Consider the following 114645-nt stretch of genomic DNA (forward strand, 5'->3'; position numbering starts at 1 on the left):
AATTTTCCCTTTTTCATCCGGATACAGCGCGACCGGCAAATGCTCCCACTTGACCAAATCTTTGCTTACTGCGTGCCCCCAATGCATCGGCCCCCAGCGCAAGCCATACGGATGATATTGATAAAACAGATGATATTCCCCCGCGTAATACACCATCCCGTTCGGGTCATTCATCCAGTTTGCTTCCGGCGTGAAATGATACTTGGGCCGATGATCCTCGTTATAGTAGTCCGGGTCGGCCGCAGCTGCGGAAAAGGCTTCCGGAAACATCATAGCCCCTATGATCCCCATCTGAATCATTCTCTTTTTCATCCCTTTTCTCCCCTCTTCTTCACACGGTTTTTAGTGACGGTTAAGGCAGGAAGTCCAAACAGCCTCCCCCTTTTTGCGGCCGAATGGACCTGCCTCTCCAAAAGCTAAGAAAAGAACAACTAAATCATTTTATGCCAAAAAGCCAGCCCAATAGCCGACAATCCCGATGATAAAAATACCGAAAATCATGAGAAGAGGATTCACCCCTTTGCGAAGCATCCAGGCAGCGAGCAATGTCAATCCTAGAGGCAGTACCCCCGGCATGATGCTGTCTAAAATGTTTTGCACGGTCTGTACATCGACTTTGCCTGCATCATCTTTAATTCTCGACACGACGATCGGGATATTGATCGTCGTCCACTTGGAAACGAGCGCTCCCATCACAAACAGCCCGAGTATTGAGGCGCCTTCCGTCAGTTTCTGAATGCGGTTCCCGACCAAGTCCTGCAAAATTTCCATGCCTTTCACATAGCCGTACTTTAACCCGTAGTATTTTGTACTTAACCTGATCGCGTTGATTAAAAAGAAAAACAAAAGCGGGCCGGCGATGTTTCCGCTTAAAGCAAGCGACGCTCCCAAGGCTGCCAGAACGGGACGCAGCGTCCCCCAGAAAATCGGGTCGCCTACACCTGCCAACGGGCCCATTAAGCCGATTTTCATTCCATTAATCGCTTTGGCATCAATCTTTTTATTGTTGGCCATTTCTTCTTCCATCGCAGCGGTCACGCCGAATATCGGCGCTGTCAGCCACGGATGCGTATTAAACCATTCCAAGTGGCGCTGGAGCGCTTCGCTCCGTTTCGCTCCCGGACCGTACAATTTTTTGATCGCCGGAATCATGACGTAGCAGTAGCCGAGCGCCTGTACACGCTCAAAGTTAAATGATCCGAGCAAAAAGTTTGAGCGGATAAACATACTGAAAATCTCTTTCTTCGTTAACCTTTTTTCTGTGCTCATTATTCGTCCCTCCTTCAATAGTTAAGCATCCAGATCATCGTCATCATCATAAGCAGCCACGCTGCTGTCACTGGCGGCAGCCACCGCCCCCTGCGCATGATTTTTTTGCATCACTTGCTGATATAAAAATGCCAGACAAAGCCCGAGGGCACCGAAGCCGACTAAATTGAAATCGGTAAACGCGGCCAGCAAAAAACCGATATAGAAAAACGGCTTCAAATACGGAATGTTCATCATGTTGATGACCATCGCATATCCGACAACAACGATAATCCCCCCGCCTATTTGCAAACCTTTTGTGATGACGTCCGGAATATTTCCCAAAAACGCCTGAACAGCGCTGACACTGATCAGAGCCACAATCAATGTCGGAATCATAACGCGCAGCGCCTGAAACGCCATGGCGGTAATATGCATGATTTCAATTCCTTTAAAATTGCCATCCTTTGCGTATTTGTCGGCACGGTGAATTAAAAATACGGTGATCGTTCTGACGAAAATCGTCAGCGCCTGACCCGCAGCAGCCAAAGCCACCGCGACGGCAATCCCTTCACCGACTCCCTGATCGGCGGTAATCACTAAAATGGTCGAAATCACGGAAGCGATAGCCGTATCGGGGGCCATTGCAAGACCGACGTTCATCCAGCCAAGCGCCATCAGCTCCAGCGTTCCGCCGAGAATGATGCCTGTTTTCAGATCCCCGAGAACCAGGCCGACCAACGTGCAGGCAATCAGCGGACGGTGTGTCTGCCCTTCGTCCAATACACTACCGATACCTGTTATAGCTGCAATGACGAGCAGCAAAATAATTTGAATCGTTGACATGGCTTTAGAACCCTCCTTCTAGGATTTTATTGCGTTTCTTAAAATCTGCATAAAGTCTTCGCTCGAATCTGACGGCAGCTGCCTCAGTTCCAGCTTCACGCCCAATCCGTGCAATTGTTCAAACGCTTTGATGTCCTTTTCAGTCACGCTTACCGATTTCGTGATTTGCCTGCGGTTATTCTCGAAGCGCATCCCGCCGACATTGACTGTTTCGATCGGAACACCTGCTTCGATTAAAGAAACAATGTCGCCCGGATTTTCGAATAACAGCATTGCCGTCGTATCTTCGTACCGCGGACTGTGAAACGCTTTGGCCATTTTGGAGATCGAAACGGCGCTGGCTTTCACATTTGAAGGTGCGACAGAAAGGATCAGCGTTTTTCTCATTTCGTCCTGCGCCACCTCATCAGAGACGACGATAATGCGGTCAGCAGCGTGGATTTTAATCCATCTTGTTAATACTTGGCCGTGAATAAAGCGGTCATCAATTCTTGCTAAAACGATTTTCATTACAATTCATCCTCTCTTCCCTGATTAGACTGACTGAATTTTTCCAATTGTTCGCTGCAGATTTGGAAGCATTCCCGGCTCATCTTTTTCAACTGGTTCAGCAGTTGTTTGAGCGGCATATGCTCCCTCAAGCTCAATGCCTCTAACAAAATCGGCAGGTTCACGCCGGCTGCCATATCGAATCTCCGCTCCTTCGCGATGTAAGGAGTCGCTGCGTTGTATGGCGTCCCGCCGAAAATATCCACTAAAAAAAGCACCTCGTGTTCCTCCGGAATGTCCTTCAGCGTCTGATGATATTTTTCTTGCAGTGTCTGAATGCCTTCCCCTTTCAGAAACGGCACCGCGATCAGGCTGTCTTCTTCTCCGAATATCATCCCTGAAGATTCTTTTAATGCTGTGGGAAAGTTTCCGTGGCCGCTGATAATGACTGTAATCATGTACATTGCTCCTTTCTTTTTTCGTTCGCTTATTTATAATGCAAGGATCGTGCCAACAAAGTTGTATTAAGCGCTTTCACTGCATCTCAAGACGAATGATTTTCAAGTTTGAAACACATTCAAGCATAAAAATAAACCTGTATTAAAATGGGATTCCACTTAATACAGGTTTACCTGAAAAAATCGCTCATGGAAAACAGCTATAAGTCTTCAGAAAAGATGGTCGCGATAAATATTTTTTCATCTTCGCTGATCGCGAGTCCAAGCTTTTCTTCGTAAGGCTTTAATGTTTTCTCTGTGATGTGAAGAACGTTTTGAAGCTGATCATTCATTTCTTCTTCCTCAGGAAAAGCGATCGGATTCTGTTTGATCACCCTTTCAAAAGCAAAAGCGGTATGCATGATGACTTTGATCAGCACCGCGTTGCTGAATGTGATGCGCAGTTCGTCTTGAACCGTCTGAAGCCACTCCAACAGCATGTCTATCATATGATAGGGATTCAAAAAGACAAGATATTTTTTCAGGCTGTCTTCGCACAGCTCCTTCACCACCACATTTTTACCGGATAATCCGCCGCTCGCAGGGACATTGCCGTTTCCAATCACTTGCTGAATCACTTTTTCTCCTTCGCCTTCAATCAATACTTCTAAAGGCACGTGCGGAGCATCGATTTTAGGATTCTTCGTGCCCACCGTGGCAAGGATCTCATACGCTTTTTCAATTTCTTTCATGCGGCTTGCTAATTTGATCGATGACACCGTCAAAATGCTGATTTGTTCATCTGATGTCCTGCTCACGATTGCTGTTAAGATCTCTTCGAGCTTTTTCGCCGTTCCGCCGCCTGTCGTGCAAATGGAGACGATCGCCTTCTTTTTGCCTGAGACCCGCGGTTTATCGGCCCATAAATCGATGAAATCCTTTGTAACCGAATCATAGATGGCGTGCAAATTCAAATTCAAATAATTCACCTTGCGGACAGCGTCAAGCACCATCGATGTCGTAACATTGCTGATCGTTTTTATTTTTACGCCCGTTTGTTGTTCGAGCCTTGTTTCCAGCATCGCAAGCGATCCCATGTCGACAAGCATTAATACGCCTTCTCCTTCATCAACCTGCTTCACTTTCTCCGCCAGACTGCTTACGATTTCCGCAGGTGAAACGGTCAAAGGCATATCAACCGCAGCAATCGGGGTGCTCCCCAGCAGTTCAGTGGCTACTTCAACCATAGAGCTCGCCGTGCTGTTTCCATGAGCCGCCACGACAATGCCCGTCCTTTTGTTTTCTTTCCATGATTTAATCGACTGAATCAGCATCGTCAAGTAGATGACTTCGATTTCCGGAACGGTTACTTTAAAATACGCTTGAATTTTATCTTTGAAAATCAGTGCGACCTCATATTCTTTCACATGGGTTTCCCTGATTTCATCTGTTTCCTGCGGGTTTAAAACATCAATCTGTTTTCCGCGCTTTAAAAATGCGGCGATGTGCATGCTCAGGAAATAGATGAATTTACGGTCGAATTTGCAGTCTAACTCATGTTCAGCGACTTCCTTTAATTCTTTCGTCATCTGAATCACGTCGTCTTCAACGAATTTGAGCAAGCTGTGGTTTTGAAGCATTTTCTGATTAAAAAAGCTTCTGACGTGCAAATGAATATCCGTTAAAATATATTGATTGATTTGTTTTTTTGTTAAGCCTTCTTTATTCAGGATTTTCGCTTTTTCTTCTATGACATGGTATAAGTTAAATGAGTCATCGATTTTCGTTGTATCATCTTCCACAATCGGAGAGATGATCGTTGTAATGTTGACGTATTCAGAAATCATTTTGCTCCGTTCGATATTTTTGCTGCTGGACATCCAGTCCTGTTTGATCTCATCGGGAAGATCCCGGACGGTCAGTTCAACAACCTCGTCTTTGTCAAGGTTATTTAAAAATCCGTGCGCACAGACCAGCTGCACATTTGATTTCAGCTGCCCGACATTTCCGAATTTTGCAGAATGAATCAATGCATTATAGACGTCGATATGAACATTTAAGTTTTTTTTGATCCGCTCTGCTTCTTTCCCCAATAAAAACGTTGTCAGCTCCACTCTTTCTCCAAGGGACCGTTCATCGAGCGACGGAATATGTACGGTCATCGGAATTCTCCGTAAAAATGTCTTCAGCAATGCAGAACTCGGGTTTTCTGTTGTTGCGCAGATAAACAGGACTTTTGCCGTTCGCTTATGCTCTGTTTCACCAAGCCTGTTGTATGTGCCGCTGTCAATGAAATAAAACAGCATTTCCTGCCCCTCCGGCGGGAGACGATGAATTTCATCCATAAACAGAATGCCCCCGTCCGCCTGTTCGACTAATCCTGCTTTGTCTTCGCCGGCACCTGTAAACGACCCTTTTTTATGTCCGAACAATTGCGAGAGCAATAATTGAGGATTGTTATAATAATCGGCACAGTTGAATGTGATGAACGGGGAATCGGGCTTCAATATGTCCGAATAAACGGCGAACTGGTAGATCCGGTTCGCAAACAGCGATTTACCTGAACCCGTCGGACCGAGCAGCAGCATGTGCAAGCCGTGCGGAGGATAAAAGACAGCCGCTTTCGCCTGAGAGATTGCCTTTTTCAAGCTCCCTTTAGCCCCGATCATGAGCTCGAGGGGATCGGCAGACATGTTGCGCGCCGGCTTTTTTTGGCCGTCAGCCAGCCGCTTCAGTTCTTCAACCTCCATCAACTCTGAGTTCCATTTGATGTTCAAGATGTTTTCAACGATTTCCACCGGGACATAGCGCACAGGGAACGTTTTAATCTTGATCACCTTTTTGGCACGAACGAGATTGTTTAATTCAAAGCTGACATTTGAACGCTCCATTTGCAGCTGACCGGCGATTTCTTGAGCCGAATTCCCTTGTATCTTTAAAAGCTGATGGATATTCGTTTCGCGAAAATTATCCAGCAGCTGATGGTAGATTTTATCTATTCTTTTCATATGTATCATCCTTTGTTCTCGATTGATCAGCAAAAAGGCGGCAAACTTCTTGAAGATTCAGAACTTTAAAGCCGAATCACGGGATAAAAAAAAGATCTTTTACAGATTGACAATCAAGACTCTCCTACTTTTATATCGATTTGTTCGTGCTCTCATGACACAGTCTGGTGTTTTTGCTTCATCAGCATCCACAGAAACACCCCACCCAAAGTAGCAGCTTGTCAATAGTGTATCATTATTGAGAAAATATTGGTGAAAACATCCTGTATTTTTCTCTAAATGTAAATGTTTTGTGAAAGCTCTGCTGATCAACGTTCACTTCGATACTATGTTGGCCGAACGACCGGCTGCCTTAACTTTCACAAAAAAGGCCGTTGACGGTTCAACGGCCTCTATCTTTATGATTCATCTCCCTTTGAAAATAAACGATTCCTTTAAAAGTCTGCCTTCGCTCCCTTTTTCCGTCCAAATCAAGTCCACTTCCAATTCGGTCGCATTCTCTGCCAATAGCAAATTCCGGTGCTTGACAGGGCTTCCGTCATTTAAGCTTTTGGCTAAAGAGACCGCATTGTCGTGAGGAATATTCCAAAGCGAAAATTTCGTTGAAGAATTGGGTTCATTCCGATAGAGATAAATTTCCGCCGAAGCTACATCGTGTCCAATGTTTTTGATTTCGACAGCATAAGTATGAAAGCTACCTTTTTCCGGCTTCGCCATTCCGTTTTTTGCTTCGGCTTTACCGATTTGAACTTCCCATTGTTTTGAAGCCTGTTTAACCGGCAATTCTTCAAACGTCAGCGCTTTTGTTTCAATTGTCGGAACAATCATGCTGAACAGGCACAATGCACATATGAATAGCCGCATATTTTTCACTCCTCGATGGTCGATGTCCCCATATGTTTTTCCTTATTCATAAATCCTATGCATACCGACGTTTCACTCCTGCTTCCGGCAGGGTAATAAAAGGACTGGAGGGATCAAGCAATGCCGCAAAACCACAATGATCGATACGAACTCTTTTTCAAAAAAAGATACAAAGTTCTTCATACATTAAACGATTTTCTTATCGGTCTTTTATTCCTTGTCGGGAGCTTCTGTTTTTTCTTCGAGGAACTGAAGCCGGCGGGAATATGGATGTTTGTGATCGGCAGCTTTCAGCTGTTAATCAGGCCGACGATCCGTTTGGTTCATGATTTTCATTACCGGAAGTTTGTTGAGAGCCGGCGTTCCAAATCCCGTGAGTAAATTTAAACAGCAGGGAGAGATGGCAGGAGACCCCGCTAAGAAGTGCATATAAAAAAGGCCGAATCCTATCGGCCTTTCCTCTGTCACATAAGCCACTCCTCACAATCGGCGGCAAGCCGTTCCAACTCGTTCATAAAAGCGCCGGCATGATAGCCGTCACACACTGCATGGTGTACTTGCAGGGAAACCGGCAAAAATGTTTCACCGCCTTCTGAAAAGTATTTCCCGTTTGTAATAATCGGCAGCAAGTGTTCGCTGTTATCTAGGTTTAAATTAAAGTTTGTAAAGCGCACCCATGGAATAGAAGAAACTGAAAACGCATTGGGCGGGATGTCCGGCTTAGCCCACAAGCCCTTTTTGTCTCCAAAGCGCTCGGCATCCTGAAGATATTGACGATAAAACCGCGAGAAATCATCTGAGTATTCTGTCCAGAGGGCGGAAAACGTTTGGTCGTCCTGATGAAAAATCGTATAGCACGGGTGCATTTGTTCCCAATATCCCAGCTGTCCTTTGTCGTTAAAAGTTGTTCTAAACTCGGGACGCGAATGAATGGCCCTTGATACGATATAAATAAAAACCGGGTACAGCTTGATCTTCTTTTTCTTGAGCACGGCAAGCAAATTGGTCACATTGACGTTTGTCGTTATACTGAAAGAACATTTCGCTTCCTTCATGTAATGGTCAAAATAATATTTTCTATACCAAGTGTCGAGATCGATTGTTTGAAAATTCATGTTTTACCTCCTAAAATATAGCTTTTTTATTTTAGGAGGCCTGCTTCTCTGATTTCGGCAATATTCTCACCTCATCCTGTATTGTAAATGAATTGTAGCGCGTTTCGGAGACGCAGGCAACCGTCCCTCTTCTTCTTTGTCTTCTTGCTGTGCCATTCCCCGCCTCTCCACCTCCGGCTGTCATTTAGGTTATACTGACATAGATCGGGGTGAAGATATGAACAGCAAATCACGATTGACGCCTGAAAGGTGGCGGGCGATTACGGAAAACGATTCCGCCTATGACGGAGTTTTTTATTACGCGGTCAAAACGACCGGGATATTTTGCCGCCCTTCCTGCAAATCGAGAGTTCCGCAAATCGAAAATGTGCAAATCTTTTTCAATGCAAAAGATGCTTTATCAGAAGGGTACCGCCCCTGCAAACGCTGCAATCCGGCCGGGATGCTGCTGCCGGATGAAGAGCTGGCACAGCGGGCGGTGCAAATCATCGAGGAATCTTATCGCGATCCGCTGTCTCTGCAAGCTTTGGCTGACAGGTGCCATATCAGCCCTTTTCATCTGCAGCGGACGTTTAAACGAATCAAAGGCGTCTCGCCGGCAGAATACATCCTGCAGAAAAGGATTGAGAAAGCATTCGTTTTGCTTGCCCATTCTGAACGAACGATCGCAGAAATCGCCTCAATGATAGGCATCGGGAATGCGGATTATTTTGCCGCTTTGTTTAAAAAGAAAACAGGGCAATCACCGACGTCATACCGGCAAATGAAACGGAGGTAAACATATGGAAGATCAAATCGTATACTGGCGTACGCTGACTTGCCGCCGCTCGCAGATTCACATTGCGGCGACTGCCCACGGGCTCTGTTTTACAGGGGCATGGAATCAAGGATTCGGGGAGCTGGCCGCTTGGGCTGAAAAAAGGTACGCACAGCCAGTTTTCATTCGGGATGACAAAGGGTTGACAGAATACGCCGAGCAGATTCAGGCGTATTTAGATGGCAAGCGGACTCATTTCAGCTTTCCTGTCGACCTTGCCGGAACGCCTTTTCAGCTAGCCGTGTGGCAGGCGCTCTCCGAAATTCCTTTCGGCAGCACGCGTTCCTATTCCGATATCGCCGGGCATATACAAAAGCGGAACGCTGTCCGGGCCGTAGGTACGGCGATCGGCGCAAATCCGCTGTTAATAGTAGTGCCGTGCCATCGGGTTATCGGCAAAAACGGACAGCTCACGGGATACCGGGGCGGATTGGAGATGAAAAAAGAACTGCTGATACTGGAGGCCGCAGGCGCCGCTGAACATCCTTTAACAACGGCATCCCGATCTCAAGCTTTCTCATCCGAGACAATGTGAAGGTCGATTCCGTCTGTATGCCTCATAATGCTGTTGACAATCGAGCCTTTTCTGATTTCTTCCCATCGCGATCGGGCGGATTGGCCGAGTACGATTTGTGTAATGCCGTGCTGTTTCGCTGTATCAGTGATCGTTTCAGAAATGCGCCTTTTGTTTGAGTGTTTAAAAATGAATTCGGCGCCGAATTGTGCACAGAGCGTCTCCCATTGCCCGATTTTATCCCGTTCTGTCGGGGCCAGCTGCTCCTTTGACGTGCGCGACACGTTTAAAACGAGCAGATCGGCCTTCAGCCGGCTTGCGATTCTCCATCCGCGCCGTATCAGTTTTTCGGCATTTTTTCCGTGCTGGACGCACACCAAAATCTTTTCATTCGTTCCCCTCGGCCGGAGGCTGCCGTTCGTCCGTTCCAGACGATCATCCACATCATCTGCAACTTCACGCAAGGCGAGCTCTCTCAACGCAGCTAAATTATTTTTCGTAAAAAAATGGGTTAAAGCCTGTTGAATCTTATGTTTTTCATATACCTTTCCTTCCTGAAGCCGCTTTTGCAATGTTTCCGGAGTGACGTCAATCAAGATGACTTCATTCGCCAATTCCAATACGCGGTCCGGGATCCGTTCTCTCACTTTCACCCCGGTGACGTGTTGAACGATATCATGGACGCTTTCGATATGCTGGATATTGACGGCGGACAGCACGTTGATGCCTTCCTGTAAAATATCTTCAACGTCCATGTACCGCTTTTCATTTTTCGAACCTGGCACATTGGTGTGAGCCAGTTCATCGACAAGCACAAGGTCTGGCTTCCGGTTAATAATCGCATCGACATCCATTTCTCCCATCGTTATCCCTTTATATGAAATGTTTCGTTTTGGAATGACTTCTAAACCTGTGACGAGTGCTGCCGTGTCTTTTCGATGATGCGTTTCGACAAGGCCGATCACGGCATCGATCCCTTCACGCTTTAAATCGTGCGCTTCCTGGAGCATCCGATACGTTTTTCCGACTCCCGGCGCAGAACCGATATAAATGGTCCAATACCCTCTTTTCAGCTGTTCAATTTCGGCCAGCAGTTCTCCCGGCGTCTTCCTTCGATAATCACGGGTGTTTTTTGTCCGCATTGCAGCATCTCCGTTTTCTCATCAAGTTTGTTTTTCCCGGTGTCGTATGATCAGACACCGGGCAGCATTCTACTTCAGTTTTTCTTTTAAATCGATATTGAGAAGCAGCACGTTGACGCGCGGTTCACTTAAGAAGTCGCTTTTGGTATGCTGATGAACAAGCTGCACAAGCTCTTTCTCCGGCAGTCCTGTCAGACGGCTGATTCTCGGAATTTGCGCCATCGCCCCGTCGGGACTGATATCAGGGTCTAATCCCGAAGCGGAGTTCGTGACTAAATCGACCGGCAGTTTACTGATCGGAACATCAGGGTTTTCCTCCTTCCACTTTTCAATCGATGCTTTCATCCGTTTCAGCAAATCGGGATTTGACGGCGCTTCGTTTGGGGATCCAGATCCTGCGGCATCATACTTGATGCTGGATTCCCTTCCTTGAAAGAGCCGCGGGTCTCTAAACCGCTGGCCAATGAGTTCAGAGCCGATCACATTCCCCTGCCGGTCATACACAAGACTTCCATTTGACTTTCCAGGCATGGCGGCCTGTGAAATCCCTGTCAGCGCGAGCGGATATCCAAGCCCGCAAACCAGCATTAACAGCAGGCTGATTCTGAAGATTACTCCGATTTCTTTCATGACGATTCCTCCTTACAACATAATCTGAAGCAGCATATCGATCAGCTTGATTCCGATGAAAGGGACGATGACGCCGCCGAGGCCATAGATCAATAAATTGCGGGCCAGCAAAGCATTTGAGCTCATCGGCTTATAAGCAATTCCTTTCATGGCTAAAGGCACAAGAAGCGGGATGATCAGCGCGTTAAATATCAGCGCAGATAAGATCGCTGAAATCGGCGAACCAAGCCTCATGATGTTCAGCGCGTTCATCTCGGGAATCGCCAGCATAAACATCGCCGGGATGATGGCAAAATATTTGGCGATATCGTTTGCGATGCTGAACGTAGTCAAAGCGCCGCGCGTCATAAGCAGCTGCTTTCCGATCGAGACGACTTCAATGATTTTTGTCGGATTCGAATCAAGGTCCACCATATTCGCTGCTTCCTTGGCAGCTGTTGTGCCGCTGTTCATGGCAAGCCCGACATCAGCCTGCGCAAGTGCGGGCGCGTCATTGGTTCCGTCGCCCGTCATGGCGACAAGCTTTCCTTCAGATTGTTCGCGCTTGATCACATTAATCTTGTCTTCGGGCTTGCTTTCGGCAATAAAGTCATCAACGCCCGCTTCCCTTGCGATCGTAGCGGCCGTTAATGGATTGTCGCCTGTGCACATCACCGTTTTGATCCCCATTTTGCGAAGCTCGGCAAAGCGCTCTTTCATGCCCGGTTTAACGGTGTCTTTTAAATAGATCAACCCGAAGATTGTTCCGTCTGCCGCTACAGCCAGCGGTGTTCCGCCTTCTTTTGAAATCCGTTCGCTTTCCAGATCGAGATTCGAAGGTATCGTTCCGCCATTGTTGATCACCCACTTTTTCACGGCATCGACAGCGCCTTTGCGAATGTGCCTTCCGTCGGGCAGGTTCACGCCGCTCATTCTCGTTTCCGCCTTGAATTCAATCGGTTCTCCTGCTTCAGCAACGGACGAGTCATAGTGAATCGAGAGTTTATCAGCGAGTTCGATGACTGAGCGTCCTTCCGGTGTTTCGTCATGGATGGAGCCAAGCGCCGCATATTCACCAACGGTTTGAAGCGATTCATCTCCGACAGGGACAAATTCCCCGGCCATCCGGTTTCCAAAAGTGATCGTCCCTGTTTTATCAAGAACAATCGTGTTAATGTCGCCCGCAGCCTCGACAGCTTTCCCCGACATCGCCAGAACGTTGAAGCGGGTCACGCGATCCATTCCCGCAATCCCGATGGCTGACAGGAGCCCGCCGATCGTCGTCGGTATAAGACAGACAAGCAGGGCAATCAAGACGGCGGGATCAATTTGAAAACCGAGATAGGACGTGAAAAACGGGAGTGTCGCAACAACAATCAGAAAAATCAGCGTTAAGCTCGTTAAAACCGTATTCAACGCGATTTCATTCGGCGTTTTTTGCCTTTCAGCCCCTTCGACTAAAGCGATCATCTGATCGAGGAACGTTTCACCCGGATCACTCGTGATCTTGACTTTAATCGAATCGCTGACGACCCGGGTGCCTCCCGTAACAGAGCTGAAATCACCGCCTGCTTCCTTTATGACCGGAGCAGACTCTCCCGTGATGGCCGATTCGTCTACTGATGCGAGACCCGCGATGACTTCACCGTCGCCAGGTATCATTTCTCCCTGGGAGACGATGACGATGTCCCCCTTTCTAAGCTCGGCAGGCGCTACCTTCTCAATGCGGTCATCCATTACTTTATTGGCCGAAACCCCTTTTTTCGTCTGTTTTAAAGAATCGGCCTGCGCCTTTCCTCTTCCTTCAGCCAGCGCTTCGGCGAAATTCGCGAATAACACGGTGATCAGCAAAATGAAAGAAACCGCCGGATTGAACCAGGGAGCCGCCGTACTGCCGAAAAACCGGGGAAACACGGAAAGCAGAACCGTTATGAAAAATCCAACTTCTACGACAAACATAATCGGATTTTTGATCATAGTTCGCGGATCTAATTTTAAAAAGGCATGTTTGACCGCATCTTTGATGATCGTGTCGTTCATCGTTTGCTTTGTTGTGTGAACGGCATCCGGTGTGGCCTGTTGACTGGAATGATGCAAATCGTTCATGAGTAAAGCCCCCTTATCGTAATGTTAAATATTCTGTGGCCGGTCCCAACACAAGCACCGGAAAGAATGTTAAAGCCCCGACGATCAGGATCGAAGCGATAAAAATCCCGCTGAACAGGCTTGAATCGGTGCGAAATGTTCCGATTGTTTCCGGAACGGTTTGCTTTTTCAAAAGTGACCCTGCAACTGCGAGCAGTGTGACAATTGAGAAATAACGGCCGATAAACATCACAATTCCCGTTGTTATATTCCAAAAAGGCGACGCGTCTCCGAGCCCTTCAAATCCTGAACCGTTATTCGCGGCTGAAGACGTATATTCGTATAAAATCTGGCTGATCCCGTGAAATCCGGGATTTGAAATTGCAGCTTGACCCGCTTGCGTCATGACGGCAAGCGCTGACGCCCCTAAGATTAACAAAGGATGAATCAGCAGAGTAACGGCTAAAAGCTTCATTTCTTTTCCTTCAATTTTTTTGCCTAAAAACTCAGGCGTTCTTCCGACCATTAAGCCCGACAGAAAAACCGCAACCATCGCGTATAGAAGCATGTTCATCAATCCGGCGCCTATTCCGCCAAACACCGTGTTCAGCATCATATTAAGCAATGCCAAAAGACCCGTTAGTGGCGTGAGCGTGTCGTGCATCGTATTGACGGCTCCTGTCTCGCTTGCGGTGGTAACCATCGCATAAAAAGCTGAATTCAATGTTCCAAACCGCACTTCCTTACCCTCCATGCTGCCTTCTGTGTGCTCGATTCCGAGCTGATTGATGACGGGATTGCCTTGCGATTCCGCCATGAAAGCTGCCCCGGCTGAAAGCAAAAACAAAAGACCTGCGGATACAAAAAGAATGCGGCCTTGCTTCAGATTCCCAACCATTTTCCCATACGTAAACGGCAGTGAGATGGTAATCAAGAGCATTAATAAAATTTGAATCGCATTGCTCCATCCATTCGGATTTTCAAATGGATGAGAAGAGTTGACGCCAAAATACCCCCCGCCGTTGTTCCCCAGCTCTTTGATGGATAAAAAGGACGCCACCGGCCCCCGAACAATGGACTGCTCACCTCCGCTCACCGTATGGGCTGTCACGGAACCGTCAAGCGTCTGCGGTACGCCTAGGGCGACGAAAACAAGCGACACCACAACTGTGATCGGCAGTAAAATCCGCGTGATCGAACGGACCAAATCGACAAAAAAGTTGCCGAACGGTTTCCCGGCGAGCCCCCGAATCATCGCAACCGCGGCTGCCAGCGCCGTAGCGGGAGCGGCAAACATTAAAAAGGTGATCGCAATCATCTGCGAAAGCATGGACAGACCGCTTTCGCCGCTGTAATGCTGCAAATTTGTATTCGTCATAAAACTGACTGCCGTATTAAAAGCCAGTGTAGGTTCCATTCCCGCGACCTTTTCAGGATTTAAAGGCAGTACACCCTGCAGACGAAAAACGAGATAAACGATGAAAATCATCGCCGTATTCGTGAGTACCAGCGCGGCGGCGTATTTCTTCCACGATTGGTTTTCTCCTTTTACTCCGCCCAGCTCCAGCAGCAAGCGTTCCGCTGGAAGAAAAAACCGGTCGATTTTGGACGGGGCGCCGTCAAATACCTTCGCTATGTAAATCCCCATTGGTTTGGCTGCCAGCAATGCGGCAAGCAGGATAAAACAGATGGATATGAGCGTCGTCATTTCAATACCCCCAATTTGTGTACAATTAAAATTTCTCAGGATTCAATAAAGCATAAGTCAAATAGACAAACATGGCGGCTGCTCCCGCTGCCAATAGCGTCATGGCAATCACTCCTTTCACATTTATGATTGATCAGCGGTTTTCCCCGCCCATCTTAGCAATAGAAACATCATCTCCGCTAAAAATGCGACAATGGCCAGCATCACGATATCCAGCACTCCGCTCACCTCCTTTCATGTTTTTTGCACGAAAAAAAGCCGCAAGAGAACAAACCTCTTACGGCTTTTTTGGGCACAGTTAAGAAACCGTGCTTTATGCACGTTTTTTGGTTCTCTTTAAACGCTTGCGAGGTTAGCTGTCGGATTCAGGTGCAAAGAGTCACCTTACCTTGAAAAGGATTCACCCCAAGTGGCAGCGCCACAAAAAATTGGTTCCCCCGCTTCCAATTGGAATTCAGCGGTTACGTTAATTGGAAATTTTATTCAGTTTTTTGATGAGATTTATATTACGCCCGTTCAATCATCGTGTAAAGTTTCATAAATGATCAAATTTCCTCGTTTATCAATTTTATAACCTTTTTTACACAGTTTATGACTTATTACCTTCTATTTTCTCTTAATATCTCGTTTTCTCTTTCATGTTATGGCCTTTACCTGTGAAAAACGGCGGATAAAAAATGTGTCGAAGCCCCGCTCGGAAATTCGAACGGGGCCGTTTTTTGTTAAAAGTCAAAGTTATCAGGATCAGGACCGACACGGGTGTTTTCATTCAGCCCGTCAATTTGCTTCATTTCCTCGAGGGTCAGTTCAAAATCAAATACGTCCGCGTTTTGGGCAATTCGCTCCGCTTTTGTCGACTTTGGAATGGTGATGACTCCGTTTTGCAAATCCCAGCGTAAAATGACTTGAGCAGGTGTCTTGCCGTGCTTGTCCGCGATATCTTTCAGCAGCGGGTGGCTGAGCAATTGGCCTTGCATCAGCGGCGACCATGCTTGAAGCTGGATGCTGTGCGAACGGCAAAACGCTTGCAGCTCTTTCTGCGTGAGCCGCGGGTGATACTCGACCTGGTCGATCACCGGTTTGACGGCGGCATCTTTCAGCAAGTCTTCCAGATGGTGAACGTGAAAATTGCTGACGCCGATTGCTTTTACGCGCCCTTGTTCATAAAGAGTTTCAAGGGCTTTCCACGCCGCTTTATAGCGCCCTTCAACAGGCCAGTGGATCAGGTATAAATCCAGGTAATCGAGCCCGAGCTTTTCGAGACTCGCTTCGTAGGCTGCAATCGTTTCGTCATAGCCTAAATCGTCATTCCAGACCTTTGACGTAACAAACAAGTCTTCTCTAGAAATTCCGGCTTCTTTCAACCCTTCGCGAATTCCTTGGCCAACCCCTTCTTCATTTCCGTAGATGGCTGCCGTATCGATACTGCGGTAGCCGTGCTTGATTGCCGTTTTTACGGCTTGCACCAGTTCGGGCCCTTCCTCTACTTTAAACACGCCTAGTCCAAACCAGGGCATGTCCGTCCCGTTATTCAATGTGATTCGATCTTGCAGATTTTTTGCCGTCATCTAATTGGCCCCCTCATATTTTTGTATACATCATGCGCAGTTTTTCTTTAAAGCTTGATTTTGTTTTTGGTCATTTCGTTCCAGCGCCCTGCTCCAGCCCGTCAGCGCGACGGCGCCGAGCACCATCAAAGCTCCGGCCCATGGAGTGTGAATCAAACCGATCGACTGTGTGATGGCGCCTCCTGTATAAGATCCGATCGCGATCCCGGCGTTGAATGCAGCGATATTGACAGCTGATGCGACATCTACCGCCCCCGGAACAAACCGTTCAGCCAGAATTACCACATAGGACTGGAGCCCGGGGACATTCATAAATGCTAAAAATCCCATCAGCATGATGACGATAAAGCCCGCTGCCTGATAAGGAGCAGCCGCCGTTAAGATGAGAAGCACAACCGCTTGGGCGATGAACATATAGAATAATGCAGTAAGCGGTTTTTGGTTGGCCGCTTTACCTCCGATGATATTTCCGAGCGCGACGGCAATGCCGTATGCAAGCAAAATGACGGCAACAGCTTCCTGTTTAAAACCTGTCACATGCTGAAGCAGCGGGGATAAATACGTAAAGACAACAAATGTTCCTCCATAACCAAGCGCCGTAATGATGAATAAAAGCAGCAGACGGCCATTGGTTACAAGTTTCAATTGGCTCTTGAAAGACGTTCGGACGCCTTTCGGCAAATCGGCCGGAACAAGAAAGCTGTTGGCGATAAACGCCAGTGCGCCGACAGCGACGATCGCCGCAAAAGCAATCCGCCAGCCGAACAGCTGACCGAGGAACGTGCCGATGGGAACTCCGGTAATCATCGCAACCGTCAGACCGGTAAACATAATTGATATCGCTCCGGCTCTTTTATCCGCCGGGACCAGGCTTGCCGCAATCGTTGAACCGATTGACATAAATACGCCATGAGAAAACGCGGAAATCACGCGGGCGGTTAATAAAACACCGATGCTTCCGGCACATGCCGCAAGCCCGTTTCCGATCATAAAAATAATCATAATCACAAGCAACAGCGCTTTTCTCGGCATACTCGATGTGACAGACGTCAATACGGGTGCGCCGACTGTCACGCCCAAAGCGTATAACGATACAGTCAGCCCCGCGGTCGTCACTGAAATGTTCATGTCATCAGCAATTAAAGGCAGAAGCCCCACGCTGATGAATTCGGTTGTTCCGATGGCAAATGCGCTGGCCGCCAAGGCTAAAAGCGCTAATATACTGCGTTTTTTATCATGAACAGAAGTCATTCTTTTTCCCCCTTTCGTTTTTAATGTATAGCAAATGTCTGCCGGCAAATGATATTATGGTACATATCATCTATAAAAAAAAGTACGCACTTTTAAGTGCGATAGGAACCAAAAAGTTAGATAGGTACTTTTCGGTTCCTATGGTTTGGAGGAGAACATGAAGCCGAAAAAGTACAATATATCTGTCGAAGCTACACTTGAAGTAATTGGAGGTAAATGGAAATGTGTGATTTTGTGCCATTTGACGCACGGCAAAAAACGCACGAGCGAGCTGAAGCGGCTGATGCCGAACATTACGCAGAAAATGCTGACCCAGCAGCTGCGCGAACTGGAGGAGGACGGCGTCATCAATCGGCTCGTGTACCAGCAGGTGCCGCCGAAGGTCGAATACGAACTCAGCGAATACGGAGGGACGCTTAAAGACATATTGGATTCATTGTGCGCCTGGGGTGAAACACATATTACGAAAGTGTATGGAGACAAATTTGCCGTTTTGGAGGACAGCGTGCTGAATGAACAATTAAAGGAAACATAATAAATAGATGGAGGTCAGGATGGGAAAATGGTTTCTTTCCGGGGGCGGAGATGCGCACCAAACTGAACGGCTGGATCGGCATTTTGCCGGGAGCCTCTGCCCGCATAAGCCTTTGTTGTATATTCCGATTGCCATGGACGCCGACAGGTATGATGAAGGCTTCGATTGGATCAGCCGGCTCTTTCACCCGCTCGGCGTTAAAAATATCGTGATGTGGACGGATGTCAAAGGCAAAACCGTGCACGATTTAGACGCATTTTCTGCCGTATATATTGGCGGAGGAAATACGTTTCGTCTGCTCAAACAATTCATTGAATCACACTTTATCGAGGTTTTAAAGCGCTATGCCGAAAGCGGCGGCGTCATTTACGGCGGAAGCGCAGGCGCCGTCATTCTCGGAAAGAACATCATGACTTGCTCTTATATGGACCGCAATGCTTGCGGATTGCGCGATTTTAACGGATTAAAGCTTCTGGGAGACTATGCGGTTTGGTGCCACTACAAGGTTGAACATGATCCGCTGATTAAAAGGTATAGGCATGCTTTTGACACTCCCGTCATCGCTTTGCCGGAAGAAACGGGAATCGCCGCAAGCATTTCAGACATTCGGGTCATCGGAACAAAGCCTGCCCGGATTTTTAATGAAGACGGCGCGGTATTCGTTTCAGATCAAATTGTTTTATAAAGCAAAAAACGCTTCGGCTCATCGGCGAAGCGTTTTTCTTGTTTTTGCGGCTGCAAGCCGTTTGACCAGGCTTTCCGTCAGAAAAAACACGGTGAGACTCAAACCCAGCAAAACAGAAAAATTTGACATCAACGGCTCACGATCAACATATTCAAAAGCATGATGCACAAAAAGTATCACAGCCCAGAAAATGATAGCCGCACGGCAAGCTGTGTCTGCGGCTTTTTTCCTTTTGGGTCTGCATACATGACAGCGCCTCCCAAGGAGACTCTCACGCCCCAATCTGCTGATTTCCTTCGCACTTACTGTGTTTTGATTTCCTCTTCCGTTTCATAAAACCGAGCCAGCTCCACAATCATCGCTCCCATTCGTTCGAGGCCGGGAGCGAGCAGGCGTTCAACTCCTTCTTCTCTTAAAGCTTCTGCCGTCACTTTTCCGACAGCGGCTGCCAACACGCTGTCTTGAAAAGATTGGACAATTTTCTCCGCATAGCCGTTTTCTTTCGCAAAATGAAAAAGCGAGCGGACTTGGACGGCTGTTGTAAAGCAAACCGCATCCACTTCACGGTTGATGACCTCGCTGCACAATAAAGCGACGGTTTCCCGGTCCGGTGCAACATGGCGATACGGCAGAAGCGGAAAAACAGCTGCACCTTTCTCTTCCAAAAACTGAAGCAGTGACGGTGCGTTTTCGCCGTGAAGCTGGACCATCACCCGTTTCCCGGAAAAATCGTGGGATTGAAGCGAGTCGATCAGTCCTTTGGTGGTGCCGTCTTCATCCGCCGCAACCGGCGTAATGCCGAGCTTTTTTAATGCGGCGATTGTTTTGTAGCCTCTCGATGCCGCCTTCGCCCCGCGGATCGCTTGTAAATAGCGCTCACCGATCCCCAGTTTATCAGCTAGGTTGACAAGCGTCTCCGTCCCGATTCCTGTCGTAAAAATCACCCAGTCGGCTCCCGTTTCAACAAAGGCTCGCAAATCAGGACCTACTTCTTTTTCGGCCAAAAACACGGTACCCTGAAGGGAACGTACGACGGGAACCCCGCCTTGCTTTTTGATTAATGTGCTCATTTCATCCGTTTTTCGCGATGCTCCGATGGCAATTCTTCTGCCGTTCAATCCTTTTCCCAATCCAATCCCTCTTTTCCGTATCTGTTTCTATCAATGTAATGGTTTACTATCATCTTCCAAATGAGATATGATTGAATTATCAAAAAATAACAGGAGGTTTTTCAATGCATTCTCAATTTGAAACCCGAGCCGAGCATTTGACGAAACATGCCCGTTTTTTCGAGTATACCACTGCCTCTGACCCGATTGGAAGCGGAATAATCAGTCCGATTCCTGTGAAAGAGTTCGGACCTGAATTGTATGAAACAGGTGAAACGCGGATCATCCCGCTGGACATCTCAGAAGAACTGAAGACGGAATATCCCGCTTCAAGCCCTTCCCTTCTCGCCCACTTCATCAAGATTCGTTCGGGCGACACGATTCACACCGCCCCCTGCGCGACAAGCGAACTATATTACATTGTCAGCGGCGCAGGGCGTACCGAAGCGGGCGAAGATACGATTCACTGGCAGAAAGGCGATTTTTTGACTTTGCCTGCCGGTTCAAGCAGCCAGCATACCGCAGCAGAAGATGCAGCCATTTATTACATCACCGATTCACCTCTCCTGCATTATTTGGGCGTAAAGCCGTCGGAATCCCGCTTTCAACCAACCATCTACACCGCTGAACAGGCAAAAGCAAAATTGGCTGAAGCGGCCGCCGCTCCTGACGCCCGTTTCCGAAACCGTATTTCCGTTCTTTTAAACAATGATATATTCGATCAAACGCTGACGATCACCCATGTATTGTGGGCGATGTTCGGCATCGTGCCTCCCGGCTCCAATCAAGCGCCCCACAGCCACAAGTCGGTGGCTCTCGATTTTGTCGCCTATGCCGCACCAGGCACGTACACATTAGTCGGAAGCAAAATCGATCCGGACACAAAGGAAATCATCGATCCGAAACGGATTGACTGGGTAACCGGAAAAGCCTTCATTACACCGCCGGGATTATGGCATTCCCACCATAATGAGTCAGGTGAAGCGGCCTATATCATCCCCATCCAAGATGCGGGCCTGCAAACGTACCTCCGGACACTGGATATTCAATTTCAGCATTATGAAAAATGAAAAAGCGGGAAGCCGGATCATTCTTTTCGGCTCCCCGCTTTTCTATTCGTTTTTCGCTTTCTTGGAAATCATGTCCGCGATTTCTTCGGCCTGCGCCTGAACAGCGTTTGGATCATACGGCCAGAACCTGTCCGGATCGAGGAAAAAGACCTTGCCTTTTTTCACCGCGTCAAGCGACTTCCAAACCGGATTGTCCTGATCAAGCTTTCCGTTGTATGATTCATCGACAAATATGTAGTCTCCGGCATATTTCGGCAGAACTTCGAAAGATATGGCTTTATATCCGTCAGCTGTATCAATGGCATCCTTTTTAACAGATTCAGGCGGCGTCAGTCCCAGCTGCGTATAGATCGCCTCTCCGCCCCGATACCCGTAGGCCCCGTAGACATACACAGATTTTGCATATGCGCCGATTAAAGAGAACGTTTCGCCTTGTACAGATGCATCTTTGATTTTCGCGCGGGCGGCTTTCATTTTTTGATTAAACATTTTCGTCCACTCCCGGGCCTCCTTTTCCTTGCCGAGCAGCGTGCCAAACGTTTTCATTTCATCGCGTGCATCTTTAAACGTGCCGAACGGATAAACGACAGTCGGAGCGATTTTTGAGAGCTTTTCATATTCTTTTTTATCGTTTGTCATCGATACGATCAAATCGGGTTTAAGCTTAAGAATCTTTTCCACAGATACTGAAAAACCGTCTTTTCCCCCGATATTCTTTATTTCTGAAATATGATCTTTAATATAGGGACTTTCAAGATATTTCCCTGTTTCTCCAAGCGGCTTGATTCCGAATGCAAGCATTGTCCCTGCATATCCTATCGTAACGACGCGCTTCGGATTGGCCGGTACAGTGACATTTCCGTTGATTGTTTTCACCACTCTTGTTTTCGCTTCGTTCTTTGATGCCGTCTGTTTTTGGCCGCTTTGACAGCCTGAAAGAAAAACAGAAAATGCGAGTAAAACGGTCAATATATAAGAATACTGCTTTTTCGTCATGTTCAACCCTCCAATTGATAATAATTATCATTATCAATATAAAGGATAATTGTCACCATGAGAAGTCTTTATTTGATTTACGGCTGATCAGGCCGCTCATTCCGTCGATAGTATTCGATGACAAATTCTTTAAAGTTGCGTGCCGCCGGCGATAAATAATAGTCTTTCAAAACGGCGAGACCGATCGTCCTCTCAGAACGGTAGTCTGACACTCGGCAAAATGCCACCGGAGAATGGATGTGTTCCGCCGTTTTCGGCAGGATCGCCGCACCGAGCCCTGCTGACACAAGGCCCAAAATCGTCGACACTTCTTCCCCTTCAAACGCAAGCTTCGGGCTGATGGACAGTTCCCGGCACATTTGATCAAACACATATCGAAGACCATAACCCGGCTTAAAACCGACAAAGTCCTCATGGGCAATGGATCTGATCGCGACTTCTTTCCGATCTGCGAGCGGGTGGTCGGCGGGAAGCACCAGGTAAAGCGGTTCAGTATCCAGCACCGTCCATTCAAGAAGTTCGTTTGGAAGGGGTGGTGAGCTGAGACATATATCAGCCTCGCCCGTCTCCACCATATGCTGAAGATGTTCATTTGCGGCCTGATACAGACGGAACGCAACATTCGGGTATTTCTTTTTAAAACCGGCAATCAGCTGCGGCATCAGGCGTGAACCAAGCGTATGCAAAAAAGATACCGAGATTTCCCCGGCATTCGGATTGACGCTTTCCCTGATTTGCTGGACGCCTTCGTCAAGAGCAAGGCGGGCCTGTTTCGCTTTGATGAGGAACTGCTCGCCGTACTTTGTTAGGCGGATCGATTTTGTTTTTCGAATAAACAGCGGGACGCCCAATTCTTCTTCAAGCTTTTTGATCGACCTGCTCAAAGCCGGCTGGGAAATCCTTTGTTCCATGGCGGCTTTTGTAAAATGTTTATGCCTGCTCACGGCAATAAAATGGTCAATTTGATAGAGTTCCAATGCTCATCCGCTCCTTCATAACTAGAATGCATGATGTTGATAGATATTATAAATTAGACACATCACAAATGAAAGCGTACCATGAAACATAGATTGTCATTCTGGAAAAGAGGAGCTACCATGACTTACATACAGCCGCATACGAAAGATTATCAAAAAGCAAGCATCGCCTTATTCATCAGCGGTTTTGTGACATTTGCCACGCTTTACACCACACAGCCGCTCATGCCTCTGTTTGCGGAGGAATTCGGCATATCGGCGGCAGCTGCAAGCTTAACTTTATCCATTTCAACAGGTATATTGGCTTTTGCACTGCTTACGGCAGCAGCTTTATCTGACGGATTCGGCCGGAAGACGATTATGGCAATATCCCTGTTTGCAACATCTGTGCTCGGCCTCTTGACCGCCTTTAGTCCGAACTTCGCGGCGCTCTTGGTGATGAGAGGGCTGCTTGGCTTTTTCCTTGCAGGCGTACCCGCGATCGCCATGACTTATGTCGGAGAGGAATTTGATCCGCGAGGGCTCGGGAAAATGATGGGGTTATACATTAGCGGCACAAGCCTTGGAGGAATGAGCGGAAGGCTTTTGACCGGCCTTTTGACAGACTTGTTCAGCTGGCGTGCAGCGCTTGGAATCATCGGGGGATTATCAGTGCTATTAAGCTATTTGTTTTGGATTTTGCTGCCCCGGCCACAGCACTCCGCTAAGCGAAAAACGAGCATGAAAAAGGCGAGCCTCGCCTACTCTGCCGTCTTGATGAACAAACGGCTGCTGTCGATTATTTCACTCGGATTTCTATTAATGGGAAGCTTTGTTACGCTGTTCAATTATATCGGATTTCAATTGATGGGACCTCCGTACAGACTCTCTCAAACTGTCATCGGGTTCATCTTTATCGTTTATTTGGCAGGGGCAATCAGTTCCGTTTATATGGGAAAGAAAGCCGACCGTTTTGGCAGCCCGCTGATGCTGAAAATCGGGATTGCCATTATCGCGGGAGGCGCATTGCTTACGCTTCTGCCTCAGCTTTCTCTGAAAATCGCCGGAATCGCTGTCTTTACATTCGGATTTTTCGGGTCGCATTCGATCGCAAGCTCATGGGTTGGGCAGACGGCCGGCGAACAGCGCGTTCAAGCTTCCTCTCTTTATTTGCTGAGCTATTATCTCGGCTCAAGCTTAGCAGGGTCTTTCGGAGGCTTCTTCTGGACTCATTTTAAATGGCCGGGAATCGTCGCCTTCATTACCTTGCTGCTTTTGGCCGCTTATCCGGCAATTTTCTTTGCCGAAGCCAAAAGGAACAGGCGGCAAGACGATACACAGATCCGAAATAAAAGCTAAACTTTCTTCACCGCATGCCGATATTTAAACCAAAGCCAGCATGACGATTCCTCCTGAAGATCAGCCGTTTTTAGAATGAATAAATGCAGCCTGTCATGTTGGCTTTTCCTTTATCTCCCTCTATAATGGTTTGAGGGGGAATCATCTTGCTTAAAACAATCGGATTTTACGGATTTTTGGCATCTGTAGGTTTGAATCTTTTTCTCCGGGCAGGACTCAAGATCAACGGCACAGCGAATGATATCATCTCAGTGGCCTCCCTGGTTTTCGTGCTGATGTACGTATGGAACGATTTGAAAAAACGAAGTGCAAAAACGCTCATTTTACAAGGGCTCGCTCTCGTCACCTCTGTGGCATTATTGGCATTTGCCATCATAAAAGGGCAAACATACATTGCCGCTCTGCCTTTTTTCGAGGGCCGGGAAACGCCGGCAAAATGGGTGTATATTTTGCTCGTTTTGTTCTTGGGATCAAACCTTTACATCCATATCAATGAAAAAATCACAAACTCTAAAAAAGAGGCATCCTGATCGGTTCAGAATGCCTCTTTTTGTTTTACGTACTTGCGATGCTGTCCGCATTCACGTTATGTTGAGAAACGCCGCCGTCCCACACATCCTTTACATAGCGCCCTTCTTCCAAAAGTGCGGACAGCCAGCTTTGCGACTCTTCCTGGCTCGCTCCCTGTACAATCCGATATGCCTCGCACAAAGCTTGTTCAACAGCGGGAGCCATGTGGCTTCCGTCTCCGCACACATACAGGCGGCCGCCTTCGTTCAACAAGTGAATCAGCATGTCTGCATCCTCTCTGAGCAAATCTTGCACATATGTTTTCGGACGGCCTTCAAGCCTGGAAAACGCTGTATGCAAATGGACGATTCCGTCCTTTTCCGCTTGCTCCAATTCGTCTCGATACAGAAAATCTTCATTCGGACGGCGGCAGCCGAAGTACAAATGCGCTTCACCGAGCTTTATCCCGGTTTCGCGCTGGAGACGGCGCGCCTGAAGAAATCCGCGGTAAGGTGCGATTCCGGTGCCCGGTCCGACCATGATCATCGGTGTTTCAGGATCTTCAGGAAGCCTGAAGCCTGACTGGGGCTCCCTGATGAAACAAGAAATCGCATCTTTCGGCTCAAGGCCTGCGAGATAGTTCGATGCAACCCCCTTATATTGCCCGCGGCCGCTCAATGCCGGGCCGCTTACGACAGAGACGGTGATGCTTGTTTGCCGAGGGTTAAGCTGCGGCGAACTGGAAATCGAGTAATACCTCGGTTTTAGCGGAGGCAGAAGCGCCAGAAAGCGGGCGAACGGCAGTTCACAGGCCGGGTATTGCTCAAGCAGGTCAAGCATTGTCAGCCGTTTTTTCAACACTTGATTCTTATAGACGTCATCTTTCAGCAGGTCTTCAAGCTCGCGCTGATGAGGCGGACATACAGTATGTGCCGCCAACTCGCGAATCTGGGCCCTTGCAGCCGGTTCCTGCAGCTCGACACAATGTTGAAAAAGATCCTTGACATGAACGGGCCGCTCCAAAGGCAAATGTGATGCTTGACTCCGGCCGCTGATCATAATTTGTTCATTTCCGTTCAGCCCAAACCGCTGAAAAACGCGTTCAATCAGCACCTCGCTGTTTTGCGGAAGCACCCCGAGATGGTCTCCCTCCTGATATGCGGTACCTTCAGGAAGCGATATTTCAATATGCCTCGTGCTTCTCCCGCTCTCTTCACACTGCAGTTCCCGATTTGCCGATATTTTCGCTGTAAACACTTGATAAGCTTTAGCCAGCGGCGAAGCCGCAGGTGCGCTTACAAACTCGACAGATATGGCTTGTCTGTCTGTTTCTGTTTGATTCGGCTCGGGTTCGGACAATGAAAATTCGGTTCTTAAAAGCGGCCACAGATCGTTTTTCCATGACTCAAACTGTCCTTCAAAATCATCGCCTGCGTCCCCTTCTCCAAGCTTGTGCAGCCTTTGGGCGCCTCTTTTTTCCAATGCGCTGTCAATCAGGCGCGGAATCCGCTGGTAGGTGCTGGCCCAGCTCCGGTTACCGCATCCGAATACCGCATATTTGACACCGTGCAAATCGCCTGTCTGATCATGCTCAAGCCAATGGACAAATTCCCTTGCGCAATCGGGCGGGTTTCCGTTATAGGAAGCCGTCACAATAATAACAGCCCCTTCTGCCGGGAGGTCGCCTGAATATTGATCAAGCTCCGCCATCCGGCTTCGATATCCTTGCTCACGCGCTTCTTCAGCAAGCTCCTTTGCAACCTCTTCGGCTGTGCCGAGATTTGAACCGTAGAGCACAAGGAGAGGGGTTCCGTGCGTATTTTCCGCAGCCGGTGCGGAAGGCTTTTCTTCCTGCCGCATGTTCTCTTCAGGTTGAGCACCCGGCGTCACCATCATTGCTTCTTTTTTCCTCGGCCTTACCCTGATTGTGAAGCCATCCGGTTTTAATGTCAGCGATTCTTTGATCTTCAATTGATAGTTTGCATGATCTTCAAGATCAAAGTACTGAAGAATCATGCCGAGCACAAGCGTCGCTTCGTGAAGGGCAAACTGCATGCCGATGCATGCCCTTTGGCCGTTGCCAAACGGTTTGTATGCGTGCGCCGGAATGCTGTCCATCTGCTCGAACCGTTCAGGCCGGAACGCCTCGGCATCTTCTCCCCAGACGCTTTGATCCCTGTGCAGCTTTGGGATGAGCACTGTGACGCTCTGGCCTTTCGGAATCAAGTATTTTCCCCCGATAACTGTTTCGTCTTTTGCGTAAAGAGAAAAAGCCGGCGCCGTCGGCCAAAGCCTTATCGATTCATTCAAAATCATTCGAATGTATTTCAGCTGCTGAACCTGTTTGTAGGAAGGAACGGGATCGGTCAGCACGCGGTCCGCTTCTTCATACGCTTTCTTAAGCTTATCCGGATGCTTCAGGAGCAGATAGATCGCAAACGATAATAAACCGCTCGTCGTCTCGTGCCCGGCGATCAAAAACGTAATGATTTGATAGCGGATATTCTCATCATCCAGTTTTTCGCCGGTCTCAGGGTCTTTCGCATGAAGCATAAGCGATAAAAGGTCATTTCCGCTTTCGCCGCCGGCCTGCTTCCGGTCAGCGATGATCCGGTCAACAAGAGAAAACATCGACTCAACATCGCTGTCAAACTGACGCTTCGTTTGGACCATCAGCTTATCCTGCAGCGGAAAGCGCTTCGTCTGTCTCATCGCTTCGCTCAAACCCCGGACCATGCTCTCGATAAACGGATGCTGCCCTTCGCGGTAGAAGCTGTTAAATCGGTAGTTAAATCCGCATAAGCCGATCGTATCCAGCGTCAGCCGCGTCATATCATCCGGTACGTCAATACTTTCATCCGGATTGAGACGGGACCATTTTTGGATGAGCTGGACGGCGATGTCCTGCATCATGGGATGGTATCCCTTCATCGCTTTTTGGCTGAAGCTCGGCAGAAGGATATTGTGGGCTTTCCGCCAATTGGGTTCCTTCGTCCAGCTCGTAAACAGCCCGTCTCCGCTGAACTCGCGAACTTTCAATAGCCCCTTCCCCATGTTTTTGTCAAACCGGGATTCGTCAGAGACTTCTTTAACCAGTTCATGGCTGGACACAAATACCCCAATCGCATCCGCAAACTTAAATTGAAAGATAGGCCCCATCTCATCCGCGATTTTCCAAAGAGACTGGGAGACCTTGTTTTTGTCAAGCAAAGGCAGGTTGCCGAGCGGTCCGTAAGTTTTAGGGATTGGAATTCCATTTAACGTGTTCATGAAAATCATCCTTTCTGTTTTGAAAAAAGCTTTTCATCCATGATGTTTGACAGCATGCCAGGAACATTCTTCAATCTCTTTGATCAGTCCGGTAGGATCTTCGATTTCCCCGGCCCTTACCAATTTCTGAATATGAACGAACGCCCCGAATATCACAGCCGACAAGATGTGAGAAGGCAAGGGGCGAATCACGCCGGCCGCTTTCCCTTTTTCAAAAAATAAATAGACGAAATCCAGCAGTTCGTTTAAGACTTCACGGCTTTTCTCTGTCAGGTAATGAGAGGTTTTGTCAATTTCCAAAAAATAAAGCGCATGGACATTTTCCTGAGAAAACTCGAAAAGGCAGCGGAAAATATGCTGAAATTGTTTTTTTATCCCTGCTGAATCTTCAGGATAGTCCTCCTCAATCTTTTCTTTAAATCTCTTCACACTGTCTTGGAACAAGACGTTCACAAGGTCTTCCTTGCTGTCAAAGTAGCGGTAGATGGTGCCTGCACCGACGTTTGCCTTCTCGGCAATCATCGGAATGGTTGCGGCGTCAAAGCCACGGTCTGCGAAAAGGACGAGCGAAGCCTCGATAATCTTCTGATATTTGCTTTCCGATTCCATTGATTTTGCCCTCCAAGCCAGCGGAATGAACGTTCATTCCGCTTTTCCAATACATTCACTTTTTGACAGAACACTCGAAAATTCCTTTTTTAATATAAAATTTTTTAAAAGAAAACAAAAAAAGGGAGAATAGACCCAACTGTTGACATGAGTTGAAATTCATAAATCGAATGGAGGCAGTGCGGCTGTTTAATAGTATTCTTATATATTAATTTCGATTAAAAAAGAGGAACTGATATGTCATCAGTTCCCTCTGCCATCGGATTATTTTGCTTGTTTGACTTTTAATATGCTCGCTTTGCTCGTATTGCCGGCTTTATCTTTTGCAGTGACCGCTAAAACAGTGTTTGCCTTTTGTTTTTTTATTTTAACGGAAAACGCGCCTTTTTTATCGGCCTTGCCGGTTCCAAGCGTTTTCTTTCCTGCTTTGACGGTGATGGCGGCGTTTGCCTCTGCTTTCCCCTTAACGGCCGTGCTCTTGTTTGTTACCGTATTCACTTTTGGCGCGGGCGGGGGAGTTTTGTCAAGCACAGTGACGGCTTTCGCTTTGCTGACATTCCCGGCTTTATCCTTTGCTGTTACACTGATGACCGTTCCGGCTTTTTGCCTGCTGATTTTCAGCTTGTATTCACCTTTTCCGTTCGCTTTACCGGAAGCGATCGTCTTTCCTTTTACTTTTGCGCTGACTTGCGCGTTTGCTTCTGTTTTTCCCTGAATCACCGTACTTTTATCGGAAACCGGATAAACTTTCGGGGCGCCTGGCGGGATAACATCAGCAACCGTCATTTTAACATCGCCGCTTTCTCTGTAGTCATCAGCAGATGCGGAGACATACAAAACGGCATATTCTTTTTGCTTATTGATGTTCACTTTAAACGCTCCGGATGCATCCGCTTTGCCTTGCGCGATCACTTTTTTGGACGCGTTTTTCACTTTGATCGTGTAGCCGGCTGCCGTTTTCCCCGTTACGGCAGTATCTTTGTTCGTGATGCGTTTGACGGAAGGGTTTTTCGGCGCTTTTTCCACGACGGTTCTGAGCGAGGCTTCCGCCTGATAACCCGATGCCGCGATATGAAGAACTTGCCCCGCCTTCTGGGCCGGAATTTTCACTGAAAACGCGCCTGATTTTCCGGCTGTTCCCGTGCCCAATACTTGCTTCCCTCGCAAGATTTTGACCGCCACACCGCTTTTGGCTGTGCCTGTCACTGCCGTATGGCGGTTTAAAACGGGATGAACCTTCATGTTCAGCTCAAAAACGCTGGCTGCGTGATAAACATTCAGCCTCCCCCACCCGGAAACGAAATCATAACCAGGGATTTGAGCAGCCGGTTCTAAATCCAGATCATAGTCCGGGTTGGGATTATCCTGTTCTTCAAATACCACATCTGCTGTCGTCTCGGTCAATAGCTTTGCGACTTGCTTTGGTTTCAAAGATGGATTCTGTGACAAAAGAAGTCCTGCTGCAGCTGCAACATGCGGCGCCGCCATGGATGTTCCGCTCATAAAAGTGACATTTCCGTCCGGAACGAGGCTTGGAATATCGGTTCCCGGCGCCACCATATCGAGACCTTTTCCATAATTGGAATAGTCCGAGACGAGATCGAGGTTATTGGTCGCCCCGACTGAAAGCGTATATTTCGAAGATGCCGGGTACGAAATCTCCGACACTCCGTCATTGCCGGTGGCGGCAACGATCGTCACATTTTTGGACGCCGCGTATTTGAGCGCATATTCCATCACCCTGCTGTATGGTCCGCCAAGGCTTAAATTAATGACTTTTGCACCGTGGTCGGCAGCATAGATGATGCCGTTGGCAATCTGTTCCGTATCTCCGCTTCCTGAAGAATCCAGCACTTTGACAGGCAGGATTTTGGCATAGGCATTGATTCCCGCCATTGAAAAATGGTTGTCTTGCGCAGCTGCGATGATGCCTGACACGTGTGTGCCGTGGCCATTGTCATCCATCGCGTCCGCGGTGCGGCTGATATAGTTATAGCCTTCGTCTTTTTTGACGCTGCCGCTTAAATCGGCAAGCGTATGATCAACACCCGTATCGACAACGGCGATTACTGTATCTCTCAGCTTTTTGCCTTTCATCAGTTTTTGAAGCTGTTCAAATTGTATGTCTGCATTCGCAGCACGGTTTTTGCCGTTATTTTTGAGCGACCATTGATATGGATACTGGGTGTCCGCTGACAGTGCTTCATATTGCTGAACCTGTTCGACGAATTCCACTTCAGGCATCTTGGCAATCTTGGCTGCTGCCGTCTGATATTGCTTTGCCGCCGCTTTGAATCCGGCTGAACGGCTTTCCTTCATTTCCACAACGTACATATCTTTAAATTTCGTTTTACTTTTACCAAGTGGTTCTAATGCCTTGACGCCGGAAGATTGGGCTTTAGATTTGAAAGAACCCAGTTTTTTGCCGTCTTTCAATTTTACAATATAGCGTTTTTCAGGGGCGCTTGATGTAGCTGTCGCCATCCCCGCTTTCTCCAGCACAGCCGATACTTTGCTGCCTGTTAATTGTTCGATGCCGATGTCTTTTGCCACTTGATCCAGCTGTTTTTTCAGCGACTCGGGAACGGACTCGCGCGATGTTTCGTACAGACGGCTGATCGCTTTTTGATCATCATTCGTAATGGTGTATGCGCTCTCTTTTCCGTTTTTTGCGACATCGGAAAACAGCGGCTTCAGCTGCACCAAGTCTTTGTAGACACTGTCTCTCATCGATTTGTTAAAGAGCATTTTTGCGCTGATGAATGGAGCTGCTTTATAGTAAAGGGAAGACAGCTCTTTTCCTTTTTCAGTTTTTGAAAGAACTTCATCCCTGATCGTTCTTAACTGTTTTAATATGCCCTTGCCGGTTTCCCTTTCGGAGACGCTTAATTCTGCAGGACACTCTTCTTCCGCCTCCTGGTTTGCCGGAGGCAGGGTGACGCCTTCATAGCTGATGGTGTAAGAAATATCTGTAATTGAAGTGGTTTCGTTTTCCTCATCATGGTGATTTTCTACTTTTATGTAGTAAGGACCTTTCCAGGCAATCGGAAAATCGATTAAAGCGGGATTATTTTCATAGGAGTAGCCGTTGTATCTGTCAAACGTTTGGTGATCAGCTGCGTTTTCCAGGCTGGAGTAAACGGAAATGTTCAGCTCTGCATCTGATTTCAGTTTAACGCGGAAATGCGTGTGGTTTGCGATTTCCTGATTTGAAGGATTGATTTTATACCAATGCACCTCATCATCGCTTTGAAATGACGCTTCAACTGGGGACGCGCCGGTCAGTGTGGTTTCGTTAATCGGAACGCTGTCTTCGGCCGCCATAGTCTTCGGTAGAGGCAGCTGGCCAAAAATCAATGCAACAAGGAGAAAGAAAGCAATTGAACTTTTCACGATCCTTTTGTTCATAAATACCTCCGGAAAATATAGTAAAAACGTTCACTTTGATATTAAACCATGTTTGCTATGTTATTGGAATACTTTTCTTTAAAAATCAAAAATATGATATTTAAGATCTGGTTTCAACTCTATCAAACATAAAAAATCCCTCTCGTATGAAAGGGATGATCGTACAAAGCTCACGATTTTACCGCAGAAATGCAGCAGTCATTTTCGTTCATATGTACCGTGATGTCTCTGAAATGGCTTTCTTCAAGCAGTTGCTTGATTTGCTCTTCTGAGTATAAGGAAAAGCCTTTTGTTTTTTTCGATTTTTTCATTTGCCCTTCCAGATGGACGGCGAGAAACAGCGTGCCGTCAACCTGTAAAACACGGTAAATTTCTTTTAATGCTTGTTTGAAATCCGTCCAAAAATAAAGGGTGTGGACTGAATATACTTTATGAAAAGAACGGTCCGGATAAGGAATGTTTTCGGCATGGCCGAGCTTCAATTCGGCTTTTCCTTCTTCTTTCATATGACGGATTCGCCGCATCCCTTGCTTGACCATGCTTTTTGAAGCGTCTATGCCGCAGGCTTTGCCGCTTTCAAGCATCTCCGCGATCTGATAAAGCGCCGCTCCGCTTCCCGTTCCGATTTCAAGGATGCGCTCATGCGGACAGACATCCATTAAATTGATGGTCCATTCGTTTATATCATGATTTCCGTTTTCCATATATGACGCGACCCATTTCGACAAAATGCCTCTCGGGCTCCGCAATTGTTTTCCAAGCCATTGTTCAAACACGTTATAACACCTGCTTTAATATCTAATTAGCCCGGTTTTTCAGGTTGCAAATCGTTCAAACGGGCCTTTCACCACTCATATCGGTCAATAAACCGAATATTAAAAGCATTAGCAAAAATAACTGCATTCTTTTGTTACATTCCATAACTAGACGGCTTCAGCTTTGAAAATGTTTCGCTTTAAGAAAACTGTTTTTTTAATGAATTGGTCTATCCGCCCTTTCCACAACTCAAACCCATGCATAGTATATATGGAATTTTCACTAAAAGGTGGTGCTATTTATGGGCTTTGGTTACGGCGGCGGATGCTGCGGCGGCTGGGGTGGCTACCCTGGCGGATACGGCGGTGGATACGGCGGCGGATACGGCTATGGAGGCGGATTCGCGCTTGTTGTGGTTCTATTCATTCTGTTAATTATCATCGGCGCTTGTTACGTCTGCTAAATGAACAGGAGGGGGGCTTTAAATCCCCCCTTTTTATTTTGCCATTCAGTTTGTCCACATGAAAAAGAGCAGAAAACAAACGTTTTCTGCTCTTTCTCAATAATACCAATAATGCGGCCAATACCCGAATTGGCGCGCCATCTCCATTCTTTGGCGCCGGTACGGATTACCGTATCCGTGCTTGAAAGAATGAGGCATTGATGTATACCCGTGGCCGATAAAAGGCATTCTGCCGTTTTTCTGCATGCTTTTCACCCGCATTCATTGAATTGCTTGCTTCATATTATGCAGAAAAGCGGAGATGCGGAACTCGTTTCAGCCCCGGCTAAACCTGGTCCTTCTCCCGAGTGTAATGTGCCAACAGTTCCCTTCTATGCATCATCTTGATCTCCTCCTTTATTTTTTTTCGCGCTTTAAGCTAGCGCTGGCTGTTCATGTAAAGATATTTCAGCTGCAGGTCTTTCATTTCGTTGTACATTTGTTCGATTTCGTATTCTCGCTCGTACTCTTCCGGACTTTTAAATCGTCTCTGAATGGTTAGTGTTAAGAAGAATAGATTTATTGTCACATCGCTCACCTCCTTTCAAGTTCGCTAAAAACAAAAACAGCCCGCAGATTATCTGACAAACCTGCGGGCGCAAACAAAAACCGCCAGATAAAAACGAATCGAGTCTTTATCTTGCGGGAGGAGCAGCGTATGATTATGCCTAACTTCCTAACGGACCAGCTGTGCTGAAAAAGCATCGGTTAAGGAAGTGCACAATCTCTCCCACAGGTTTGATGAATCATGATATTGGCGTTCACAAAGTCTAATGTATGTAGTCAGTGCTGGTTTCATGTTCATCAACCTCCTTTGCTTTTTGTTTACTTTGTAAGTATATCCATCAAATTCCTGTTTGTAAACCGTTTTTTTAATAAATGGACGGATTGATCAAACAAAAAAAGCGGAGAGCCCCTCTCTGAGTCTCTCCGCTTACGATTCTTCCATCTCATCTAATTGTCTTTTATATTTAAGCGAGCGCTTCACACAATAGAAGGCTCCTCCCAAAAAGCCGCATGTCGCGAGCATCATTGTCATCTTTTGGCCGGTTTCCAAACCTTGTCCGGGAATGACCGATCCGATATATAAAAATGCGCTTACGCTGAGAAGCGTAAAAGCAAACTGCTTATAGTCTTCCATCAGCGATTTGACTTTTTTCTTCTGCATGTCATGATCACCTGCTTTTGTTTCATAATGGATATGATTCAGGATAACATAGATTGACAGATGACCAGACATGTAAATTCAGCCATTTTAAGAAATCAGGGCCAGCGCTTGCTGCAAGTCTTCTAACAGATCGTCAATATCTTCTACCCCGGCGGAAATGCGGATCAATCCGTCTGTAATGCCAAGCTCCAGCCGGCGTTCACGTGGGATCGAAGCGTGAGTCATCCGCGCCGGCACTGAAATCAGGCTTTCAACCGCGCCAAGGCTTTCGGCAATCGTAAACCATTTCAGACGGCCAAGGACAATGTCCACGTTCTCTTCTTTTCCGATATCAAACGAGATCATGCCGCCGAAGCCCGTGCTTTGCCGCTTGGCAAGCTCATGTCCCGGATGGGACGGCAGCCCTGGATAATAAACCTTTTTGACGGCCGGATGATCATCTAAAAAAGCTGCGATTTTCCTGGCATTTTGCTCATGCGCTTCCATTCTCAAGCCAAGGGTTTTCATCCCCCTCATTAAGAGCCAGGAATCCTGAGGCCCGAGAATCCCGCCTGTAGAATTTTGAATGAAATGGATCTCTTCTGCGAGTTCCTTCGAGGTTGTCACAACCAGTCCGCCGACGACATCGCTGTGTCCGCCCAAGTACTTCGTCGCGCTGTGAAGGACGATATCGGCTCCCAACGAGATTGGGTTTTGAAAATACGGTGTGTAGAAGGTGTTGTCGACAATCAGCAACAGGCCGTGCTTTTTCGCTGTTTCAGCGGCTTTCTTGATGTCCGTGATTTTCAATAAAGGATTTGTCGGCGTCTCAACATAAATCGCTTTTGTATTCGGCTTGATCGCTTTTTCGATGTCTTCAATGCTGCTCGTATCACTGAAGGTCGCTTCAATGCCGATGCGATTCATCACCTTTGTCATCACGCGGTATGTGCCGCCGTATACATCATCTGTCAACACGATGTGATCGCCGCTTTTAAAAAGCATCATGACCGCTGTGATCGCTGCCATCCCAGAGCCGAACGCGTAGCCTGCTTTACCGCCTTCAACATCCGCGATCAAGGATTCGAGCGCCGTTCTTGTCGGATTTCCCGTCCGGGAATATTCGTATCCTGTATGCTGTCCAGCGCGCGGCTGTTTGTACGTGCTGACTTGGTAAATAGGAACCGATACCGCTCCTGTTTTTTCGTCTCCTGTAATGCCGCCGTGGATCATTTTCGTTTTTGGCTTCATCTTATATTCCTCCTTCGTAAATTTTTTTACTTAAATAGCGGTCGCTGCTGTCGGGGAAAATTGTCACAATGTTTGTGCCGGCTTTCGCTTTTTCGGCTTCTTTCAACGCGGCAAACAACGCGGCGCCTGATGAGCTTCCGATCAGAAGCCCTTCCTTTTCAGCGGCTTCTTTTACAAGCCGGAACGCCTCTTCGTCAAGCACGGTGTAAATCTCATCGAAATGGCTTTCGTCCATATATTCCGGAATGAATTCCATTCCGATTCCTTCGGTTTTATGTCCGTGCGGTTCTCCTCCGTTTAAAATCGAGCCTTCAGGTTCAACAATAACCGTTTTAATGGACGGATTTTTTTCTTTTAGAAACTTGGCGGTTCCCGCAAATGTCCCGCCTGATCCCGCACCGGCGACGAAGACGTCAATCCGGCCGTCAAGATCATCCCATATTTCCGGGGCGATCGTTTTATAGTAAGCCAATGGATTTACTGGGTTTTTAAACTGCAAAATGCAATAAGAATCAGGAATCTCCTTCTCAAGTTCACGTGCCTTTTCAATCGCACCCTTCATTCCGGCACTTCTGGGGGTATGAACAATTCGAGCGCCGAGCGCTTTCATGATCGACTGTTTTTCCATGCTGAAATGCTCGGGCACGCAAAAAACGGGTCTAATCCTGTGCTTTCTGGCGGCGAGGGCAAGGCCGATTCCCGTATTGCCTGCTGTCGCCTCAATAACCGTTCCACCGGGTTTCAGCTTTCCCGAATCGACGGCTTCAGCAATCATCACTTCTCCGAGCCGGTCTTTAATGCTGCCTCCCGGATTCATCATTTCAAGCTTTGCATATATGTTAACACCGCTGGGGATATGAAAATTCAAAATCTGCAGAAGCGGCGTTTTACCGATCAATTGGGTGATGTCCTTGATCACATTCATGTTCCTTCCTCCTTCAAGAGGTGCAAAACAGAGGGGGGCTCCCCCCTGTTTTTAATTGATTCTTTTGATCATGCGGAGCACAAGATCTGTCGAATGCTTGGCAGCCTGCTCCAAAAATTGGTCAAATGAAATTTCAGACTCTTTTCCGGCGATGTCTGAAAGCGCCCTGATGACAACGAACGGCGTATTAAATTGATAGGAAACCTGTGCGACAGCAGCCGCTTCCATTTCAACCGCGTAAAGATCTGCAAACTTGCCGCGGATGAATGCCACGCGGTCAGGATCGCTCATAAAGGAGTCGCCTGTTGCAATCGTTCCTTTGACAACCTGAATGTGTCCCAGTTCAGACGCTTCGGCTTCCGCCGCTTGGATCAATGTACTGTCGGCCTTGTATGCGGCCGGCAGATTCGGAACCTGTCCATATTCATAATCAAATGCCGTGACATCGACATCATGATGGCGGACTTCGGTCGAGATGACGATGTCTCCGACATTGAGCGAATGATGGAAGCCGCCGGCTGATCCGGTGTTGATGACAACGTCCGGTTTAAAGCGGTCGAGCAGAATCGTCGTGCTCATGGCTGCATTGACTTTGCCGATGCCGGACTTTAAAAGTACGACTTCTTTTCCTTCATAAAATCCGCTGGTAAATTCACAGTTTGCGATGACTTCTTGGTTCGTCTGTTCGAGCTTGCTTCGCAAAATCGTGACTTCTTCTTCCATTGCTCCGATAACTGCGATTTTCATATCTTAAAACTTCCCTTCAAATTACAATTTTGCCGCTTCCATTACCCAGACAAAATCATTATGCTTTTGAAAGGCGATACTGAATTGTTCTGAGGTAAAGATCATTTCCATTTCCGAAAGCGTCGGATAATGTTCCGTTTCAAGGTCTTCCGCCAATTGCAGGAACCCTTTTTCCTTCGCTTTTTTAACAGCGGCAGAGAAGGCTTCCCGATCCTTGAAGACGGTATCAGCAAACACTATTTTACCATGCTTTCCGAGCATTTTTCCATATCGCTTCACAGCCTCCCGTTTCTCTTCGTTTGTCAGGTGGTGAAACGCATAGGAACTGACAATCGTGTCGGGAGAAAACGGCGGTTCCGGAAAGTCGAGAAAGTCTCCGTCAACGATCACTGCAGTCTCCGCTAGCTTTGCCTCGGCAATTTCCCTCATTGCTTTTGAAGGTTCTACACCTGTGACTCCCTTTCCGGCTGCCAGCAATTTTGCAGTCAAATTGCCAGTGCCGACGCCGAATTCAAGAACTTTATGCCCGGAGCGGCTGACGACATCATCCAGAATGCCGTCGTAGTTGCGAAACACTTCTTTGTACTGAAGATCGCGGCCAACTACTGTATCATCATAAGAATTTGCCCAGTTCTCAAATAAAGGAATGAACTCTCTTCCCATTTTATCGTCACTCTCCATCTATTTTTACAATTCCTATAAGTATAGTATGATTTATTTGGTTGATTAGTTCTTATCCTACCACAAGTCATTCGTTTTGGGTACAAAAAAGGCTTGGTTATATTTCCCTTGTCACCCGGACGCTTCTTTGCTTTAATAAAAAATGACTTGAAACGAATGGAGGATTGGTTTATGAACTTCGGGCTCGATCTGATCAAAGATAAAATTGAGTTTTTTGAGGCGCTGAGCTTAGAGGAGCTTGAAAAAAAGATCAGTCAGCAGATTGAAAACAACCAGGCGCTTTTGCTGAGGGTCCATTCGGTTTCCCATCAGACGGCGGTCATTGACGGACGGATCCACTACAGCGCAGTCGTGCATTTTAAAGCCGAATCATAAAAAAAGCGCCCGGTTGTTAAAACCGGACGCTTTTTTCTTTACTTCAACTGTTCAACTTTTGTCGGCTTCCAGCCTTTCCCGTCAACCCAAGTAATGGCTACCTGATATTTGACGCCGGTGTCCTTCGCCTGAATGGTTCCTTTCGCATCTTGCGGGCTGCCGTTGTTTCCGAGCCAGATCAACGTCATGTTATCCTGGGAAACCCCTGTCGCATATGAAATGGCTTCAAGCATTTCTTTCCAGTCTTGTGAAGACGAATCATATGTTGCGGTATGCTGTCCGCTCTGTTGTGTGCCGACAGGCTTCCAGTCAGGATTGATGATCGTTTTTTCAACATTGGCGCTTGAACCGCCTTCTTTTACTTCGGCTCCTTCAAACGGATCATCTGATGTTGATTTGTCCTCGTCTGAAGCAGAGTCTTTATCCTTGTCCGAGTCGGAATCGCTGTCTTCTTTGTCGGCAGAATCGCTTTTTCCTTTGTCCTCATCTTTTACATCTTCGTCAGACGTTTGTTTCTTATTGTCGGAAGCAGGTGCTTCTGTCGTCTGTTCAGAATCGTTTTTCGAAGCATCTTGCTGCGCCTGCTCCTTCGGGCTGTTCATCATCAGACTGCTGGCGACGACAACGATTAATACCAATACGATGCCTATTAAAATGTTAAGCACAAGATTCGCTTTCCTGCGCTTATCACGATTTTCAAAACGAGATTCCCTTGTTTCGCTCAAGTTCATTGCACTCCTTTTTCCCTCTTGCCTCGCTTTCTATTTTATCATCACCTGAGGCATTCTTCTATGTCTGGTTCTTTTCAATTTCATATACTTTTTTAACAATATCATAAAATACGGCATTTGTCGCAGCCTTGCTATCCGGCGTATCCATATGGACGACGACGAGCGCATATTTCGGTTTGTCCGCCGGAAAATAACCTGCGAACCATTTATGATAGAGCGATTTTTTGTCATCTGCCGTCCGGCCTGTCTGAGCTGTGCCCGATTTGCCCGCTACTTCGTACGGAAGATCTCTGAAGCGCCGGCCTGTCCCCTTTTCAGACGTGACGACTTTTCTGAGCAGTTTCTGCAGCTTTTGCGCGGTATACTGATCGATTTTCTCTCCGGGGAGCTTGTGATCTTTAAAAGCCGTCATCAATGTGCCGTTTTTATATTCGATCTGGTCTGCGATCTTGACTTGTTTTTTCTCTCCGCCTCTTGCAATGGTCGCCATCATGTTGGCGATTTCCAACGGGGTCAGCTTCACATTTTTTTGGCCGATGGCGGTCTGGGCTACAGCTTTTTTGACTTTTTTGTCCTTTTCATCCCCCCAGATTGATCCGGCAGTTTCATGATGAAACTGTCTGAACTCATCTTCATGATACAGCTTCCCTTCCCAGCCGACCCGTCCGGTCAGCCCAAGCTTTGCGGCGGTATCTTCGATCACGGAGCTGTTTTTTTCAACGAGCTGCCCAGCAAGTTTTGTAAACGTGTAGTTGCAGCTTTCCGCAAAACTGTCTTCCAAGCTGAGCTTCCCTTTGTCTTCTCCGGCCTCACCGTACAGGTTCAAATTGCAGTTAAAGGTTTTTGACGGATGGTCCAAGCCATTTTCGATCGCTGCCGCGGCAATCACGGTTTTAAAAACCGAGCCGGGATATACCGGTGTCAGCATATAGTTTTGCCTTGTTTTTTGCGATGCCATGTTGAGATCGGGCTTGCTCGCAATCGCCGCCACGCCGTTCGTCTCGATGTCAATCAGAACCGCTCCGCCTTTATCAAGCTGATGCTCAGCCAGTACATCTTCCATTGCCCGCTGAACCTTTTTGTCGATCGTTGTTTTGACTTGCAGCGGGTAAAACGGATTTGCATCTGCCGTATATTTGACGTCCATACCGAACAAAGGGTTTCCCAATCCGTCCACATGATACAACAGTTTTGTATCTTGTTCAGGCAGCAGGAATTCATCAAATGTCCGCTCCATGCCGAAGGTGCCGATTTTCGTGCTGATGGAGAGGCCCTCTTTATCGGGATATTTTCGTCGGAGAAGGTCCGGGTCTTGATTGGTCATACCGAGCGTATGCGAAGCCAGCCTGTTCTTTTCTGTTTCTTCTATGTATACGCCGTAAACGCCGGGATATTTCAGTTTATTGATTTTTTCGAGAGCCGTCTTTGAAATGGACGCTCCTTCATGTTTTGTAAGAATCACAGGTTTTTTCGCATGCTCAAGCTTATTCTCGAGCTCATCTTTTGTCATGTTTAAAATTTCGGCTGCTTCTTCGGCCGGCCATGGCTGATGTTTTAAAAAAGGAAATAAGACGATGGCCGGTTTTTGGCTGACGGACAAAAGTTCGCCGTTCCGATCTAAAAAAGATCCTCTCCCGTCTGAAATCCGAACTTCCTCAGTGCGCTGTTTGACGCTTTCCTGGATTAAGTTCACATTCCGTTTAGAAAAGGATTCGGTAAAAAACAGTTGAATTCCAGCGAGCCTGATCAGCAGAAATAACAGGGCAGCCGAAATGATAATCGACACCCACTTCATGCGCTTTTGCCATTTCATAATAAAAACACCTCATCCACATTGTGGACGAGGTCATCGTTTGCTAAACAAATTTTATGAAATTTTCACAATCTTTACAAGCATTTCGCCGCCCGGTGTTTGAACGGTCACTTCGTCCCCGACCTGTTTGCCGAGAAGGCTTTTCGCGATTGGGGAATCGTTCGAGATTTTTCCTTCAAACGGGTCGGCTTCCGCGCTGCCCACAATGGTATAAGATTCTTCTTCACCGTCAGGAAGCTCCGTAAATGTAACGGTTTTTCCGAGGCCGACGATATCTGAGTTTGCACCATCGTCTTCGATGATCTTTGCGTTGCGGATCATATTGTCAAGGGTTGTGATGCGCCCTTCTACAAAAGCTTGTTCTTCTTTTGCTGAATCGTATTCGGAGTTTTCGGAGAGGTCTCCGAAGCTTCTTGCCACTTTAATACGTTCAACAACTTCTTTACGTTTAACCGTTTTCAAATACTCAAGTTCTTCTTCCAGTTTTTTCTTTCCCGTTTCTGTCATAGGAAATACTTTCTCTTGTGCCATGTTCCTTCACTCCTTCTAGTTGGTTCCTCATCACTTGTATGTGAGGTATAGACTTGAATATACAAGAATGAGGACAACCCTTGTCCCCTTCTTCTCTCCCATATTTGTAAAGTATCATATAAACCGGATGGAAGGCTCCGGTAAATGGTGCTTATACAGTTAAAGAAGGGCTCAGGATGAGAACCCTTCAATTTCTATACATAATATGGTCAGAGTTGTGTTTGTCTATGCTATGTTATTATAAAATCGCGTTTTGTTCAAGAATAGTTTGTATTTTTGTTACCATCAGGTCGATGGCGACGCGGTTTTGTCCGCCCTCCGGAATAATGATATCGGCATAGCGTTTCGTCGGTTCGACAAACTGGTTATGCATCGGTCTGACGACTGAGATGTACTGCTCGATGACAGAATCGATCGAACGTCCTCTTTCTTTTATGTCTCTGACCATCCTTCTGATGATCCGCAGGTCGGCATCCGTATCGACATACAGCTTGATGTCCATTAAGTCGCGGAGCCTTTCATCCTCGAGGACAAGGATTCCTTCCAAAATAATAACATCTTTCGGATCGACGTGCACGACTTCCTCTGAACGCGTATGCAGCTTGTAATCGTAAATCGGCTTTTTGATCGGCTTGTAGGCAAGCAATTCGTTTAAATGCTCGATCAAATAGTCATTATCAAATGCAAGCGGATGGTCGTAGTTCGTGTTCAGCCGCTCTTCAAACGGCAGATGGCTCTGATCTTTATAATATAAATCCTGTTCCAGCATCAAGATCGAATGACCTTTAAACTGTTCATAAATGGATCTGGTGACGCTCGTTTTTCCAGATCCGGAGCCTCCCGCTATGCCGATAACTACCGGTTTTTTCCCCATGCCATTACTGCCCCTTTCTCATCATGTTGCTAGGATATATCTTGTTGTCCACTTTAAATTTGACGATCTGCAGGGGATGGCGGGCTGCATCAAGCACATTGCCTTTTTCGTCCCATATCGTGTCAATTTTGCATGTGAAATTTTCGATTTCCGGACCGAAAAATTCGACTTCATCTCCGGTTTTAAAGAAGTTCCGCTGCTGGAGCGTGACCATTTTTGTCTCTTCATCATAATCAAGGACAAGTCCGGCAAAGTCGTATGTTGTCTTTTTGCCGTGAACGCCGAACATCTGCTCTTCATATCCGGGGGTTCCTTCAAAGAAAGCAGGCGCCGTGTCTCTATTGGCGCATTTGTCCAGTTCTTTCAGCCATTCTTCTTTGATGACGAAATTTTCGGGGTCAGCGCAATAAGAATCGATCACTTTTCTGTACACACTGACGACTGTCGCAATGTAGTGGATCGATTTCATCCGGCCTTCGATTTTCAGGCTGTCAATACCCATTTCAATCATTTGCGGAATCGATTCGATCAGCTTCAGATCTTTCGGGCTCATCGCAAACGGTGCATCGCCTTCTTCATATAGCGGCAGTGCATTCGCCCCGTCCGTCTGATACAAATCATAGTCCCATCGGCATGACTGGCAGCAGCCTCCGCGGTTAGAGTCTCTGGCCGTCATATGGTTGCTGAGCACGCAGCGGCCGGAATAAGCGATGCACATCGCACCATGTATGAATGTTTCGATTTCAATATCCACTTTTTCTTTCATTTCTCTGATCTCAAGTGCGCTCGTTTCGCGTGCGAGCACGACCCGCTCAAGGCCTTCTTCCTTCCAGAACTGAACGGCTTTCCAGTTTGAAAGGGACTGCTGGGTGCTCAAATGCACTTCCAGCTTCGGCGCGACCCTGCGGCATGTTTCAATGATCAGGGGATCAGCGACGATAATGCCTGACACGCCTGCTCCCTCGAGGTCGCGCAAATAGTCTTCTAGCCCGTCGATATTTTCTTCATGCGCAAAAATGTTTGTCGTCACATAAATTCTTGCGCCGTATTTTTTCGCAAATTCGACACCTTCAGCCATTTCTTCAATTGAAAAGTTATCTGCGTTTGAGCGGAGTCCATATTCACGTCCGCCGATAAATACAGCGTCTGCGCCATAGTGGACAGCGATTTTCAGTTTTTCCAAATTTCCCGCCGGAGCAAGAAGTTCTGGCTTTTTCGTAATGACGCGTTTTCCATCAACGATTTTGGAAATTTTATCTTTTACTGCAGACATGGCTATCCCTCCTTTTAGTATACTGTTTCTTTGAAAAAGAATCCGGTATCGATGCTGCGGTTTGCAGGCTGCAGCTGTTCAATCCGCTCGATCCATTGTTCTTTCTTGTCTTCGTATGCTTCTCTGTCTGCGATGCAAAGGTCGATGGCTTCGCGGTACATGGCCGTTACCTCAGTCATGTATTCGACCGATTTTAAAATCCCTTCAATTTTAAATGAATCGACGCCGGCATCGATTAAATCCTCAAGCTCATCAATGATGCAGACGTCATTCGGACTCATGATGTGCGTGCCGTTTTCGTCTTCGAAAATCGGATATTTGTTACCGCGTTCTTTATCATGAAGATACATGCCTTTTTCTTTTTTCTTTCCTTCGATATCCATGACTTTTCCCTGGTATTCAAAATAGTTGCCGATCAGGGAGCGCTTTGACTGGAACATACATGTCATGCCGTGAACCTGAATTTCGATCTCGACTTCTGCTTTCTCTTTAATCTCAACGATGCTGTCCATGTTGAGCTCTCTTGCGAGCACCGCGCGCTTCGCGCCCTTTCGCCCCCAATAGTTGCAGGAATAATGGTTGGTTGCGGTCGTTTCCGTATTCCAGTGAAGTTTCATATTCGGCGCTGATTCCCGTGCAGCCATCAGTACGGCGGGATCGCCGAAGACAACCGCATCGGCGCCTGCCTCGTCCAAGAAAGAAAGGTAGTCATTCAGTTCTGGAACCCGGTCATTGTGAAAAATCGCATTCACGGCAACATATACTTTTGCGCCTTTTTGATGAGCCTGAATGATGGCTTCTTTTACTTCCTCTCTGGAAAACTCCCCGGCTAAACGCAGACCGAACCTTTGTTCACCGATGATAAACGCATCGGCGCCCGCCTCTGCCAAAGGCTTAATATCCGAAACAGCCGTCGGCGTCACAAGCAGTTCAGGCTTTTTCATATCCGTTCACCTCTTTTTTGACTGACGGCCAATCCGTCGCCCACAGGCAGGATCGCCGTGTGGTAGTCAGGATGCTCCATCAGCCAATGATTGTAATGATCTATTTTCGATACAAGCTTTTTGATGCGCTTGTTTTCGATCTGATTGTAATCTGATGCGACAAGGCCTTTGAAAAGGACATTGTCAGTAAAAATGATGCCGTCATCGGCGAGCATTTTTTCATATATACTGAAAAACTTCTGATACTGGCCTTTTGCGGCATCGATAAAAAGCGCATCATAAGGAGCCATCGATTGAACGGCGTCCGATTCGCTGAGCGCATCGCCGAAGAACACGTGAATTCTGTTTTCAAGCTGGAATGACCGGATGTTTTTCAACGCTTCCCGATACCTGTCTTCATCGCGCTCGATCGTAAAGATTTCAGCTTCGGGAAGGGCAAGTGCCATCCGAATCGCCGAATAACCGATGGCGGTACCGATTTCAAGAATTTTTTTCGGATTTTTGAGTGAAAGAAGCTGCAGGAGCACTTCGATTCCTGTCGGTTCCATAATGGGCACGCCATGCTTTTCGGCATAGGCCTCCAGTTTCATAATTTCAGCCGGCCTTTGCTTCAGCAGCTTTTCAAGATAGCCGGTCAATTCTTCGTGTCCAATCTTCACGGGCAGATGGCCTCCCTTTCATAAAAAAGAGCCTTAGGTCAGATGTGCAGCACTCTCCTAAAGCAGTCGACTGTCTTTTCTCAATAAACAACCCGATATATTTTATCATAAAACCTTTGTATTTGCGAATAAAAGGAGAGTAATTTTTACTCTCCTTTTTCCTCGTCCTGTGTGTTCGTAATGTATTTTGCTTTTGCTTTATTGTGTTCTTCAAGCGTTTTTGTAAAGACGACTTCCCCATTTTTCTTTGCAAGGAAATAAACATAGTCTGTTTGCTCCGGATTTAATGCCGCTTCCCAGGAGCTCTCTCCCGCGTTAGCAATCGGCCCAGGCGGTAGACCGGCATGTTTGTACGTATTATACGGGGAATCCGCTTCAAGGTCTTTGTACATGACACGGTTTTTATGCTCCCCAAGCGCGTATAAAACGGTCGGATCCGTTTGCAATGGCATGTTTTTGCTGATGCGGTTGTAAAAGACGCTTGAGATTTTATGCCGGTCCGCTTTTTCGGTAGCTTCTTCTTCAATTAACGAAGCCATCGTCAAGGCTTTGTGGACGGACATCTTTTTGTCTTTCATCTGCTTTTCATACTTTTCAGCCAGCTGATCTGTTTGTTTGATCATCGCTTCGATGATTGCGTCCAGCTTCGTCTCAGGGTCGTAAAACGGATATGTCGCAGGATACAGGTATCCTTCAAGCGGATGCTTGATATTCTTGTTTAGCACGTCGTCGGTGATCAGTTTCGGATACTTCTGTTTTAATCGGCTGATGAATTCGCGGTCATCCAGCTTTTTCATAATGTCCGCTGCCGAGTAGTTGGTTTGTCCGGCGATGATAGCTGCGATTTCCTGGAGCTGTCTTCCTTCAGGAACGGTAATTTTAAATGCCGGTACATGCGAAGCGCTCGTCAGCTTTTTGACCATGCCGGCCGCATCCATCGACTGGCTGAGCTGAAAGTTCCCCGCTTGAAAGCCGGAGGCATTTTTAAATTTCACATAAGCGATAAATACTTTTTCGTTTTTAATTAGGTCCTCTTTTTTCAGTTTGGCGGCGATGGACGTAACGGTCGATCCTTCCGGAATATAGACGCTGACCGTTTTTGCATTATTTTTATCGACCGGTTCGAGCGCCGATTTGACGTAGAGCGAAACAGCGCCTGCGGTTAAAATCAGCAGAACCGCGACCACAGTCAGCCAAAACTTTATTTTATGTTTAAGGAGTCTTTTTATAAACGGTTTCTTTGTCTGATCTTCAAACATTGGTGTCCTCCTCTCCTCCCATGGTATATACTACATGATTCGTTATCATTCGGCAATTTATTACAAAATGTTTTAATAAAAAAAGCCGCCTGTCGGCAGCAGGGCGCAAATGATTGCAGATGCCCATTTAAAAAATGACAAAATCCTAAAACGGTTTAAGTTTTAGGATTTTGTCAAGCGGTTCAGCCGCTGCTTTATTCTTCTTCGTCTTCATCCGCTAAAAACGTGTTCAGCGTCTCTTCGATCATATCCCACTCTTCTTCTGTTTCAATCGGCATCAGTTCGCCGTCTTCTCCGGCTTCATTCGGTACGAAGCTTGAAGCATGGATCTCGATCTCTTCCTCGTCCTGTGCTTCAACCGGATAATAAAGCACGTATGACTTGTTAAACTGATCGCTGTCAAATGTGAAGAGCACTTCACACAGCTGTTCGTTTCCTTTGTCGTCTACAATCGTAATGTTTTTTTCTCCGTGTTCCATCTTAATCACCTCATGAGTTTAGGCTGTCGAGATATCCTTGAAGGATCATCACGGCCGCCATTTTATCTATTACTTTTTTTCTTTTCTGCCTGCTTACATCTGCTGAAATCAGCATTCTTTCGGCCGCCATTGTCGAGAGGCGCTCGTCCCAAAGCACGACGGGAACTTGAAACGTTTCTTCAAGCACTTCCGCGAACTTCTGGCTCGCCTCCCCCCTCGGGCCGACGGTTCCATTCATGTTTTTGGGAAAACCGAGTACAATCTTGTCAATGACATAGTCTTTCGTCAATTCGGCGAGGCGGTTCAAGCCGTAGTCACCGCCCGCCTCGTCGATTTTAATCGTTTCTATCCCTTGAGCCGTCCAGCCCATTTCATCGCTCAACGCTACGCCGAGCGTTTTCGAACCTAAATCCAGACCTAATATTCGCATGCTTGTTTACGCCTCTTTATGCTGTTCTAAGTACGATTTAACCAATTCTTCGATTATCTCGTCTCTTTCTATTTTCCGAATCAGGTTACGTGCATCTCGATGCCTTGGAATGTAAGCGGGATCTCCTGATAGCAGGTATCCGACAATTTGGTTGATCGGGTTGTAGCCTTTTTCCTGAAGCGCATCATGGACGGTTATCAGCACTTCATTTACATTGGTTTCCATCGAATCGTCGGAAAAGTTAAATTTCATCGTCTTATCAAATGAGCTCACCGTTTTGCACCTCTTTCCCAAATTCGCAGGCAAAGTTTCAGCCTGATTACCTTCTAATCACCATTCTACACCACAACGGCTATTTATAAAACGGATTTCACCCATTCTTCCGCAGATGCTAATGCTTCAGCAAGCCGCTCAGGCTGTTTTCCCCCCGCCTGCGCCATGTCTGGACGGCCGCCTCCGCCGCCTCCGCATGCTTCTGCGACTTGCTTGACAAGCTTGCCTGCGTGGAAACCCCGCTCTATTAAATCTTTTGTAACTCCGGCGGAAATATTCACTTTTTCGTTTTGAACCGCCCCGAGAACGATGACGGCTGAGCCCAGTTTCGCCTTCAGATCGTCAACCATTGTGCGCAGGTGATTCATATCTTTGGCATTCACTTTTTCTGCGAGCAGTTTGATTCCGTCAATTTCTTTTACTTTTTCTAAAATCTCTCCGGCTTCTTTATTTCCCAGTTTCGCCAATAAAGATTCGTTTTCTCTCTGAGCTTCTTTCAGATCAGACTGGAGCGCTTCGATCCGTTTCGGCACTTCCTTCACATTGGTTTTCAGGACTTCTGCCGCCTGCTCGAGAAGCTCCAGTTTGGCGTTCATCTCTTCATAAGCGCCCTGCCCAGTTACCGCTTCGATTCTGCGGGTGCCGGCCCCGATGCCTGATTCGGACACGATCTTAAAGAGACCGATTTCAGCCGTGTTTCTCACGTGGCAGCCTCCGCACAGCTCGATGCTGTAGTCGCCAACTTGAACGACGCGGACGATGTCTCCATATTTTTCGCCAAACAGCGCCATGGCTCCCATCGCTTTCGCTTCATCAATCGGTTTTAAGTCGATTTGCACAGGAATCGATGCCCAAATTTTCTCGTTCACTTTTGTTTCTATTTGTTCGAGTTCTTCCTTAGTCACCTGTCCAAAGTGAGAGAAGTCAAAGCGCAGACGGCTGTCAGTGACTAGCGAGCCGGCCTGGTTGACATGCGTACCGAGCACATCTTTCAGCGCCTGGTGAAGCAAATGTGTCGCGGTATGGTTTTTGACGATGTCTTTTCTTAGCCGCTCCGTGACTTCTGCGGTCACGCTCATGCCTCTTTTAATTGCGCCGCTTTCCACGATCCCTTCATGCAGGTTCTGGCCGTTCGGCGCTTTTTTAACGTCTGTGACGCGAATCGCGGCATCCCCGCTTTTAACCCAGCCTCTATCACCGATTTGCCCGCCGCTTTCAGCATAGAACGGGGTTTTTTCCAGGATAAACTGAACTTTCTTGCCTTCTTGAACGAGGTCGGCAAGTTCCCCGTCTTGAAGAAGCTCGGCGATTTTCGTTTCCGTTTTGATATCGGAATAGCCGATGAATTCGCTTTTTGTCATGATATCGCGGAGAGCGCCGCCTTGAACCTGCATGCTGCCGACGTCCTGGCGCGCCTGCCGGGCCCGTTCGCGCTGCTTGTCCATCTCGCGCTCAAATCCGTCATGATCGACTTCCATGCCTTCATCTTCGGCGTATTCTTCGGTCAGTTCAACAGGGAATCCATACGTATCATACAGTTTAAAGACATCTTCCCCGGAAATAATGCGGTTTCCTTTTGCTTTTTCCTTTTGAATCACTTCTGAGAGAATCGCCAAGCCCTCGTGCAATGTTTCATGGAAGCGTTCTTCCTCTGTTTTGATGACTTTCGCGATAAAGTCCGCTTTTTCTTTGACTTCGCCGTAGAATGCGGCCATGATGTCGGCAACTACCGGCACGAGCTCATACATAAACGGACGGTTAATATTGATGGACTTCGCATAGCGGACAGCGCGGCGAAGCAGTCTTCTGATGACATAGCCGCGCCCCTCGTTCGACGGAAGCGCTCCGTCGCCGACCGCAAACGCAGCCGTTCGAATATGGTCGGCCACAACCTTAAATGCCGTATCTTTTTCAGCAGATGTGCCGTACTTTTCTCCTGAAATGGCTTCTGTCGCCTTGATGATCGGCATAAACAAATCCGTATCATAGTTCGTCTTGGCATCTTGAATAACAGATACCATCCGTTCAAGGCCCATCCCCGTATCGATGTTTTTCTTCGGAAGCGGTGTGTATGTTCCGTCAGGATTGTGGTTGAACTCGGAGAACACAAGATTCCATACTTCAAGGTAACGCTCGTTCTCCCCACCCGGGTAAAGTTCCGGATCAGACGGGTCATTTCCATAATCTTCACCGCGGTCATAGAAAATTTCGGTATTCGGTCCGCTCGGGCCTTCACCGATATCCCAGAAGTTTCCTTCCAGTCTGATGATCCGTTCCTCAGGAACGCCGATTTTTTTTGACCATAATTCATACGCTTCGTCATCTTCCGGATGGACCGTGACTGACAGCCGTTCGGGATCGAAGCCGATCCATTTTTGATCGGTTAAAAATTCCCATGCCCACTCGATCGCTTCTTCTTTGAAATAATCGCCGATCGAAAAGTTCCCGAGCATTTCAAAGAACGTATGGTGGCGGGCTGTTTTCCCGACATTTTCAATATCGTTCGTCCTGATTGATTTTTGAGCGTTGCAGATGCGCGGATTCTCCGGCACAACCCGTCCGTCAAAATATTTTTTCAGCGTCGCAACTCCGCTGTTGATCCAAAGCAGGGAGGGATCTTCATGCGGAATAAGAGAGGCGCTCGGTTCAACGGCATGCCCTTTTTCTTTAAAAAAATCTAAAAACATTTGGCGCACTTGTGCGGATGTCAATGTCTTCATTATTTTTTTCCTCCTTTAAATGATGCACATGCAAATGAAAAAGCCCCCGCCCTATGCAAACAACGTTTACACAGGGACGAGAGCTCCTCTCGCGGTACCACCCTGATTATGGTCGTAACAAAACGCCCATCACCTTGATATCCGAATAACGCCGGATGAAGACGGCAGGTTTTCGCCTGCACTCAGGATTAGCTTCTACTGATCTTCTGTTAAAGCTCTTTCACCGCAATGGAGCTTCTCTCTATAAAACAGGGCTTCAGTATACTCGGATCCGTCAATCGAGATACGTATGTATGTCTATTTCGAAATTATAGACAACGGAAGCCGTTATGTCAAACTTCTGCCGCTCACGCTTTTCTTGCCGCTAAAAAATGGACGAGCATCACTTTGATAACGGCCATGACAGGCACAGCCAGAATCATGCCGATGATGCCGGCAAGCTCCCCGCCCGCCAGCAATCCAAGCATAATGACGACGGGATGCATATGCAGGCTTTTGCCGACGACAAGAGGGCCGAGAATATTGCCTTCGATAAACTGCAGCACCAAAATCGTAATGATCACCACGAAAACGAGCCTCGTCGATAAAGCGGCAGCTACCATAACGGCGGGAATCGCGCCGATGACGGGACCGAAATACGGGATGACATTTGTCGCGCCGATGACAAGGCCGAGGATCAGCGGATAGGGCAGGTCAAAAAACCAAAATGACAGGCTCGCTCCCAAGCCGATGACAAGACAGACAAAAAGCTGGCCTCTGATGTAGTCTCCAAGAGAATCATCGACATCGCGGATGAATTCGCTGCCTCTCGCCCTCCATGAAGAAGGCGTCAAATACCATACCGCCTTCTTCATCGTATCAATATCTTTCACCATGTAGAATACTAAAAAAGGAATAATCGCCGCCACGAGCATATAATCAAAAACGAACCGGATGCTTCTGATCGTCCGTTCTACCCAGCTTGCTACGAATTCCTCCGTCTGATTGACGAACCTGTCGATCCTGTCGTGCATGCCGTCGGGCCAGCCGTCTGTATGATGATGCAGCTGATCCAGCATGCTTTCGTAAGATGCGGCAAGAAACGGAATTCCCTCTGATAGCTCTGTCAGCTGTTTAATGAGGATCGGCACCCCTTTGTAAAAGGCATAGCCGAGACCGGCAAAAAACAGAACATAAATCAGCAAAATACTCAATGTTCTCGGCACGCCGGCCCGGTGTATCTTTTCAACGACAGGCAAAAGCAGATAGGTGATAAAAACCGCAATTACAAGCGGAATCAGAATCGACTTCAGCAGCACGCAGACAGGCTCCCAAATCATTCTCAGCTGCAAAAAGATATAGACGGTTAATAGCAAAAGCATGAAGATCGAGACCCACATTAAAAGCTGCAGCGGTTTTTTCAGCATTTTTTTCACCCCTTGTTAGCTTTTGATTTCTGCTTGTAATTATTCCCGAAGAAAAAAGGGACACCCTTTTAAGGGTATCCCTTCTGCTTAAAACATTTTCATGACGCGTCTTCTCAGCTTTCTCATGTTTCGCTTGTTCATCATATCGTTCTGAGACGCCATGTAGTACATCAAAGCCCCGGCTCCTAAAGAAATGAGAGAAGTCATTGTACGATTCAACTTTCTAACCTCCATTCAAAGGTTAATCGTTCGTTCGTCATCTGAAAACAGATCGTCCAGGCTGCTCAATGTTCCGTCCTCTTCGACTTGATGAGTCGAAATTTTTCCTTTTGAAAGGGTCAGCTCAATAAAGCATCCCCAGCAGTAATATTGATTTACACCGATTTTGCCGATGTTTTTGCTTTTGCAATTCGGGCAAACGAGCATTTGAACACACACCTCTTATTCGTTCAAGACGATTGTGCTTCTGCCTACTTCAAGCGGTTCCCCAGATGAGTGAATCTGCTTTTTGTCGCCTGACAAATCGGCAAAAAAACCGTCTGATAGTTCATATGCTACGATTATGCCCGTGTCGGAAGAAAAGTATACATCTTCCAGCATGCCCAGCGTATCTCCTGCTCCGTTTTTGACCATTTTTTGTTTCATCTGGTCATAAGAAAGACTCTGCTTCGGGATTTGCATCGGCTTGAATTCGGTGAAATCAACATATACGCTGTCACGTCCGATTTCGGTGACAGCGGGAAGCGGAAGAAGCGAACGGGGATTGTAAAAGCGCCGCTTCTCTTCCATAATCAATCCGAGACATGTCCCTTCATTGGAAAAACAGATATCTGTTACCACCCCAAGCGGGAGAGAAGATTGTCTGTCGTAAACATTGAGTCCTTCCAGCTCATTGCATGTTCTCAAAGTGTGATCAACCACCTTTTTACGAACATTCTTATGATCTGCTGTTGCGACGCGACTCATACGATGAAATGGATTCCATGAAAAACACTTATTCTGCTTCCTTTTCCATAAAATCAAAAGGTGTAATGCCTTCCATCCCGATATTGGCGTCATAGACGCTAAAAGGCAGCTCTTTTTGCAGCGCCATGAGCTCTTCATCCTCTTCATGCGCCGCCTGCTGAAGCCTTCTTTTAAGCGATGTCTGCCTTTCCGATGATTCCTTATTTTTCACGCCCCATTCAAGGGCCTCTTCTTCCCCGCACAAAATCAGGAATTTCTTGCTTCTTGTGATGGCCGTGTAAAGCAAGTTCCTTCTCAGCATGCGGTAATAGCTTTTGACGACCGGAAGGATGACGATCGGAAATTCGCTGCCCTGCGATTTGTGGATTGAACAGCAATAGGCGTGCGTAAATTGGTTAAAATCTTTTTTTGTAAAGGTGATTTCATTCCCGTCGAAAGAGACGACGGCCATATCTTCTTTTTCCGTATTTTCTTTTGCATAAAAAATCGAGACGATCTCACCCATATCACCGTTAAACACGTTGTGTTCCGGCTGGTTGACGAGCTGAAGCACTTTATCCCCGGTACGGTACACGACATCGCCGTACTTCATTTCCCTGCCTTTCGGCTTCGGGGGATTCAGGATGCCCTGCAAAAGCGCGTTTAACTCGTTGATACCGGCTGCTCCCCTGTACATCGGAGCCAAAATCTGAATATCCCTGGCCGAATACCCTTTTTGCAGCGCGTTTTTGACGACTTTTTCGACGACTTCTTTAATCTGCTGCTGGCGGCAGCGAATGAAAGAACGGTCTTTTGTCGGCGCGGTCAAGTTTTCCGGAAGCTTTCCTTGTTTCATTTCATGCGCCAGTTCAACGATGGAAGAGCCTTCAGCCTGCCTGTAAATATCGGTTAATCTGACAGAAGGAATGACATTCGATGCCAAAAGATCCCTCAGCACCTGTCCGGGACCGACGGACGGAAGCTGATCTTCATCTCCGACCATGATGACCTGAATCCGGTCGGGAATCGCCTTGAACAATTGGTTGGCGAGCCATATATCAAGCATGCTCGTTTCATCAATGATGAGCAGCCGTCCGTCAATCGGATTGTCTTCATCGTGCGTAAATCCTTCGGCTCCATTCCAGCCGAGAAGCCTGTGAATCGTCACGGCCGGCAACCCGGTCGACTCGCTCATCCGCTTAGCGGCCCGGCCGGTCGGTGCTGCGAGCACAAACGGAAACGTTTCATCCTTTTTGTAATCAGCCGGATTTAAGCTTAAGCCGTGCAGCTCACTGTACAACTCGACGATTCCCCTAATGACGGTCGTTTTCCCGGTTCCCGGTCCGCCTGTCAAAAGCAGCATCGGCGACATCAGCGCTTTTTGAATCGCTTCTTTTTGACTTGGCGCGTACTGCACTTTCATCCGTTCTTCAAGCTCCCCTAAAGCGAGCAGGAATTCCGATTCGGGAAACTGGTCATCGTATTCGGTCTGTCCGGCGATTTTCTGCACCCTTTTGGCAAAGCTTTGTTCAGCGTAGTAAAGGGACGGATAATAACACCTTTCATCTTCAATGAACAGCTCTTTTTGCTCCCCTAAAGAAATGATCGCGTCCGCCACATCCATCTCGGTTACTTTTTCATCACCTGCAGACTGGTTTAACAGTTTTTGCGTCTCGATGATGAGCTGTCTCGTGTCTATGTATGTATGCCCTTCTTGAAGGCATGTCGCTTCAACCGTGTATAAAATCGCCGCCTTGATCCGCTCTTCATGTTTGCCTGAGATCCCCATTCTGCCGCCCAGTTCGTCCGCCTTGATAAAGCCGATTCCTTCGACATCCTTGACAAGCTGGTACGGATTTTCTCGGATTTTATCAAGCGTTTCCGCTTCATACGCCTGATAAATTTTCATGGACAGCTGAGGGCCGAAGCCGAATTCGCTCAAGGAGATCATAATCTGTTCGAGCCCCTGATGCTGCTGCAGGGCAGCGGCAAGCTTATCCGCCTTTTTTTTGGAGAGCTTCGGAACATCATACAGGACGGCGCCGTCGCTTAAAATTTTGTTGATCGCACCTTCCCCAAGCTTATTAACAATTTCCTCGGCCGTTTTTTTGCCGATTCCTTCAAATAAATCGCTGGCCAAGTATTGGATCACGCCTTCTTTCGTTGTCGGCACTTCTTTTTTAAAATGATCCGCTTGAAATTGCAGGCCAAATTTCGGATGGGAGGCGGTTTTTCCGTAAAAAGTGTAGATATCGTCTTCATGGATCAAAGGAAAGTAACCCGTGACAGAAACGGTTTTGTCTTCAAAAGACTCCGATGTTTCTTCCACTTTTACCTTTAATACGGTATACAGGTTTGTTTCATTATGATAAATGACAGCCGCAACCGTTCCTTTTACAAATGAAGCTTCTTCCATTTCAATTTGGTCCGGGTTATGGCGCTGCATCACTGTTCTCCCCCTCTCCATTCAAAATCCGTTATGACGGCCCTTGATCAATCAAGCTTCTTCCAAAAGCTGCTTGGCGCGAATGCTGAGCATATGGTCCGGCTGAATGTCCAGCGCCTTGTTCAGCATGGCAAGCGCGGTTTCCCGATCTTCCTTAAACGCATAGGCAACGCCTAAATTATAAAAAGCATCTGCATGGGACGGATCGCGCTCTGTTACATTTGAAAACTCCGTGATCGCTTCGTCCAGCATCCCTTCATTGGCAAGGCACATCGCGTATTGAAAACGGGCTTCGACATCCGTATCGTTCAGCTCAGCGGCCCTTTGCAAATACGGCATCGCGAGCTTCGGCTGCTCAAGCTTCACAAGCGTCGTCCCGAGCATATAATATAAGTCGCTGTTTTCCATGCCCGTCCGATGCGCTTTTTCAAACATGTCCTTCGCTTCTTGATACCGTTCTTTCATGACATAGACATTCCCGGCTCCATAATAAGCTGCTCCCGCTTTCTCGTCCAAAGCAGCCGCCCGGTCGTAAAACTTAAGCGCCCTGTCCAGTTCCCCGACTGCCGAAAGCAGATTGGCAAAGTTGATATAAGGCACCGGATCGCCGCTGTTTTCATCAATTGCCTTTGTAAAGGCTTCTGCGGCTTTTTCAAAGTCGCCTTTTTGCATAGCATCTATTCCAATTTGATTGTAATCCAAAAGCCCTCTCCCTTTCACGAACTATTTTAAAAAGGCCGCCGACATTGCCGGCAGCCGTTCGAGAAGCTCCGGGGTGTTATCCAGAGCCCCGGTTTTATACATACCAAAGTTGTTGTCCGTCTTTAAACACATCATCAATCGTTCCGCCGCCTAGGCATTCTTCACCTCTGTAAAAGACAACCGCTTGTCCCGGCGTAACGGCGCGGACCGGCTCTTTAAAGACGACCTCTGCTTCATCTGTCCCGGTCATTCTGACAGTGACTTCGTGATCGGCTTGGCGATAGCGGAATTTGGCCGTGCAGGCGAGCTCGTCTTCGCCGCCGAAGACGCCGTCATGCACAAAGCTTACGTTTGTCGCCGTGATCTTATCGGAGAAAAGAAGCGGATTGTCGAATCCTTGGTCAACATACAAGATGTTTTTTTCAAGGTCTTTTCCGACGACGAACCAAGGGTCTCCGCTTCCGCCGATGCCGAGGCCGTGCCTTTGTCCGATCGTATAGTACATTAAACCGTCGTGGCGGCCTTTGAATTCGCCTTCCATCGTCCGCATATCTCCCGGCTGTGCTGGAAGGTACTGGCTGAGAAACGTTTTGAAGTTCCGTTCTCCGATAAAGCAGATGCCTGTGCTGTCTTTTTTGGAAGCTGTCGCAAGCCCCGCTTCTTTTGCGATTTCCCTGACGCGGCTTTTTTGAAGCTCGCCGATCGGAAACAGCACTTTGCTTAACTGCTCTTCTGTCAGCTGGTTAAGAAAATAGGTCTGATCTTTATTTTCGTCCAGCCCTCTGAGCATTTTAACACGTCCGTCCGTACGGTCGACCCGCGCATAGTGGCCGGTGGCCAAATAATCGGCTCCAAGCGACAAAGCGTGCTCCAAAAAGGCTTTAAATTTAATCTCTTTGTTGCACATCACATCCGGGTTCGGCGTTCTGCCCGCTTTATATTCATCAAGGAAATATTGAAAAACCTTTTCCCAATACTGCTTTTCAAAATTTACCGCATAGTACGGAATTCCGATTTGATTACATACCTTTATAACATCTTCGTAATCTTCCGTCGCTGTGCAAAAACCGTTCTCATCTGTGTCATCCCAGTTTTTCATAAAAATTCCGATGACATCATAGCCCTGCTCTTTCAAAAGCAAAGCCGCCACAGAGGAATCAACGCCTCCGGACATTCCGACGACCACCCGTGTATCTTCAGGCCGCTTCGTCATTTTCATCAACTCCAATAAATCAATTCAAAAACTTGTCCTTTCAGATCATATCATCATTTTCGGGCAAGATGCGAATCTTTAGCTCGGAGCGTCGCTTCCCGGCACTTATGACAGGCGCTGAACAATTGCCGCAAGTTCTTTCGCGGCCCGCTCCACCTGCTCCTCTGTATTGCCAAAGCCGAAGCTGATCCGTATGGATGACGTCAGCCGGTCATCTTCCTCGCCAAACATGGCGGAGAGAACATGGGACGGAAGCACAGATCCGGCCGTGCACGCCGATCCGCTCGATACTGCAATTCCCGCCATATCGAGATTAACGAGCAGCGATTCAACAGATACTCCCGGAAAATACAGATTTAAAATATGCGGCAGGCTGTGCTCTCTGCTGCCGTTCACATCGAAGGAGACGCCATCTGCTTTCAGCGTACGAATGACGATGTCTTTAAACCGGCGGTAAAGCGCCGATTTTTCTTCTCTTTCCTGACCTGACAGCAAAACGGCTTCACCGAGTCCCGCGATTCCCGGGACATTTTCCGTTCCCGCCCGGCGTTTGCGTTCCTGCTCTCCTCCGAAAAGCAGCTGGCTGAGCTTCACGTTTTCGTTGACGTATAAGAAGCCTGTCCCCTTCGGCCCGTTCAGTTTATGTCCGGAGACTGACATCATATCGATGCGGCTTTTTTGCACATCAATCGGCAAAAATCCGAAGGCTTGTACCGCATCTGTATGAAACAGCGCCCGATGGTCTTTTAGCAGATCGCCGATCTCATCTATCGGCTGAATCGTTCCCACTTCATTGTTTCCATACATTACCGTCACCAGGATGGTATCGTCCCGCAGCGCGTCTTTCACCTGCTCGGCGGAGATTCTTCCGCTTTCGTCGACATCAAGATATGTGACGTCAAATCCCATTTCTTCAAGCCTGTTGCACGTATGCAGAACGGCGTGGTGCTCGACTTTTGTCGTGATGATGTGGCGGCCCTGCTGCTCTCTCGCCAGCGCGGTTCCGAGAATCGCCATATTGTCGGCTTCGGTTCCCCCGCTCGTAAAAACGATTTCATTGGGATGCGCTCCGATTTCCCGAGCGATCATCTCCCTCGTGCCGTCAAGCCATTTTCGGCTCTCCCTCCCAAAGGAATGAATGCTTGAAGGGTTTCCGAAGTTTTCCGTTAAGTAAGGCAGCATTTTTTCCACTACCCGTGGGTCAGTCGGAGAAGTCGCTGCATGGTCTAAGTAAATCCGTTCCATCCTACCATTACACCTCAATCTTAAATGTAAAACATATACGCTTCTTGCTCGCCCTCTGTATAGCTGGCCAAGTCTTCAAGCGTCGTGGAGTCCAGCACTTCCTTGACAGCGTCGCGAATCTTGATCCACAGCTCGCGCTTTGCCGGCTCCTCATTTTCAAGTACTTCCACCGGGCTGATCGGTCCTTCCAGAACGCGAATGATATCGCCCGCCGTAATCGCCTCAGGCTCGTCACCCAGAATATAGCCGCCGTACGCGCCGCGGATGCTTTTCACAAGCCCTGCGTTCCGCAAAGGTGAAACAAGCTGTTCCAAATAATGTTCCGATAAATCGTTTGTCTGAGCAATACTTTTCAAAGAAGTCGGGCCTTCCCCATGCTTTTTAGCAAGCTCAATCATAATCGTCAGCCCGTATCTGCCTTTAGTTGATATTTTCAAAATAAACACCTCTAACCTATAATAAATCATGCCTTCAGGACGAAGGTACTCGGCGTTTTTCGCAGGACGCGAAAGCCTTTAGCCGAGTCTCCTTTTCTCACCAGGACAAAGCTACTCGGCGTTCCTCGCAGGACACGAAAGCCTTTAGCCGAGTCTCCTTTCTCACCAGAACAAAGCTACTCGGCGTTCCTCGCAGGACGCGAAAGCCTTTAGCCGAGTCTCCTTTCTCACCAGGACAAAGCTACTCGGCGTTCCTCGCAGGAGGAAAAAGCACGCAGCCGAGTCCCGTTCGGACGCAGGAGGCGCCCGGCACATCCTAACAAGGCATAAGCCGTTCTCCAAATGAAATTACCGGTGCAAGCCGGCTGTTGGTTTTTAAGCATCTGTTATATATTAAAAACTCGGTTAAGGCAAGGTTCCAGCCTTGCCCTTCTGATAGATTACAGGTTATTATAGCACACTTTATATAAACTTTCATTTTCGGCCCTATATTCAGCTTGCCATATTCATTTCTTTTCTAATCGTCTTTTTTCCGTTACTCTATAAAAAGAATACATTCGGGAGAGATCAATCATGAAACCACTCGCATTTCGAATGCGCCCTACAAAAATCGAAGAGGTTCTCGGCCAGGATCATCTGGTCGGAGAAGGAAAGATCATTCATCGGATGGTGCAGGCCAAACACCTCTCATCGATGATTCTGTACGGCCCCCCGGGCATCGGCAAAACGTCGATCGCCACGGCGATTGCCGGCAGCACAAGCATCACTTTCCGAAAGCTGAACGCTGTCATCAATAATAAAAAGGATATGGAAGCCGTTGCCGCCGAAGCCAAAATGTCGGGGCAGGTCATCTTAATCCTTGATGAAGTGCACCGGCTCGACAAAGGCAAGCAGGACTTTCTCCTTCCGTATTTGGAAAACGGCATGATTATTATGATCGGGGCGACGACAGCCAACCCGTACCATGCGATCAATCCGGCGATCAGAAGCAGAACGCAGATTTTCGAGCTGCAGCCATTAGACTCTGAACAAATCAAAGCGGCCATTAAACGGGCGCTTGAGGATGAACACAGAGGCCTCGGTTCTTATGATGTTGCCCTCGACGATGAAGCCCTTGACCATATGGCCCGCGGCTGCGGCGGCGATGTCCGCTCCGCTTTGAATGCGCTCGAGCTTGCCGTATTGTCCACAAAGGAAAACAGCGAAGGAACCATCCGCATTACATTGGAAATCGCAGAAGAATGCCTGCAGAAAAAAAGCTTTGTCCACGACAAAGATGGAGACGCGCATTATGATGTCATTTCCGCTTTCCAAAAATCGATCAGAGGCTCTGATGTCAATGCGGCACTTCATTATCTGGCAAGGCTCATTGAAGCGGGGGATTTGGAAAGCCTTGCACGGAGGCTGCTTGTTATCGCCTATGAAGATATCGGCCTGGCGAGTCCGCAGGCTGGAGGAAGAACGCTTCAAGCTATTCAAACGGCGGAACGAATCGGATTTCCGGAGGCAAGGATTCCGCTCGCCAACGCCGTGATCGAGCTTTGCCTGTCTCCTAAATCGAACTCGGCGATCCTTGCGGTTGACGAAGCGCTGTCAGATGTCCGTTCCGGAAAGATCGGCGATGTGCCGAACCATTTAAAAGACGCCCATTATAAAGGAGCCGCAGAGCTTGGCAGAGGCGTCGAATACAAATATCCGCACAATTACGAGAATGGCTGGGTCAAACAGCAGTACCTGCCTGATCCGCTGAAAAACAAAGTTTACTATCAGCCGAAGCAGACAGGAAAATTTGAGCTCGCGCTGAAACAAGTATATGACAAGCTGATGAAACAAAAATAATAAACAGCCTGTTCCCTTTTCATATGGGGAACAGGCTGTTTATTCTTACACTAAGCTTTAAAGGATGACAAAATCCCAAAGCGGCTTTTAGTTTTGGGATTTTGTTAACAATCTTAAACGACAGCACCGTTGCCGTCATTTTTGTATTACTTATCTTTCACCCTTTTGATCGGAATATCTTTCAAAAGCTCCATGATCACATGGCCGCCCATGATCAAGCCTGCGACTGACGGAACAAAAGCATTCGAAGACGGCGGCATCTGCGCTTTGCGGATTTTCGCTTCGTCATTTCCGACGATTTGGCGTACGTCTTCGCGGATCACGATCGGGCTTTCGTCAGAAAAGACGACTTTAATGCCTTTCGTAATGCCTTCCTTGCGAAGCCTCGTCCGGATGACTTTTGCAATCGGATCGGTGTGGGTTTTTGAAATATCGGCCACTTGGAACCTTGTCGGATCTGTTTTATTGGCCGCTCCCATGCTTGAAATGATGTTGATGTCCCGCTTCAGGCACTCTTTCATTAAGTGAATTTTATAATGAATCGTATCTGACGCGTCGATTACATAATCCGGTTCATAAGCAAAAAACTGTTCATACGTCTCTTCGGTATAGAACATTTTTAAAGCGATGACATCACACTCAGGATTAATATCGGCGATTCTCGCTTTCATTAAGTCCACTTTCGGCTGTCCGACCGTTGAAAGTAAAGCCGGCAGCTGACGGTTGACATTGGTGATGTCAACATCGTCTTTATCGACCATCACGATTCTGCCGACACCAGAACGGGCGAGCGCTTCCGCGGCGAAAGAGCCGACCCCGCCGACGCCTAAAACGGCGACCGTGCTGTTTTTTAAAATATTTAAACCTTCTTTTCCAATCGCTAATTCATTGCGTGAAAACTGATGTAACAAGAATCTCACTCCATCTTTATTAACAGTTACCGATAGTATCTTATCATAATCGGGTGATTAAACAAGCGGTCTATTTCATTTTCCCGTCATATTTTTTCGCTTCGCCTCATAGATTATCCTATGTATGGCCGAAAAAGGCTTTTTCAAGCACAAAAAAAGTCCCGATTGTGCCGTTGTCGTATTCCTTCGTTTTGATCCCGCTCTCGGCAGGTGGGTGTTCTGTTCCAAACTTTGCAAGTCCTCCTGAGCACACGAGTGATAAGAGGCATTTGCTCCATTTGGAAACGTCGAACTCCCAAGTAAAAAAATGTTCGGTCAAAACTAGGTGTACAACAAACACATCAGGACTTTATTTGTTAAAATGATATCATACGTCCCTTTGATTTTCAATGGGATGTGCGGCCGTATATTTTACAATTTACTGTCGAACTTTGCGGTTGATTGACAGGTGCAGCTCATCGAGCTGGGCGCTGTCCACTTCGCTAGGTGCTTCCATCAACAAACAGCTTGCGCTTGCCGTTTTCGGGAATGCGATCGTATCTCTCAGGTTGGTGCGGCCGCTGAGCAGCATCACAAGCCGGTCAAGGCCGAGCGCGATTCCGCCGTGCGGGGGAGCCCCGTATTCAAACGCTTCAAGCAGGAAGCCGAACTGCTCTTTCGTCTCTTCCTCAGATAGGCCCAAAAGCGCAAACATTTTCTCCTGAACATCTTTTTCAAAAATACGGATTGATCCACCGCCCAGCTCATAGCCGTTTAAGACAAGATCATAGGCTTGCGCTTTCATGTCTTCCGGATTCGTGTCGACCAGATCAAGGTCTTCCCGGACAGGCATCGTGAACGGGTGGTGTGCCGCATAGAAACGTCCTTCTTCTGAATCATACTCAAGAAGCGGCCAATCAACGACCCATAAAAAGTTGAACAAGCTTTCATCGATCAGATTCAATTCTTTTCCGAGCTTTAAGCGCAGCGCGCCGAGCGCGTCATTGGCGACTTCCAGCCGGTCTGCGACAAAGAGGATGAGGTCCCCTTCCTTCGCGTCAAGCGCTTCAATGAGCACCTGCTGTTTTTCGTCCTGGAAGAACTTCGCAATCGGGCCTTTCAGTCCGTCCGCTTCGGCTTTCAGCCATGCCAGCCCTTTCGCCCCGTAGTTTGCGGCGAATTCGCCGAGTGCGTCAATGTCTTTCCGCGAATATTTAGATGCAGCGCCTTTAACGTTTATCGCTTTAACCGCGCCTCCGTTTGCCACAGCTGACGCAAACACTTTAAAATCGGAATCCTTTACGTTTTCTGATACATCGGTCAAAAGCATGTCAAAGCGGGTATCCGGTTTGTCGGATCCGTAAAGGTTCATCGCATCCTGATATGACATTCTCGGCAGCGGCAGAGAAATGTCCACACCGTGCGTTTCGAGCATGACTTTCGCCATCATTTCTTCAGCGAGCTTCATGATGTCTTCCTGGTTCATAAATGACATTTCGATATCGATCTGCGTAAACTCCGGCTGGCGGTCGGCGCGCAAATCTTCGTCCCTGAAGCAGCGTGCGATTTGATAATAGCGGTCAAAGCCGGACACCATCAACAGCTGTTTGAAAAGCTGCGGAGACTGCGGCAGCGCGTAAAATTCTCCTTCATGGACGCGGCTCGGTACGAGATAGTCGCGCGCTCCTTCAGGCGTTTTTTTTGTCAACACCGGTGTTTCAATATCGATAAAGCCGTTGTCATCAAGGAAGCTGCGGACGGCTTTTGTAACGTTATGGCGCATTTTTAAGGTGTTGAACATCTCCGGTCGGCGCAAGTCGAGATAGCGGTGCTTCAACCTGATGTCTTCAGACACTTCTGAAGCCTGGTCGCTGATCGCAAAAGGCGGCGTTTTGGCCGCACTCAGCACATTGACCGATTCCGCCTGGATTTCGATTCTCCCGGTTTTCAAGTTCGGATTGACTGTTGCTTCTTCACGGGCAACGACTTTTCCTGTAATGTCAAGCACATATTCGCTGCGGATGCTTTCAGCTGTTTCAAGGGCGTCTTTGGAAACGTCGGGATTAAATACAACCTGCACAATGCCGGTGCGGTCTCTCAAATCAATAAAAATCAAGCCTCCGAGATCGCGTCTTTTTTGAACCCATCCTTTTAAAACGACGGATTCTCCGATCGCCTTCTCCGTTATTTCGCCACAATAATATGTTCGTCCAAACAAAGCGGTCCTCTCCTTTAACTTTCAGTGTTTGTTTTCAAGAAATGGATGAATTCATCAAGGCCGATGGCCTGTTGATCTCCTGTTTTCGCATCTTTGACATTCATTTGATTTTGGCTCAGTTCATCCTCGCCCAAAACAGCGATATATTTCGCATTGAGACGGTCGGCGGATTTAAACTGGCCTTTCATTTTTTTCTGTTCATAGTCGATTTCGGCGGAAATTCCTGCTTCTCTCAATTTATAAAGGAGGGATACAGAATAGTCTTTGGCTTTGTCGCCAAGTGTCACGATATAGCAGTCAATGCCTTCATCCGCTCCGACTTTCACATTTTCCGCGTCCAGTGCGGCGAGAAGACGTTCGATACTCATTGCAAAGCCGATGCCCGGCGCTTTCGGTCCGCCGAACTCCTCGGTAAGGCCGTCATAGCGCCCTCCGCCAGCAAGCGTTGTAATCGCTCCGAAACCTTCGGCATTGCTCATGATTTCAAAAGCTGTGTGATTGTAATAGTCAAGACCTCTCACCAGGTTCGGATCGACCTCAAACGCAATGCCGATGTCGGTCAGATATTGCTGCACTTTCGCAAAATAGGCTTTGGATTCTTCATTTAAGTAGTCAAGAATAGAAGGAGCGGTTTTCAGCAGTTCATGATCCCTGTCTTTTTTACAGTCCAGAATCCGCAGCGGATTTTGCCGGAGCCGTTTTTGACAGTCTGAACAAAACTCGTCGATCCTCGGCTCAAAGTGGCGGATCAGCGCTTCTCTGTGAGCGGTTCGGCTCTCTTTGTCGCCGAGGCTGTTAATGACCAGCTTCAGATTGCTGAGACCCGCTTTCCGGTATACGCTCATCGCCAAGGCAATGACTTCCGCGTCAATCGCCGGATCGTTCGAACCGATCGCTTCGATGCCGAATTGATAAAATTGGCGGTAGCGGCCTGTCTGCGGCCTTTCATAGCGGAACATCGGTCCAATGTAGTAAAGTTTCGTCGGCTGAACCGGATTAGCAAAAAGTTTGTTTTCCACAAAAGAGCGTACTGCTGATGCAGTGCCTTCAGGACGAAGCGTCAGGCTTCTTCCTTTTTTGTCTGCGAATGTGTACATTTCCTTTTGCACGATATCGGTCGATTCTCCCACCCCGCGGGAAAATAGTTCTGTATGTTCAAAAATAGGCGTCCGGATTTCTTTATATTGATATGCGTGACACGTTTCTCTCGCAATCTTTTCGACGTATTGCCAGCGTTCCGATTCTCCTGGGAGAATATCTTGTGTTCCCCTTGGAATATTAAATCCCATTTTTAAATCCTCCTCATGACTTAAATGCTTTTTTTCATTTATGGAAATAAAAAAACCCCCGAACCTACTATAAAACCAATAGTAGGGACGAGAGTTATACCCGTGGTGCCACCCTAGTTGGAACGATCAACCCGTTCCCGCTCATGCCTTTAACGCAGGTTCACGTCCGCCGCCTAATTGCTCGCAAGTTCTGCCGGGCTTTCAGCGGGAAACCTTCGGAGTGTTCATTCGGTCAAGATACCGTGCAGACCGCTTTCAGCCCAGGGCGGTTCCTCTCTTTTCACGTACTCTTGCCTACTATTCTCCATCTTCAGTTCAACTCATATGTACACTAATTTATATTATAATACGAGTGTTAAGTGTGCATGTCAACCCTATTTGCGGTTCTTTTTATTCTGAATTGATTCTTTGGACGCGAGCCCCAGCTCAGTCGCCGTTTCTTCCATAAAGCCGGCTTGCTCCGGATCCGCATGATCCTTTAGATGCAGATTTGCATCTTGCTCATGGATCGCTCTGCCCATTCTTTGATTATACCTCACACAACAACATCCTTTTGATATCTTTTTTCTATAGTATAAACAAATCATTTTCATTTTATTAAAAAAACGGCAAGGAATATACGATATAGAAGAAGAAGTAGTGTTCCAAGTTTTTTACCGAAAGGAGGAGATGGGTAACAATATGAAAAAAAGAACAGTATTGATCCTATCGATGATGCTGGCAGCACAAGCAGCCTTTTATACATCGTCAAACACAGCTTCTGCAGCCATCGGGGAAGCCGTGATTGCCACCGATGAAATCAATGTCAGGAGCGGACCCGGACTGAGCCATGAAATCGTCAGCGTCGTCAGCCGGAATGAAAGCTATCCGATTCTTGAAGAGCGCGGGGATTGGGTCCAGATCCAGCTGAACGGCGGACAAAAAGGATGGGTTGTATCCTGGCTGATCAAGAAAAAAAGCCAAGTCTCCAACGGCTCTGATTCAGCGGCGGGAAAAGTCACATCTTCCGAAGCAAACCTGAGAATCAGAAAAGGCCCCGGCACTTCATATGAAGTCCAAGGCGTATTCCCTGAAGGAGAACAGGCTGACCTGCTAAAGACCGACGGAAACTGGGTAAAGATTTCCTATCAGAACATCACTGGCTGGGTCCATTCAGACTATGTCAATCAAGGTTCAGGAGCAAAACAGTCTCAATCGTCTTCATCACGCGCTTCATCAACAAAATCAGGAACGGTCGGCGTATCCACCTTAAATGTCAGAAGCACAGCTTCCCATCAAGGACGGATTATTGCGTCGCTTCAACGGAATGCAAGTGTGACGATTTTAAACGAACAGCACGGCTGGTATGAAATCGAATTTAATGGTCAAAAGGGCTGGGTCGCAAGCCACTATATTCTCGAAGGACCCAAACAGAAAAGCGGAACTTCGGAAACAAGCAGCGGCTCCGGGTCAAAACAGCAGGCCACCATCGTGTATGAAGGCACAAATGTTAGAAGCGGGCCTTCGACATCCTCAGCGATCGTCAAGCGCGCAGGGAAAGGCGAGTCTTACCCGATCGTCTCTGCAAAAGGCGACTGGTATGAAATCAAACTGTCAAACGGCGATTCCGCCTATGTGGCAAACTGGGTCGTTCAGACCGCTGACCAGTCTGGCTCAGCCGGAGATTCGAAAAGCGCAGCACCGCCTTTGGCAAAGCGGTCAAGCGCGAGCGGCACAATCAAAAATAAAACGGTTGTCATCGATGCCGGACACGGAGGACATGACAGCGGGACAATCGGAACGCGGGGGACGCTGGAAAAACGGCTGACCATCAAAACGGCAACGCTTCTTGCCGCGAAACTGAGAGCCGATGGCGTCAACGTCTATATGACGCGGAATGACGATTCTTTCGTCAGCCTTCAGTCGCGGGTCGCGACCTCTCACTATCGAAACGCCGACGCTTTTATCAGCATTCATTATGATAGTTTTGCAAACGCGTCCGTAAGGGGAAATACCGCCTATTACTACAGCCCGTCCAAAGACCGGAAGCTCGCAGCAGACGTGCAGTCCGAGATCGAAAAACACTCGCCTCTGCCAAGCCGCGGCGTATTATTCGGGGACTACTTCGTATTAAGAGAAAATAAACAGCCGGCCGCATTGTTTGAACTCGGCTACTTGAGCCATCCTCAAGAAGAAGCGGTTGTCAGCACGAACGCTTATAGAGAAAGAGTGACAGACGGCATTAGAAGCGGCTTAGAAAACTATTTTAACTAATAAAAAAAGCTCCCAAATGGGAGCTTTTTTAAGCTTTAGAATCCATAATAAAGGTGACGGGGCCCGAATTTGTCAGCTTGACATTCATCATTTCGCCAAATCTTCCCGTTTCGACAGCAACGCCTTTCGCGCGAAGCATGCTGTTCCACTCCTCGTACAATTGAAGCGCCTGATCGGGCTTTGCCGCTTTTGTAAAATTCGGCCGTCTTCCTTTTTTCGTGTCGCCGTACAAGGTAAACTGAGAAACCGATAAAACGGAGCCTCCGACATCTAAAAGCGACAGGTTCATCTTTTCGCCTTCATCTTCAAAAATTCGCAGATTGACTAGCTTTTCCGCTAAATATGCGGCATCTTCGCTCGTATCCTCATGCGTCACGCCGACAAGCACCATCAAGCCGAGGCCGATTTGACCGACAGTCTCGCCTCCTACCGAAACGCTTGCATCTGTGACGCGCTGAACAACTAATCTCATGACGCTTTTCCTCCTAATTCATCACCCTGCGCACGGAGTAGATATCTTTAATCTGTTTGATCCGTTCAACCACTTTATGCAAATGATTAATATTTTGAATGAAGATGGCCATATGGATCGTCGCCACTTTATTGCGGTCCGATTTACCTGACACAGATGAAATATTTGTTTTTGTCTCATTAACGGCCTGAAGAACTTCATTAAGAAGGCCGCGGCGGTCATAGCCGAGAATTTCGATTTCGACGTTATATTCTTTTCTCCGCTGCGTCTGCGGCTCATGCTCCCATTCTACTTGAATCAGCCGGTCGAGCGCTTCATTTGTTAAAACATTCGGGCAGTCCTCGCGATGGACGGATACACCCCGGCCTTTTGTAATGAATCCGACGATCGGATCTCCCGGAACGGGGTTGCAGCATTTTGACAGTCTGATCAGAAGGTTGTCAACGCCTTTGACGCGAACGCCCGCTTCGCGTTTTTTCCCTTGGTAAGGTTTCGGTTCAGGCGTTACGTCTTGAACGCTTTTCACCTGTTCTTCCTGATCTCTGATTTTCCGTTCTTTTTCCGTCAGACGGTTTGCAACTTGAGCGGCTGTAATGCCGTTATAGCCGACTGCGGCATACATGTCTTCTTCATTGGCAAAATTGAACTTGTCGGCGACTTTTTGCAGATTCTCGACAGTTAAGACGTCCTTCACTTCAAAGTCCAGGTTTTTAATTTCTTTTTCAACCAGTTCTCTGCCTTTTTCGACGTTTTCCTCTCTGCGCTGCTTTTTAAAGAACTGGCGGATTTTATGCTTAGCCTGAGATGTCTGCGCAAGGTTGATCCAGTCCTGGCTCGGACCGTACGAATGCTTGGATGTCAGAATTTCTACGATATCCCCTGTGCGCAGCTTGTAATCAAGCGTAACCATTTTTCCGTTTACTTTCGCCCCGATCGTTTTATTGCCTATTTCTGAATGGATCCGGTACGAAAAGTCGATCGGCACGGAGCCTGACGGCAATTCAATGACGTCCCCTTTCGGCGTAAAAACGAACACCATGTCAGAAAACAAATCGATTTTTAGAGATTCCATAAATTCTTCGGCATCGCTCGATTCATTTTGAAATTCCAAAATTTCGCGGAACCAGGAAAGCTTTTTATCAAAGCTTGAATCTTCATTGACATTTTTGCCTTCTTTGTAAGCCCAGTGGGCCGCGATTCCGTATTCCGCAATTTCGTGCATTTCAAACGTCCTGATCTGGACTTCCAGCGGATCCCCCTTCGGACCGATGACAGTGGTGTGGAGCGACTGGTACATGTTCGGCTTCGGCATTGCGATATAGTCTTTAAATCTGCCCGGCATCGGCTTCCAGCATGTATGAATGATGCCTAGAACCGCGTAGCAGTCCTTGATGCTGTTGACGAGGATCCGGACTGCGAGCAAGTCGTAAATTTCATTGAATTGCTTGTTTTGCATCGCCATCTTTCTGTAGATGCTGTAAATATGCTTCGGCCGGCCGGAAAAGTCCGCTTTAATATTGACCTCTTCGACGCGGCTTTTCACTTCGTTTACGACCTCTTCGACGTACAATTCCCTTTCGGCCCGCTTTTTCTTCATCAAATTGACGATCCGGTAATATTGCTGCGGATTTAAATAGCGTAAAGCGGTATCCTCAAGCTCCCACTTTATTTTTGAAATCCCAAGGCGATGAGCCAGCGGAGCAAATATTTCAAGCGTCTCATTTGAAATTCTGCGCTGCTTTTCCTGCGGCAGGTGCTTCAAGGTTCTCATGTTGTGAAGGCGGTCCGCCAGCTTGATCAAAATGACGCGGATGTCCTGAGCCATAGCCACAAACATTTTCCGATGATTTTCTGCCTGCTGTTCTTCCTGTGATTTATATTTAATTTTCCCAAGCTTCGTGACGCCGTCGACAAGCATCGCAACTTCTTCGTTGAATGCTTCCTTTAAATCTTCAAGCGTTACGCTCGTATCTTCCACCACATCATGGAGAAATCCTCCCGCTATTGTGGCGGGGTCCATTTCCAAATCGACGAGGATACCCGCGACCTGGATCGGATGGATAATATACGGCTCGCCCGATTTGCGGTATTGTTCGCGATGTGCGTCTTCCGCGTACTGATAAGCCTTTTTTATAAAAGCAACATGTTCATCGGAAAGGTAACTTTTCGCCTTCTCAATGACTTGCTCAGCGGTTAATACTTGTTCGTTCGCCATGGAATCACCTTTTTTATAATTGAAAACTGTATTGTAATTATTATCAAGAAAAATGTCACAGATGTAAAGAGAAGAAATTCAAAAGGACTTTTGCCGGCCCCGGAATACTATATGAATAGGAAAAAAAGCACCCGCTTTTTATGAGTGCTTTTTATAGTATAAAATTTGTTTAGTATTGCATCAAGGTTAAAATATCATATCCGTCCAGTTTATTTCTTCCTTCAAGATATGTCAGTTCGATCAGGAAAGCGATTCCGGCTACGACGCCGCCAAGCTCTTCAACCAGCTTGATCGTTGCTTCGATCGTTCCGCCGGTTGCAAGCAGGTCGTCAGTGATCAAGACGCGCTGCCCCGGTTTAATGGCATCTTTATGGATGGTCAGGACATCTTTTCCATATTCCAATCCGTAGTCGACTTTGATGACTTCACGCGGCAGTTTGCCTTCTTTGCGGACAGGCGCAAATCCTACCCCGAGCGAATATGCGACAGGGCAGCCGATGATAAATCCTCTCGCTTCAGGTCCCACGACAAGATCGATCTCTTTTTCTTTCGCATACGTTACAATTTGATCTGTCGCGTAGCGATAGACGTCGCCTTTGTCCATCAATGTTGTAATATCTTTAAATTGTACGCCTTCCTTCGGGTAGTCCGGCACAATTGTCACATACTTCTTCAAATCCATCTGTCTTCATGTCCTCCTCATACTTTATAAGCGACGGCGTTTTCCGCCATCCGCTTATCCAGCCACTGTTTAAGCTCATCCGCCGAAGAATAAATGAGCTTTTGCTCCAATTCAATCAGGCGCTGTTTTTCCCGGTAGGTTTCAGAATCTGTCAGATCGCGCTTTTCAGCATGATAAACAACAGATAAAACACCATTCTCTATTGTAACAAAACCGAGCTCAAAAAACACCTTTGTCATAAAATCAATTGTGTCTTTTGTCCAGCCTTTATGTCTGGCAAGCTCCCCGCCGTATTTCGGCAAGTCAAAAGAACCTCTTTTCAGGAGGAAAGCATAGTACCATTTAAAATATTCCCTAGTTGGAAATGTTGAGAAAAAATGTTCGTCTGATTGATAAAAAATCAGATAAATGCGCTCCAGTTTTTTGCCTTTAATCACTTGGTCAAAGATGTCGAGCGACGGCGGAATATCTATAAATACCGCATAGCGGCTCTCAAGGACGAGACGCTCTGCATCTTCAGGACCGCTGATGACGGTCAACTCTTCTTCAAGGCCTGTCCCCGCAAGCTTCGCTTTGGTTTCCTCACGGAAGCAGATGCACGCCCGTTTCGCAGGATCCAGCTGCAATATTTTTTCTTCCCATGACCGTTTTCCCCGCAGATCAAACAGCTGCCATTCATTGACGGCCGCATCTTTGATCATCAGCTGCGGTTTTTTTCTGTTATTCCACTCGTTAATCGACAGTTCCCCGACAATCGAGATCTTTGCTCCAGGAACGATCCCGTCTTCGATGGCGCCTTTATAAAATCCGATGCAATCAAGCTTGTTCTCGCCGTCTGCCAGCACAAGCTTCAAGTGATTCTTGTTGGCGCCGATTTTCCTGGAATCATCAATTTTAACGTCGCTGACAAGGACGAAGGGCTTCGGATTTCCCGTGCCGAACGGCGCCAGCATGTTCATTTCGGCAATGCTGTCAACCGTGATATCTTCGAGCCGGCAGCACAAATCGACGTCTTGGACGGGAATAAAATCTTCCTCGGTCAGAACCGCTTCAGCCTGACGGTTGATTCTCTCCCTTAGTGCCGAAACATCTTCCAGGTTGAGTGTCATTCCGGCTGCCATCGGGTGCCCGCCGAAGTGCGGGAGAATATCCCGGCACTCCGAGAGATTTTGAAATAAATCAAATCCTTTGATGCTGCGCGCAGATCCTTTGGCAATGCCTTTTTCTTCATCGATACCGAGAACGATGGCGGGCCTGTAATACCGCTCGACAAGCTTTGAAGCCACGATTCCGACGACACCGGGATTCCAGCCCGGCCGCGCCGCGACGATCACCGGCCGGTCAAGCCCTTCCTCCTCGATCATCTGAACGGCTTCCTCTGTCATCTGATTGACGATTTTTTGGCGCTCCTTGTTCAAGGCGTTGATATCTTCGGCCAGCTCTTCCGCTTCTGTTTCGTCTTTTGTGTTCAGGAGGTAAACGGCCGGGTCAGCCTGTTCAATTCTGCCGACCGCGTTTAAGCGGGGCGCAATTTGAAAACCGATGGTCTCTTCATCCGCACTATGTATCTCCGCTCCGGCAATTTTGGTCAGCGCCTTTAATCCGGGGCGCTTCGTTCTCCTGAACTGTTCCATGCCGCGCTTGGCAATCTGCCTGTTTTCATCATGAAGCGGCACAAGGTCGGCAATCGTGCCGATCGCACAAAGGTCGAGCAAATCTTCCGGGAGCTCTCCGTTCAAAGCGTGGGCTAGCTTAAATGCGACACCGACGCCGGCAAGCTCTTTAAATGGATAGCCGCAGCCCGGCTGCTTCGGATGAATGATCGCATAGGCATCCGGCAAAACGGGTCCCGGCTCATGGTGATCCGTAATGATCAAATCGACGCCAAGCTCTTTAGCGACTTCAGCTTCATGAACGGCGGCAATGCCTGTGTCAACTGTGATGATCAATGAATAGCCTGATTCTTTGATCCCGCGAAAGGCCGCTTCGTTCGGGCCGTACCCTTCTTTAAAGCGGTCAGGTATATAAAAATCGGCTTGTGCTGAACATTTTTTCAACATTTGCAAAAGGACAGTCGTGCTTGTCACACCGTCCGCATCATAATCGCCGTAAATCATAATCTTTTCTTGATCTGAAATTGCCTGTTTGATTCGCTGTACAGCTTTTTCCATATCTTTCAGCAGATAAGGATCGTGAAAAACTGCATCCTTGCCATTTAAAAATGAAGATGCTTTGTCGGCTGTATCGTAACCTCTCATGACAAGCAATGAGGCGGCAAGGGGAGTAATGCCTAATCTTCCGGCGAGCTGCTCCACCTTTTCTTTGTCGGGCGTTTGCACGTCCCAACGCATTTTTGACGCTAACATAAATTCACCCCTCAACCACACTATTATACTAGAGCAGCATGAGGGGATTCAATTTATTTCGTGCAATCTTTCTAGTCTTTCTGATTTTCAGGGGCCGCCGATTCGGCTTCAAGTTCAGGATACTTTACCCGTTCTTCTCTCTTGAGCGCCTTCAGCTCTTTTTTCAGCCGCATGATCTGGAAAGCGCCGGCCGAGCCGATAATGAGCGCCCCCATCAATACCGATACCAAAATGACCAGGATCAAAGGCCATTCTGCCGTTCCAAAAAGAAAATCAACCTTCACCGGTTCAACATTAATGACCGCGAAAACAGCAACAATTAATGTAAAAATAAGTGCAGCGATTAACGTCCATTGTTTGTTCATGAGATACTCTCTCCATTCGCGTCGTTTTCTAGCGTTATTTTCCCGCTCTGCTCCCATTTTAAACAAAAAGAAGATCGATAGAAAGCCGCCAAAACAACTTTTTTCTTTCAAACCAAAAAAGGACCGCCCGGCAGTACGGGCAGTCCTCGATTTATTCTCCTGCAGGCTTGCGCTTCGGCTTTTTCAGATCGCGCCCTTTCCAGACAAGCCATACTTGAGCTGCGATGTAGAGCGATGAATACACTCCACTCAACAGCCCGATTAACAGCGCGACAGAGAAGTTCGTAATCGATGCTGCGCCAAAAATGAGGAGCGCAATGACCACAATGACGACGGTCAGCACCGTATTAATTGAACGAGTGAACGTTTGCTGCAAGCTCAGATTCACAATATGTGATAAATCGCTGAAGCTCTTCGGCTTGCGCTTTTTCACCTGTTCCCTGATTCTGTCAAACGTTACGATCGTATCGTTGATCGAATAACCGATAATCGTCAGCACGGCTGCGATAAACGTAATATCCACCTCGAGCCTTGTAATGCTGAAGACCGCGATGATGAAGAATGCATCGTACAGCAAGGAAGCGATCGCCGCAATTGCCATCTTATATTCAAAGCGGATCGAAACATACAAGATGATCCCGAGAGCCGCGACGGCCACCGCATAGAGGGCGTTTCTCGCCAGCTCTTTTCCGACGGTCGGTGATACTGTGCTGACGTTCGGCTCCGAGCCGTATTTATCTTTAAAATAATCCTTCACTTCGGCAATTTTTTTCTGATCCGGAACGCCGACAAATCTGGCGACGCCGTGTTTTTGATCATCACCCGAAAGAACGATTGAATCGGCTGTCAACCCGACCTCTTCAAAGTCTTTTTTCAGCTCTTCGCTCGTCAGCTTGTGGTCGCTTTGCACTTCGATCCTTGATCCGCTGGAGAAATCGATGCCAAGGTTCAGCCTGAAAACAAGCAGAATGACAATTCCCGCAGCCAAAATAATCCCGGAAAATACGAAGAACCATTTACGCTTACCGACGAAATCCCATTTGGTAAACGGAGTCGGAGGCTCAGTATTTTCGTCTGTCTTGCTAATGTCCAGGATGTCTTTTTTGCGCACTCCAAACCAGCCTTTTTTCCGGTCAAGCCAGCGGCTTTCGACCAGCAGGCCGAGCAGGAAGCGCGACAGGAAGACAGCTGTAATAAAGCTTGTCAAAATGGATAGGATCAGCATGGTCGCGAAGCCTTTGACAGAGCTCGTACCAAATATGAAAAGCACGATTCCGGCAAGCATCGTCGTAATATTGGCATCAAAGATCGTTGCAAATGATCTTCTGTTTCCTGCTTTAAAAGCTGAGCGTACCGATTTGCCGAGCTTCAGCTCTTCTTTTATGCGTTCGTACGTAATGATGTTGGCGTCAACCGCCATCCCGACACCCAAAATAAGAGCCGCGATCCCCGGAAGGGTCAGAACCGCATTCATCCAGTCAAAGATCTGCAGTGTAATGTAGATATAGACAGAAAGCGTAATGACCGCGACAAAACCAGGCAAGCGATAATAAAGAAGCATAAATAAGAAAATAATAGCAATACCGACGATTCCCGCAAACACGGTATCATTCAAAGCCTGCTCCCCAAACTGCGCGCCGACGGATGTCGAATACTTTTCAACGAGTTTGACAGGAAGAGCGCCCGCATTTAAAATGCTCGCCATATCTTTTGCTTCCTGAATCGTAAAGTTTCCTTCAATCATTACGTCTGACGTGTTCAGCACCTGGCTGACATTCGGAGCGGAGATGTATTTATGATCCGCTTTTTGCGATTCTTTTTTAAAGGAGTCGCCTTTTTTGTAATCAAGCCAGATGACGAGCTGGTTGTTCGGCTTCATATCGAGCACTTTCTTTGTCACTTCGCCGAATTTATCGGCATCCTTCAGCTTGATCGTCACGATCGGCTCATTTGTGTCCTGCTTGAACGACTGTTTAGCACCGTTTTCGACAAGATCTGAACCGTTCAAAAGCTCTTTGTCATTCGTATCCCTGAACGTAAGCTGAGCCTGTGTGGATAAGATTTCCCGCGCCCTGTTCTGGTTGTCGACGCCGGCAAGCTGAACCCTGATCCGGTTGTTTCCTTCGATTTGAATGTTCGGTTCGCTGACGCCCAACACATTCGCCCGGCGGTTCAGTGCTTCAACCGTACTGATGAGGGCGTCCCTGTCAATTTTGTCGCCCTGTTTGGCAGGCTGGACTTCATACAGAACCTCAAAACCGCCCTGAAGGTCAAGGCCGAGGCTGATGCTGTCTGCAGCCGGCTTCGTGAACATTCCCAGTCCCGTACCGATCAAGAGAACGGTAAGGAAAAACGCAATCAAGCGTCCTTTTTTCATTATGTATTTCCTCCTTAAATCAACCAAAATCTACGGCTACCTCAGCAGCTCATCGAGCATATTCTGCCCTTCTTTGCTGTCGAGTAAATTAGACGTTTTAAACGATTCTACGGTTGCATAGTTCATAAATTCGCCAATTTTCACAGATAATATATCACCGGCGAGCTGATGAATTTGAACACCCTTCTTTTTCTTCCATTTCTTATTCAATAAGTATGACCACAATTCCTCTATTTCAATATCGTCATAACCGAGTATCCTGAACTCTTCCGTCTTGCTGTGAAGAAAGGGTTTTAAATGATCCTTGTACAGATCAGCCGGATGTTTGCCCATGCCAAAGCCACGCTCCTTTCACATTTTTTCAGAGAGACTTGTCATGCTTGGACGATGTATGCGCATATCTTATTGTATATGATTAAAGGTTGTTTGAGAAGGCAGGGGACTCTAGAAATGACGAAGCAGACGTTTTTAAAAGGAACGCTCATTTTAATAGCGGCAGGTTTGATTACGAGAATACTCGGCTTTATCAACCGGATTGTCATCGCAAGATTCATCGGAAGTGAAGGTGTCGGGCTTTATATGATGGCGGCTCCGACTTTTTTTCTGGCGGTCACCCTCACCCAGTTCGGCCTTCCAGTCGCCATCAGCAAGCTGGTCGCTGAAGCGGAAGCGCGCGGAGACCACAGAAAGACAAAGCAGATTTTAGTGATGTCTCTTGCAATTACCGGGACGCTCAGCGCCGTCATTACTCCGGTGTTTCTCATCTACGCCCCGCTGATGGCCGACACGCTGCTCACAGACAAAAGAACGCTTTATCCGCTTTTGGCGGTTACACCGGTCGTTCCGATCATTGCTGTTTCCAGCGTGCTGAGGGGCTATTTTCAAGGAAAGCAAAATATGAGGCCGCTTGCCGTGTCCCAGGTTCTCGAACAAATTGTCCGGATATCGCTTGTCGCCGTATGCACGACGGCATTCCTTCCGCTCGGCATCGAATATGCGGCTGCGGGCGCGATGCTGTCATCCGTGTTTGGCGAGTTGGCTTCACTCCTTTATTTGTTCGTCGCCTTTCAATACAAAAAGAAAATCCGCATCAGAAAACGTTTTTTCCAATCGCTGAAATCTGGACGGACCACGTTTTTCGAGCTGATGAGCGTCTCGCTCCCAACAACGGGCAGCCGTTTTATCGGCAACCTGTCATGGTTTTTTGAGCCGATTGTTGTAGCGCAAAGCCTTGCAATAGCAGGGGTCGCCGCTTCCGCCGCAACGAGCCAGTACGGAGAGTTGACCGGCTTTGCCCTGACGCTTCTCACCCTCCCGAGCTTTATCACATATTCTCTGTCTACGGCGCTCGTTCCAGCCATCAGCGAAGGAATCGAGCAGAAAAAAATGCAAGTCGTGGAATACAGGCTTGAGCAGGCGATGAGGCTTTGCCTTTTAAGCGGCGGAATATCGGTGGTCATTTTGTTTTCCTACGCGGATGAGCTGGTCAGCGTGATGTACGGGTCGTCAAATGCTGCGATTTATGTGAAAATCATGGCTCCATTCTTTTTATTTTACTATTTCCAAGGTCCTCTGCAGGCCGTCCTGCAGGCTTTAAACCTGGCCGGCGCGGCAATGATGAACAGCCTGGTCGGCGCCGTTGTGAAAACAGGTCTCATTTTTGTTCTCGCTTCACGGCCTTCGCTTGGCATTATGGGGGCTGCGCTGGCGATTTTGACGGGGATCATCCTCGTCACCCTGCTGCACGCCGCAACCGTCAGCAAAGTGCTTCCCATCAGCATTAACCTGAAAGAATATATCGTATCCTTCGGCGTCATTTTGATATCAGGGTGGGGAAGCCTTCTGATGAAAGAACACCTTTTTTTAGACCAGTCCGAGCCGATGCGCCTGCTTTTGTGTGTCGCGGTTACAAGCTTTCTTTACGTCTTCCTTCTGGTCGCCTTCAAGCTGGTCAAAAAAGAAGAAATCCAGCGGTTTCCGCTGTTCGGCCGCTGGATTTCGTAAGCTCTCGCTTTAAGGTTTAAATTCATCCTTTATGTCAATAAAAAAAGAACCTTTATTATATGTGCAATAAGAAATTTTGGAAAGATCGCGGTGTCCTCTTTTTTCAAGCTTTTGCTCAAGCCACTCCCGGTCTTTCCCGATCTTTTCCAATTGTTCTTTTTGAACCATTCCGTCAACAATCAACGGCAGTTCGATCATTTTGTTTGGCCCGTCTTTTGTAAACACTGAAAGCTTCCCGGTCGGCTCCAAAATCGCATATGAAACATCCCCGATTCGTTCCACATTCTTATCTCTCAGCTGTGTCATCAAATCATCGTAATTATAGCGCTGTGTCCTCATGGCGTGTTCATCAATTTTTCCGCGGTCTATGATAATCGTCGGTTTTCCATCGAGAAGCCGGCGGATTTTTTGATTTTTCAATGACAGATATGCAAATATAACCTGGATCAGCGTCAAAACGAGAATTGGAATGATCGTATGGAGAAGGTGGTCATCGAGATTTTCAATGGCCAAAACCGCGATTTCGGCCATCATAATAAAAACGACAAGATCCAATATACTCAGCTCGCCTATTTCCCTCTTTCCCATCAAGCGAAACAAAATAAAGATGATGAAATACAAAACGACCGTCCGAAACGTAAGAGCTAAAATTTCATCCATTACCGCCCGCCTCCTTCCGCCTATCATGATCATAAACATAGCCTTTGTAAAATTGAGGCTTTTATGTATAAAAGGTCGGGGGAGCTAGTCTATTTGCCAAACGTGCAGAATACATTTAAAAAGACGAGCCCGTCTATATTGAAAGGAGGATCGTGATGAACGAACCAAAACAAGTCGGCAAAGGGATTTTATACAGCTTGGCGGTTATTTTCGCTTTGATGTTTGCGGGAAGCCTGGTCATTTCGCTGCTCCTCACCTTCACATCATTAACCGAAAGTTCATTCAGCTGGTTTATTACCGCCATTTCTTTTATTACCTTGTTCATCGGCGGTTTTATTGCGGGAGGCAAATCGAAGGAAAAAGGGTGGCTGAGCGGAGGGTTGACAGCGCTTTGCTTCTCTCTTACGGTGCTTTTGTTTCAATATCTCGGCTTTGGCGAAGCCTTCAATTTGAAGCAGCTGCTCTATCATTCCGGTTTTTTGGGAGTCAGCATGCTGGGCGGGATTTTCGGGGTCAATCTGCAGGGGAGCCGTGCATAAAGACAGCAAAAAGGGAGCGGATGACCGCTCCCTTTTCTCATGCCCATCAGGCTTCTTTTATGCCATGTCACATCAGGAACAACTGCGGCTTCATCAAGACATAAGGAACGGCGCTAGCGCCGTTTTCACGTCCTACGACAGTCTGATTTCCGATGCTTATGTATCAGCCTTTCGGCTATTCTGCTGACGCCTCTCTGATCGCGCGGCGGTCGAATGTCAGACGGGTATTGTCGCCTGTTTTGATGACAACCTTGCTTTCGTCAATTGAATCAACGATGCCGTGCAGGCCGCCGATCGTTACGACCTTATCTCCTTTTTTCAGCTCCTCCTGCATCTGGCGGACAGCCTTCTGCTGCTTTTGCTGCGGACGGATCAAAAGGAAATAAAGAACCGCAAACATTAAAATAATCGGAAGTAATGTTCCAAGCATCTCCATTATTTTTTCACCCCTTTCAAATGGCTTTATCGCTTTCTTCGTTTATGTGTCAGAAACTTTTAGCATTTGGTTTATTAAAACCGTAGCGCTCAAAAAACTCTTCCCGGAAATCACCTAAACGATCTTCACGAATGGCATCTCTGACTTGCCCCATTAATTTTAACAGAAAATAAAGATTATGATAAGAAGTTAAACGAATTCCAAACGTTTCGTTACAGCGGATTAAATGTCTGATATAAGCGCGCGAGTAATTGCGGCACGTATAGCAGTCGCACTGCTCGTCGATCGGTCTGAAATCTCTTTCATATTTGGCATTTTTCACGACGAGACGCCCTTCGCTCGTCATGAGCGTACCGTTTCTCGCTATCCTTGTCGGCAGCACGCAATCGAACATATCCACTCCGCGGATGGCTCCGTCAATCAGAGAGTCCGGTGAGCCGACCCCCATTAAATAGCGCGGTTTATCCGCAGGAAGCAGCGGAGTTGTAAACTCCAGCACACGGTTCATCACGTCTTTCGGCTCTCCGACGGATAGTCCACCTATAGCATATCCCGGAAAATCCAGTGAAATCAAGTCTTTCGCACTTTGTTTTCTCAAGTTTTCGTACTCTCCGCCTTGAACGATTCCGAAAAGCCCTTGCTCGTCAGGGCGTTTGTGAGCTTTCAGGCACCTTTCCGCCCAGCGGCTCGTCCGTTCAACAGACCTCTTCATATAATCGTACTCTGCCGGGTACGGCGGGCATTCGTCAAACGCCATCATAATATCTGATCCGAGGGCGTTTTGGATGTCCATCGCTTTTTCAGGAGATAAAAACAGCTTGTCTCCGTTTAAATGATTGCGGAAATGAACGCCTTCCTCTTCGATTTTGCGGAACTCGCTCAGGGAAAACACCTGAAAGCCGCCTGAATCCGTCAAAATGGCGCGGTCCCAATTCATAAACTGATGAAGGCCCCCCGCCTCTTTGACGATGTCATGGCCCGGTCTCAGCCAAAGGTGGTACGTATTGCTTAAAATAATGCCTGCACCCATTTCTTTCAGCTCTTCCGGCGCCATCGTTTTAACGGTGGCGAGCGTTCCTACGGGCATAAACACCGGCGTTTCAAATGAGCCGTGCGGGGTGTGCACTCTCCCCAGCCTTGCTCCTGTTTGTTTACATGCTTTTATGAACTCATAGCGTATCGGTTGCTGCGACAAATTATGAGCCCTCCAATCTTTTTGAATTTTATTTGATCAACATGGCATCTCCGAAGCTGAAGAAGCGGTATTCGTGTTCCACTGCGGTGCGGTAGGCAGAAAGCACATGCTCTCTGCCTGCGAGCGCGCTGACAAGCATAATGAGGGACGATTTCGGAAGATGAAAATTGGTAATCATCCCGTCAATCGCCCGGAATGTGTAGCCTGGATAAATAAAAATCGATGTCCAGCCTCTCGCTTCCCGGAAACGGCCGTCATGTTCGGAAGCGATGGTCTCAAGCGTCCTCGTCGATGTCGTGCCGACGGAAATGATTTTTCCGCCTTCCTGTCTGACGCGGTTTAACAATGCTGCCGTTTCTTCCGACATTTCATAAAACTCGGCATGCATATCGTGTTCCTCTACATTTTCCGCACTGACAGGCCGGAATGTCCCGAGCCCGACGTGAAGGGTAATAAACGCAATATGCACGCCTTTTTTCCTGAGCGCATCCAGAATCTCTTCCGTAAAATGCAGCCCGGCCGTCGGCGCAGCCGCCGATCCTTGTTTCTTTGAGTAAACCGTCTGATAGCGCTCTCTGTCATCGAGCTGTTCTTTAATATAAGGAGGCAGAGGCATTTCGCCGAGCGATTCGAGCACCTCGTAAAAAATTCCTTCATAGCGGAATTCAATTTTTCTTCCGCCGTGCTCGAGCTCTTCTGTGCAGACCGCCGTTAGACGGCCGTCTCCAAACGAAAGAACGGTTCCGCGCTTGACCCGCTTTGCGGGCTTGACAAGCGTTTCCCATACGTCCCCTTCCTCCTGTTTTAACAGAAGAACTTCAACCTTTGCGCCCGTCTCTTCCTTGACTCCGTACAAGCGGGCCGGTAGCACCCTCGTATCATTCAACACGATGCAATCGCCCGCGTTCAGAAAATCAATCACGTGCTTAAACGTGCTGTGAGTGATTTCTCCTGTTTTTTTATCCAGCACCATCAGCCTGGACGCATCCCGCTCTTTTAAAGGAACCTGTGCGATAAGGCGTTCAGGCAAGTCAAAATCGAATAATTCTACTTTCATCTTTTTTCACCTTACTCTATCTATAGACTTGAATGTCGCGTCATTTCATTCGTCCGAAAAACGAAAACACCACGGACAGAATGATGCTGATGACAATGCATGTAACAACCGGAAAGAAAAATGTCACGTTTCCCTTTTTTACAAAAATATCGCCGGGGAGCCTGCCGATGACTTGCATGAATAAACCGATGCCAAAAATGACGGCGCCCAGCACCATTAAAATCTTTGGAAATTCAGTCACGGTTCGGAACCTCCATTTTAAAGTGGCTGTATACATCAGGGGTTACGATGCGCCCCCGCGGCGTTCTTTGAATAAAACCGATTTGAAGAAGATACGGCTCATACACATCCTCGATCGTGTGAGACTCCTCACCGATGGTAGCCGAAATCGTATCGATGCCGACTGGACCGCCGCCAAATTTTTCGATCATGCCCATTAAAAGCTTGCGGTCGATATGATCAAGCCCGAGTTTATCAACCTGGAGGCGTTCAAGCGCATCCACCGCCACTTCCTCCGTGATGGAGCTGTTTCCAAGCACCTGGGCAAAATCTCTGACCCTCCTCAAAAGCCTGTTGGCAATCCGCGGCGTCCCTCTTGACCGTCTCGCGATTTCGAGAGCCGAGAGCGAATCGATGTCAACCTCAAACAGCTCCGCCGTTCTGATCACGATGTCTGAAAGCTCGTCACGCGTGTAATACTCAAGCCTTGACAGAACGCCGAACCTGTCCCTGAGAGGCGCGGTTAAAAGCCCGACCCTTGTGGTCGCGCCGACAAGGGTAAAAGGAGGAAGATCGAGCCTCACAGAACGCGCCGACGGCCCTTTGCCGATCACGATATCAAGGCAGAAATCTTCCATCGCAGGATACAGCACCTCTTCGATCGAACGGTGCAGACGGTGGATCTCGTCAATAAATAAAACGTCACCTGGCTCCAGAGCCGTTAATATCGCCGCCAAATCGCCGGGGCGCTCGATCGCCGGACCTGACGTCGTTCTGAGATTGACTCCCATTTCGTTGGCGATGATCGCAGCGAGCGTCGTTTTTCCCAATCCCGGCGGCCCGTACAACAAGACATGGTCAAGCGTTTCTTCCCGCATTTTCGCAGCTTCAATGAATACCTTGAGGTTGTCTTTCACTTTTTCCTGGCCGATATACTGAGCCAGTCTTTGCGGACGCAGACTTTGCTCGATCGCTGATTCATGGTTGTCTAGTTCACTTGATACAAGCCGCTCATCCATGATATCACCTTACTTTAACAATTTTTGCAATGCTTTTTTAACGTATTGATCCGTCGAAAGCGCCTCTTCCTTTTTCAAATGAGGCTGGACTTTTTTAATTTCCCGGTCGGAATAGCCGAGCGCTCTTAATGCTTCAAGCGCCTCCTCAAGAGCCGTTTCCGCTTCATGAATTTGCTCCCGCTCTTCATGGTTAAACAGATCGGCCGCGATTTCAGGAACGGCGTCCGCGAGCTTCCCTTTCAGATCAAGAATGATCTGCCTTGCCGTTTTTTTGCCTACGCCGGGGAACTTGACGAGAAACGCTTCATCCTCATTCTCGATCGCTTCAATCACCGCTCCCGGATCGCCGGAAGCGAGGATCGCAAGCGCTCCTTTCGGGCCGATTCCCGTAACATTCAGCATTTTCGTAAACAGCATTTTTTCTTCCCTTGTCGAAAAGCCGTACAGCGCATTCGTATCTTCTCTTACATAATGGTATGTATAGATTGTTTCGTTGCTGTTTTTCTTATAAATAAACGGATTTGGCGTAAAGATCTGATAGCCGATCCCGCCGTTTTCAATGACAATATATTGGGGCGATACATAATCAATCGTCCCTTTTACGAATTCGATCAACGTTCATTCACCTCTTTGACTGCTCTTCATTGTAACACAAAACAGGCAAAGCTAGAATGAAAAAGTTAACATATGTTCGCTAAAAATGGCTTCTGTCTGCAGCTGAAAAAAGACATAACAGCGTCATGTCTTCATATCTTTTACATGATGTTGGCTTCCGGATGATTTTACGGCTTCAATGACATGTTCAAATTCCTTTTTCGTGCGGTATGGGATCCCTTTGCGCAAATCATCCGCCATCCGGCTTTCCAGGCGCTTTATATCAATCTGAAAAAACGATTGAATCGGCTCTGATAATATGCCCGGGCGGCCGTGAAAAGTCGAAATCACGCCGTCTTCCGTCACTCCGATATAACCGTTTGTTTTGCTGAGGGGAGAAATATCGTCCACCTGTTTGCGAAACAGAATAAACCCCTTTTTCTGATCGATGAGCTGCCACCCTTTATAAGCAGCTTTAAAGTCTTCCAGTGTTCGAGCGGCCTCTACTTTATTTTCGATTCCAACGTCCCCGTCCAGATAAACCTTTTCAAGCTGGATTTGAACTTTAGCCGGCTTTTCGGCCAGGGCCTCCAGGTGAAAGCTGAGCGCGGCCAGCAGACTTCCAATAAGCAATAAACCGATTTTGAACTTGCTTTGGCTGTTCATCAATATCACCTTCTTTTTTGCCTTAACGATCATATCCATAGTTTGACCAACGCTTTTAAAAATTAATCTAAAAAAGCAATTAGATGACAACCGGTTTACGAATGTTACATTTTTAAACCAATATGAAGAACTCAAAAGCATTTAAGGTGCAAAACCCCTCGTTCTCATGTATAAACAACATTATAGAGAGTTTTTCGTTTGACCAGCCCTTAAAAAGAAGGTGAGTTCGGCGTGAAAAAGGCGCAAACCTATGCAGAGGCCGTAAAGTATAATACGAAAAAAAAGTTCAATAAACTTATCCAAAAACCCGATGACTTAGAGTTGATCGGGAAAGGCAGGAGCGCATACGTTTTTAAGCTGACTGAAGAGGGCAGGGAAATGGCTCTTAAAGTCTTTTTTCCCGAATTTAAGAACATTGCCGCAAGGGAAGCGGAGATTTACAAAAAGCTTTCTGATTCGAATTATTATCCTGATATATATGAAACAGGGCCATCATATATTTTAATGGAGTATATTAAAGGATACACTTTTTATGAGTGTTTAAACAAAGGCATTCCGATCGATGATGACATGATCTGCGAGGTCGACCGCGCATTGAACGATGCGAAGCGGAAAGGGTTGAATCCATCCGATATCCACCTCAGAAACCTGATACTGACGCCGGCTGGGACAATCAAAGTCATCGATGTGGCCAGGTTTTTGCAGACGAAAGAATGCAGACAGTGGGATGACTTAAAAACAGCCTATCAAACCATTTATAAAAAAAGCCGTTTCCCGCAAAGGCTTCCTAAGCTGTGGATGGAATTGATCGCTTATCTTTATAAAAAAAACTGGCTTCAGAAACAATGGGCCGCCAGAAAAAACAAATTTCACCCGTAATTTGAAACTTAAAGAAGGCGCGTCCGTATATGAAATAACCCCATTAAAGTCAGGAAGGGAGAAACAGCTGTTGAAGAAAAAGAAGAAACGAAATGATGATAAATGGGATTATCTTTATCTCGTTGATTTGCTTGAGCCGTTGTTTTATGTGCTGAGGCTGGCAGTAAGAGGACTTGCAAAAATCATAAATTAAACACTCGGGCTTTCGGGTGTTTTTTTTGATGGCCGAGTGATAAGACAAATACAAAACCCCTTCATTTGAAGGGGTTGCTTTTTAATGCTCTTTCAAATTTGCGAGCGGTACTTCCTGCTCGCTCTCCGGCTGGCCGAGCGGAAAAATTCTTGCGGTTTCATTTTGTTCGTTGACATGCTGAATATAAATCGGTCTGCCGTTATAAGTAACATCAACCATGTCGGGTGATTCGACGATTTCCTGGGCACGATGCGTATTCATGCTGACACCCTCCTTTTGCTTTTACTCATAATGTGTACACCCGGCTGCTTTCGTATTCCTTTTGAGCCGGTTTTCTTTCAAGGAGGGGTGATCTTCAGGCTCCCGTAATCAATGAATCTTTACGTACAAAGGCAGATCCGTGTGTCCCATTTCACGCACATAAACAAACAGATTGCCTTTGTGATGAATTTCGTGTCCGATCGCTAGCTGCAGCAGCTGTTCGCCGGCTACTTTCCGTCCGAAGACGCCGGTCAAATCGACCTCACGATCCAATTCTTCATCCGTAAAAGATTCAAGCAGCTTTTTTGTTTTTTCTGTATACGTTTTGGCGAGCTCGCTCAGGCTTGACCCTGTTTCTTCCGGCTTCTTTTTAAAAGACTCTCCGTTTCCTTCTTTTGCCGCCGAAGCAAAGGCATAGAAAGATTGCAGCATATGCGTGACAAGTTCCTTCGCTGGCATCGACGTTTCAGTCGGTTTGTAATCGAGATGTTTTTCATCAATCTTTTGAATCAGTTCTTCTGTCACCAGGCGGTGGGACATAAATTCCTGAACGATGCGGTCTTTTCGTTCCATTTTTTATTCCTCCTTCGTGTTTTAGCAGTTCATACACAGAATAACACGAGTTTCCATTTTCAGCATCTGTCCTGCAGCACCCTTCGGACCGCCTTGACATATTTGCGGAATGTTCTCGTTTTTGTTTCCTCCCTCTCTTTATAGGAAAAGTCTTCGAAAAACTCTTTCCTTTGAGCCGTGCTGATTTCAAGCTGCACGCTCATTCCTGACTGGCTTTCATTATTGATGTTTTCCTCGGCAGTTCCGGCAAATTTCCCGTCCACTTTGACCAATTCTGCGGAAAAGTCAGACTTTTTCAGAGATTTGACGATGGCTTTTGCCAGCTTTCTGTCCGTTCCTCCCACAAGCGTGTGCGGGCGGTCGCCGGAATAGCCGTGGAATGCGATGGTATAGCGGTGTTCTTTTATTTTCTGCAATGCCAGAGGCTCGTCAAAGTTTGTGCTTGTAATATGAAGATCCGAGTTGTTCTCATCCTTTTTTCCTTCGAATAAATAAGTTGAATAATCATCTTTGAAAGCTCTGACAAGCTCGCTTACTCCGCCTTCTATTCTTCCTCCATGAGGCGAAAAAATTAAACAGTCGCTTCCCGCTTTTTCGTGGTACTCAATGTCATAACCGCTTTTTTCGTGTTCCTGCAATTCCTTGAAATTCATGTATCTGTCCCCGGCCTGGATCTGAAAGTTCTCCCGGGTTGTTTTTTCGAACCACCTGTATGCGCCATTTATCATCACTGCTGCGATCACCAAGTAGATGAGTACTTTTTTCTTCATTGATTATTCCCCTTTTACACTACCTTTCGATTTCTAAGCATGTCCTCCAAGCCTCATTGTATATTTGGCTTTTTTGTGACACAGTTATTTTACGCTTTAGACATGACGCGTTCAATTATGAATAAGTTTGATAAAAAATAAAAATTTAAATAAAATGATGCTTTTTCATTAGTTTAAAAGATCGATAAATTTTAAGAAAAAAATCTCATAAGAATAGGCGTCTCTTGTTGCACGACTTTCCCTACAGCCTATCCCGCTTGAGAATAAGGCGTTCTATCAGAAACGGGGTATACGGTTTGATAAAAGTAACATCTGCCGCGTCTGCCGGCTGCTGATGTTATATTTTCTTTTCATCCCCGTTCTGTTATCCTATTACCGACAATAAAAATGCAGGTGATAAAACATGGAAACAGAATATGAAACAAAAGGCTACGACCTGACAAAAGTTTATGATTACAATCAATATCCGGATGTCCGCCACGGACGGTGCGACAATTGCGATTACACCCTTTTTAAAAGCTCTGTAAAAAACGGGCAGTTTTTGCGTGAATGCCGGCGCTGCGGCATGAAAAAAAGCATTTAGCGTTACAGTACATTCTCATATGTATAAAAAAACTTGCCGACAAGGCTGAATGGAGCTTTGCCGGCAATACACGTCATGCTGTCAAATGCTTAAACATCTTTTTGATCTTTGTTTGTGACGATGCCGTTGATCGATTCACCGATCTTTCCGCTAAGATCAGCATTCAGGCTGTTGATATTTTGAATGTATTCACTGATGATATTTTGGACCGCTTGATTCATCTCTGCATTTTCACTTTTTGTGAGGTCGGCCTCTCTCAGATCGATGCCGCTGTTTTTCTGAACCAGCTCATTGATGGATTGACCAAATCCCGTGATAAAGCTGTTGATTTTTTCGATGACTTGAGCGGTTTCCTGATCTTGCGCACCCGCGTCTATAGCCGTGAAAGGCTTCTCATTTTCGCGCTGTTCAGCCATTTATAGAACCTCCTCTCATGATGACAGATTCCTTCACAATATATGATGAAAAATCAAATCTTGATTCCGCAGCAGCTTGATACGGCTGCTAAATGGTTGAATGCATAAAAAAACGCCGCGAACCTGGTGCGGCGTCCTTTAATGAACGTTCGTATACACTTCCTGCACATCGTCATCATCTTCAAGTGCGTCAATGAGTTTTTCGACTTTTTCCTGAAGTGTTTCATCGACCTCTGCATAGGTTTGCGGAACCATTGTCATTTCGGCTGTCGCCGTTTCGTAGCCGCGCTCCTCCAAGTTTTTCTTTACTTCTTCAAACTGTTCGGGCTCTGTATAAATCTCGAACAGCTCTTCGCTCGTTTCGAGCTCCTCGGCACCGGCATCAATGACCTCAAGCATAAACTCCTCTTCATCTATCTCAAGATCTTCACGCTCGATTGCAATATATCCTTTCCGGTCGAACATATAAGAAACACATCCTGTTTCCCCCAAGCTGCCGCCGTTTTTGCTGAAAGCGGTTCTGACGTTTGTCGCCGTCCGGTTTTTATTATCTGTCAAACATTTGACCATGACAGCCACACCGCTTGGGCCGTAGCCCTCATACGTAATTTCCTCGTAGCTTTTTCCATCCTGGCTGCCGGAAGCTTTTTTGATGGCGCGGTCGATGTTGTCGTTTGGCATGTTTGCATTTTTGGCTTTATCGATGACGAGACGCAGACTTGCGTTAGATTCGGGATCGGGTCCCCCTTCTTTTGCGGCTACATATATTTCTTTGGCAAGCTTCATGAAAATTTTGCCGCGTTTAGCATCTTGGGCATTTTTTCTTCTCTGAATATTTTTCCATTTAGAATGGCCAGCCATATCTTTCTACCTCCAAAAAAATTCTCGTCTCTATGTACACTTTATACGGTTTTCCCCGTTTTTGTAAAGAAATCGGCCGAACGCTTACAAAAAAATTGCCGGGGAATCCCCGGCAATTCCCTGCTTATTGGTTGCGCAAGCGGTTCAAATTGTTATTCGTCGTGTCTCCGCGATCCCTAATGTTCTGAGGGTCGTCGTTCATTTCGCGCAGCCTTGTAAATGCGCCGTCGTCCTCGACAACTTGAACGGTCCGGTCTCCAGCAAACGTTTTGGCTGCTTTTCTAATTTGAGTTCTCTCATTATTTGTCAGCTGTTTATCTGACCGTACCGCGATGATGACCGTTTCATTCGTTACGACGGCCTGACTCTCGTCAACATAATTCAACTTGTTGACACGTCCAGTGATATTCCTGGAGATTTTACGGTTTTCCGGTCTGTTATAGCCTGTGTCCGCCGTGTTCACCAAATGATTGTGATAATTCATGTCTCCCCGGCTGAAAGTTCCATCGCCTGTTGGAACGGGATTGCCGTTGCCCGCTCGATTGTTCACGTTCGTTGCACCGTTTCTCCCGTTCATGTTTTCAAGCATTTCTGTAACAGGACCGTCATTATCAAGACCGTTATTACGATCTGCATCATTTGAATAATATCCGATCGGACGCGTATTGTTTCCATTATCTATAGCGTCGTTCGTTCCGCAGGCAGATAGACCAGCTGTCAAAAGCAAAATACCCGAAAACACTTTCAGCTTGCTGTCCAATGGTAATACCCCCCGTGAAAACCGCTGAATTTGAGCATTGCGCTCTTTTTTAGGATGTGCGAGATGTGAAGAGTTACCCTTGACAGTTATAGACAGTCCCGTGAAAAAGCATGAAAGTGTTTATAGCGGCCCACAATAAAAAAGGAACGATAGATCATCGTCCCATTCCGAATCAGTCTTCTTCATCTTCCGGTCTGTTAAACATCTGTCCGCCTGCGGGCTGCTGTCCGTATCCGCCCATACCGTACGGAGCTCCCATTTGCGGCATCTGTCCATATGGCGCTGCACCCGGAAAACCTCCCGGGAATTGGCCTGGCCCGCACCCGCAGTCATCTTCTTTGCCGTGTGCCATATTGGGATCGTGACCGACGTTTGGCGATGCATATCCCGGAAACGGCTGATAAGGCGCATATGCCGGAGCAGTCATCGGCTGATGATGATATCCGTGATGACCGGCATTGTCATGCCCCATGTTGTCATCACCGTCATATTCAGCAGGAGATACATAGCTAGGCTGAGGCATGTAAGGCATTTGAGCAGGATATGGATACCAAGGGTGGCATAAGCCCGATCCAGGCAGCACCGGTGAAACAGGAATCCAGCAGCCTCCAGGATAGAACGGATAAGGATGCGGATGGTGATGGTGATGATATCCGGCAGCAGCTACATTTGGCATGCCGTGAAACTGCTTATTTTCATCACCTGCTGCACCGACATTCGGCGGCTGCGGAACATTCGGATAATTGACATTTTCCATATGATTCTCCTCCTCATTTGTCCATGGATTATACATGTTGGGGCCTTTCTCTTGATGTTCATAAGGTTTTGGAGGTGCGTACGGCTGATGAAGCTGATTGACGCTTTGATACAAATTTGAAATGTCGCCTTCAGGCAAACTTGACTGCCCGATGTTCGGGACAGGCGGAACATAAGGAACCGAAGGCTTTTCTTTCGGTTTTATATCTTCAACATCAAGCTTACCTTTCGGTTTTTCTTTTGCAAATGGATGTTCCTGCTGTTTTTTCGGTAACTCTTTTCTCATATTGAGCTGTTCTTCTTTTTTGACCGGCACTCCCCCTGACGGTACTTTGATTTTCATGCCCGGCATGATCAAATCTGGATTGCTCAGCTGCGAATTCAGCTTTTTCAGTTCTTTAAAGTCCACTTCATATCTTTCCGCGATTTTTTCCAGAGAATCGCCCTTTTGGACAATATGAATTTTCAACGTTTTCCCCTCCTATGCAAAAACGTGAACGAACAGATGAGAATAACAAATATGCTTCTCCACAAATTTATGCGCATAGCGGAGGGGTTATGATAAAAACTTGTTCTCCAAACATTTAACGGATCGTTAACATCCGATTCAGCGCAAGAATGGCATCTTTTGCGATATCTTGATCAACTTTGATCACGCCTGTCAGTTCACCTTTGTCAATCTGCTCCAGCGACCACAGCAAATGCGGCATGTCGATTCTGTTCATTGTCAAACAAGGGCACATATCTGGATTAAGGGATTCGATTTGTTTATCAGGATGTTCTTGAATGATGCGCGAAACAAGGTTCATCTCTGTTCCAATCGCCCATTTGCTCCCCGGTTTTGCTTCATTAATCGTATCGATGATTTTTTTTGTAGACCCGCTGAAATCGCTGAGTGCGACGACTTCATGGGTGCATTCCGGATGAACGATAACATTAATGTCCGAATCCCGTTCTTTAACACTTTTGATATTCGCCGCGGTAAATTTTTCGTGAACAGAGCAATGCCCCTTCCACAAAATGATTTTTATGTCTTCATAATCGCCGTTATACTCAAGTTTTTCTGCGATGGGATCCCACACCGCCATTCTGCTGAGGGGAATGCCGAGGTCAAATGCCGTGTTTCGTCCCAAGTGCTGATCCGGAAGAAATAAAATTCTCTCCTTTTGCGATAGCGCCCATGTCAACATGCGGGCCGCATTTGAGGATGTCACGGACGCTCCCCCATTTCTTCCTACAAAAGCCTTGATTTCCGCTGTCGAATTGACATATGTGAGGGGAATGATAGTATCGCCAAACAGCTCTGCAAGCTCTTCCCAGGCGCGATTCGTCTGCTGCATGTTGGCCATATCGGCCATCGAACAGCCTGCGCGCATGTCCGGCAAAACGACAATCTGTTCGTCGGAAGTAAGCATATCGGCTGTTTCTGCCATAAAATGTACGCCACAGAACACGATATATTCCGCTTTTTTATTTTTTTGGGCGACTTGCGCCAGCTGAAGCGAATCTCCCGTCGCGTCCGCAAATTGGATCACTTCGTCTTTTTGGTAGTGATGCCCCGGGATAAACAGCCTTTCTCCGAATTTCTTTTTGATATTCAAAATCCTTCCGGCCATTTCTTCTTCGGTCAATTCTTTATACAGCTCCGGCATCATGCCGGCGTTCCTGTCATGAATCAAGTTTAAAATAGACATCTGTCACCTCTCCAATCCCGCTTATTTTTTCAGATCGACATTCATGCTGATATCAAGGCTTTTCGCCGAATGGGTCAAGTAGCCCAATGAAATACAGTGCACCCCTGTTCCCCTGTATGCGGGGAGATTTTCAAATGAAATTCCGCCTGAAGCTTCCGTCATAATGCCTGCGGGTGTCATTTCCGCAAATGCTTTCACCTTGTCAGGAGGACAATTGTCAAACATAATGATATCGGCTTCAGCCTCAATCGCTTCTTGAAGCTCTTGTTCAGACTCGATCTCCACCTCGATTTTGACCATATGGCCGCACGCTGCCCGTGCTTTTTCAACCGCTTTTGAAATCGAGCCGCAGGCGCCAATGTGGTTGTCTTTAATCATGATGCCGCCGTCCAAACCAAAGCGGTGATTGCAGCCCCCGCCGGTTTTGACCGCGTATTTTTCAAGAATGCGCAGGCCCGGCGTCGTCTTTCTCGTATCGCAAATCGCGATATCCGGATCATTCAGCCTGATAACGGACTGCTTTGTTAAAGTGGCGATCCCCGACATTCTTTGAATGAGATTCAGCACGACCCGTTCGCCGGTCATGAGAGAAGCTGCACGGCCTTTGAGCCGCGCGATCGTTTCTCCTTTATGGACCGCTTCGCCATCTGTTTTCAGCATTTGCACGGCGATCGTTTCATCGAGCAGCCGAAAGCCTTCGAAAATCACTAATTCTCCTGCAAACCATCCGTCATCCTTCGCTGTGATGACAGCTTCGCATTGAAGATTGGCATCGAAAACGGCTTCAGAAGTGAAATCCCCCCAGCCGATATCTTCCTTGAAAAATTCTTTAAGCATGTTCTTAAGTATGAGCCGCTGCATATTTCACAATCCCTTCGTTTTGTCTTATCTTGATCCCGCCTTTTGTGTGAACGATTTGCTTGCCATGCCAGTTTTTATCATCAGGCGCCGGGCGATCCGAACGGTAATGGCCGCCTCTGCTTTCTGTACGAAGCAATGCCGAGGCCGTCATCTGCTTGGCGGTCTGCCATAAATGAGCTAATTCAAGCTGTTCTTTTGTGATTCCTTTCACATTCACGATTTGAAAAGGCACTCGCTCAAGCCATTCTTTCGCCTTCGTCAATTCATCCTCCGTTCGCACGATCGCCACATGATCCGTCATGCGTTTTTGCATATCCTTCACATCTGTCAGGGGAACAGAATATGTCACATCCTCAGGCTGAGGAGATTGTCCTCTGACAGGCTCAGGTTTTTGATAAGCTTGTATCCGTTCCGCCGCTCTCCTTCCGAAGACGATGCATTCCAAGAGAGAATTGCTTGCCAGACGGTTGGCACCGTGAAAGCCGGTGCATGCAGCTTCCCCAATCACATAAAGGTGTGGAACCGCCGTTTCCCCCCATCTGTTCACAGAAACGCCCCCCATTAAAAAATGCATGCCCGGTGAAACCGGAAGCCGGCCTTCTTCAATGGAAATTCCGGCTTTTTCGCAAAGAGAGGAAATCGTAGGGAAGCGGCTTTTAAAGTCTGATATGCGGGTAATATCCAAAAATACGCTGCTTCCACAGGCAAGCTTTTCGTGAATCGCACGAGATACGATGTCCCGCGGCGCTAAATCCTGCATGTGGTGAATCCCTTCCATCACCCGCTGGCCGTTTTCATCAACCAAGACAGCTCCTTCTCCACGCACAGCTTCTGAAACAAGCCCGTGTGCGCGCCCGTCTTTGACGAGCAATGTAGGATGAAATTGAACGAATTCCAAATCTGCGAGCTCGGCTCCTGCCCGATATGCCAAAGAAATCGCATCGCTTGTCACAGAACGGTTATTCGTGTTGATTTGAAATAGATTTCCGCAGCCTCCTGCCGCCAGCACAACAAAATCGGCTTTCCTGAGAAAAGTCTTTCCCTGGCGGTCTTTCGTCCAGACGCCCGCACAGCGTCCGTCTTCCATCCATAAATCCGCCGCCGTTTCGTATTCTTTCAGTATGACGTGAGGACCGAGCCTTCCGATTAAGTGCCGGATCAGCGCCTGCCCCGTAGCGTCTCCCCCGGCATGCAAAATTCTGTTCATCGAATGTGCGCCTTCTTTGCCGAGGTTGAGCTTTCCGGATTCGTCAGTATCAAAAGGGAAATGCTGAAGAATCAGCTCATCAATAAGGCGCTGGCCGTCTTTAATGGCATCTTGAACCGCTTCGATTTGATTGTGGCCGCATCCGGCATATAATGTGTCGTCCGCATGAGCTGACCAGGAATCGCGAGGCAATACAGCCGAGGCAATTCCTCCCTGAGCGAGGGTTGAATTGCTGTCTTTTACAGATGCTTTTGTCATCACAATCACTTCATAAGACGGCGGAATGGATGCAGCAAAAGACAGCGCAGCGGCACCTGCTCCGACAACAATTATCGTCTGATGAGACATGTCGACTCCTCCTGTAAATTTACATGTGTCTTGACACCTATATTTACATATCGATAAAATAAACTCAAGTATTTTTTATAAAGAATGGGAGACGAGAGCCGTGATTTATCTTGATTATGCAGCGACGACACCGGCAGCAAAAGAAGCCTTGGACGCGTTTCAAAAACTGAGCATAGACGTGTACGGAAATTCGAGTAGTCTGCATGATGCAGGAGGGAAAGCCGAAAGTATTCTGCGCTACTGCCGCCAAAAGATGGCGGAACTTTTATCCGGGGAAGAAGAAGGCGTTTATTTTACGAGCGGCGGCACCGAAGCCAATTTTTTGGCGATTCACTCCATCTTAAATGGACTCCCCTCGAGAAAGCAGCGCTTTTTAATGACAGAAATGGAACATCAGTCGATCCACATTTTGAAGCGGCATCTTGAGATACTGGGCTTTGAAGTCGACTTGATGAAACCGAATGCTTCAGGCATCATCACAACAGAGATACTGGAACGGCACCTCCGTCCTGATACAGGTCTCGTCTCAATTCAGCATGCCAACTCAGAAACAGGCGTCATCCAGCCCCTGGCAAAGCTTTCGGCTTACTTGCATAAGCGGGACGTGCTCCTGCACAGCGACTGCGTACAGACCTTTGCCAAGATTCCGGTCGGCATTGATGAGCTCGGCGCTGATGCCTTATCTGTTTCAAGCCATAAAGTATACGGACCAAAAGGAGTTGGAGCGGTCTATATTCGGCCTGGTGTGAACTGGAAACCCGTCTACCCGGGCACTTTACATGAAAACGGATTGAAGAGCGGCACCGTCAATGTCCCTGGAATCGGCGCTTTCATTACCGCTGCTGAGTTGACAATAAAGCGTATGGATGCCGCGTATCTTAAACATCAGGAGCTGCGCGCCCGTTTTCTGGAAAAGGCAAAAGCCCGGAAGCTTCCCGTCTCCCTCGCTGTGCCCGATTCGGCAAATTCGCATGTTCTGCCGCATATTATAGGTTGTTTTTTTCATTCCTTTGAAGGACAATATACTATGCTGGAATGTAATCGGAGAGGAATTTGCATTTCTACCGGAAGCGCGTGTTCAGCCGGCTATCATGAGCCGTCGAATACGATGAAAGCCCTTTTAGTCCCAAGGGAGCTCGCGCTTCAATTCGTCCGAATTTCGTTCGGATGCGATACGACAAGCGAACATGTTGATAAGCTGTTGGACGTTTTTGAAGATATGATGCATGAGAAAGGAGACCATCGGATTGACAGACGGATTAAAACTTACGGGAGCTGAGCGGCGCCAGCAGCTTCTGGCCTGGCTGAAGGAGTCTGAGGCTCCGCTGACAGGAAGCGAACTGGCGAAAAGAGCATCTGTTTCACGGCAGGTCATCGTACAGGACATTTCTTTATTAAAAGCAAAAAACGAACCGATCATCGCAACAAGCCAAGGATACGTGTATTTGCAGTCAGTTCTCGGCAAAAAACAGCCGGTTCAGCGGCTCATCGCTTGCGACCATGAGCCGGAAAAAACGGAAGAAGAGCTGAATCTGATCGTCGACTTTGGCGTAACGGTGAAAGATGTAACGATTGAACATCCTGTCTACGGCGACTTAACAGCTTCGATCAGAGTCAGCACAAGAAAAGAAGTCTCGGACTTCGTCAAAAAAATCTCTTCGACAAACGCGGCTTATCTGTCTCAACTGACAAACGGCACCCATCTGCACACATTGGAGGCAGATAACGAAGAGAAGATCGAACAAGCTTGCGACGCCCTGCAAAAAGCGGGCATCCTCATTCCCGAATAAAGAAAAGGTCCTTTGCCGTCATCAATGCAAAGGACCTTTCTTTATAATGTATACGCATTGTAGGCTCCGAGCATTTTCACCTTACAGCCCAAAGCTTCAAGCTCAGCTATCGCACCTGGAATCAGCACATCGTCCAGTGCCATTTCAATATCAATAATGAAAAAATAATTGCCGAGACCGGTTTTTGTCGGCCGCGATTCAATTTTAGAAAGATTCAAATTTCTCCAGGCGAAAGCCGACAGCACCTGGTGGAGAGCCCCTGATCTGTCCGAAGGAAGGGTTACCAGCAAAGTCGTTTTCGGCCTTCCCGTCAAGTGCGGATTGACCGGCGGAGATGCCTCGTGATTCGGATGAAGCATCACAAATCTCGTGTGATTGTATTCATAGTCATGCACATCTCTTTTGACGATGTCTAATCCATACGTAGCGGCTGCCATTTCATTGGCAATCACGCCGATGTTCTCATCCGGATGTTCACTCACGTATTTTGCAGCTGCACCGGTGGATGTCGCATATTCAAACGGAATGGAGCGGAACCGGCTGTGCAAAAATTTATGACATTGCGCGATGGCATGGGAATGGGAATAAACTTTCTGAATGTCTTCCCAAGCCTCTTTTCTTGCAGGATGCACAAGTAAATGCTGACGGATGGGAGCGGTGATTTCTCCGACAATATAAAGAGGCTGTTCGTGGATTAAGTAGTCTATTGTCAGATTCACCGATCCTTCAATCGCATTTTCAAGCGGGACGACAGCCAGATCAATCTCACCGTTCATCGCCGCATCCATACAGGCGGGTATCGTGTTAAATGCTTGCTGGTCTGCATCTGAAAAGCAGGAGCAGACGGCAAGGTGCGTAAATGTTGCTTCTGGACCTAAATAACCTACTCTCATACTCATGATATATGACATTCTCTCCCTTTAAGCGCCCGAACCTAGTATTTCGACCTTTTCTACGAATTCCAGCTTTCTTAATTTGTTCATCAGCAAATCGATATTTCCATCCATTCCTCTCGTACTGACGGACAGCGTGACATTCGCTCTTCCTTGAAGAGGGATGGTCTGGTGGATCGACAGCACGTTGCAGCCCGATTCAGCCACCACTTGGAGCAGATGGGACAGCGTTCCCGAGCGGTCCTCCAAATGAAAAAAAAGCGTGATAATCTGTTCCTTGACCATCGTATAAAAAGGAAAAACCGCATCTCTGTACTTGTAAAAAGCGCTTCGGCTCAAATCTACCTTTTGGACGGCTTCAGCTACAGATTCCGCTTTTTTCCGCTCAATCAGCTTTTTGACCTCAAGTGTTTTCCGCATTGCCTCCGGCAGCACGTCTTCCCTGACAAGATAAAAGGTCTCCTCTTTCACAGACTTTTCTCTCCTTTTAAAAACCCTGATTCCTTTACATTGATCCAGCAAGCGAAAGGAAAGGCGTTCCTTTCAGCTAAAAGTCGGAGAGCTTGCCTGGCAAACCCTCCGGTATGATCAGTCGATAAATTCAAATTCAAATTCGAGAAGACGGATCGTATCTCCGTCTTTTGCACCGCGGGCCCGAAGCGCGTCATCAACGCCCATTCCGCGAAGCTGTCTGGCGAAACGCTTAACAGACTCGTCTCTTGAAAAATCCGTCATTTTAAATAAGCGTTCAAGCTTGGCTCCGCTGAGCACAAAGGTGCCATCAGGATCACGGCTGATCTCAAACGGCGCTTCCTCATCCTCAAGCTTATACATGACTCTGTTTTCAGTCATGTCTTCTTCGTCGTAGAGCGGGAATTCCGGCGTCGTTTCCAAACGGTCGGCAATCTCAAACAGCAGATCCCTCAATCCTTGTCTGGTCAACGCGCTGATTGGAAAAACAGGATAATCATCTGTAAGCTTTTCTTTGAATGCCTTCAGATTTTCTTCCGCATCCGGCATATCCATTTTATTGGCGACAATAATTTGAGGACGTTCTGTCAGCCTCAGATTATACTGTTCAAGCTCTTTATTGATGGTCACATAATCTTCATACGGGTCGCGCCCTTCAAGACCCGACATGTCGATCACGTGCACGATGACGCGCGTTCTTTCGATATGTCTGAGGAATTGGTGTCCGAGGCCAACCCCTTCGTGCGCCCCCTCAATCAGTCCCGGAAGATCCGCCATTACAAAGCTGCGTCCGTCTTCCGTTTCGACCATTCCGAGATTCGGATTCAGCGTTGTAAAATGGTAATCGGCAATTTTCGGCTTGGCCGAAGACACGACAGACAGGAGTGTTGATTTTCCAACGCTTGGAAAACCGACAAGACCGACATCGGCCAAAACTTTCAGCTCGAGAACGATATAGCGCTCCTTGCCGGGTTCGCCGTTTTCAGAAAGCTGCGGCGCCGGGTTGGCAGGCGTCGCGAAACGGGTATTGCCTCGTCCGCCGCGTCCTCCTTTTGCGATGACGGCTTCCTGTCCGTGCTCCGTTAGATCAGCGATGACCTGCTTTGTATCATCGTCAATGACAACCGTGCCGGGCGGGACTTTTACAACCATGTCTTCTGCATTTCGGCCGTGCTGGTTTTTAGACATGCCGTGTTCTCCGCGCGTCGCCTTAAAATGTCTTTGATATCTAAAATCCATCAGCGTGCTGAGGCCTTCGTCAACTTTGAAAACGACGTCTCCGCCTTTTCCGCCGTCACCTCCGGCAGGGCCTCCTTTTGGCACATATTTTTCGCGGCGGAAAGCAACCATTCCGTTGCCTCCGTCTCCGCCTTTTACGTATATTTTTACCTGATCAACAAACATAATGTCCTCCGTTCTATTCCTAAAAAACCGCTTTACTTGATATGAATTTCAGCGATGCACTCACGGTCTGTTACATCAAGCCGCTTGATTTCATAAAAATCAGCCAGTGAATGATGAAAGTCTTTGATACCGGTCAGCTTTGTGAATACGCCGTGGAAATCCAGAAAGATGACGAGCCGGTCGTCCGGACCGTCCGTCTGCAGCGTGATCGTCAGATGATTGTCGCCGCCTTTCAAAACGGCATCCTCAAAAGTCCCAAACAGCTTTCTGACGAAAACGACGAGCTTCTCTTCATAAGCTGACAAATCTCTGACCTGACCGATCACCTCATATTCAAGCGTCAGCGAATGGGCCATCCAGTTAAATGTAAGCAGCTCATACGCCGCACGCGGGATTTTAAGGTTTGAAAGCTTTGATTCATGCTGAGCTTCGATGACCACTTCATCAATAATTTCAAATACGCGGTCATACTTTTTTAATGTTAAGTTTCCTTTAATCAATTGCAGTTTATTCATCCAGTCGTGCCTTGAATGGCTGAGCAGATGAATAAGCTCATGGGTCAAAGCCTTATCGTCCATCGTCTTTTCTTGTTTTTTCGAAGTTTCTTCCATTTTTGCACTCCCAATCGTTTGTTCTCTATTTTAGGAGTCTGATTCAGTTTGTACTTTGAATTATAACAGAGAAGGCAGTATAAATGAAACACGTTTATATACTTTAAAGAAGCAGAATCAGAGCGGAAACCCGGCCTTGTCCAGGGGGCGGGAAGGTGTTTTTCAGCAAGTCACGGTGCTGTATGTAAAAAACTCCGGTCAGAACGACCGGAGTTTCGTTTAAAGGTTAGGCTACAGGATATACGCTCACTTTTTTGCGGTTACGGCCGAAACGTTCGAATTTAACAGTTCCGTCGACTTTTGCATATAGAGTGTCATCTCCGCCGCGCCCAACGTTTTCACCTGGATAGATTTTTGTTCCGCGCTGACGATAAAGGATGGAACCGCCAGATACGAATTGACCGTCTGCACGTTTAGCACCTAGGCGCTTCGCCTCAGAGTCACGTCCGTTCTTCGTTGAACCTACTCCTTTTTTAGATGCAAAAAACTGAAGATCTAATCTTAGCATGTAGCTCACCTCCTATATTTTGTTCGTCGTTACTTTTAAGTAACCTTTGTAGTCTCGTTCGATCGTTTCAAGGGAGACGATCATGCCTTCGAGAAGGAGCTGCGCCTTTTCAAAAGCCTCCCGATCCGTACCGTCCGGGAATCCGAAAGATAAAAATCCTCCGTCTTCCCCGAGGTCAATGACCGGCTCAATGCCCGTCAGCTTCATGACGGCATTGACAGCTCCAAAGGCGACCGCCGATGCCCCTGCACAAACGAGATCCTGACCATGTTCAGCAAAATTCGCATGTCCCGACATTTCAAAGCCTAAGATGTCTTTGTTCGATCGGGCTCTGGTAACCTTTGCATGAATCATATCATACACGCCTTAAGCGTTGATTTTTTCGATTACAACTTTAGTGTAAGGTTGACGATGACCTTGTTTTTTATGTTGGTTTTTCTTCGGCTTGTACTTGAATACGGTAATTTTTTTCGCACGGCCTTGTTTTTCAACTTTGCCTGTTACCGTAGCGCCTTCAACCGTAGGGCTGCCAACTTTAACATTTTCACCGCCGACAAACAATACGTTGTCAAAAGTAACTGTTTCGCCGGCTTCAGCAGCAAGCTTTTCGACGTATACAGTTTGGCCTTCTTCAACTTTGATTTGTTTTCCGCCTGTTTGAATAATTGCGTACATCTCTGCACCTCCTAATAAACTAAGACTCGCCAATCACAGGGGGCTAAGAAAGCACTTAACACCTGTGCTGAGCGGTTGTAGCACGGGTGCTACATCCATAACATTAAAAAATATACCAGAAAAGAGCCCGAGTGTCAATGTCTTTTAGAAGGATGGACGGTCAATAAACCAAAAGCAGATCTTCCATTGAGGAAGTCGTGCGCTTGTCTGTAAAATAAGCGTGGAGAACTTCGTTTTCATCAAGCTGGCTCAGTTTTTGTCCGTCCTTCTCAATAATGATCGGGTGTTTGCAGCCTCGTTTAAACAGGAGCATGACCTCATAAATCTGCTGTTCAGCGCACACCGTGATCGGGGCGAGGCGTCGCACTTCCCTCTCCTTTCCGTAATAGCGCTCAAGCAAAAAACGGATATGGACGTAATGGCGATTGCGATATTCCTGGTAAAGAGATGCAGCCAAAAATACGAGGAGCACCCAAGCGCTCAGCTGTGACGGGGAAACCAACAGAATTGCCGCGATTAAAACAGAACAGCAAAAGCACGACACAGCCAGCATCACCCGCTGTGCTTTCTGATACGGAAGGTGTTTTGAAAACAGCAAAAACAGCAGCTTCCCGCCGTCAAGCGGCCAAACCGGAAACAGATTAATCAAGAGGATGGTCAGATTGTAAAAGGTAAACGTTTCAAATATATGAGGGCTGACGAGCGAATTGACCGCCAAAAGCCATGCAGCAAATTGAAGCCAGATATGCTGAACAGGCCCCGCGGCGATGACGGCCAGCTCTTCCTTTAACGGTCTGTTGCCATGTTCATCGACTTCAAGCGTTCCCCCAAAAGGCAGCAGGAAAATGCCTTTAATTCTCCATGAAAAATAAACGGCAGCAGCAGCGTGGCCAAGCTCGTGGATCAAAATAACGATCATTAAACAAAACAGCGCTTTAATATGTCCTGTCATGATACCGATCGCCATGACAAGCCACAGCAGCGGGTGAATGTGAAGCTTGGTGAAGAGCTCCGTCCATTTATTCAAATGTAATCACCTGTATCGGATCAACAAATTCCTCTCCTTGTTTGATCGCGAAGTAATAGACGCCTTTTTGATTTTTATCCTGCTTAATCGTTCCGAGCTTCGTTCCTTTATCTATAAAATCGTATAAAGCGACATCCGCTTTTTTCAGCTGGCCGTAGTAGGTATAGCTGTTGTCCGCATGCTGCAAAACCACCGTCAGGCCCGTTTCCGGATTTTTGTCCACTTCAATGACATAGCCTTCCTTCATGCTGCGGATCGTTTCGTCTTCTGTTTCTACCTTAATGCCCTGGCCTGAGAATTTCTCCTGAACCTTTCCCATGGCAGGAACAGCGAGATCTTGATTCACCTCGACCTGACTGGATGGTTTGTCACCTTTCGGTTGAAAGAATGCGAGGGGATCGCCAAACTTGGATTCATACCAATTCTGGAGAGCCGCAAATTGGAACTCTTCAGTAAACACCTGGCTGATGACCGGTTTGATTTGGTTTGCGGGTTCAAACTGGCCTTTGTAGGCAATAGCGGACACAAGGACAAGACATGCCGACAGAAGACATTTCATGATGAGCGCATCCGCTTTGACAAGAGGGTGCTTCCCATTTATCAGCAGGGAGCTTCCCTCAGGCGGAGGGAAGTCTCCGGCCTTTTCATCTTCCGAAAAGGCTGTCCATGCAGGCGGCTTGACCGGCAGCTTTTTGCCGCCTGACGAAAAGGGCTGTTTATCCGGCGCCTTCCGCTTTCTTTTCCTGGCCATTCTTTTTCGAATCTCATCTGCTCTATGACTCATAACCCTCATCCTTTACATTCAGGTTCGTTTGTTCAATGATATGTCTTGTCCTAGGCGTTTATGACGGTATATTGACATAAAACCAAAAGGTTTCATATAATAGATAGGAAACCTTTTGGTTTTACTTTTTTCTAGGAGGTCTATTATGAGCAATCAACAAGTGCCTGATATACATAAACAGGCTGTTTTTCACGCATCGATAGAAAAAGTGTGGGAGGCCGTCGCCACCAGTGAAGGCATCGCCGCCTGGTTTATGCCAAATGATTTCCGTCCGGTGATCGGCTGTGAATTCACCTTGCAGTCTCCGTTCGGCCCCTCCCCTTGCAAAGTGATCGAGCTTGAAGCGCCACATCGACTCGCTTTCAGCTGGGATACGTCGGGATGGATCGTCACATTTGAATTGAAAGAGCTGTCTGCAGAAAAAACCGAATTTACCCTGATTCATTCAGGATGGGGCGCGCCGGAAGAAACGGTTGCAAAAGCGGGAGAAAAACAAGCGGATGTCCGCAATCGGATGAATGGCGGCTGGGAAGTGATCGTCAATCAAAAGCTGCGTCAGGCAGTTGAAGGCTAGTGACATCATCGGCCGTAAAACATGATGTGTTCCAAGCCGTTTCCGATCCCTCACGGCGAAAGATGCTGAAGCTCCTCGCCGGCAGGGAATTGCCTGTAACAGATATCAGCACTCATTTCCCGATGAGCCGAACGGCTGTTTCAAAGCATCTGAGAATTTTGTCAGAAGCCGGACTTGTCAGCGGAAGAAAAGCGGGCAGAGAAAAACTGTACAGGCTTCATCCCGAACCTCTCGCGGAGCTGCAGCAGTGGCTCGCCTACTTCGACATGTATTGGGACAATAAGCTTTCCTTGTTAAAGCACAAAGTCGAAAACGATCAATGAAACTGCAAAAAAGCAATCTCGTTTTGGAGATTGCTTTTTTGCAAGTTAAGCGCGTACGCCGAAAAATGATTTAATCTTTGCGAAAACGCCTTTATTTTCTTCTTCAAACGACTGTAAAGGCACAGATTCGCCCAGCACGCGGCGGGCGATGTTCCGGTATGCGATTGAAGCTTTATTGTTCGGATCCATGACGACAGGCTCCCCGTTATTGGAAGCTTTAATCACTTCGTCATCATCCGCAACAATACCGATCAGTTCGATCGACAAGTGCTGAATGACTTCATCAACATCCAGCGTATCGCCGTTTTTCATTAAGTGGTTGCGGATCCGGTTGACGACAAGTCTCGGCGGCTCAATATTTTCTTCTTTTTCAAGCAGGCCGATGATCCGGTCGGCGTCACGAACAGCGGAGATTTCCGGTGTCGTCACGACAATCGCTTTGTCAGCGCCCGAGACCGCATTTTTATAACCTTGCTCAATCCCTGCAGGGCAGTCGATGACAATGTAGTCGAAGTCTTGTTTGAGCTGCTGGACAAGCTTGACCATCTGCTCGGGAAGAACAGCCGACTTATCGCTTGTCTGGGCGGCCGGGAGCAAATAAAGCAAATCATCGAAGCGTTTATCTTTCACAAGCGCCTGATGGATTTTGCATCGCTCCTCAACGACATCTACCAAATCATATATGATTCTATTTTCAAGGCCCATGACGACATCAAGATTGCGCAGGCCGATATCCGTGTCAACGAGACATACCCGTTTTCCCAAAATGGCCAAGGCGGTGCCAAGATTTGCGGATGTCGTCGTTTTGCCTACTCCGCCTTTCCCCGAGGTTATTACGATAGCTTCACCCAATTTTACATTCCTCCCTCAAGCCTTGTTAAACTAGGTCTTAAATGAGCTAATTGCTGAAGGCGGTCAATGACCATATTCTCATTTTCATCTAAATAAGCACATTCCATGTCGTTCCCTTCTTGGATGTGGTCTGGGGAGCGATTGAGCACATGATTGATACGCAATTGAGTCGGTCTCATATCCGAAGCCGCAATAACAGCTCGTTTATTTCCATTAAAACCGGCGTGGGCAATCCCTCTTAATGAGCCGAGGATGAAAATATTCCCTCCGGCCTTCACCATTCCTCCCGGATTCACATCCCCAATCAGAAGCAAATCACCCTCCGTTTCGAGGACTTGCCCTGAACGGACAATTTTAGCGACAGAAATAATTTCGCTTTCCGCTTTTAAACGGTTTGCTTCATCTTTGGTTATGACTTCACTTTCAATGGAGTGGATGAACAGATTTTGTTTCTCAGTGATCACATCGGTCAAGATCTGTTCTTGCTCCTCGGTCACATAACGGTGGCCGAGCTTAACGAGCACACTGATTTTCTGGCCTTTTCCATCCATATAATGTTCGAGTGACAGCATATCCTGAAGACCGTACAATAATTCTTCAAAAGAGCATGTGTCATCAAGATGAAGCGTCAATCCATTTTTCGTTCCTTTAATTGTTACGTATTGCTGCTTTTGGGTCTTCACGGTGTTCACCTCAACATCATACTCTTTTCGACATCGGCTCATAAAATCCTCTTTTACTCATTCCTCAGCTCTTTCTTAAGACTGGTAAAAAACCATTTGAACGGGTAAATGAGCAAAAGGCCGCCAACGGCGTTCAGCCCAAGCGTAGGCAGGAGCCTGCCGAGCACAAATTGATGGAACGGCATGATTTCCGGACGTATCAGCATCTGCACGCCATATTGGTAAAATTCAAGAACACAGACGGCGAGCAGCGAAATAAAAATGACGACCAGCGCGTTTGTCTGCAATACTTTGAATGCTTTTGACGATAAATAGCAAATACCGGCAAAACCGAACATATATACACCTAAAAGGTCGGTGTAATTAATATCATATAACAGTCCGAAAATAAATCCATATGTAATGGCAAAAGGCTGATTGACATAAGCCGTCATAAAAACTAAGACAAGCAGCAGAAAACGCGGGATGAGCTGCTGTTCTTCCGTCACAAAAGGCAGGTTGACAAAATCCGCGTAGACGCTGTCAGATACTAAAACAAACATCATCACGACGGGAAGAAGGAAGCGTTTCACGAACCTTCCTCCTCATCGTCCATCTTGTTGACATCCACCGTATCAAGCGTTCTGTCGACGACGATCACGTTATCAAGGTTATACATATCGGCCGCCGGCTCTACATAAGCGATTTTTGTCAAGCCGTAGGAATCGGGTTCAACCTCTGTCACTTTTCCGATTGTCAGGCCTTTCGGAAAAACGCCGCCCGCACCGGAAGTTTCGACGAGGTCTCCTTTTTTCACTTCCCTGTCTTCATCAGGCTCAATGATTTCCATTGACAGCGCCTTTTTCTCGGAGTCGTAGCCGTTGATGATTCCGTTGACCGTTTTCTTGCCTTTATTTGCAGCGATAACCGTAGAAATTCTGTTGTTTCTGTCTGTTGCGCTTAAAAGCTGGACGGTGGAAGTGAAATTGTTCACTTTAGTGCTTTTGATTTTTCCGATCAAGTTGCCGTTTTCATCTGTGACCGCCATATCCTTTTCGACGCCGTGCTTAGAACCTTTGTTAATCGTGATCAGGTTCCACCACTCATACTTATCGGGATTTCTGGCGATAACAGTCGCCAGAATCGGCGTGTAGTCTTTAATTGATTTCAAATGGCCGAGCTCTTTTCTTAAAGACTTATTTTCATTTTCAAGCTCTTGCAGCTTTGCCTCGTATTGCGTCTGGCCGTCGAGCTTTTTCCGCAGGCGCTCATTTTCGCTGTACGTATTTTTTAAGTCTTCGATATTTTCAAAGAAGCCCGCAAAAAATTGAGCGGGCGTATGAAAAATCGTCTGGAATACACCAGTTGTATCGCCAATAAATTTTTCGGGCCAAGTTGCATTCCGGTCATTCTTTAACGAAAATCCAATCATTGCCACTAAAATGATGATACAAAGGAGTAAAAGCATCAACCGTTTATTCGTAAAAAACTGCGGCATGATTATACACCTCTTCTATTCCCTGTGTCCTTAATTTTTGCCTTTAAATAGATGAATTTGCTCGAGAGCTTTACCTGTTCCGATCGCTACACAGTCAAGAGGGTCTTCCGCAATTAAAACCGGCATTTTCGTTTCTTCGCTGATGACTTTGTCCAAGTGACGCAGCAGCGCACCGCCTCCTGTCAGGACGATTCCGCGGTCCATAATATCAGCCGCGAGTTCAGGCGGAGTTTTTTCAAGCGTATTTTTTACGGCATCGACAATTGCAGTCACAGTGTCGCGAAGCGCCGCTGTAATTTCTTTTTCAGTGATTTCAATCGTTTTCGGCAGACCTGTTAAAAGATCGCGGCCGCGGATTTCCATGCTTTCTCCGTTTTCAGAAGCTTCGGCAGAACCGATTTCAAGTTTGATCGCTTCCGCAGTACGGTCACCGATCATCAAGTTATATGTTTTTCTAATATAAGTAATGATTGCTTCATCCATTTCATCACCGGCAACGCGAATAGACTGGGATGTGACGATGCCGCCGAGGGAAATAATCGCGACTTCGGTCGTTCCGCCGCCGATGTCGACCACCATGCTTCCAGTCGGTTCCCAAACAGGAAGATTGGCTCCGATCGCCGCTGCAAACGGTTCTTCAATCGGATATGCATCTCTCGCCCCGGCCTGGCGCGTAGCGTCGATTACCGCACGCTGCTCAACCGCCGTAATTCCCGACGGGACACAAACCATGACATAAGGCTTTCTCGCAAATAAGCCTTTGTTTTTAACAGCTTTGCTAATATAATGTTTCATCATTGTCGCTGTTGTTTCATAATCAGCGATTACGCCATCTTTCATCGGGCGGAGGGCGACGACATTGCCGGGCGTACGTCCGATCATGTTTTTCGCATCGTTTCCGACTGCAACGATCTGCTTTGTATCTGTTTGCAGCGCAACGACGGAAGGCTCCCTGACGACAATTCCTTTACCTTTCACAAAAACAAGCGTATTCGCCGTTCCTAAATCTATTCCAAGGTCTCTCGCACCAATTCCAAACATTTGTATGTATCTTCCTTTCTTAAAACAATATTCCTAAGCAAAAACCCATAAATTCTATTATAGCTTAATTTAATGAAAAAAAAAGTGTTACAAATATCCTTTTTCTTTTAAGCTCACAAATTTTTGATCACCGATGATGATATGATCGAGCAATTCGATTCCAAGCAGCTGTCCGGACTCGTGAAGGCGCTGTGTAACTTCTATGTCTTCGCGGCTTGGAGCCGGATCTCCGGACGGATGATTGTGGACGCAGATGAATGAGGCTGCGGAGCGCTTTAAAGCTTCCTTAAACACTTCCCTCGGATGGACGATTGAAGAGTTCAAGCTTCCTATAAAAATTGTTCGCTTGTGGATCACCTGGTTTTTCGTGTTCAGATACAGGCATACGAAGTGCTCCTGAGACAGAAAGCGCATATCCCCCATTAAAAAATTGGCCGCATCTTCGGGAAAACGGATCACATAACGGTCTTTGCAGGCAAGGCTGTGAATGCGCCGGCCAAGTTCGAGCGCCGCCAAAATCTGCACGGCTTTGGCGCGGCCGATCCCGGAAATGCTTGAAAGCTCCTCAGCGGATGCTTCTTTTAACAAACGGAGGCCGTCAAACGTTTGAAGCAGCCGGCTTGAAAGCTGAAGAACCGATTCTTTTTTCGTCCCGGTTCTGAGCAGTATCGCGAGCAGTTCATGGTTTGACAAACTTTCGGCGCCTGTGTTGAGAAGGCGCTCCCGCGGCCTTTCTTCATCAGGAAAATCCTTTAATTTCAACGGCAGATCGCTTATGATAAACCCTCCCTTTTGATTCCCTTCTCGTTCGGTTTATCAAAAGGAGTGAAGATCGAACGTTTTCAGCATTCTCATCGTTTTGGAAATCGGAAGACCCACAACTGTATAATAGTCTCCCTTTATCTGTTTGACAAAAAGCGCGCCTTTTCCTTGTATTCCGTATGAACCGGCTTTATCAAACGGCTCTCCTGTAGCGATGTAAGCGCTGATTTCCTTTTCTTCAAGAGGCCAAAAAAAGACTTCGGTTTCTTCAAAAAATGTTTCGCATCTCTCGCCGTCCTTAATGCAGACGCCGGTAAGCACTGAATGGGTCTGTCCCGAAAGCATGCTCAGCATCCTTTTTGCATCTTCGGCATCTTTGGGCTTGCCCAAATAAGCCCCGTCATAAAGAACAATGGTGTCGGCGCCAAGCACGACGGCATCAGGATATTGTTCGGCTACTGCACGCACTTTTTGTTCCGCCAACCATTTGACGTTTTCTGCTGGTGAAAAGTTTCGAATTAATTTTTCTTCCGCGTTGCTCGTAACGATGCTGTATGGAATCTGAAGAAGATCGAGGAGTTCCTTTCTGCGGGGTGATTGTGAAGCCAATATGAGCTGTCGGGTCATAAGAAGACATCCTTTCAAAGGTTTTTGCATAGGAAAAAAAGATACCTGTTTTATCCTACCAAAAGAACGCCGCCGCCACAATTTCAGAAAAGTAACTTTTTAATGACAAAAATCGTGAAAATAAAAAAACCAGCGCCTCTGCTGGTTTTTTTATTTTATTTGGCTCAGCAATAGCTGCTGGCTTTTCCAGCCGTTGGCTGCGGTCGGTTTCTCAAGCAGGTTGACGGCTTCCAGTATGCTCTTCTTTACCTCTTCAGATTCTCCTTTTGATTTGGCGCCGTCAAGTTCAGCTTTGACATCAGCTATGTTTTGAGATGTAACCTCCGCGCCGAGAATCGCTTTTGCCGACAGCTCGGCCGCTTCTTTAAAAGGCTCTAGCAAACCGGGCTCGAGTGCAACCGGAAGCTCTTTTCCGCCCCACGCTTCAAAATCGTTTTCGATTAATATTTTGCCAATTTCAGATGTCATCTGTTTTTCCCCTGTTATTCCGGCGATCACATAAAATCCGTCGTCTTTGGCAATCGAAACGGCGGCATACCCCTTGTCTACGATTTGAGAGGCCAGCGTCTCCGCTCCTTCTTTAGATGAAAACTTGCCGGCCTGAACGGCAAAGCTGTGAAAAGATTCTCCCGCTTGTCCGCTATTTTTTTGTCCGCTCTTTTTCTCTTCGGCACCTGAGTCACCGGCTTTTACCGCCTGTCCGTTTTCCGCATCCGCACCCAAGCTGCCGGATGCCGGCACTCCTTCTTTATGGGTTGCGAGATTCAGCGCGAACAGCCCGAGTCCCGTGCCGAGCAACACAGCAAAGATAATGGTTGCAGCAAAGCGCTTCAAAGGAAACGTAAGGGACATTTTCGCTTTTCGGTTATTTTTAGCCTCGTTTTTCTTTTGATAAGGCGCCACCACTTTGGGATCGTCTTTGTACACGGTTTCTTCTTCGTCTGGAGGCGTCCATGTAAATTCATCTGTTTCAGGTGCGCCGTCCTCTTTTGAAGCCGATATTTCCCGTTCCGCCTTTCTCTTTTCTTCCCAGTTTGAAAAGGTGAACTTCTTTTCTTCATTTCTGTTGGAAAACTCTTTTTCATTTCCGTAGATGGTCTCTTCTCTGCCATTGATCATCACTTTAAGCGGGTCTTCCTGGGGCACTTTTTTAGCTGAGTTTTTCTTGCTCTTCCGTTTTTTCATGTGGCTTCCCTCGCTTTCCGTTTATTGTTTTATATTGAGATTAGGCGGCAGATTGGCCGCTCTCTATACGATCGGCAGAGGGAAGCCAGAAGGAAGGAGGAGTTCTCCCAAAGGCTGTCCCTCTTATTGTCCACACTTTATCACAGCCTCAAAAAAAAAGAACAAGACTTTTGTCGTCTTGCCCAAAAAGGTTTCGTCAAATTTTTCACCACCGTGCCATTTGAAGATACCACTCGATCATTGGATTTCCATAGAAACAGCTTATCAGCGTCCCGATCAGAATCGCGGGAGCAAACGGCATAGGTTCATTTTTCTTTAGCTTTCCTGCCAGCAATGCAATCAGACCAAGCATCGTTCCTGCGGCTGCCGAAAGGAAAAAAGCGAGAATGAGGAGGCGGCTGCCGAGCGCCATGCCGAGCACCGCAAACAGCTTTACGTCCCCCCAGCCGATCCCTCCTTTCGTCAAAAGCAGCGTCAAGAGCGGAAGCATGCCGCCGGCAAACGCACCGCTTAAACCGGAATGCCACGGCTCGAGGGGAACAAGAAACCGTCCGACAGCAAAGACAATCAGGAAAAAACAAAGCACAGCATCCGGAATGACCATATGTGTCACATCAGATACAAAGACGATCAAAAGCAGGGAAATAAGAGCAAGCACAATCACCAGCTCCCCCTGATGCCCAACCTGCATACCGGCAAACGCAAACAGGATGGCGGCGGAGAGCTCAACTGCCGGATACACGATCGATATCGGGGTTTGACACCCCTTGCACCTCCCCCGCTGCATCAAATAGGACAAAACAGGTATCAGCTCCGCGAGGCCCAGCTTTCTTTTGCAAGCCCGGCAGAGGGAACGCGGAGCAATCAATGATATCTTTTCAGGGATGCGTCGCCCGGCTGAACTAAAAAAGGAACCGAGCACTAACCCCGCCGTAAAAAGGTAAAAGATGAACATCACTATCAGCCTCGCACAATCAAATTTAACCGCTTCATGGGAAAAAGCGGCTTCCTGAGGCTGTTATTTTAGCAAATATGAAGCGCCTCCGCTTTTCATAAAACATAAAAATGCGCAGTCAGCCGATGGCCAAAAGCGCATTTTTATGTTTTTTATTCAGTTAAAACTGCCCTGACAGCGGAAATAAAGTAAAGCGACCCGGTAACAATGACCACCGCTTTTTCATCTTCAGCTTGTTCTTCGATATAGCGGAAAACAGAGCCGATGTCTTCATCACATGTTTTATGATCAGCGGTACTTTGCTCAAACAGCTTTTGAGCGGATTCCGCTCTCGGAAAATCAAAAGATGTGAAGTGAATCGATGACGCAAACGACTCGATTTTGCGGATCATGTCTCTGTACGGCTTATCTTTGAGAGCACTGAAGCATACGTGAATATTTCGCCCGTCGAAGTGGGACGTGATCGTCTCGGCCAGCCGCTCTACCCCTTCTTTGTTATGAGCGCCGTCGATATAAACGAGAGGCCTGTTCAATACCTTCTCAAACCGGCCGGGCCATCCCGCCTTATGAATGCCGCGTTTCAGCTCTTCTTCGCTGATGGCCGCATGTTTTTCGGCTGTCAGCCATTCGGCCGCAAGTATGGCCAAAGACGCGTTTTGCCGCTGATGGGTGCCGATCAGGCTTGTTTCAATTCTTTCATAACGATGTAACGGTGTTTTCAGTGAAAACTCCTCTCCATCGGGCAGTGAACGCTCTCCGGACAGCTCGCAATCCTCATGAAGGGATATAAAAGCAGATTCTGTCTCCATCGCCTTTCGCTTTATCACTTCAGCTGCTTCACGCTGATGAACGGCTGTGATAACAGGAACGCCGTGTTTGATGATTCCCGCCTTTTCTGCGGCAATCTCTTTCAGCGTGCCGCCTAATATTGCCATATGGTCATGGCCGATCGAAGTGATGACCGTTAACATCGGCTTCACGACGTTTGTCGAATCCAAACGGCCGCCTAATCCCGTTTCAAAAATAACAAAATCGGTGCGCCGGTATTTAGCAAAATATAAAAATGCGCATGCCGTAATAATTTCAAATTCGGTGGCTGCTCCGAATTCGGTTTTTTCAAGCTCAAGGACGAGAGGCCCGACCTCATTAAAGAGCGCCGTCCATTCGTCGTCCGAGATCGGTGCGCCGTCAACGCTGATCCGTTCGTTAAAGGTAATGATATACGGTGATGTGAAGGTGCCTGCTGTATAACCGGCTTCATTTAATACCGTACGGAGAAAAGCGATCGTTGAACCTTTTCCGTTTGTTCCGGCGACATGAATCGCATTAAGCTTTTTCTCGGGGTGCCCGAGCTTTCTCAGCAGCCATTCCATTCGTTCCAAACCCGGCTTCACGCCGAATTTAAGCCTTCCGTTAATCCAGCTGAGTGCTTCATCAAACGTTTTGAACAAGCGAATTCCTTCCCTTCAATTGATGAAGGTGTTTTCCAGCATCTTTAGAAAGACCTGGAAAACACCTCCTTTTTTCGTTGATTAATTTTTCAATTCGGCAATTCTTTTTTCTACAGCTTCACGTTTTGCCGTATAATCGGCTTCTTTCGCCCGCTCTTCTTCAATGACATGTGCAGGCGCCTTTTTCATAAATCCTTCGTTGCTTAATTTCTTTTGAACCCGTTCAACTTCCTTCGTCAGCTTATCGAGTTCTTTTTGCAGGCGGCTGATTTCTTCCTCAATGTTAATTAGACCTTCGAGCGGCAAAATCAGCTCGGCGCCGGATACGACAGCGGTCATCGCTTTATCGACCGCCTGAATATCCGTTCCGATTTGAAGAAGGCTCGGATTCGTAAAGCGTTCTACGTACGAACGGTTTTCTTCAAGTCGTTCGGCGATTTCCGGCGTGCTTGTTTTAATATAAAGCTCAATCTGCTTGCTAAGCGGCGTGTTGACTTCGCTCCGGATGTTCCGTACAGCGCGGATGACTTCAACGAGAAGCTTCATATCCGCCGCTGCTTCGGTGTCCGTATATTCTTTAACAGCTTCAGGCCACTTGGCGACTGTAATGGATTCCCCTTCGTGAGGAAGATGCTGCCAGATCTCCTCCGTCAGGAAAGGCATAAACGGATGCAACAGGCGCATCGTTTGATCCAGCACATACGCTAAAATAGAGCGGGTCGTCTTTTTCGCCGTTTCATCTTCACCGTAAAGCGGAAGTTTAGCCATTTCGATGTACCAGTCGCAGAAATCATCCCAGATAAAATTGTAGAGATGGCGGCCAACCTCGCCGAATTCGTACTTGTCAGCCAGCTGTGTCACAGTTTCAATCGTTTCATTCAACCTTGTTAAAATCCACTTATCGGCAACTGATTTTTCTCCTGACAGATCAAGCTCTTCGTATGTCATGCCGTCCATGTTCATCAGGGCGAACCTTGATGCGTTCCAAATCTTGTTCGCAAAATTCCATGTTGACTCCACTTTTTCAAAGCTGAAGCGTAAATCCTGCCCTGGAGAGCTTCCCGTCGCAAGGAAGTAGCGCAGCGAATCCGCTCCGTACTTATCGATCACATCCATCGGATCGACGCCGTTTCCGAGCGATTTGCTCATTTTGCGGCCCTGGTCATCGCGGATAAGCCCGTGGATCAAAACATCTTTAAACGGACGTTCTCCGGTAAATTCGATACCTTGGAAGATCATTCTGGATACCCAGAAGAAAATGATATCGTATCCTGTGACAAGGACGTTCGTCGGATAGTAACGCTTGAAATCTTCCTCATCGATATCCGGCCAGCCCATCGTTGAAAACGGCCAAAGAGCGGAACTGAACCATGTGTCAAGAACGTCTTTGTCCTGCTCCCAGTTTTCGGCATCTTCAGGAGCTTCAGCGCCCACATAGATTTCCCCCGTTTCTTTATGGTACCACGCAGGAATACGGTGGCCCCACCAAAGCTGGCGGGAAATGCACCAGTCGCGGATATTTTCCATCCAGTGCAGATACGTTTTTTCAAAACGGTCAGGGACGAAGTTGACTTTTCCTTCGCTTTTTTGCAATTCGATGGCGGCATCGGCAAGCGGCTGCATTTGCACGAACCACTGCGTTGACAAATACGGCTCAACGACTGCTCCGCTGCGTTCGCTGTGGCCGACCGAATGCGTATGTTCTTCAATCTTGAACAGCACGCCCTCTTCCTGAAGATCTTTCACGATCTGCTTGCGGCATTCAAAACGGTCCATGCCTTTATATTGAAGCGCCTTGTCATTCATTGTGCCGTCTTCATTCATAACGAGAATGCGTTCAAGGTTGTGGCGGTTTCCGATTTCAAAGTCGTTCGGATCATGGGCAGGTGTAATTTTGACGGCACCTGAGCCGAATTCCATATCGACGTAGTCGTCTCCGACAATCGGAATTTCCCTTCCTGTGATCGGCAGAATAACCGTTTTTCCGATTAGGTGTTTGTACCGCTCGTCTTCCGGATGTACCGCAACCGCTGTATCGCCGAGCATCGTTTCCGGACGAGTCG

120 protein-coding genes, 1 other RNA gene, 1 riboswitch and 2 other annotated features (2 of these 124 cut by a window edge) are annotated in these 114645 nt (G+C 47.3%); of the genes, 21 read left to right on the forward strand and 100 right to left on the reverse strand.

Annotated features, from left to right (window positions below; genetic code table 11):
- From MHB72_RS14965 to MHB72_RS14995, 7 genes are all read right to left on the reverse strand, one after another.
- Nucleotides 1–312: the 5' end (the start) of a GH32 C-terminal domain-containing protein gene (locus tag MHB72_RS14965; RefSeq protein ID WP_216919935.1), read on the reverse strand. It extends 1722 nt beyond the left edge of the window; only the first 312 of its 2034 coding nucleotides appear in the window; the start codon lies at nucleotides 310–312; its stop codon lies off the left edge, out of view.
- A gap of 129 nt (nucleotides 313–441) precedes the next feature.
- Nucleotides 442–1269: a PTS system mannose/fructose/sorbose family transporter subunit IID gene (locus MHB72_RS14970; RefSeq protein WP_020452353.1), complete on the reverse strand. Its 828-nt coding sequence runs from the start codon at nucleotides 1267–1269 to the stop codon at nucleotides 442–444.
- A 21-nt stretch (nucleotides 1270–1290) separates the two neighbouring features.
- Nucleotides 1291–2094: a PTS mannose/fructose/sorbose transporter subunit IIC gene (locus MHB72_RS14975; protein ID WP_020452354.1), complete on the reverse strand. Its 804-nt coding sequence runs from the start codon at nucleotides 2092–2094 to the stop codon at nucleotides 1291–1293.
- An 18-nt stretch (nucleotides 2095–2112) separates the two neighbouring features.
- Nucleotides 2113–2604 carry a mannose/fructose/sorbose PTS transporter subunit IIB gene (locus MHB72_RS14980; protein WP_216919933.1) on the reverse strand — a complete coding sequence of 164 codons (492 nt, stop codon included), beginning with the start codon at nucleotides 2602–2604 and terminating at the stop codon, nucleotides 2113–2115.
- Nucleotides 2604–3041 (reverse strand): mannose/fructose/sorbose PTS transporter subunit IIA, encoded by a 438-nt coding sequence (locus tag MHB72_RS14985; RefSeq protein ID WP_020452356.1) that lies wholly within the window; start codon nucleotides 3039–3041, stop codon nucleotides 2604–2606. Before MHB72_RS14985 ends, MHB72_RS14980 begins: the two co-directional genes overlap by 1 nt.
- A 200-nt stretch (nucleotides 3042–3241) precedes the next feature.
- The gene (locus tag MHB72_RS14990; protein ID WP_216919931.1) at nucleotides 3242–6028 is read right to left on the reverse strand and encodes a sigma 54-interacting transcriptional regulator; all 2787 of its coding nucleotides are present in this window, start codon (nucleotides 6026–6028) and stop codon (nucleotides 3242–3244) included.
- A gap of 405 nt (nucleotides 6029–6433) precedes the next feature.
- Nucleotides 6434–6892 carry a hypothetical protein gene (locus MHB72_RS14995; protein ID WP_216919929.1) on the reverse strand — a complete coding sequence of 153 codons (459 nt, stop codon included), beginning with the start codon at nucleotides 6890–6892 and terminating at the stop codon, nucleotides 6434–6436.
- A 120-nt stretch (nucleotides 6893–7012) separates the two neighbouring features.
- Here MHB72_RS14995 and MHB72_RS15000 point away from each other — a divergent pair, with 120 nt between their 5' ends.
- Nucleotides 7013–7273: a YrhK family protein gene (locus MHB72_RS15000; protein WP_023855347.1), complete on the forward strand. Its 261-nt coding sequence runs from the start codon at nucleotides 7013–7015 to the stop codon at nucleotides 7271–7273.
- Between the two features lie 83 nt (nucleotides 7274–7356).
- On the opposite strand, the gene catA is transcribed toward MHB72_RS15000, so the two are convergent.
- A complete protein-coding gene (gene catA / locus MHB72_RS15005) occupies nucleotides 7357–8007 on the reverse strand; it encodes a type A chloramphenicol O-acetyltransferase (protein WP_216919927.1) in 651 nt (216 codons plus the stop codon).
- Nucleotides 8008–8224: 217 nt separating this feature from the next.
- On the opposite strand from catA, the gene MHB72_RS15010 reads away from it, so the two are divergent.
- Nucleotides 8225–8785, forward strand: a complete 561-nt coding sequence (locus tag MHB72_RS15010) for a bifunctional transcriptional activator/DNA repair enzyme AdaA (RefSeq protein ID WP_216919925.1) — start codon at nucleotides 8225–8227, stop codon at nucleotides 8783–8785.
- A 4-nt stretch (nucleotides 8786–8789) separates the two neighbouring features.
- Nucleotides 8790–9359: a methylated-DNA--[protein]-cysteine S-methyltransferase gene (locus MHB72_RS15015; protein ID WP_216919924.1), complete on the forward strand. Its 570-nt coding sequence runs from the start codon at nucleotides 8790–8792 to the stop codon at nucleotides 9357–9359.
- Here the strand turns inward: MHB72_RS15015 and kdpDN are convergent.
- The 7 genes from kdpDN to MHB72_RS15045 form a co-directional block, all read right to left on the reverse strand.
- Entirely contained in the window at nucleotides 9332–10480 is a 1149-nt protein-coding gene (gene kdpDN / locus MHB72_RS15020; protein WP_205802273.1) for a KdpD-like non-kinase potassium sensor, read from the reverse strand. The genes MHB72_RS15015 and kdpDN overlap by 28 nt on opposite strands.
- Nucleotides 10481–10549: 69 nt before the next feature.
- Complete coding sequence (gene kdpC, locus MHB72_RS15025) at nucleotides 10550–11110, reverse strand: potassium-transporting ATPase subunit KdpC (protein ID WP_020452363.1); 561 nt, start codon at nucleotides 11108–11110, stop codon at nucleotides 10550–10552.
- 12 nt (nucleotides 11111–11122) lie between these two features.
- On the reverse strand, nucleotides 11123–13129 hold the full coding sequence (gene kdpB, locus MHB72_RS15030; RefSeq protein WP_228119639.1) for a potassium-transporting ATPase subunit KdpB: 2007 nt from the start codon (nucleotides 13127–13129) through the stop codon (nucleotides 11123–11125).
- A 79-nt stretch (nucleotides 13130–13208) separates the two neighbouring features.
- The gene (gene kdpA, locus MHB72_RS15035; protein WP_216919922.1) at nucleotides 13209–14882 is read right to left on the reverse strand and encodes a potassium-transporting ATPase subunit KdpA; all 1674 of its coding nucleotides are present in this window, start codon (nucleotides 14880–14882) and stop codon (nucleotides 13209–13211) included.
- A gap of 25 nt (nucleotides 14883–14907) precedes the next feature.
- Entirely contained in the window at nucleotides 14908–14985 is a 78-nt protein-coding gene (gene kdpF, locus MHB72_RS22920; RefSeq protein ID WP_116523382.1) for a K(+)-transporting ATPase subunit F, read from the reverse strand.
- 224 nt (nucleotides 14986–15209) lie between these two features.
- Nucleotides 15210–15352: riboswitch (cyclic di-AMP (ydaO/yuaA leader) on the reverse strand.
- Between the two features lie 252 nt (nucleotides 15353–15604).
- Nucleotides 15605–16450, reverse strand: a complete 846-nt coding sequence (locus MHB72_RS15040) for an aldo/keto reductase (RefSeq protein WP_023855356.1) — start codon at nucleotides 16448–16450, stop codon at nucleotides 15605–15607.
- Between the two features lie 30 nt (nucleotides 16451–16480).
- The gene (locus MHB72_RS15045; protein ID WP_216919920.1) at nucleotides 16481–17701 is read right to left on the reverse strand and encodes an MFS transporter; all 1221 of its coding nucleotides are present in this window, start codon (nucleotides 17699–17701) and stop codon (nucleotides 16481–16483) included.
- A 157-nt stretch (nucleotides 17702–17858) separates the two neighbouring features.
- Here MHB72_RS15045 and MHB72_RS15050 point away from each other — a divergent pair, with 157 nt between their 5' ends.
- Nucleotides 17859–18236: a winged helix-turn-helix transcriptional regulator gene (locus MHB72_RS15050; protein WP_340903190.1), complete on the forward strand. Its 378-nt coding sequence runs from the start codon at nucleotides 17859–17861 to the stop codon at nucleotides 18234–18236.
- Nucleotides 18237–18255: 19 nt separating this feature from the next.
- A complete protein-coding gene (locus MHB72_RS15055) occupies nucleotides 18256–18921 on the forward strand; it encodes a peptidase E (protein WP_216919918.1) in 666 nt (221 codons plus the stop codon).
- Between the two features lie 302 nt (nucleotides 18922–19223).
- Here MHB72_RS15055 and MHB72_RS15060 read toward each other — a convergent pair whose 3' ends face one another.
- On the reverse strand, nucleotides 19224–20051 hold the full coding sequence (locus MHB72_RS15060; protein ID WP_026579209.1) for a uroporphyrinogen-III synthase: 828 nt from the start codon (nucleotides 20049–20051) through the stop codon (nucleotides 19224–19226).
- Nucleotides 20052–20155: 104 nt separating this feature from the next.
- Between MHB72_RS15060 and MHB72_RS15065 the strand changes: the two genes are divergently transcribed.
- A complete protein-coding gene (locus tag MHB72_RS15065) occupies nucleotides 20156–21100 on the forward strand; it encodes a cupin (RefSeq protein ID WP_216919916.1) in 945 nt (314 codons plus the stop codon).
- 42 nt (nucleotides 21101–21142) lie between these two features.
- Here the strand turns inward: MHB72_RS15065 and MHB72_RS15070 are convergent, their stop codons facing one another.
- Both MHB72_RS15070 and MHB72_RS15075 read right to left on the reverse strand, forming a co-directional pair.
- Complete coding sequence (locus tag MHB72_RS15070; RefSeq protein WP_026579208.1) at nucleotides 21143–22096, reverse strand: iron-hydroxamate ABC transporter substrate-binding protein; 954 nt, start codon at nucleotides 22094–22096, stop codon at nucleotides 21143–21145.
- A 77-nt stretch (nucleotides 22097–22173) separates the two neighbouring features.
- Nucleotides 22174–23073 (reverse strand): LysR family transcriptional regulator, encoded by a 900-nt coding sequence (locus tag MHB72_RS15075; RefSeq protein ID WP_216919914.1) that lies wholly within the window; start codon nucleotides 23071–23073, stop codon nucleotides 22174–22176.
- 120 nt (nucleotides 23074–23193) lie between these two features.
- Between MHB72_RS15075 and MHB72_RS15080 the strand changes: the two genes are divergently transcribed.
- Both MHB72_RS15080 and MHB72_RS15085 read left to right on the forward strand, forming a co-directional pair.
- Nucleotides 23194–24411 carry an MFS transporter gene (locus MHB72_RS15080; RefSeq protein WP_025811072.1) on the forward strand — a complete coding sequence of 406 codons (1218 nt, stop codon included), beginning with the start codon at nucleotides 23194–23196 and terminating at the stop codon, nucleotides 24409–24411.
- 146 nt (nucleotides 24412–24557) lie between these two features.
- Entirely contained in the window at nucleotides 24558–24941 is a 384-nt protein-coding gene (locus MHB72_RS15085) for a YoqO family protein (RefSeq protein WP_216919912.1), read from the forward strand.
- A 25-nt stretch (nucleotides 24942–24966) separates the two neighbouring features.
- On the opposite strand, the gene MHB72_RS15090 is transcribed toward MHB72_RS15085, so the two are convergent.
- The 4 genes from MHB72_RS15090 to MHB72_RS15105 all read right to left on the reverse strand — a co-directional run bounded on the left by MHB72_RS15090 (nucleotide 24967) and on the right by MHB72_RS15105 (nucleotide 32984).
- On the reverse strand, nucleotides 24967–28191 hold the full coding sequence (locus MHB72_RS15090) for a bifunctional cytochrome P450/NADPH--P450 reductase (protein ID WP_216919910.1): 3225 nt from the start codon (nucleotides 28189–28191) through the stop codon (nucleotides 24967–24969).
- A 33-nt stretch (nucleotides 28192–28224) separates the two neighbouring features.
- A complete protein-coding gene (locus MHB72_RS15095; RefSeq protein WP_216919908.1) occupies nucleotides 28225–28800 on the reverse strand; it encodes a TetR/AcrR family transcriptional regulator in 576 nt (191 codons plus the stop codon).
- A 264-nt stretch (nucleotides 28801–29064) separates the two neighbouring features.
- Nucleotides 29065–32208 (reverse strand): S8 family peptidase, encoded by a 3144-nt coding sequence (locus tag MHB72_RS15100; protein ID WP_216919906.1) that lies wholly within the window; start codon nucleotides 32206–32208, stop codon nucleotides 29065–29067.
- Nucleotides 32209–32378: 170 nt separating this feature from the next.
- Nucleotides 32379–32984, reverse strand: a complete 606-nt coding sequence (locus MHB72_RS15105) for a class I SAM-dependent methyltransferase (protein WP_025811068.1) — start codon at nucleotides 32982–32984, stop codon at nucleotides 32379–32381.
- 281 nt (nucleotides 32985–33265) lie between these two features.
- Here MHB72_RS15105 and MHB72_RS15110 point away from each other — a divergent pair, with 281 nt between their 5' ends.
- Nucleotides 33266–33427, forward strand: coding sequence for a YjcZ family sporulation protein (locus MHB72_RS15110; RefSeq protein ID WP_020452380.1), 162 nt, complete (start codon nucleotides 33266–33268; stop codon nucleotides 33425–33427).
- Between the two features lie 96 nt (nucleotides 33428–33523).
- On the opposite strand, the gene MHB72_RS15115 is transcribed toward MHB72_RS15110, so the two are convergent.
- The 7 genes from MHB72_RS15115 to MHB72_RS15145 form a co-directional block, all read right to left on the reverse strand.
- Complete coding sequence (locus MHB72_RS15115; RefSeq protein ID WP_164468297.1) at nucleotides 33524–33673, reverse strand: hypothetical protein; 150 nt, start codon at nucleotides 33671–33673, stop codon at nucleotides 33524–33526.
- Nucleotides 33674–33845: 172 nt separating this feature from the next.
- On the reverse strand, nucleotides 33846–33995 hold the full coding sequence (locus tag MHB72_RS15120) for a YrzI family small protein (RefSeq protein WP_020452381.1): 150 nt from the start codon (nucleotides 33993–33995) through the stop codon (nucleotides 33846–33848).
- A 405-nt stretch (nucleotides 33996–34400) separates the two neighbouring features.
- A complete protein-coding gene (locus tag MHB72_RS15125; RefSeq protein ID WP_011198155.1) occupies nucleotides 34401–34634 on the reverse strand; it encodes a YrhC family protein in 234 nt (77 codons plus the stop codon).
- An 87-nt stretch (nucleotides 34635–34721) separates the two neighbouring features.
- Complete coding sequence (locus MHB72_RS15130) at nucleotides 34722–35864, reverse strand: bifunctional cystathionine gamma-lyase/homocysteine desulfhydrase (protein ID WP_216919904.1); 1143 nt, start codon at nucleotides 35862–35864, stop codon at nucleotides 34722–34724.
- Between the two features lies 1 nt (nucleotide 35865).
- Nucleotides 35866–36789, reverse strand: coding sequence for a PLP-dependent cysteine synthase family protein (locus tag MHB72_RS15135; RefSeq protein WP_216919903.1), 924 nt, complete (start codon nucleotides 36787–36789; stop codon nucleotides 35866–35868).
- Nucleotides 36790–36840: 51 nt separating this feature from the next.
- Entirely contained in the window at nucleotides 36841–37536 is a 696-nt protein-coding gene (gene mtnN / locus MHB72_RS15140) for a 5'-methylthioadenosine/S-adenosylhomocysteine nucleosidase (RefSeq protein ID WP_020452384.1), read from the reverse strand.
- A gap of 21 nt (nucleotides 37537–37557) precedes the next feature.
- Complete coding sequence (locus MHB72_RS15145; protein WP_103749536.1) at nucleotides 37558–38199, reverse strand: class I SAM-dependent DNA methyltransferase; 642 nt, start codon at nucleotides 38197–38199, stop codon at nucleotides 37558–37560.
- Between the two features lie 189 nt (nucleotides 38200–38388).
- Between MHB72_RS15145 and MHB72_RS15150 the strand changes: the two genes are divergently transcribed.
- On the forward strand, nucleotides 38389–38592 hold the full coding sequence (locus MHB72_RS15150; protein ID WP_023855370.1) for a YrzA family protein: 204 nt from the start codon (nucleotides 38389–38391) through the stop codon (nucleotides 38590–38592).
- Nucleotides 38593–38630: 38 nt separating this feature from the next.
- Here MHB72_RS15150 and MHB72_RS15155 read toward each other — a convergent pair whose 3' ends face one another.
- The 21 genes from MHB72_RS15155 to cymR form a co-directional block, all read right to left on the reverse strand.
- A complete protein-coding gene (locus MHB72_RS15155; protein WP_020452387.1) occupies nucleotides 38631–39323 on the reverse strand; it encodes a YrrS family protein in 693 nt (230 codons plus the stop codon).
- Between the two features lie 58 nt (nucleotides 39324–39381).
- On the reverse strand, nucleotides 39382–41136 hold the full coding sequence (locus MHB72_RS15160; RefSeq protein ID WP_340903201.1) for a peptidoglycan D,D-transpeptidase FtsI family protein: 1755 nt from the start codon (nucleotides 41134–41136) through the stop codon (nucleotides 39382–39384).
- Between the two features lie 54 nt (nucleotides 41137–41190).
- Nucleotides 41191–41667, reverse strand: coding sequence for a transcription elongation factor GreA (gene greA, locus MHB72_RS15165; RefSeq protein ID WP_020452389.1), 477 nt, complete (start codon nucleotides 41665–41667; stop codon nucleotides 41191–41193).
- Nucleotides 41668–41905: 238 nt separating this feature from the next.
- Complete coding sequence (udk, locus tag MHB72_RS15170; protein ID WP_020452390.1) at nucleotides 41906–42541, reverse strand: uridine kinase; 636 nt, start codon at nucleotides 42539–42541, stop codon at nucleotides 41906–41908.
- 4 nt (nucleotides 42542–42545) lie between these two features.
- Nucleotides 42546–43814 (reverse strand): peptidase U32 family protein, encoded by a 1269-nt coding sequence (locus tag MHB72_RS15175; RefSeq protein ID WP_020452391.1) that lies wholly within the window; start codon nucleotides 43812–43814, stop codon nucleotides 42546–42548.
- Nucleotides 43815–43828: 14 nt separating this feature from the next.
- A complete protein-coding gene (locus tag MHB72_RS15180) occupies nucleotides 43829–44758 on the reverse strand; it encodes a peptidase U32 family protein (protein ID WP_216919893.1) in 930 nt (309 codons plus the stop codon).
- A complete protein-coding gene (locus MHB72_RS15185) occupies nucleotides 44755–45417 on the reverse strand; it encodes an O-methyltransferase (protein WP_020452393.1) in 663 nt (220 codons plus the stop codon). Before MHB72_RS15185 ends, MHB72_RS15180 begins: the two co-directional genes overlap by 4 nt.
- Before the next feature lie 146 nt (nucleotides 45418–45563).
- On the reverse strand, nucleotides 45564–46676 hold the full coding sequence (gene mltG / locus MHB72_RS15190) for an endolytic transglycosylase MltG (RefSeq protein WP_023855374.1): 1113 nt from the start codon (nucleotides 46674–46676) through the stop codon (nucleotides 45564–45566).
- 194 nt (nucleotides 46677–46870) lie between these two features.
- Nucleotides 46871–47155 carry a DUF1292 domain-containing protein gene (locus MHB72_RS15195; RefSeq protein ID WP_016885528.1) on the reverse strand — a complete coding sequence of 95 codons (285 nt, stop codon included), beginning with the start codon at nucleotides 47153–47155 and terminating at the stop codon, nucleotides 46871–46873.
- A 10-nt stretch (nucleotides 47156–47165) separates the two neighbouring features.
- Nucleotides 47166–47585: a Holliday junction resolvase RuvX gene (gene ruvX / locus MHB72_RS15200; protein ID WP_003183918.1), complete on the reverse strand. Its 420-nt coding sequence runs from the start codon at nucleotides 47583–47585 to the stop codon at nucleotides 47166–47168.
- A 6-nt stretch (nucleotides 47586–47591) separates the two neighbouring features.
- Entirely contained in the window at nucleotides 47592–47858 is a 267-nt protein-coding gene (locus MHB72_RS15205; RefSeq protein ID WP_003183920.1) for an IreB family regulatory phosphoprotein, read from the reverse strand.
- 83 nt (nucleotides 47859–47941) lie between these two features.
- Entirely contained in the window at nucleotides 47942–50578 is a 2637-nt protein-coding gene (alaS, locus tag MHB72_RS15210) for an alanine--tRNA ligase (protein WP_023855375.1), read from the reverse strand.
- Between the two features lie 347 nt (nucleotides 50579–50925).
- Complete coding sequence (locus tag MHB72_RS15215) at nucleotides 50926–51984, reverse strand: AI-2E family transporter (RefSeq protein ID WP_023855376.1); 1059 nt, start codon at nucleotides 51982–51984, stop codon at nucleotides 50926–50928.
- Nucleotides 51985–52071: 87 nt separating this feature from the next.
- Nucleotides 52072–52203, reverse strand: a complete 132-nt coding sequence (locus tag MHB72_RS15220) for a YrzQ family protein (protein WP_003183926.1) — start codon at nucleotides 52201–52203, stop codon at nucleotides 52072–52074.
- 15 nt (nucleotides 52204–52218) lie between these two features.
- Nucleotides 52219–52410 carry a hypothetical protein gene (locus MHB72_RS15225; RefSeq protein WP_016885531.1) on the reverse strand — a complete coding sequence of 64 codons (192 nt, stop codon included), beginning with the start codon at nucleotides 52408–52410 and terminating at the stop codon, nucleotides 52219–52221.
- 15 nt (nucleotides 52411–52425) lie between these two features.
- A complete protein-coding gene (locus MHB72_RS15230; RefSeq protein ID WP_023855377.1) occupies nucleotides 52426–52890 on the reverse strand; it encodes a PRC-barrel domain-containing protein in 465 nt (154 codons plus the stop codon).
- An 88-nt stretch (nucleotides 52891–52978) separates the two neighbouring features.
- On the reverse strand, nucleotides 52979–55375 hold the full coding sequence (gene recD2 / locus MHB72_RS15235; RefSeq protein WP_023855378.1) for an SF1B family DNA helicase RecD2: 2397 nt from the start codon (nucleotides 55373–55375) through the stop codon (nucleotides 52979–52981).
- Nucleotides 55376–55426: 51 nt separating this feature from the next.
- Nucleotides 55427–56077, reverse strand: a complete 651-nt coding sequence (locus tag MHB72_RS15240; protein ID WP_025811062.1) for a tetratricopeptide repeat protein — start codon at nucleotides 56075–56077, stop codon at nucleotides 55427–55429.
- A 94-nt stretch (nucleotides 56078–56171) separates the two neighbouring features.
- Nucleotides 56172–57290 carry a tRNA 2-thiouridine(34) synthase MnmA gene (gene mnmA, locus MHB72_RS15245; protein WP_216919891.1) on the reverse strand — a complete coding sequence of 373 codons (1119 nt, stop codon included), beginning with the start codon at nucleotides 57288–57290 and terminating at the stop codon, nucleotides 56172–56174.
- Nucleotides 57291–57395: 105 nt separating this feature from the next.
- Nucleotides 57396–58535, reverse strand: coding sequence for a cysteine desulfurase family protein (locus MHB72_RS15250; RefSeq protein WP_025811060.1), 1140 nt, complete (start codon nucleotides 58533–58535; stop codon nucleotides 57396–57398).
- Between the two features lie 20 nt (nucleotides 58536–58555).
- Nucleotides 58556–58972 (reverse strand): cysteine metabolism transcriptional regulator CymR, encoded by a 417-nt coding sequence (gene cymR, locus MHB72_RS15255; RefSeq protein ID WP_023855382.1) that lies wholly within the window; start codon nucleotides 58970–58972, stop codon nucleotides 58556–58558.
- Between the two features lie 573 nt (nucleotides 58973–59545).
- Here cymR and MHB72_RS15260 point away from each other — a divergent pair.
- Nucleotides 59546–60811 (forward strand): replication-associated recombination protein A, encoded by a 1266-nt coding sequence (locus MHB72_RS15260; protein WP_216919888.1) that lies wholly within the window; start codon nucleotides 59546–59548, stop codon nucleotides 60809–60811.
- Nucleotides 60812–60957: 146 nt separating this feature from the next.
- Here MHB72_RS15260 and MHB72_RS15265 read toward each other — a convergent pair whose 3' ends face one another.
- The 5 genes from MHB72_RS15265 to MHB72_RS15285 all read right to left on the reverse strand — a co-directional run bounded on the left by MHB72_RS15265 (nucleotide 60958) and on the right by MHB72_RS15285 (nucleotide 65747).
- Nucleotides 60958–61722 carry a tRNA threonylcarbamoyladenosine dehydratase gene (locus MHB72_RS15265; protein ID WP_025811059.1) on the reverse strand — a complete coding sequence of 255 codons (765 nt, stop codon included), beginning with the start codon at nucleotides 61720–61722 and terminating at the stop codon, nucleotides 60958–60960.
- A gap of 154 nt (nucleotides 61723–61876) precedes the next feature.
- A non-coding RNA gene (gene ssrS / locus MHB72_RS15270) (6S RNA) lies at nucleotides 61877–62073 on the reverse strand.
- Between the two features lie 67 nt (nucleotides 62074–62140).
- Nucleotides 62141–63919, reverse strand: coding sequence for an aspartate--tRNA ligase (aspS, locus tag MHB72_RS15275; protein WP_023855386.1), 1779 nt, complete (start codon nucleotides 63917–63919; stop codon nucleotides 62141–62143).
- Nucleotides 63920–63933: 14 nt separating this feature from the next.
- A complete protein-coding gene (gene hisS, locus MHB72_RS15280; RefSeq protein WP_023855387.1) occupies nucleotides 63934–65208 on the reverse strand; it encodes a histidine--tRNA ligase in 1275 nt (424 codons plus the stop codon).
- An 80-nt stretch (nucleotides 65209–65288) separates the two neighbouring features.
- Nucleotides 65289–65528: a binding site (T-box leader), on the reverse strand.
- Between the two features lie 54 nt (nucleotides 65529–65582).
- The gene (locus MHB72_RS15285; RefSeq protein ID WP_023855388.1) at nucleotides 65583–65747 is read right to left on the reverse strand and encodes a YrzK family protein; all 165 of its coding nucleotides are present in this window, start codon (nucleotides 65745–65747) and stop codon (nucleotides 65583–65585) included.
- 142 nt (nucleotides 65748–65889) lie between these two features.
- Between MHB72_RS15285 and MHB72_RS15290 the strand changes: the two genes are divergently transcribed.
- Nucleotides 65890–67461, forward strand: coding sequence for an SH3 domain-containing protein (locus MHB72_RS15290; protein ID WP_026579149.1), 1572 nt, complete (start codon nucleotides 65890–65892; stop codon nucleotides 67459–67461).
- Nucleotides 67462–67489: 28 nt separating this feature from the next.
- Here MHB72_RS15290 and dtd read toward each other — a convergent pair whose 3' ends face one another.
- The 7 genes from dtd to MHB72_RS15325 all read right to left on the reverse strand — a co-directional run bounded on the left by dtd (nucleotide 67490) and on the right by MHB72_RS15325 (nucleotide 76271).
- On the reverse strand, nucleotides 67490–67933 hold the full coding sequence (gene dtd, locus MHB72_RS15295) for a D-aminoacyl-tRNA deacylase (RefSeq protein ID WP_035338452.1): 444 nt from the start codon (nucleotides 67931–67933) through the stop codon (nucleotides 67490–67492).
- Between the two features lie 13 nt (nucleotides 67934–67946).
- Nucleotides 67947–70148 (reverse strand): RelA/SpoT family protein, encoded by a 2202-nt coding sequence (locus MHB72_RS15300; RefSeq protein ID WP_023855390.1) that lies wholly within the window; start codon nucleotides 70146–70148, stop codon nucleotides 67947–67949.
- Between the two features lie 169 nt (nucleotides 70149–70317).
- A complete protein-coding gene (locus MHB72_RS15305; protein ID WP_023855391.1) occupies nucleotides 70318–70830 on the reverse strand; it encodes an adenine phosphoribosyltransferase in 513 nt (170 codons plus the stop codon).
- Nucleotides 70831–70847: 17 nt separating this feature from the next.
- Nucleotides 70848–73196, reverse strand: a complete 2349-nt coding sequence (gene recJ / locus MHB72_RS15310) for a single-stranded-DNA-specific exonuclease RecJ (RefSeq protein ID WP_026579146.1) — start codon at nucleotides 73194–73196, stop codon at nucleotides 70848–70850.
- Between the two features lie 71 nt (nucleotides 73197–73267).
- Nucleotides 73268–73561 (reverse strand): LapA family protein, encoded by a 294-nt coding sequence (locus MHB72_RS15315; RefSeq protein WP_101561151.1) that lies wholly within the window; start codon nucleotides 73559–73561, stop codon nucleotides 73268–73270.
- A 151-nt stretch (nucleotides 73562–73712) separates the two neighbouring features.
- Nucleotides 73713–75938, reverse strand: a complete 2226-nt coding sequence (secDF, locus tag MHB72_RS15320) for a protein translocase subunit SecDF (protein WP_026579145.1) — start codon at nucleotides 75936–75938, stop codon at nucleotides 73713–73715.
- 36 nt (nucleotides 75939–75974) lie between these two features.
- The gene (locus MHB72_RS15325) at nucleotides 75975–76271 is read right to left on the reverse strand and encodes a post-transcriptional regulator (RefSeq protein WP_216919886.1); all 297 of its coding nucleotides are present in this window, start codon (nucleotides 76269–76271) and stop codon (nucleotides 75975–75977) included.
- Between the two features lie 117 nt (nucleotides 76272–76388).
- Between MHB72_RS15325 and spoVB the strand changes: the two genes are divergently transcribed.
- A complete protein-coding gene (gene spoVB / locus MHB72_RS15330) occupies nucleotides 76389–77942 on the forward strand; it encodes a stage V sporulation protein B (protein WP_216919884.1) in 1554 nt (517 codons plus the stop codon).
- 9 nt (nucleotides 77943–77951) lie between these two features.
- On the opposite strand, the gene MHB72_RS15335 is transcribed toward spoVB, so the two are convergent.
- Nucleotides 77952–78602, reverse strand: a complete 651-nt coding sequence (locus tag MHB72_RS15335) for a DUF421 domain-containing protein (protein WP_020452417.1) — start codon at nucleotides 78600–78602, stop codon at nucleotides 77952–77954.
- A 155-nt stretch (nucleotides 78603–78757) separates the two neighbouring features.
- Here MHB72_RS15335 and MHB72_RS15340 point away from each other — a divergent pair, with 155 nt between their 5' ends.
- On the forward strand, nucleotides 78758–79141 hold the full coding sequence (locus MHB72_RS15340) for a TIGR04086 family membrane protein (protein ID WP_020452418.1): 384 nt from the start codon (nucleotides 78758–78760) through the stop codon (nucleotides 79139–79141).
- 175 nt (nucleotides 79142–79316) lie between these two features.
- Here the strand turns inward: MHB72_RS15340 and yajC are convergent, their stop codons facing one another.
- The 7 genes from yajC to MHB72_RS15375 form a co-directional block, all read right to left on the reverse strand.
- Complete coding sequence (gene yajC / locus MHB72_RS15345) at nucleotides 79317–79580, reverse strand: preprotein translocase subunit YajC (RefSeq protein WP_085959518.1); 264 nt, start codon at nucleotides 79578–79580, stop codon at nucleotides 79317–79319.
- A gap of 46 nt (nucleotides 79581–79626) precedes the next feature.
- Nucleotides 79627–80772 carry a tRNA guanosine(34) transglycosylase Tgt gene (gene tgt / locus MHB72_RS15350; RefSeq protein WP_020452419.1) on the reverse strand — a complete coding sequence of 382 codons (1146 nt, stop codon included), beginning with the start codon at nucleotides 80770–80772 and terminating at the stop codon, nucleotides 79627–79629.
- Between the two features lie 28 nt (nucleotides 80773–80800).
- Nucleotides 80801–81829 (reverse strand): tRNA preQ1(34) S-adenosylmethionine ribosyltransferase-isomerase QueA, encoded by a 1029-nt coding sequence (gene queA, locus MHB72_RS15355; protein WP_020452420.1) that lies wholly within the window; start codon nucleotides 81827–81829, stop codon nucleotides 80801–80803.
- Between the two features lie 40 nt (nucleotides 81830–81869).
- The gene (locus MHB72_RS15360; RefSeq protein WP_003183984.1) at nucleotides 81870–82070 is read right to left on the reverse strand and encodes a DUF2905 domain-containing protein; all 201 of its coding nucleotides are present in this window, start codon (nucleotides 82068–82070) and stop codon (nucleotides 81870–81872) included.
- Nucleotides 82063–83067, reverse strand: coding sequence for a Holliday junction branch migration DNA helicase RuvB (gene ruvB, locus MHB72_RS15365; protein WP_023855398.1), 1005 nt, complete (start codon nucleotides 83065–83067; stop codon nucleotides 82063–82065). Before ruvB ends, MHB72_RS15360 begins: the two co-directional genes overlap by 8 nt.
- Nucleotides 83068–83076: 9 nt before the next feature.
- Nucleotides 83077–83682, reverse strand: a complete 606-nt coding sequence (gene ruvA, locus MHB72_RS15370) for a Holliday junction branch migration protein RuvA (RefSeq protein WP_023855399.1) — start codon at nucleotides 83680–83682, stop codon at nucleotides 83077–83079.
- A gap of 123 nt (nucleotides 83683–83805) precedes the next feature.
- The gene (locus tag MHB72_RS15375) at nucleotides 83806–84327 is read right to left on the reverse strand and encodes an intercompartmental signaling factor BofC (protein ID WP_023855400.1); all 522 of its coding nucleotides are present in this window, start codon (nucleotides 84325–84327) and stop codon (nucleotides 83806–83808) included.
- Between the two features lie 231 nt (nucleotides 84328–84558).
- Between MHB72_RS15375 and MHB72_RS15380 the strand changes: the two genes are divergently transcribed.
- Nucleotides 84559–85206, forward strand: coding sequence for a protein kinase family protein (locus MHB72_RS15380; RefSeq protein WP_020452425.1), 648 nt, complete (start codon nucleotides 84559–84561; stop codon nucleotides 85204–85206).
- 70 nt (nucleotides 85207–85276) lie between these two features.
- Nucleotides 85277–85399, forward strand: a complete 123-nt coding sequence (locus tag MHB72_RS15385) for a hypothetical protein (protein WP_023855401.1) — start codon at nucleotides 85277–85279, stop codon at nucleotides 85397–85399.
- Between the two features lie 81 nt (nucleotides 85400–85480).
- Here the strand turns inward: MHB72_RS15385 and MHB72_RS15390 are convergent, their stop codons facing one another.
- The 3 genes from MHB72_RS15390 to MHB72_RS15400 form a co-directional block, all read right to left on the reverse strand.
- Nucleotides 85481–85660, reverse strand: coding sequence for a small acid-soluble spore protein H (locus MHB72_RS15390; RefSeq protein WP_216919882.1), 180 nt, complete (start codon nucleotides 85658–85660; stop codon nucleotides 85481–85483).
- A gap of 108 nt (nucleotides 85661–85768) precedes the next feature.
- A complete protein-coding gene (locus MHB72_RS15395; protein WP_026579142.1) occupies nucleotides 85769–86233 on the reverse strand; it encodes a DinB family protein in 465 nt (154 codons plus the stop codon).
- A 59-nt stretch (nucleotides 86234–86292) separates the two neighbouring features.
- Complete coding sequence (locus MHB72_RS15400) at nucleotides 86293–87003, reverse strand: poly-gamma-glutamate hydrolase family protein (protein WP_023855404.1); 711 nt, start codon at nucleotides 87001–87003, stop codon at nucleotides 86293–86295.
- A gap of 403 nt (nucleotides 87004–87406) precedes the next feature.
- Between MHB72_RS15400 and MHB72_RS15405 the strand changes: the two genes are divergently transcribed.
- Entirely contained in the window at nucleotides 87407–87586 is a 180-nt protein-coding gene (locus MHB72_RS15405; RefSeq protein WP_003183993.1) for a hypothetical protein, read from the forward strand.
- An 89-nt stretch (nucleotides 87587–87675) separates the two neighbouring features.
- Here MHB72_RS15405 and MHB72_RS15410 read toward each other — a convergent pair whose 3' ends face one another.
- The 7 genes from MHB72_RS15410 to nadB all read right to left on the reverse strand — a co-directional run bounded on the left by MHB72_RS15410 (nucleotide 87676) and on the right by nadB (nucleotide 94489).
- Nucleotides 87676–88002 (reverse strand): hypothetical protein, encoded by a 327-nt coding sequence (locus MHB72_RS15410; RefSeq protein WP_023855405.1) that lies wholly within the window; start codon nucleotides 88000–88002, stop codon nucleotides 87676–87678.
- Nucleotides 88003–88140: 138 nt separating this feature from the next.
- A complete protein-coding gene (locus MHB72_RS15415; RefSeq protein WP_023855406.1) occupies nucleotides 88141–88863 on the reverse strand; it encodes a YebC/PmpR family DNA-binding transcriptional regulator in 723 nt (240 codons plus the stop codon).
- A 124-nt stretch (nucleotides 88864–88987) separates the two neighbouring features.
- A complete protein-coding gene (locus MHB72_RS15420) occupies nucleotides 88988–89623 on the reverse strand; it encodes a YhcN/YlaJ family sporulation lipoprotein (protein WP_023855407.1) in 636 nt (211 codons plus the stop codon).
- Between the two features lie 172 nt (nucleotides 89624–89795).
- The gene (gene safA, locus MHB72_RS15425; protein WP_216919880.1) at nucleotides 89796–90848 is read right to left on the reverse strand and encodes a SafA/ExsA family spore coat assembly protein; all 1053 of its coding nucleotides are present in this window, start codon (nucleotides 90846–90848) and stop codon (nucleotides 89796–89798) included.
- 115 nt (nucleotides 90849–90963) lie between these two features.
- Entirely contained in the window at nucleotides 90964–92073 is a 1110-nt protein-coding gene (gene nadA, locus MHB72_RS15430) for a quinolinate synthase NadA (RefSeq protein ID WP_023855409.1), read from the reverse strand.
- Nucleotides 92074–92094: 21 nt separating this feature from the next.
- Nucleotides 92095–92934 carry a carboxylating nicotinate-nucleotide diphosphorylase gene (nadC, locus tag MHB72_RS15435; RefSeq protein ID WP_216919878.1) on the reverse strand — a complete coding sequence of 280 codons (840 nt, stop codon included), beginning with the start codon at nucleotides 92932–92934 and terminating at the stop codon, nucleotides 92095–92097.
- Nucleotides 92915–94489, reverse strand: a complete 1575-nt coding sequence (gene nadB / locus MHB72_RS15440; RefSeq protein ID WP_216919876.1) for an L-aspartate oxidase — start codon at nucleotides 94487–94489, stop codon at nucleotides 92915–92917. The genes nadC and nadB overlap by 20 nt, the downstream gene beginning before the upstream one ends.
- Nucleotides 94490–94589: 100 nt before the next feature.
- Between nadB and MHB72_RS15445 the strand changes: the two genes are divergently transcribed.
- Nucleotides 94590–95768 carry an IscS subfamily cysteine desulfurase gene (locus tag MHB72_RS15445; RefSeq protein WP_216919874.1) on the forward strand — a complete coding sequence of 393 codons (1179 nt, stop codon included), beginning with the start codon at nucleotides 94590–94592 and terminating at the stop codon, nucleotides 95766–95768.
- On the forward strand, nucleotides 95737–96279 hold the full coding sequence (locus tag MHB72_RS15450; RefSeq protein WP_216919873.1) for a transcription repressor NadR: 543 nt from the start codon (nucleotides 95737–95739) through the stop codon (nucleotides 96277–96279). The genes MHB72_RS15445 and MHB72_RS15450 overlap by 32 nt, the downstream gene beginning before the upstream one ends.
- Before the next feature lie 41 nt (nucleotides 96280–96320).
- Here the strand turns inward: MHB72_RS15450 and pheA are convergent, their stop codons facing one another.
- The 9 genes from pheA to MHB72_RS15495 form a co-directional block, all read right to left on the reverse strand.
- Nucleotides 96321–97172 carry a prephenate dehydratase gene (pheA, locus tag MHB72_RS15455; protein WP_216920274.1) on the reverse strand — a complete coding sequence of 284 codons (852 nt, stop codon included), beginning with the start codon at nucleotides 97170–97172 and terminating at the stop codon, nucleotides 96321–96323.
- Between the two features lie 27 nt (nucleotides 97173–97199).
- Nucleotides 97200–97643: an ACT domain-containing protein gene (locus MHB72_RS15460; protein ID WP_023855415.1), complete on the reverse strand. Its 444-nt coding sequence runs from the start codon at nucleotides 97641–97643 to the stop codon at nucleotides 97200–97202.
- A 117-nt stretch (nucleotides 97644–97760) separates the two neighbouring features.
- Nucleotides 97761–99047, reverse strand: a complete 1287-nt coding sequence (gene obgE / locus MHB72_RS15465) for a GTPase ObgE (RefSeq protein ID WP_020452440.1) — start codon at nucleotides 99045–99047, stop codon at nucleotides 97761–97763.
- A 32-nt stretch (nucleotides 99048–99079) separates the two neighbouring features.
- Entirely contained in the window at nucleotides 99080–99658 is a 579-nt protein-coding gene (locus MHB72_RS15470) for a sporulation initiation phosphotransferase B (RefSeq protein ID WP_020452441.1), read from the reverse strand.
- A gap of 226 nt (nucleotides 99659–99884) precedes the next feature.
- The gene (gene rpmA / locus MHB72_RS15475) at nucleotides 99885–100166 is read right to left on the reverse strand and encodes a 50S ribosomal protein L27 (protein WP_003184023.1); all 282 of its coding nucleotides are present in this window, start codon (nucleotides 100164–100166) and stop codon (nucleotides 99885–99887) included.
- A gap of 12 nt (nucleotides 100167–100178) precedes the next feature.
- Nucleotides 100179–100520, reverse strand: a complete 342-nt coding sequence (locus tag MHB72_RS15480; RefSeq protein WP_020452442.1) for a ribosomal-processing cysteine protease Prp — start codon at nucleotides 100518–100520, stop codon at nucleotides 100179–100181.
- 12 nt (nucleotides 100521–100532) lie between these two features.
- Nucleotides 100533–100841 carry a 50S ribosomal protein L21 gene (rplU, locus tag MHB72_RS15485; protein ID WP_003184027.1) on the reverse strand — a complete coding sequence of 103 codons (309 nt, stop codon included), beginning with the start codon at nucleotides 100839–100841 and terminating at the stop codon, nucleotides 100533–100535.
- A gap of 12 nt (nucleotides 100842–100853) precedes the next feature.
- Nucleotides 100854–100928 (reverse strand) — a sequence feature (ribosomal protein L21 leader region).
- Nucleotides 100929–101001: 73 nt separating this feature from the next.
- A complete protein-coding gene (locus tag MHB72_RS15490) occupies nucleotides 101002–101868 on the reverse strand; it encodes a M50 family metallopeptidase (protein ID WP_216919871.1) in 867 nt (288 codons plus the stop codon).
- Complete coding sequence (locus MHB72_RS15495; protein ID WP_216919869.1) at nucleotides 101861–102652, reverse strand: peptidoglycan DD-metalloendopeptidase family protein; 792 nt, start codon at nucleotides 102650–102652, stop codon at nucleotides 101861–101863. The genes MHB72_RS15490 and MHB72_RS15495 overlap by 8 nt, the downstream gene beginning before the upstream one ends.
- 145 nt (nucleotides 102653–102797) lie before the next feature.
- On the opposite strand from MHB72_RS15495, the gene MHB72_RS15500 reads away from it, so the two are divergent.
- A complete protein-coding gene (locus MHB72_RS15500; protein ID WP_026579136.1) occupies nucleotides 102798–103226 on the forward strand; it encodes an SRPBCC family protein in 429 nt (142 codons plus the stop codon).
- Nucleotides 103226–103549 (forward strand): ArsR/SmtB family transcription factor, encoded by a 324-nt coding sequence (locus MHB72_RS15505; protein WP_023855421.1) that lies wholly within the window; start codon nucleotides 103226–103228, stop codon nucleotides 103547–103549. The genes MHB72_RS15500 and MHB72_RS15505 overlap by 1 nt, the downstream gene beginning before the upstream one ends.
- Before the next feature lie 45 nt (nucleotides 103550–103594).
- Here the strand turns inward: MHB72_RS15505 and minD are convergent, their stop codons facing one another.
- From minD to MHB72_RS15560, 11 genes are all read right to left on the reverse strand, one after another.
- Complete coding sequence (gene minD, locus MHB72_RS15510; RefSeq protein WP_020452447.1) at nucleotides 103595–104401, reverse strand: septum site-determining protein MinD; 807 nt, start codon at nucleotides 104399–104401, stop codon at nucleotides 103595–103597.
- Between the two features lie 2 nt (nucleotides 104402–104403).
- A complete protein-coding gene (gene minC, locus MHB72_RS15515; protein WP_101561250.1) occupies nucleotides 104404–105084 on the reverse strand; it encodes a septum site-determining protein MinC in 681 nt (226 codons plus the stop codon).
- Between the two features lie 53 nt (nucleotides 105085–105137).
- Entirely contained in the window at nucleotides 105138–105656 is a 519-nt protein-coding gene (gene mreD, locus MHB72_RS15520) for a rod shape-determining protein MreD (RefSeq protein WP_020452449.1), read from the reverse strand.
- Nucleotides 105653–106561, reverse strand: coding sequence for a rod shape-determining protein MreC (mreC, locus tag MHB72_RS15525; RefSeq protein WP_020452450.1), 909 nt, complete (start codon nucleotides 106559–106561; stop codon nucleotides 105653–105655). The genes mreD and mreC overlap by 4 nt, the downstream gene beginning before the upstream one ends.
- A gap of 30 nt (nucleotides 106562–106591) precedes the next feature.
- Nucleotides 106592–107602 carry a rod shape-determining protein gene (locus tag MHB72_RS15530; RefSeq protein WP_003184042.1) on the reverse strand — a complete coding sequence of 337 codons (1011 nt, stop codon included), beginning with the start codon at nucleotides 107600–107602 and terminating at the stop codon, nucleotides 106592–106594.
- Between the two features lie 87 nt (nucleotides 107603–107689).
- Entirely contained in the window at nucleotides 107690–108364 is a 675-nt protein-coding gene (gene radC, locus MHB72_RS15535; RefSeq protein WP_020452451.1) for a RadC family protein, read from the reverse strand.
- Nucleotides 108365–108418: 54 nt separating this feature from the next.
- Entirely contained in the window at nucleotides 108419–108991 is a 573-nt protein-coding gene (locus tag MHB72_RS15540; protein WP_020452452.1) for a Maf family protein, read from the reverse strand.
- 150 nt (nucleotides 108992–109141) lie between these two features.
- On the reverse strand, nucleotides 109142–110176 hold the full coding sequence (locus MHB72_RS15545) for an SPOR domain-containing protein (RefSeq protein WP_216919867.1): 1035 nt from the start codon (nucleotides 110174–110176) through the stop codon (nucleotides 109142–109144).
- Nucleotides 110177–110381: 205 nt separating this feature from the next.
- Nucleotides 110382–111131 (reverse strand): prepilin peptidase, encoded by a 750-nt coding sequence (locus MHB72_RS15550; RefSeq protein ID WP_216919865.1) that lies wholly within the window; start codon nucleotides 111129–111131, stop codon nucleotides 110382–110384.
- Between the two features lie 152 nt (nucleotides 111132–111283).
- Nucleotides 111284–112582: a bifunctional folylpolyglutamate synthase/dihydrofolate synthase gene (locus MHB72_RS15555; RefSeq protein ID WP_216919863.1), complete on the reverse strand. Its 1299-nt coding sequence runs from the start codon at nucleotides 112580–112582 to the stop codon at nucleotides 111284–111286.
- An 81-nt stretch (nucleotides 112583–112663) separates the two neighbouring features.
- Nucleotides 112664–114645, reverse strand: the 3' portion of a protein-coding gene (locus MHB72_RS15560) for a valine--tRNA ligase (RefSeq protein WP_216919861.1). The gene runs 661 nt beyond the window's last position; 1982 of the gene's 2643 nt are visible here — the last part of the coding sequence; its start codon lies beyond the right edge, outside the window — the gene reads right to left on this strand; it ends in the stop codon at nucleotides 112664–112666.

The sequence above is a fragment of the Bacillus sp. FSL K6-1284 genome, assembly GCF_038002625.1.
GTDB classification, from domain to species: Bacteria; Bacillota; Bacilli; order Bacillales; family Bacillaceae; genus Bacillus; species Bacillus paralicheniformis.

Excerpts from the sequence above, each read along its gene's own strand:
- MHB72_RS14970 (WP_020452353.1), bottom strand. The coding sequence starts at position 1,269 with ATGAGCACAGAAAAAAGGTTAACGAAGAAAGAGATTTTCAGTATGTTT.
- MHB72_RS14975 (WP_020452354.1), bottom strand. The coding sequence starts at position 2,094 with ATGTCAACGATTCAAATTATTTTGCTGCTCGTCATTGCAGCTATAACA.
- MHB72_RS14980 (WP_216919933.1), bottom strand. The coding sequence starts at position 2,604 with ATGAAAATCGTTTTAGCAAGAATTGATGACCGCTTTATTCACGGCCAA.
- MHB72_RS14985 (WP_020452356.1), bottom strand. The coding sequence starts at position 3,041 with ATGATTACAGTCATTATCAGCGGCCACGGAAACTTTCCCACAGCATTA.
- MHB72_RS14990 (WP_216919931.1), bottom strand. The coding sequence starts at position 6,028 with ATGAAAAGAATAGATAAAATCTACCATCAGCTGCTGGATAATTTTCGC.
- MHB72_RS14995 (WP_216919929.1), bottom strand. The coding sequence starts at position 6,892 with ATGCGGCTATTCATATGTGCATTGTGCCTGTTCAGCATGATTGTTCCG.
- MHB72_RS15000 (WP_023855347.1), top strand. The coding sequence starts at position 7,013 with ATGCCGCAAAACCACAATGATCGATACGAACTCTTTTTCAAAAAAAGA.
- catA (WP_216919927.1), bottom strand. The coding sequence starts at position 8,007 with ATGAATTTTCAAACAATCGATCTCGACACTTGGTATAGAAAATATTAT.
- MHB72_RS15010 (WP_216919925.1), top strand. The coding sequence starts at position 8,225 with ATGAACAGCAAATCACGATTGACGCCTGAAAGGTGGCGGGCGATTACG.
- MHB72_RS15015 (WP_216919924.1), top strand. The coding sequence starts at position 8,790 with ATGGAAGATCAAATCGTATACTGGCGTACGCTGACTTGCCGCCGCTCG.
- kdpDN (WP_205802273.1), bottom strand. The coding sequence starts at position 10,480 with ATGCGGACAAAAAACACCCGTGATTATCGAAGGAAGACGCCGGGAGAA.
- kdpC (WP_020452363.1), bottom strand. The coding sequence starts at position 11,110 with ATGAAAGAAATCGGAGTAATCTTCAGAATCAGCCTGCTGTTAATGCTG.
- kdpB (WP_228119639.1), bottom strand. The coding sequence starts at position 13,129 with ATGAACGACACGATCATCAAAGATGCGGTCAAACATGCCTTTTTAAAA.
- kdpA (WP_216919922.1), bottom strand. The coding sequence starts at position 14,882 with ATGACGACGCTCATATCCATCTGTTTTATCCTGCTTGCCGCATTGCTG.
- kdpF (WP_116523382.1), bottom strand. The coding sequence starts at position 14,985 with ATGACGCTATTGGCAGCGGGAGCAGCCGCCATGTTTGTCTATTTGACT.
- MHB72_RS15040 (WP_023855356.1), bottom strand. The coding sequence starts at position 16,450 with ATGACGGCAAAAAATCTGCAAGATCGAATCACATTGAATAACGGGACG.
- MHB72_RS15045 (WP_216919920.1), bottom strand. The coding sequence starts at position 17,701 with ATGACTTCTGTTCATGATAAAAAACGCAGTATATTAGCGCTTTTAGCC.
- MHB72_RS15050 (WP_340903190.1), top strand. The coding sequence starts at position 17,859 with ATGAAGCCGAAAAAGTACAATATATCTGTCGAAGCTACACTTGAAGTA.
- MHB72_RS15055 (WP_216919918.1), top strand. The coding sequence starts at position 18,256 with ATGGGAAAATGGTTTCTTTCCGGGGGCGGAGATGCGCACCAAACTGAA.
- MHB72_RS15065 (WP_216919916.1), top strand. The coding sequence starts at position 20,156 with ATGCATTCTCAATTTGAAACCCGAGCCGAGCATTTGACGAAACATGCC.
- MHB72_RS15070 (WP_026579208.1), bottom strand. The coding sequence starts at position 22,096 with ATGACGAAAAAGCAGTATTCTTATATATTGACCGTTTTACTCGCATTT.
- MHB72_RS15080 (WP_025811072.1), top strand. The coding sequence starts at position 23,194 with ATGACTTACATACAGCCGCATACGAAAGATTATCAAAAAGCAAGCATC.
- MHB72_RS15090 (WP_216919910.1), bottom strand. The coding sequence starts at position 28,191 with ATGAACACGTTAAATGGAATTCCAATCCCTAAAACTTACGGACCGCTC.
- MHB72_RS15095 (WP_216919908.1), bottom strand. The coding sequence starts at position 28,800 with ATGGAATCGGAAAGCAAATATCAGAAGATTATCGAGGCTTCGCTCGTC.
- MHB72_RS15100 (WP_216919906.1), bottom strand. The coding sequence starts at position 32,208 with ATGAACAAAAGGATCGTGAAAAGTTCAATTGCTTTCTTTCTCCTTGTT.
- MHB72_RS15110 (WP_020452380.1), top strand. The coding sequence starts at position 33,266 with ATGGGCTTTGGTTACGGCGGCGGATGCTGCGGCGGCTGGGGTGGCTAC.
- MHB72_RS15115 (WP_164468297.1), bottom strand. The coding sequence starts at position 33,673 with ATGCAGAAAAACGGCAGAATGCCTTTTATCGGCCACGGGTATACATCA.
- MHB72_RS15125 (WP_011198155.1), bottom strand. The coding sequence starts at position 34,634 with ATGCAGAAGAAAAAAGTCAAATCGCTGATGGAAGACTATAAGCAGTTT.
- MHB72_RS15130 (WP_216919904.1), bottom strand. The coding sequence starts at position 35,864 with ATGAAGCCAAAAACGAAAATGATCCACGGCGGCATTACAGGAGACGAA.
- MHB72_RS15135 (WP_216919903.1), bottom strand. The coding sequence starts at position 36,789 with ATGAATGTGATCAAGGACATCACCCAATTGATCGGTAAAACGCCGCTT.
- mtnN (WP_020452384.1), bottom strand. The coding sequence starts at position 37,536 with ATGAAAATCGCAGTTATCGGAGCAATGGAAGAAGAAGTCACGATTTTG.
- MHB72_RS15145 (WP_103749536.1), bottom strand. The coding sequence starts at position 38,199 with ATGGGAAGAGAGTTCATTCCTTTATTTGAGAACTGGGCAAATTCTTAT.
- MHB72_RS15150 (WP_023855370.1), top strand. The coding sequence starts at position 38,389 with ATGAACTTCGGGCTCGATCTGATCAAAGATAAAATTGAGTTTTTTGAG.
- MHB72_RS15155 (WP_020452387.1), bottom strand. The coding sequence starts at position 39,323 with ATGAACTTGAGCGAAACAAGGGAATCTCGTTTTGAAAATCGTGATAAG.
- MHB72_RS15160 (WP_340903201.1), bottom strand. The coding sequence starts at position 41,136 with ATGAAATGGCAAAAGCGCATGAAGTGGGTGTCGATTATCATTTCGGCT.
- greA (WP_020452389.1), bottom strand. The coding sequence starts at position 41,667 with ATGGCACAAGAGAAAGTATTTCCTATGACAGAAACGGGAAAGAAAAAA.
- udk (WP_020452390.1), bottom strand. The coding sequence starts at position 42,541 with ATGGGGAAAAAACCGGTAGTTATCGGCATAGCGGGAGGCTCCGGATCT.
- MHB72_RS15175 (WP_020452391.1), bottom strand. The coding sequence starts at position 43,814 with ATGTCTGCAGTAAAAGATAAAATTTCCAAAATCGTTGATGGAAAACGC.
- MHB72_RS15180 (WP_216919893.1), bottom strand. The coding sequence starts at position 44,758 with ATGAAAAAGCCTGAACTGCTTGTGACGCCGACGGCTGTTTCGGATATT.
- mltG (WP_023855374.1), bottom strand. The coding sequence starts at position 46,676 with ATGTTTGAAGATCAGACAAAGAAACCGTTTATAAAAAGACTCCTTAAA.
- MHB72_RS15195 (WP_016885528.1), bottom strand. The coding sequence starts at position 47,155 with ATGGAACACGGAGAAAAAAACATTACGATTGTAGACGACAAAGGAAAC.
- ruvX (WP_003183918.1), bottom strand. The coding sequence starts at position 47,585 with ATGCGAATATTAGGTCTGGATTTAGGTTCGAAAACGCTCGGCGTAGCG.
- alaS (WP_023855375.1), bottom strand. The coding sequence starts at position 50,578 with ATGAAGACATTGACATCCGCACAAGTGCGCCAAATGTTTTTAGATTTT.
- MHB72_RS15215 (WP_023855376.1), bottom strand. The coding sequence starts at position 51,984 with ATGCTGAAAAAACCGCTGCAGCTTTTAATGTGGGTCTCGATCTTCATG.
- MHB72_RS15225 (WP_016885531.1), bottom strand. The coding sequence starts at position 52,410 with ATGCTCGTTTGCCCGAATTGCAAAAGCAAAAACATCGGCAAAATCGGT.
- recD2 (WP_023855378.1), bottom strand. The coding sequence starts at position 55,375 with ATGCAGCGCCATAACCCGGACCAAATTGAAATGGAAGAAGCTTCATTT.
- mnmA (WP_216919891.1), bottom strand. The coding sequence starts at position 57,290 with ATGACGAAGCGGCCTGAAGATACACGGGTGGTCGTCGGAATGTCCGGA.
- MHB72_RS15250 (WP_025811060.1), bottom strand. The coding sequence starts at position 58,535 with ATGGAACGGATTTACTTAGACCATGCAGCGACTTCTCCGACTGACCCA.
- MHB72_RS15260 (WP_216919888.1), top strand. The coding sequence starts at position 59,546 with ATGAAACCACTCGCATTTCGAATGCGCCCTACAAAAATCGAAGAGGTT.
- hisS (WP_023855387.1), bottom strand. The coding sequence starts at position 65,208 with ATGGGATTTAATATTCCAAGGGGAACACAAGATATTCTCCCAGGAGAA.
- MHB72_RS15290 (WP_026579149.1), top strand. The coding sequence starts at position 65,890 with ATGAAAAAAAGAACAGTATTGATCCTATCGATGATGCTGGCAGCACAA.
- dtd (WP_035338452.1), bottom strand. The coding sequence starts at position 67,933 with ATGAGATTAGTTGTTCAGCGCGTCACAGATGCAAGCGTTTCGGTAGGA.
- MHB72_RS15300 (WP_023855390.1), bottom strand. The coding sequence starts at position 70,148 with ATGGCGAACGAACAAGTATTAACCGCTGAGCAAGTCATTGAGAAGGCG.
- MHB72_RS15305 (WP_023855391.1), bottom strand. The coding sequence starts at position 70,830 with ATGGATTTGAAGAAGTATGTGACAATTGTGCCGGACTACCCGAAGGAA.
- recJ (WP_026579146.1), bottom strand. The coding sequence starts at position 73,196 with ATGTTAGCGTCAAAAATGCGTTGGGACGTGCAAACGCCCGACAAAGAA.
- MHB72_RS15315 (WP_101561151.1), bottom strand. The coding sequence starts at position 73,561 with ATGAACAAACAATGGACGTTAATCGCTGCACTTATTTTTACATTAATT.
- secDF (WP_026579145.1), bottom strand. The coding sequence starts at position 75,938 with ATGAAAAAAGGACGCTTGATTGCGTTTTTCCTTACCGTTCTCTTGATC.
- MHB72_RS15325 (WP_216919886.1), bottom strand. The coding sequence starts at position 76,271 with ATGGGCAAACATCCGGCTGATCTGTACAAGGATCATTTAAAACCCTTT.
- spoVB (WP_216919884.1), top strand. The coding sequence starts at position 76,389 with ATGACGAAGCAGACGTTTTTAAAAGGAACGCTCATTTTAATAGCGGCA.
- MHB72_RS15335 (WP_020452417.1), bottom strand. The coding sequence starts at position 78,602 with ATGGATGAAATTTTAGCTCTTACGTTTCGGACGGTCGTTTTGTATTTC.
- MHB72_RS15340 (WP_020452418.1), top strand. The coding sequence starts at position 78,758 with ATGAACGAACCAAAACAAGTCGGCAAAGGGATTTTATACAGCTTGGCG.
- queA (WP_020452420.1), bottom strand. The coding sequence starts at position 81,829 with ATGAAAGTAGAATTATTCGATTTTGACTTGCCTGAACGCCTTATCGCA.
- ruvB (WP_023855398.1), bottom strand. The coding sequence starts at position 83,067 with ATGGATGAGCGGCTTGTATCAAGTGAACTAGACAACCATGAATCAGCG.
- MHB72_RS15375 (WP_023855400.1), bottom strand. The coding sequence starts at position 84,327 with ATGAACAGCCAAAGCAAGTTCAAAATCGGTTTATTGCTTATTGGAAGT.
- MHB72_RS15390 (WP_216919882.1), bottom strand. The coding sequence starts at position 85,660 with ATGAATACGCATCGTGCCCAGGAAATCGTCGAATCACCCGACATGGTT.
- MHB72_RS15395 (WP_026579142.1), bottom strand. The coding sequence starts at position 86,233 with ATGGAACGAAAAGACCGCATCGTTCAGGAATTTATGTCCCACCGCCTG.
- MHB72_RS15400 (WP_023855404.1), bottom strand. The coding sequence starts at position 87,003 with ATGAAGAAAAAAGTACTCATCTACTTGGTGATCGCAGCAGTGATGATA.
- MHB72_RS15405 (WP_003183993.1), top strand. The coding sequence starts at position 87,407 with ATGGAAACAGAATATGAAACAAAAGGCTACGACCTGACAAAAGTTTAT.
- MHB72_RS15410 (WP_023855405.1), bottom strand. The coding sequence starts at position 88,002 with ATGGCTGAACAGCGCGAAAATGAGAAGCCTTTCACGGCTATAGACGCG.
- MHB72_RS15415 (WP_023855406.1), bottom strand. The coding sequence starts at position 88,863 with ATGGCTGGCCATTCTAAATGGAAAAATATTCAGAGAAGAAAAAATGCC.
- nadA (WP_023855409.1), bottom strand. The coding sequence starts at position 92,073 with ATGTCTATTTTAAACTTGATTCATGACAGGAACGCCGGCATGATGCCG.
- nadC (WP_216919878.1), bottom strand. The coding sequence starts at position 92,934 with ATGCAGCGGCTCATACTTAAGAACATGCTTAAAGAATTTTTCAAGGAA.
- nadB (WP_216919876.1), bottom strand. The coding sequence starts at position 94,489 with ATGTCTCATCAGACGATAATTGTTGTCGGAGCAGGTGCCGCTGCGCTG.
- pheA (WP_216920274.1), bottom strand. The coding sequence starts at position 97,172 with ATGAGAGTAGGTTATTTAGGTCCAGAAGCAACATTTACGCACCTTGCC.
- obgE (WP_020452440.1), bottom strand. The coding sequence starts at position 99,047 with ATGTTTGTTGATCAGGTAAAAATATACGTAAAAGGCGGAGACGGAGGC.
- MHB72_RS15470 (WP_020452441.1), bottom strand. The coding sequence starts at position 99,658 with ATGGAAGAAACTTCGAAAAAACAAGAAAAGACGATGGACGATAAGGCT.
- rpmA (WP_003184023.1), bottom strand. The coding sequence starts at position 100,166 with ATGCTAAGATTAGATCTTCAGTTTTTTGCATCTAAAAAAGGAGTAGGT.
- MHB72_RS15480 (WP_020452442.1), bottom strand. The coding sequence starts at position 100,520 with ATGATTCATGCAAAGGTTACCAGAGCCCGATCGAACAAAGACATCTTA.
- rplU (WP_003184027.1), bottom strand. The coding sequence starts at position 100,841 with ATGTACGCAATTATTCAAACAGGCGGAAAACAAATCAAAGTTGAAGAA.
- MHB72_RS15495 (WP_216919869.1), bottom strand. The coding sequence starts at position 102,652 with ATGAGTCATAGAGCAGATGAGATTCGAAAAAGAATGGCCAGGAAAAGA.
- MHB72_RS15500 (WP_026579136.1), top strand. The coding sequence starts at position 102,798 with ATGAGCAATCAACAAGTGCCTGATATACATAAACAGGCTGTTTTTCAC.
- mreC (WP_020452450.1), bottom strand. The coding sequence starts at position 106,561 with ATGCCGCAGTTTTTTACGAATAAACGGTTGATGCTTTTACTCCTTTGT.
- MHB72_RS15530 (WP_003184042.1), bottom strand. The coding sequence starts at position 107,602 with ATGTTTGGAATTGGTGCGAGAGACCTTGGAATAGATTTAGGAACGGCG.
- MHB72_RS15540 (WP_020452452.1), bottom strand. The coding sequence starts at position 108,991 with ATGACCCGACAGCTCATATTGGCTTCACAATCACCCCGCAGAAAGGAA.
- MHB72_RS15545 (WP_216919867.1), bottom strand. The coding sequence starts at position 110,176 with ATGAAAAAACGGAAGAGCAAGAAAAACTCAGCTAAAAAAGTGCCCCAG.
- MHB72_RS15550 (WP_216919865.1), bottom strand. The coding sequence starts at position 111,131 with ATGTTCATCTTTTACCTTTTTACGGCGGGGTTAGTGCTCGGTTCCTTT.